The organism is Rhodococcus sp. 15-649-2-2 (assembly GCF_002258645.1).
Classification (GTDB): domain Bacteria; phylum Actinomycetota; class Actinomycetes; order Mycobacteriales; family Mycobacteriaceae; genus Rhodococcoides.
The window spans coordinates 1-115,343 of record NZ_NPFM01000008.1 but is presented as its reverse complement, the minus strand read 5'-3'; the positions used below and the strand labels follow the sequence as shown (position 1 = coordinate 115,343).

Here is a 115,343-nt window from a genome sequence, read left to right as displayed (position 1 = left end):
TGATGCACCAGCAGGTACGGCAGCGGGTCCCAGCCGGTCAGGATTGCGTCCTTGCCGCGAAAAATGGTGCGGAGCCGAGATGCTCGATTGCCCTCGGTGAGCAGACGCCACAGCTCGTGGTAGATCCAGTACGTCGGCCGGGCCGTCGGACGCGGCACGATCATCGGATGATCGTCGTCGAGGTACGCCGCGGCCAGATCGGGATGGTCGTAGAACATCGTGATGGCCGAATGGGTGCGCGGGTTGCATTCGATGGCGTAGACCCGGCCGTCGGCAGCGGACTCGATGAAGTCGAACGACAGCTGCCCGGTGGTATCGAGCGAGGAGACGAATGTGTGTACCCAGCTGAGGATTTCGGGCTTGTCGATCATGTCGTAGTTGACCTGGAAGGCAGACGACACGCAGCAGCCGTACACCTGGAGGCGACCTTCGCGCACCGTGCCGTGTGTGCAGTACTCCTGTCCGGCGATGAATTCCTGCAGGATCCACGGGTCGTCCTCGGTGATGTGCAGGCTCCGGGCGAACGAGGAGTTGCGCTCGGGCGTGTGCGCCGACAACCGCGTCAGATCCATTCGGCCGACCGGGTTGTACGAGATTCGCTTGAGGATGTACTCACGACCCGGCGCAAACTCGAACTCGTCGATCTGGGCGGGGTCGGTGATGCGTCGGAAGTCGGGAACACGCAGTCCCAATGACGCTGCGTGCTCGGAGAATCGGGACTTGTCGTCCACCATTCGCACGACGTCCGCGTCGCCGTGGATCACCTCGCAGTGCGCATCGAGGAGCGTACGTGCGTCCGAGTCGTGAATGCTCGCGGCCGGGCTTGCGACGGGCACGAAGACGTCGACCCCTTCGCGGCGAACGATGTCCAGCAGGGCCTCCGCGTATCCCGGATCACCTGGATCGGGAATGCAATGGAAGCGATCGACAGCGCGAGAAAAACGATGTCCGGTCCAGCGGTACTTCGTCGACTCCACCAGGATCACCCGATGCCCGGCGAGATGGAAGGATCGGGCGAGTTGCAGGGCCTTGGTCATCTTTCCGCCACTGATCAGAATTGTTCTGGGTGAACGGGTTCGATGGGTGGCGGGCCGGGTACCGCGCAGCGCCGCCACCCCCACCACCGCAAGATCGAGGGGAAGGGTGGCCGTGAGGCCGATCAGTGCTGCAACGGTGCGGATCATGTGCGCCGGATCAGCGTCACGCCGTCGCGCAGAGGAATCAGAACCTGTTCCACGCGAGGGTCGTCGGCGACGTAGTCGTTGAATTCAGCGATAGCCCGGCCGTTCTCGCTCGGCTGTGCAGTGTAGGGCTGCCCCTGCAGCAAAGTGTTGTCGACGGCGATCACGGCACCGTCGGAGAGCAGATCGCTCTCGAGCAGATACTCCACGTAGGCGCGATATCCGGTCTTGTCGGCGTCGATGAACACCAGGTCGAACGTCCCGTCCAGTCCGCGCAAGGTGTCGAGCGCAGGACCCACCTGCACCGTGATGGCAGATCCTGCAGTCGATTCCGCGAAGCAGGACTGCGCGAACTCGGCCACGTACGGATCCACCTCGCAGGCGACGACCTCGCCGCCTGCGGGCAGCGCCTCGGCCATCGCCAGCGCCGAGTAACCGGTGAACATGCCGATCTCGAGCACCCGCGTCGCCCGGGTCATGTGTACGAGGAACGCCAGGAAGCGTCCCTCCACATGGCCGGAGAGCATTTCCATCTCCAGGGGCCCGGAACCGGAGACCACGTCACGTGATCTCCAGTCCGCAGAGCGGGTCCGCGACGCCAACGTGGCCAGAGCCGCAGATTCGGAGGTGGTGCAGGTGTCGAGATACGGGTCGAGTCCCGCCGCGAGATCGCGGGCCCGATGCACACGGGTGGTCAGCTCGTCGGTCACCCCGGCGTCGAGTAGCGCGGCAATCTCGCCGAGCTCGCGGGCCAGGATTGTCGTCGGGGTGACCGGTCGCGGCTGCGCAGTCACGGCGTCGGTGCGGTGAACATGTCGAGGCCTTCGCCGGCGCGTGGAAAGTCGAGGCAGATCTTCTTGTGCAAGGTCAGCACATCGGCCAGCTCGTTCGCGTCCAGGTCGTTGAGGAAACGGCAGGTGCCGATCGGGTCGGGTACTGCGGCGCGCAGAATTCCGTCACGGGTCTTGAGGATCGATGCCGTTGCCTCCGAGAGCAACTCGGGTGTCAGGTAGGGGCTGTCGAGCGCCAGTCCGATGCTGCTCATGACGCCCAGCACTCGATCACGGTCGGCACTGGACAGATGGCCTCGCTGTTCGGCGACAGTCGTCGACAGTGCCATGTCGATATTGATGGCATGACCGTGGAAGAACGGAGCGGGCGGCGTCAGCTCGAGCGTCGGGCTCCACGTGTGGCCGAAGGCGATGACGCGATCGAGGTCGATCTCGTGCAGGTTGGGAGCCTCGAGCTCGAGCATCGTCGCAATGGCCGAGTACGTCAAACGATCTGCCACCGAACGTAATTCGGGTGTCCCGTCGAGGTGGCCGAAGCGAGTACGTAGCAGTTCCGGGCCGTACTGCTCCAGCATCTCGAAGATTTCCAGGTTGCCGACGACGGAGATCTTGATCAGCTCCGCCATCCCGTTGCGCACCTGGTCCTCGGGCAGCGTGCCGAGGAACGAGAAGTCGAGAAGCACCTTCTGTGATGCGTGGTACGCACCGAGCCGGTTCTTGTGCTTGCCGTAGTTCACGGCAACCTTGATCGACACGCTCGCGTCGATCAGGCCGATCAACGTGGTCGGAATGCGGATGTACGGGGTGTTGCGTCGGTAGCTGGCGCATGCGAAACCTGCTACGTCCGTAGTCAATCCACCACCGACCACCAGGACCGGCTCGGTGCGGACCAGGCCGAAGGCGTCGAATTCACCGACGATGCGCTCGAAGGTCTCCAGCGACTTCGCGGTTTCCCTGATCTGTACCGGGACCACCGTCAGCGCGATGTCGTGATGATCGAAGTACGCGCGGATTCGGTCCCCGTAGATCTCGTGGACCGACTCGTCGACGACCATCAGCGCGCGTCCGTACGGACGGTAGCTGTCGGCCAATTCGGTGTTCTCGAGGGCGAAGACACCGTCGACGTAAATCAGGTCGTACTCGATGCGCTCGTATCCCTCGACGCGAAACGACCTGTCCCCGGCAACTACCTGGGCCTGAAGATTGCTCACAATTACTCCTGGGGTGGATGAAGGGTCAGGCTGAGATCAGAGCGCGCACGCGCTCGGGATCGAGTGCATCGACGGTGTCGGTGGCCGAGCCGAACTCGGTGCCTGCAGTGTTCTCGTTCGGGAATGCGACGCACGTGATGCCTGCGGCTGCTGCCGCCGCCGCGCCGCCGGCGTTGTCCTCGATGGCCACACTGTCGGATGCGTTCTCGCCCAACGTCTTCAAAGCGAACTCGTAGGACGCGGGATCGGGCTTGCCTGCGTCCACCGAGGATGCGTCGACGATGACGTCGAAGGAGTCGGCGGTGAGCTCCGGGCTCAGGGCCGCCAGCAATGCATCGATGTTGTCGCGGGACGTGGTGGTCACGAAGCCCACCTTGATGCCGTTCGCCTTGGCGGAGTCGATCGTATCGGCAACGCCGGGACGCGTTTTCACGTCGGATTCGCCGATCAACCGTTGGAAGATCTCCGATTTGGTGGCGTGCACTGCGGCCGCGTCGACCTCGGTGCCCGTATCGGACGCATATTCGCTGATCCGGTCGGCACCACCGTTCGACCCGAGCATGGAACGGTAGTCCTCACGAGACCAGTTCCAGTTCAGATCATGGGCTGCGAAGGCCTCGTTGAACGAGCGACGTTGCAGTTCGGATGTGTCGACGAGCGTGCTGATCGAGCCGAACAGAATTGCGGACATGGGTGCCTTTCGGAGCGAGAGACGTTGTACCAGTCAATGTCTCGGCATGCGCGATGGGTGAGTTGGTTCGGGGGGTATGCCCCATCGGCACCGAACGGGAAACCTTCGAATTTCTACGGTGTGGCGGGCGGTCCGTGCCGAGGGACGGGTGCGGCCAGTACCGTCGGTGTGGAGCGTCCACGCAGCGTCACGGAGCCACCTGTTTTCCAGTGCTTCCTCTCACCCGCGGTTGCGTGATCGAGCACGACCGACGACGTGAGCACATCGGTGTTCGGGTCGTCTTTCGCGAGATCGGTGAGCCGGGCCGCTTGATTGACGGTGTCGCCGATGACGGTGTACTCGAAGCGGGATTCGGCTCCGATGTTGCCTGCGATGACCGGCCCGTACGTCACGCCGATGCCGATTTCGAAGCCGCCGTCGGAGGCGAGGGCGACGGCCAGGGTGCGTGCGGTGCGCAGTGCCGCCGTGGCGGGATCGGGGTGATCGACCGGAGCGCCGAAGATCAGCAATGCGGCATCGCCCTCGAACTTGTTGACGAAGCCGCCGTTACGTTCGCCGTGCTCGACTACCACTGCGAAGAACCGATTGAGAGTATCGACCACTGCCTCCGCGGACTCCCGCTCGGCCATCGCCGTCGAACCCACCAGGTCGATGAACAGCACGGCGACCGTCCTGTTCTCGCCGCCGAGGCGTGGAGCACTCGCCAATGCCCGCTGCGCCACGTCGTGGCCCACGTGCCTGCCGAACAGAGAACGCAGTCGCTCGCGCTCGTCGAGACCGACCACCATCTTGTTGAACCCGTTCTGCAAACGGCCGATCTCGGAAGCGTCGTAGACGTCGACGCGGGTGTCCGTCGCCCCTGCTTCGACGCGTTGCATGGCGGAGCTGACCTGCTGTAGCGGGTCCGATACGGAGCGTCCGACCAGAAACATGCCGCCGAATCCGACGACCAGGGCGATAGCGGACAGCGACACCATCGCGGGAGACAGGTCGACCTCGGGTGGGATGACGGTGTCGATCAATCTGCCGAGCCCGATGAGACCGAGACCCAGAATGGGGATGGCCGTGCTCAATACCCAGATGAGGACGACACGCAGCTTGACGCCGAGCGCGACCGTGTCGGTGACCTCACTGACGTCCATCACCGCGGCGGTGACCGGCCTGAGCGTTCGTTCGGCAACCAGATAGCCCAACGAGCAGGTCGCCAACCCGCCGAAGCTGACCGCGATGGCGACGATGATCGACAACGCGGCGCCTGCCGACGCATTGACCGCCACGAACACGGCGACGCCAAGGGCCCACAGCAGAACGTGGACACCGAGCTGACGCAGCGGCAGTCGCACGATGGCGATCGCGGTGTCCTCCGACGGCGTACCGCCGGTATGCAGCCACAGCACGAGCGGCTTGGCGACGCGGAGTCCGAGCACGATCCCGATGCCGATCGCGACCGGCAGATACACGAAGAACGCCAGGTAGTTGCGATCGGACAGGATCTCCTCGGAGCCGACCGGCAGCGGCAGGATGAAGCGGGCCAGCACGAACACGATGACTGCGCCGATGGCGTTGGCCGAGACCATGCCCGCCGCATAGAGCCGCATCGGGGTGCGGTCGAGGGCGGCGCGTAGAGCTGCGGTCACCGGTGAATCTCCGTTCTGTGGTCGCTCGAACTCTAGGGGCCAGAAAAAGAATCGGAGAGATTTCGCCCGAGCGACTATCTGTGTCGGCAAGTACCTGGTAATCTCCGTAACAGCTAATCACTCCTGTTCGACGATGAAAGGAACGACGGCGATGACCAGCACACTCTCCAGGAACGACGTTCTCCAGCCCGAGGATGTTTCGGCGCGTTTGCTCGATTCAGCCGCCCAGCTCTCGTACGACCCGGCCGAGGAGGTCGACTGGGAGGCCGATCTCGATCCCTCCCTCTACGGCCTCAACCCGGAGTGGAGCACCCTCTACGGCACGAAGTTGTGGGACGAGATGAGCGAGGAGCAGCGCATCACGCTCACTCGCCACGAGGTCTGCTCGATCATGAGCACCGGCATCTGGTTCGAGATGATCCTGCAGCAGATGGTTCTGCGCGATCAGTACTGCAAGGACTCCTCGAACTCGGACTTCCAGTTCGCGCTCACCGAGATCGCGGACGAGTGCCGTCACTCGATCATGTTCGCTCGCGCCTGCCAGAAGATGGGCATCAAGGCCTACCTGCCTCGTCGATCGAGCATCGAACTCGGCCGTGGCTTCAAGGCTCTTGCATCGGCCGAGGTGGCCTACGGCGGCATTCTCGTCGCCGAAGAAGTTCTCGACGTCATGCAGCGCGACTGGATGCGCGGCGAGAACGTGTTGCCGCTCGTGCGCACCACCAGCAAGATCCACGTCGTCGAGGAATCGCGACACATGACCTTCGCGCGCGCACAGATGCGTGAAGACATCGAGGGGAAGAGCCCGGCTCGCCGTAAGGCCAGCGCGTTGGTCGTCGCGATCGCTGCCCGCCTGATCGTGTCGAACATGGTCAACAAGGAGGTCTACGCAGCTGCGGGCCTCGATGTCGACCGCGCCGTGAAAGAAGCGAAGAACAACGCTCATCACCACACGATGATGCGCACCTCGAGCGAGCATCTGATGGCATTTCTCCTCGACTGCGGTTTGGTCACCAAGCCGGCCGAGATGATCTACCGTCGTCTGCACATGCTCTGACCACTCTTTTCGAGGCCGTGAAGGACATCTGAGAAACCCATGCCGTTCGCGATCACGCAGAACTGTTGCAACGACGCATCCTGCCTGTCGGTGTGCCCGGTCAACTGCATTCATCCCACGCCCGACGAGCCGGATTTCGGCAAGACCGAGCTGCTCTACATCGATCCGCGCTCGTGCATCGACTGCGGGGCCTGCGCGGACGCGTGCCCGGTGGACGCGATCACGCGCGTGTCCCGCTTGACGCCGGATCAGCAGATCTACGCCGACATCAATGCCGACTACTACCGCGACAAGCCTGCAGTAGCGGAGTGGGGTGAGCCCAAATTTCCGGTGTCGACGGTCAACGAACTGCCGCCGGTCAGCATCGCCATCGTCGGGACCGGACCGGCCGCCTGCTACACGGCGCAAGCCCTGTTGCGGGTGCCGGGCACCAGGATCACGTTCTACGACCGATTGCACACCGCGGGTGGTCTCGCGCGCTACGGCGTCGCTCCCGATCACCTCGGCACCCGCCGCATCAGTGAGCACTTCCGGGGGATCTTCGCGCATCCTCGGGTCACGATGAAGCTCGGCGTCGAGGTCGGTAAGGACGTCGATCACGTGGAGTTGGCTCGAAAGTTCGACTCCGTCGTTTACGCCGTCGGTGCCGACAAGGACCGAGCGCTCGACATCCCCGGTATCGATCTCGACAATTCCGTCAGCGCACGCACCCTGGTCGGCTGGTACACCGGGCATCCCGACGTCCCGGCCGACGCGATCGACCTCACCGGCGTCGAGCGGGTGACCGTCATCGGAAACGGGAACGTCGCACTCGATGCAGCGCGCATCCTCACCGCAGACCCGGACCGGCTCGACGGTACCGAGATCGCTCCGCATGCACTGGCCGAATTGCGTCGACACCGCGTCACCGAGGTCGTTGTTCTCGCGCGCCGTGGCCCCGAGTTCGCGGCCTTCACGCGTTCCGAGTGCAAGGCGTTGGTCGATCGACCGGACGTCGACGTGGTGGTGGCAGGACCGGACGGAATTGTCGACGCTATCGATCGATTGCCGCTGTCTGCCTCGGCGTCGGCGCTGGCCGGGGCCGAGCGCGTCGATCTCGGCTCGCGTGCTCGAGGGCGTCGCATCGTCTTCGCGTTCGGGCGGGCACCATCCGCCCTGCACGGAAACGGCTCGGTGGAGTCCATCGAGGTGGGGGTGGGTGAACACGCGGTCACTCTGTCGACGGAGCTGGTTCTGCTCGCGATCGGTTATCGCGGAACTCCGTCACCGGGCGTCCCGTTCGACGACATCACCGGCACCATTCGCAACGACGGCGGACGGATCACCGCTGCCGACGGCACTCCGGTTCCGGGCAGCTATGTGGTCGGATGGGCCAAACGGGGTGCCACGGGCGGCATCGGCGACAACAAGATCGACGCAGAGGAAACGGCCGAGGCCTTGCTCGCGGACATCCCCACACGAGGCCCGGCTCGTCCGCTCGGTTGGTACGGCAAAGTGAGCGCCGCTCTCGGCGATCGAGTCTCGCGAGCGCGCTGACCAGCGGTAACTCCCCGCTCTGTTCGCATTCTGTAGCAGTCTGATTCGAGTCTGCGCGATTCGTACGCACGGCGAGCTTCTCGGAGTTACCGTTGAGTATGGCTGAACGGGGGGCCAAGCCCCAGGTTTCTTTTGTAAGACGGACGATGCTGCGCGCAGTCCGATCGTTGTTCAATCCGCTCCGGCCTGACGACTACCTGTCGATGATCAATCCGCTGTGGACCACTCGCGAACTTCGGGGGAAGGTCGAGCGGGTGGTTCCCGAGGGGTCGGAGGCCGTCTCGGTGTACATCCGTCCGGGTTTCGAGTGGCAGGGCCACACGCCCGGGCAGTACGTCCGACTCGGAGTACTCATCGACGGTCGGTACCACTGGCGGGCGTACTCGCTGACATCCGATCCCGACCCTGTCGACGGTCTCGTCAGCGTCAGCCCCAAGCTGGTGCCGTCGGGAACGGTCTCGCCGTATCTGGTGGGCACCATCAGGACCGGCGATATCGTTCGCCTCAGCGAGGTGGAGGGTGAATTCACTCTGCCGAGTCCGGTTCCGGACAAGATGGTGTTCATCAGCGCCGGCAGCGGCATCACGCCGATCATCAGCATGTTGCGCGCCCTCGACCATCACGACCAGGTCCGTGACGTGGTTGTGGTGCATTCGGTGCACAACCGTGAACAGTTGATGTTCGCGGACACGCTGGAGGAATTGGAAGCCAAGCACGACGGGCTGACGGTGAAGCTACGCATCACCAGCGACGAAGGTCGGATGAAGGCGTCGGAACTGGACGAACTGGTCCCGGATTGGCGTGAGCGGGAGTCGTTCTGCTCCGGTCCGGGCGAACATCTGGACGATCTGCGCTCGTACTGGAAGGACCAGGGAGAGTCGGATCGATTCCATTACGAAAGTTTTCAGCCGGTCATCGGCGGCGGAAACGACGCTGGTGAGGGCGGCACCGTCAAGTTCCTCAACAGCAAGAAGGACGTCGAATGCGACGGTGCCACAACGATTCTCGCCGCGGGTGAGGAAGCCGGACTGGATCTGACGTTCGGCTGCCGAATCGGCATCTGCCACACATGCGTAGGTACCCTGAAGAAGGGGCGTTTACGTGACCTACGTAACGGGGATATCTCCGAACCTACGGGGCAAGCGGTTCGGATCTGTGTCAACACCGCTGAGGGCGACATCGAAATCGAACTCTGATCTTCCATTCGAACAGGGGAATGTATGTCTATCGACGAAACCACCAGGCGCGTCACCGACACCGATGAGCCGGTGAACCCGCTGGCGCACCTGAGCGACGAGACGATCGCCGAACTCGCCAAGGAGTTCGACGCCATTCACGACGAGGTGTACGCCAGCCTCGGTGACAAGGACCGGAAGTACATCACCTCGGTGATCGCAGCCCAACGTCAGCTGCTGGTCGCCGGCCGCGTGCTGTTGCTCGGTTCCACCAGCAAGCCCGCGTGGCTGGCCGGTACCGCATGCCTCGGGATCGCAAAGATCCTCGAGAACATGGAGATCGGCCACAACGTCATGCACGGCCAGTGGGACTGGATGAACGATCCGGAAATCCACTCGTCGGTGTGGGACTGGGATACCGCGTCCACCGCCAACTCGTGGAAGCACTCGCACAACTACGTGCACCACACGTACACGAACATTCGCGGCAAGGACAAGGATCTCGGTTACGAGATCATGCGTATCGACCCACGTCAGAAGTGGAGTCCCGTCTACCTGGCCCAGCCGTTCTACAACGTTCTGCTGATGGCCTTCTTCGAGTGGGGCGTCGCTCTGCACGACCTCGACATCGAGGCGATTCGCCGCGGTGAGAAGCCGGTCAAGGAACTCGTCGAGGACCTCAAGGGCATCGGCGTCAAGGCTCGTAAGCAGTTCGTCAAGGACTACGTGGGCTGGCCGCTGATCAGTGCCGGAGCATTCGCGTTGGCTCAGCTCGCCTCGGGCGGTCGTGTGCCGGAGAGCAAGAGGTCTCGGCTGGCGTCCAAGCTGCGTGGGTCAGCTCGGTTCGGCAAGAATCGTAGGACCGCGGCGCTGCTGGACAGTCGGCTCAGCGGTGTCGAGAGCACGTTCCTCTCGACGGTGACCGCCAACTTCACCGCCAACATCATCCGCAACGTCTGGTCGAACGCAATCATCTTCTGCGGTCACTTCCCGGATCAGGCCTACACCTTCAGCCAGGAAGAGGTCGAGAACGAGACCCGCGGTGGCTGGTACGTCCGTCAGTTGGTCGGAGCCGCGAACATCGACGGCGGACCACTGTTCCACCTGATGAGCGGCAACCTGAGCTACCAGGTGGAACACCACCTGTACCCGGATATGCCCAGCACCCGGTACTCGGACGTCGCGCCCAAGATCAAGGACATCTGCGAGCGTTACGAGCTGCCGTACAACACCGGACCGTTCTTCCAGCAGTGGGGCATGGTCCAGCGGACCATCGCGCGATTGGCCTTCCCCGGTGGCAAGGTTCGGCCGAAGCCGGGCCCCTACCGGCCCGAGGAGAGCTGGCGTCGCAAGTTCGCCGAGGGTGCCACCAAGGACAGCGAGGCCGCCAAGACTCGCGGTCGCGTGCCGGCAGAGCATCCTGCGGCGGGACCGGAACACAACTCCGGCGGGGTCGATGTTCAGCCGCCGCCCCGTGGCGACGACTGAGTTTCGTCCGTAGAGAGCCGATAAGAACCGCGGCCACCCGATCACCGGGTGGCCGCGGTTCTTCGATGTTGGCGGTCGGGTTGTGGGCCCTCACGCCATGTCGACATCCTTGGTCTCGATCAATCGCTTGGTGCAGACCAGACTCAGCACCGACAGCAGGGCCAGCATCACGCCGATCGAGATGCTGCCGAACGCGGCCGTGAGCGGTGCGGCAAGCATCGGCGGAATCGCGCCACCGAGAACTCCGGCGAGATTGTAACCCAAACCTGCTCCGGTATAACGGAATCGAGTCTCAAACAGTTCCGGGAGGAGTGCGCCGGTCGGTCCGTATGCAACGCCGAAGATCGCGAGCGTCACGCACATACCGATCACGAACGCTTCCGGTGAGCCCGTGTCGAGCAACGGGAACAGCGCTATCGACCACGGCACCGCGACGATGCACGCCGCCATGATCACTCGCCGCCGCCCGACGCGATCGGAGTAGGTCGCCGAGAGCGCGATCGCGACTCCGAAGATCACCGCAGCGCCTATCCCGGTGACCAACACGAACGGACGGTCGAACCCGAGGGTCTTGGTGCCGTAGCTCGTCAGGTAGGCGGTCCCCATGTAGAAGAATGCGAAGAGTGACGCCAATGCACCTGCAGCGGTGATGATTTCGCGCTTCTGGATACGCCACGCGTCGAATATCGGCAGCTTGGTCGGTGCCGATGTCGCCGGAGCTTGCTCCTCGGCGAGCTTGTTGGCCCGAAAGACCGGGGTTTCCTCGATGGCCAACCGCATGTAGAGGCCGATGAGTACCAGGACGGCGCTGAGCAGGAACGGGATTCGCCAACCGTAGTTCAGAAACGTCTCGTTGGTATCGCCCAGTAGCAGTCCCGTCGCCAGGAACGTCGCGCTCGAGAAGATGAAGGCGGCCGATGGTCCCAGTTGGGGGAACATCGCATAGAAGCCGCGCTTGCCCGGCGGTGCGTACTCGGCCGTCAGCAATGTCGCGCCGGCCCATTCACCGCCGACGGCAAACCCTTGCCCGAACCGGAGCAGCACCAAGATGATCGGAGCAGCCACGCCGATCGTTTCGGCACCGGGCAGCAGGCCGATGGCGAACGTGGATACCCCCATCAGCAGCAGCGTCGAGATCAACGTCTTCTTGCGACCGATGCGGTCGCCGAAGTGTCCGAACAGCACGGCACCGACGGGCCTGGCGATGAACGCGACTGCGAACGTCGCGAACGAGGCCACGGTGCCGGCCGTATTGCCGAGCGCTGGGAAGAAGATGGTCGGGAAAACCAATGCGGCAGCGGTTCCATAGATGAAGAAGTCATAGAACTCGATCGTCGTACCGATTCCACTGGCGACAGCGACCCGTCCGACACTGGTCTTGGACTGCACCGCCGGTCTGGTCGGCGTCGAGACGCCCGGATCTCCGGGCGAGACAGCGGTCATGGTTCCTCCGTTTTGTCGGGTATCGGGCGAATGTGCGATACCGAATGCGACGAACGGTAGTGATCCGGGTCACCCGCGGAATACCCCCGGATGGGGGGACGGCGACCACCTCTCTCCGATCTACTGCCAGTGGGCAGTCTCGACGGCGGCGCGGTAGGTGTTCTCGAGGAAGGCGAGCAGCAGCGCATCGGGGTCCTCGGCGGTGCGCACGGCCTCGTAGGGGAGGACGTACTCGCCGAGATCGCGATCGAAGTACGCGGGAGCAGTGACGGCCGGATGGCTGTCGTAGCCGTCCGGATTCGGGTAGGCGTAGGCGTAGAACGCGCCCTCCGCTGCCCCGCCCGGCCAGAAGCCGGCGCTCGAGACCTCGTCGCTGTAGGCCTCGTGCATCACCCAGTCCGGACAGTTGGGAACACCACCGGGATGCTGTGGGGCAGACCTACCCGAGAAGCGCGTGACGGCGAGATCGAAAGCGCCCCAGAAGAAATGGACGGGGCTGGACTTGCCGCGAAAGTCGGCGCGAAACTCGGAGAACACGCGATGTGCGCTGACGAGGGCACGCCAGAACCTCTCCATCGCCTCCGAGTCGTAGGAGGCGTGTTCGACGTCCTCCGCGAACGGGGTGGCGTGCGGCAGTTCGACAGGCTTTCCCACGATCGTCGCGTCGACCCCGAGTTGCGTGAGCAGGTCGGTGTATTCGGCGAAGAAGTCTGCGACGGTGCGGGGTTCGAGCTTCATGGTCCGGCTCTGACCATCGGTGGTGGCCAGTACCAGTCGGTGGGCGAGGAAGTCGAAACGAATTTCGAGCCCGCGGTCGCCTAGTGGGATCAGCGATGTCGTCAGTCCGGATGCATCGACGTACAGCGCGACTCCCCACCAATGGTTGAGTGCCGGCGACAGTGCCATTCGGGTCTTGCCGACGATCTGGGTCCATAGATGCACCGTGTCGCGAGTGTCGGACCAGCTCTCGATCGGAAGTTCCGGCCACGCGTCGTACGAAGTTGTCATGCGTCGATGATGCACACACAGCCGGGGAGAAGGCCATAGATGTGCTACCTCAGGCGAGCCTCAGGATTCGCCGGTACCGTCTGATCCCAGGGGCGAGGCGCGTGTGGCAGCGGTCAGGGAAGAAGAGGTGATCGGCATGTCCACAGACCACAACCGGGATGTGTTCGACAATGCTCGGGTGGCCGCGGCCTATGAGGAGTACGCCGGCCCCACCGATGGATTTCTCGACCGTGGGGAAGCGGCGGCGCTGGTTGCTGCGGCCTCGGTTGCGCGCGGAACACCGGTGCTGGACGTCGGCGTCGGCAGCGGGCGAACCACGGCTCTGCTCCGACTCGTGAGCGATCGCTATGTAGCGATCGATTACGCGCCCAACATGATCGATGCGTTCCGTCGAAATTTCCCGGACCTGCAGGCGCATGTGGCCGATGCGCGCAGTCTGACGGCTTTCGTCGACGGCCAGTTCGGCCTGATCGTGTTCAGCAACAACGGAATAGACACCGTCACCCACCAGGAGCGGGGCCGCGTACTCGCAGAATTTTGTCGCCTACTGGCCGATCCCGGAGTGTTGGTGTTCTCCACCCTCAACCGCAACGGACCGTCGTTCGGAGAGAAGCCGTTTCAACTGAGCAGGCCTACGCAGCGATTCAGTTTCTCGCCGAAACGGGCAGTGACGGCAATCGGGCGGAGGCTGCTCGATCCTGCCGGTGTCGTTCGCAGCGTCCGTAATTGGTGGTCGGCCAGATCCCGCGTCGACGATCGTGGATCCTGGGCCGTCGCTCCGCTCGCTGCACACGATTTCGCGCCGTTCATGCACTTCACCACTTTGTCGGACGTGCGGGCGCTGGTGTCGGGTGCCGGTTTCACGATCGTGGAGATCTTCGCCGACGACGGTTCGATCGTGGCGGCCGATACCGAGACGAGCTCGGCCGACAACTTCACGATCGTCGCGCGCAAGTAAACGGTCAGCTCAGCCGCTCGAGCGCCTCGGTCATCTTCTCCACGGTGTCCGGCGCGACCTTCGCCTCGAAACCCGCCTTCAGGAACGGACCGGCAACCTTTGCGGCACCGTTGAACTCGACCTGCGCGTGGTAGTCGATCCGAGTCGATCCGTCACCTTCTGCCGTCAGCGTGATGTCGTCGACGCTGGTGGCCGTCTTGTTCTCGCCTTCGAGCACGATGTGATCAGGCTCGTCCGTGACCAGGGTGTAGGTCAACTCCGTGGTGATACCGAACAGCTTCGAGACGTTGTGCCACTGCGTTCCGACGGCGACCGGCCCGTCCGAAATCTGTGTGCAGCTCTGGGTTCCGGGATCCCACGACGGCGCATTGGAAAAGTCGCGAAGAAATGCGGCCGCCTTCTCGATCGGAACAGCGGCGGTGAAGGTGCGGGTGACATCGACCATGAGAGTTCTTTCCTGTCGTTGGAGATCAGTCTTCGAGCGGGACGCCGAGGTGGTCGGCAAGCCGGCGCATGGTGCCGACGATCTGGTCCTCGGTCACCCGCGGAAACCCGGCCATCTTGCGGAACTCCGGGTCGGTGACGCGCGACCAGTCGTACACCTGCGTCAGCGCTGTCCGGTCGTCGGCGACCTCCTCGAGCTCCCAGGACCACCGCGTGCCACGAGGTTCCATGCCCTGGCGATTGGGAATCCAACCGATGCGTCGGTCCTGCTCGAACACGAACAAGGTGTTCTCCATGACGTACTCGCCCAGTTCCGGCTGGTACATATCCATCGCGAAGGTGTCGCCCACCGCGCGCAGAGGCGTCGGGTCGATCGCGCCGCGCAGCATCTCCGAGCCGTCGACCGCGGCCTGGACCTCGGGATTGGCGAGCGCAGTGAACACGGAGGCGGGGGGAGCGTCGATCACGCGCCGGACAGTCAACTCGTCGGTCATGGACACGCCTTTCAGTTGTTTATGCCGGCTACGGAGTTACCCCCGTCTGCGGGGAAAGAAACTCCGATCGCCGTTTTTGCCTCCCCGTCGGTTTTGCATCGCAGTGGACACAACGACGAAACACGACCGCCACGTCGCATTCGTACAGTCGCCGGGTCGGACTCCGCAAAATCCAGCTGTGGAGCAGCACCTTGTCAAGGGGTAGCCATGAGTGGAAATACCGTACGCCTGCAGGCGATCAAAGACGTCGAGGCGTATGTGCCGCCTGCGGTCAGCTTCGTCGGAGACGAGAAGCCGGGCGAGATCTTCGGTGAGAACGTCTTCAGCAAGGTCGTGATGCAGAAGCGTCTGCCCAAATCGGTCTTCAAGTCCGTGATGGCGACGATCGACAAGGGCAAGAAGCTCGATCCCATGGTCGCCGACGCGGTGGCGTCGGCGATGAAGGACTGGGCCCTCGAGAAGGGTGCGACGCACTACGCGCACGTCTTCTACCCGCTCACCGGGCTGACGGCCGAGAAGCACGACAGCTTCTTCGACCCCGTCGGTGACGGCAGCGCACTCGCCGAATTCGCAGGAAAGACGCTGATCCAGGGCGAGCCCGACGCGTCGAGCTTCCCCAACGGCGGTCTGCGCAACACGTTCGAGGCTCGTGGGTACACCGGCTGGGACGTCACCAGCCCGGCGTACGTCCTCGAGAACCCGAACGGCAATACCCTGTGCATCCCGACGGTGTTCGTCTCGATGACCGGTGAGGCTCTGGACCACAAGACGCCGTTGTTGCGTTCGCAGCAGGCGATGGGCGGACATGCCGAGCGCATCCTGAAGCTGTTCGGGCACGAGAACATCGAGAACATCGTCTCGTTCTGTGGTCCTGAGCAGGAGTACTTCCTCGTCGACCGGCACTTCTTCCTGGCCCGTCCCGACCTGCTCAATGCGGGTCGCACGCTGTTCGGATCGAAGCCGCCCAAAGGCCAGGAATTCGACGACCACTACTTCGGAGCCATCCCCGAGCGCGTCCTCGGCTTCATGATGGACACCGAGCGTGAGCTGTTCAAGCTCGGTATCCCGGCCAAGACTCGGCACAACGAGGTCGCTCCAGGACAGTTCGAGATCGCGCCGATGTTCGAGCGCGGCAACATCGCAGCCGATCACCAGCAGCTGTTGATGACGACGTTCAAGACGATCGCCAAGAAGCACGGTATGGAGTGTCTGTTCCACGAGAAGCCGTTCGAGGGCGTCAACGGCTCGGGTAAGCACGTCAACTTCTCGCTCGGCAACTCCGAGCTCGGATCGCTGCTCGTTCCCGGCGACAACCCGCATGACAACGCGCAGTTCCTGGTCTTCTGCGCCGCCGTCATCCGCGCGGTACACAAGTACGGTGGTCTGCTGCGCGCCTCGGTGGCGTCGGCGACCAACGATCACCGTCTCGGGGCCAACGAGGCTCCGCCCGCGATCATCTCGATCTTTCTCGGTGATCAGCTGGCAGACGTGTTCGATCAGATCGCCAAGGGTGCAGCCACGTCCTCGAAGGGCAAGGGCACCATGATGATCGGTGCCGACACCCTGCCCGTGCTGCCCACCGATCCCGGCGACCGCAACCGCACGAGCCCGTTCGCGTTCACCGGCAACAGGTTCGAGTTCCGCGCTCCCGGCTCGATGCAGACCGTCAACGGTCCGATGGTCACGATCAACACGATCATGGCCGAGGCGCTGGACTACATGGCGACCAACCTCGAAACTGCCGTCGCCGACGGCACCGACTTCGACACCGCCGTGCAGAACCTGCTCACGGAGATCATCACCGAACACGGGGCAGTGGTGTTCAACGGTGATGGTTACTCGGACAACTGGCAGGTCGAGGCGGAAGCACGCGGACTACCGAATCTGCGTACCACCCTCGACGCATTGCCGGAGTTGATCTCCGAGTCGGCAATGGAACTGTTCGAGAAGTACAAGGTGTTCAACCACCGAGAGATGCACTCGCGTTACGAGATCGGGCTCGAGCAGTACGCGTTGACGGTGTTCGTCGAAGCGCGGTTGACGCTGGAAATGGGCCAGACGTCCATCCTGCCCGCGGCGGTGCGCTACCAGACCGAACTGGCGCAGAACGTCAGCGCGCTCAAGGGTGCAGGCGTCGATGACGTGGACATGACTGCGCTGCAAGCAGTCTCGGCTCCACTGTCGGAGCTGCGCGCAGCATTGGCGACACTGAAGGGCGCCCTGGAAGCCGACCCGGGTGGCGAAGCTCTGGCCGAGGCCGTGCATGCCAAGGACGAACTGCTGCCCGCCATGGCTGCGGTCCGTTCTGCGTCGGACACACTCGAAGCAATGGTGGCCGACGATCTCTGGCCGCTGCCGACGTATCAGGAGATGCTGTACATCCTCTGAGTGCGCAACGCAGGAGTGGAGCCTGCGGAACGACCGGATGGGGCAGGAGTGGAGCCTGCGGAACGACCGGATAAGCAGTGGTGTGGCTGAGTGCCGTGTGTGGCACTCAGCCACACCACTGTTGTTTTCGGGGTGAGCAATATCTCGAGGCGGAATAGCTCGGTGGATCTTTCGGGTTCGGAGTGAGCAGTGGCAAAGACTGTGCACGCACTCGTGAGGAGAGAGATCCATGAAGTTGTTTTCCCCGTTGGCGCTCGGTGACCTGAAGCTCGACAACCGGTTGGTGATGGCTCCGCTGACGCGGGTGCGCTCCGGGAAGGACGGCGTGCCGGGCCCGCTGGTGGTCGAGCATTACAAGCAACGCGCATCCCTGGGTCTCATCGTCAGTGAAGGCACCTACCCGAGCCACGCGGGCCAGGGCTTCCCAGGTCAGCCCGGTCTGGTGACGGACGAGCAGATCGAGGGTTGGCGCAACGTTGCCGACGCAGTGCACGCCGACGGCGGACTGATCGTCGCTCAGGTGATGCATGCCGGTCGGGTGACCCACGAGGCGACGACGGGTGGCCGCGAGGTCGTCGGGCCCAGCGCTGTGGCGATCGAGGGAGAGACTCACACGTACGAGGGCAAGAAGGCGTACCCCACCCCGCGTGCGCTACGCGAGGACGAGCTGCCCTCGGTGATTGCCGATTTCGTCCAGGCGTCGAAGAACGCGATTGCCGCCGGGATGGACGGTGTCGAGATTCACGGCGCCAACGGTTACCTGCTCCACGAATTCCTCTCGCCCGCCTCGAACCAGCGGGACGACGCATACGGCGGCTCACCGGAGAACCGGGCGCGGTTCGTGGCCGAGGTGGTCGAGGCAGTGGTCGCCGCTCTGGGAGCCGGCAAGGTTGGAATTCGTATCTCACCCGAGCACAACATTCAGGATGCCCTCGAGACGGACGCCGACGACGTGCGTGCCACCTACCGCGCGTTGGTCGACCGAATCGCACCGTTGGGTCTGGCGTATCTCAGTGTGCTGCACAAAGATCCGGCCGGTGAGCTGGTTCAGGATCTGCGCCAGGCATTCGGCGGTTCGGTCCTCGTCAACAGCGGCTTCGGTGAGATCACCAACCGCGACGAGGCTCTTTCGCTGCTCGACAACGGCATCGGTGACGCCGTCGTCGTCGGCCGTCCGGCGATCGCCAACCCCGATCTCGCCTACCGCTGGCGCGAGGATCTGCCGCTCAACGAGCCCGATCCGAGCACCTTCTACACCGACGGTGCCAAGGGCTACACGGACTACCCGGCTTTCACTGCCTAGCGGCAGGAGTGGGGCCTGCGGAACGACCCGATGCGCAGTGGTGCGGTTGAGTACCTTCTGGGGCGCTCGACCACACCACTGCGCGGAGCGCACTAGAAGTCCGCGGTCTTGCGGGCCCTGATCTTGCTGACGATCGAGAACACCACGGCAATGACCATCAGTGCGTAGAGCACGATGGTGATGCCGCTGCTGACGAGGATCGACGGGTCGCCCTCGCTGACCGCCAGTGCGCGTCGAAGCGATTCCTCGGCAAGCGGGCCGAGGATCACGGCGATCAGCACCGGTGCGAGCGGAATCTCGTAGCGCCGCATCATGAATCCGATGATGCCGAGCCCGAGCATGAACATCAGGTCCACGATCGACGCACTCGACGCGTAGACGCCGAGGGCAGCGAACACCGAGATTCCGGCGTAGAGGTAGTTCTTCGGGATCTTCAGCAGCTGGGCCCACAACGGTGCGAACGGCAGGTTGAGGATCAGCAACACGATCATCGCCAGGAAGAGGCTGGCCAGCAGGGCCCAGACGATGTCGCCGCTGCGCTCGAACAGGAGCGGTCCGGGTTGCATTCCGTACTGCTGGAACGCTGCGAGCATGATCGCCGCTGTGGCGGACGTCGGTAGACCCAACGCCAGCAATGCGCCCATGGCCGTTCCGGCCGTGGAGTTTCCGGCCGCCTCGGGTCCTGCCACGCCACGAATGGCGCCTTTGCCGAACATCGGCTTCTCGCGTTTGCGATCGAGACGACGCTCGGTGCCGTAGGCCAGGAAGCTCGGCACCTCGGCACCGCCCGCTGGTATGACGCCGAACGGCACACCGAATGCCGTCCCGCGTAGCCAGGCTGGGAGTGCTTCGCGGAACTCCGCCTTGCTCAGCCACGGTCGTCCCTGCGACTTGATCAACGACCGATCCTCGGGCCGCCCGATCTTCGACGCGATGTGGATGACCTCGCCGAGGGCGAGCATCGCCACGGTGATGACGACGATGTGGATGCCGTCGAACAGGGCCGGCACCTCGAAGGTGAATCGTGAAGCGCCCGAGGGTCCGTCGATACCGATCACCGCGAGGGTGAGGCCGATGAGCAGGGCGGTCAGACCTTTGAGGGCGGAATCCGAGACCACCGCCGAGGTGGCGATGAACGCGAACACCGCGAGTGCGAGATATTCGGCGGGTCCGAAGTTGGTCGCCAGCGCCGCAAGCGTCGGGGCGAAGAACACGACCAGGGTGGTGGCGATCATTCCACCGATGAACGACGCGATGGCCGAAGTCGCCAAAGCCTGTGGGGCGCGGCCGTTCTTGGCCATTCGATGTCCCTCGAACGTACCGGCGATGGCGGTGCTGTTGCCGGGGGTGTTCATCAGGATGCCCGAGATGGAATCGCCGAACAGGCCGCCGAAATACACTCCGGCGAACATGATCAGGGCAGCGGTGGGGTCGAGAGTAAAGGTGACCGGCAGCAGCAGGGCCACCGCCATGGCAGAGCCGAGACCGGGCAGCACGCCCACAGCGGTGCCGAGCAACGCGCCGACGAACACCCACACCAGGTTCATCGGAGTCAGCGCGGTGCCGAACCCGTCGAGAAGATTACTCAATGAATCCATCGGAAATTCAGCTCCGTCAGAAGATCTGGGCGAGAACGCCGCCGGGCAAGGTCAGGCCGAGGCCCGCGGAGAATACGATCTGGACGGTGCTCGAAACCAGCAGTGCGACTGCCGCGTCGAACACGTAACGGCGACCACCCAACCCGATCGAGACGCCCCAGAACAGCAACGCTCCGGCGAGAACCCAGCCGAGCGGGTCGAGCAGGGCGATGAACAAGGCCACCGATCCGACGGTGATCGACAGGGTGCGCCAATTGCTCACGGTGCCGGTGTGCGGCTTACCGTCGGCGTCGACTCCGCGGTCGATCACGTCGGGCTTGACCATCAGTTGGATGGTGATCAACAGTGCGACCACGAAGCAACCGCCGGCGACGATGGCCGGAAAGACCTGCGGACCAGGTGAAGTGGCGGTCGGCGGAACCTCCATCGTGACGGTTCCGTAGACCAGGAACAGTCCCAGTGCGACGAGGAGCGCCGGAACGATCAATCCGCTACGGCCGGTCCAGAAAGACCGGGACGTGCCGGTGTCGGTGGTCGTTGTTGTTGTCATACCAGCCCCAACTCTTCGAGAATTCCGGTGATGCGTGCCTGTTCGACGTCGAGGAACTCTCCGAACTCGTCTCCCGTCACGACCGATTCCTTCCACCGGTTGCGTTCGACGGCCGTTGCCCACTGCTCGGTCTCGACCATCTCGGTGACGATGTCGACGAGCGTCTGTCGGTCCTCGTCCGAGATTCCCGGGGGTGCAACGATTCCGCGCCAGTTGACGAGGTCGACGTTGTAGCCCTGTTCGATGAACGTGTCCACGTCGAATCCCTCGAGCGGCTCGGGTGCAGCCACTGCGAGTGCACGCACGTTGCCTGCCTCGATCTGGTCGCGGAAGTCGTTGAACCCGCTGACCGCGACGCCGACGGTGTTCGACAGCAGCGACGTCAGGACCTCGCCGCCGCCGGAGTAGGCGATGTAATTGATTGCGGCCGGATCGATGTCGGCTTCCTGGGCCAATTGGCCCGCCACGATGTGGTCGATACCGCCGAGCGACCCGCCGCCGATCGGCAGGCCACCGGGGTTCGCTCGCCAGGCCTCGATCATGTCCTCGAGATTCTGGATCGGCGAGTCCTTCGGGACGACGAACACCTCGAAGTCCTCGGCGAGTTTGGCGATCGGAACGGTGTCGGCCAGAGTCGTCTCGGAGTTGTTGATCGCAATGCCGCCCAGCATCACGGTGCCGGTGATCATCACGGTGGTGGGCTGACCGCTGAGGTTCTCGAGCTGGCTCAGACCGATGGTGCCGCCGGCACCGGGGACGTTGACGACCTGGGCGTTGTTGACGATGCCATCGCTGCGCAGCGCTTGCTGCGACTCGCGGGCGACCAGGTCCCAGCCGCCGCCCGCGGCAGCCGGAGCGATCAGTGTCAGTTTGGCTCGGGCATCGGAGCCGCTGGCACTGCGAGCGGCATCGATACCCGCCACGGTCACCGCTCCCACCACCGCCAGGGCACCGACTGTTCGAAGCAATGTGGGCGGTATCGCCATCAGAGACCTTTCGTGTGGTGTGTCACAGCGTCAGGTTAGATACAGTTTGTCCGATTAGTCCAGTTCACAACATTGAGGGCAATCCTCGGTGGATTCGAGCAACGGGAGAGACCGTGTCTTCAGCGAGCACAGCGGTAGCAAGCGCAGTGGCAGTAGCGATGAGCAACACACCGGAGGGGCACGAAGCGCTGCGACGCGGTGCTGCCGAGGCCGAGCTGCGTGGGGCGCAACTGATCGTGTTGTCCGTGGTGGACCGCGATTCCGTGTCGGCGGAGGACCGAAGTGCGGCGCAGGCCGAGGTGGAGCGGACGCTGCCGGGAGCATCGACGACCGTGCGCGTCGAGCCGGACGGCGGCGACCCGGCCGGCGCACTGGTCGATCTCGTTGCCGATGTCGGCGCGGGGATGGTCGTCATCGGGTCCAAGCGTCGATCCGCCGTGGGTAAATTCTTGATGGGAAGCACCGTGCAGCGCGTGTTGCTGGACTGCCCGGTTCCCGTCCTCGTCGTGAAGGCGCCGTGACCCGGTAGTATCGGACAAACTTCACACACACGACCCCGAGGAATCATGGACAGCGATAAACCCGGGCCGGACACGGCTCGCCGCACCACAGCTACTACGTGCGAGGCGGTGTCCGGCGAATGAGCGTTCTGCTCACTCTTCTGCTCGGCCTGCTCGTCGTTTTTCTCATCACCGTCGCAACCGGCTACTTCGTAGCTCAGGAATTCGCGTACATGACCGTCGACCGGTCCCGGCTCAAGGCGCGTGCCGAGGCCGGTGACGCCGTCGCAGCTCGTACGTTGACCGTCACCAAGCGCACGTCGTTCATGCTCTCGGGCGCGCAGCTGGGCATCACGGTCACCGGCCTGCTGGTCGGCTACGTCGCCGAACCGCTGATCGGTCAGTCGTTCGGCGCGATACTGGGCGGCGTCGGTGTTCCGACGGCAGTCGGTGTCGGACTGGGTGCCGTTCTGGCGATCACCTTCGCGACGTTCGTGCAGATGCTCTTCGGCGAACTGTTCCCGAAGAACTTCGCCATCGCCCGCCCGGAGCCGGTGGCCCGCTGGCTCTCGCTCTCGACGACCATCTACCTCAAGCTCTTCGGCTGGTTGATCACCATCTTCGATCAGTCGTCGAATTTGCTGCTCAAGGCGCTGAAGATCGAACCCGTGCACGACGTGGAGCATTCGGCGAATCCGCGCGACCTCGAACACATCGTCTCGGATTCCCGTGAAACGGGCGACCTGCCCGATGAGTTGTCGACTCTTCTCGATCGCATACTCGACTTCCCGACGCGCACCGTCGAACATGCCATGATTCCGCGTTCACGAGCTGCAACCGTGCGCGACACCGACACCCTCGGTGAGGTGAAAGCGCTGATGGGACAGGAGCATTCCCGGTATCCGGTGCTCGACGAGGACGACGGAATCGTCGGCGTCGTGCACTTGCACGACGTGCTGGGCTCCGTCGAGCCCGATTCGACGCCGATCTCCGGACTCACCCGCGACGCACTGATTCTGCCCGAACTGCAGAGCCTGCCCGACGCGATGCGCGAGCTGCGGGCAACTCGGAACCAATTGGCTTGTGTCATCGACGAATACGGCGGCCTCACCGGCGTCATCACCATCGAGGACCTGGCCGAGGAACTCGTCGGTGAAATCACCGACGAGCACGACGACGGCGTACTCGACCCGAGCCCGGTCAGCGCCGACGACGGCAGCTGGACGATGGCGGGGGAGGTGCACGTCGACGAGGTAGAACGCGCGATCGGGGTGGATCTGCCCGACGGTGACTACGAAACAATCGCCGGATTCGCCATCGCGCACCATGGTTCGCTGCCCGACGTCGGTACCCGCATAGAGGTGGATCTCCCGCCGGACAACGCGGATCTGGCCAACGACGACGAGACGCCGATTCGTTTCGTCACGATCGAGGTGCAGGAGATCGACAGTCACGTGCCGTCACTACTGACCCTCACCATCGACGAGCGGGCAACCGAGCACGACGAGAATTCGGCCGAGTCCGACATTGCAGGAGCACACCGATGAGCAACCCCTGGGTCTTTCTGGCCGTCACCATCGGTCTCATCGCTGCGAGCGCCTTCTTCGTCGCGGTCGAGTTCGCTCTACTCGCGGCCAAGCGGCATCGCCTCGAAGATGCTGCACCGAACTCGCGATCCGCTCGGGCCGCGCTGCGCAGTTCCTCGGAGCTGACGGTGCTGCTCGCCGGCTCGCAGCTCGGTATCACTGTGTGCACCCTCGCCCTCGGTGCGACGACCAAACCGGCGGTGCACTACTGGCTCACACCGCTGTTCGAGGGCATCGGCCTGCCGTATTGGTTCGCCGACGTGCTGGGATTCGTCCTGGCGCTGATCGTCGTCACGTTCCTGCACTTGGTTGTCGGCGAGATGGCCCCCAAGTCGTGGGCGATCGCGCATCCGGAGAAGTCGGCCACGATGCTTGCGCTTCCCATGCGTGGATTCATGTTCGTCACTCGGCCCGTGCTCACGATTTTGAACAACATGGCCAACTGGTGCCTGCGCAAGGTCGGCGTGGAGCCGGCCGACCAGGTGGGGTCCGGGCAGAACGCAGACGATCTCCGCCAGCTCGTCGAGCACTCGGTGAACGTCGGTGCACTCGACGCCAGCTACCAGGCTCAAATTTCGGGAGCGTTGGAACTGCAGGATCTCACCGTCGGCGATCTGGTTGCCGGGAGCGGCACGCCGACCTCGGTGTCGTCGTCGGCCTCGATCGACGACGTGCGGGAGGCGTCCCGGATCAGTGGACATCTGCGCATCCTCGTCAGCGACGAGGACGTGGTGAAAGGTGTTGTACACGTGCGGGACACGTTGACCGAACCTGCGAATCTTTCCGAGATCACGCGACCTGCGTACACCCTGGAGTCCACCACTCCGGTGTACGTGGCGCTCGCGTCGATGCGCGAGACCCGGCACCATCTGGCGCTGGTGGTGGATGCTTCGGTCGGGGTGGGTGACACCGCGCGGACGATCGGCGTGGTGACGCTGTCCGATGTGCTGACGCGGCTTCTGCCCGAACCCGTCTGATTCGATTCCGGCATTCGAACGAGTCATCCCCGACCGGCCTGCACGGCCGATCGGGGATGACTTGTCTATACGTCGTGTCTGAAGCGAATCAGACCGGGGCGACGACCAGCAGGTGTGCCCAGTACGACGCGACGTCGTGGCCGAGTTGGGGGAGCAGCACGTCGTAGAGCAGGTAGGACATCATTGCCGTCGAACTCCTTGTTCAGCGGGTCGTTGCCGACTCGCATACCGAGACTTGTAGGTCATTGAGACTGTAGATGACCCGGCCTTCGGTGGCATCCATATCGCCTACTCGCGTGCGTTGCTCGGAACGTGTCAGCCGATGCAGCCCTGAAGCGTGGTGAAGCTGCCCGCGATTCCGGCACCGTTGCACACTGCGCCCTCGGGGGTGAGCGTGATGGTCGAGCCCGGTGCGGCCACTGCGATGGAGAGTCCGAGACCGGCGGCGGTGTTCTGCGCGACCGCCCCGGGGCCGAAGGCGATCGCCGCAGGCGCGCCGCCGAAACTGCCGTTGCTGACGGCAGTTCCGCCGTTCAGACCGAGCGCCAGAGCCGCCGCATTGTTCATTGCCTCCGCCGAGCCCCAGCCCTCGAGGCCGAATCCTGCGGCCGCACTGGCACCGTCTGCGGAGCTGTCGCACTGTGATCCTCCGACGAGCGCAGCGATGTCGGCACCTCCTGGCGCCGTGGTGCAGGCGACCGGTGCTGCCGATGCCGTGCCGGGCACCAGGGCTGCGAAGGTACAGGCGAATCCGAATGCTGCCGCTCCGCCGAGAATTCTCTTGGTGTGGAACATGGTGAATGCCTCCCGAGATCGATGCGTCGGCACCGGTGCGCCGAGCGTGACGGTCGCTGGGCCGGTGTTGCTGGGACCCCACTCCCTGACGTCGAGTCTCGACCCACCCGAGCGCGGTGCGGGTTCGTCGACATCTCGAAAACGTCTCGGTAGGGTAACGCCGAGATAACGCGACGTGCAGCGCGGTCTCTACCTACGATTGCCTCATGATCGGACGCATCGACGAGGTCGTTTTCGACTGCACGGAGCCGGCGTTGCTGGCACAGTTCTGGGCCGACATACTCGGTGGTCGGCCTGCCATGCGCGACGACTCGTGGCATTTCGTCGATGTCCCAGGGTTCACTCGGCTGGCGTTTCACCGAGTTCCCGAGGGCAAGTCCGGCAAGAACCGGCTTCATCTCGACGTCGACGTACCCAGCATCGACAGGGCCGTCGAGCAGGCGGTAGCGCTGGGCGCGACAGTGCTCGGCGACCGGCACTCCGACGCGGCCGGATCCTTTCAGGTGCTCCTCGACCCCGAGGGCAACGAGTGGTGCCTGGTGACTCCGCCCAGCTGATCAGCGAGCGTCGTGCTGGGTACGTGATTCGAGGACGAGCGGCATGTTGCCCTCGATGAGTTCGATGAGGTCGCTCAAGCGGGTGCCGACGTCGCGCCCCAGCGGGGTGAGGCTGTACTCCACCTTGGGTGGGATGGTCCCCTGCACCGTGCGCACCACGAGTCCGTCACGCTCCAGCGTCTGCAGGGTCTGCGACAGCATGCGTTCACTGACGCCGTCGACGCGTCGGCGCAACGCGTTGAAGCGATAGTCGCCTTCGGTGAGTGCCGCCAGGGCCAGGACTCCCCACCTGCTCGTGGCGTTCTGCAGGGTCTGTCGCGACGCGCAGTCCCGCGCGAAGACGGACGCTTCGAGGGATTCGGCGGCATCGGGCATATGGCAATGCTAGCGCATGCTGAAACATCAGTGATTACCATCGCAGTTGCACTGCACGAAAAGTAAGTGCATGATGAGGTGGAACTTGAAACCTCAACCCCGAGACACGCAGGAGTCGGCATGACCACAGCAGTAACCGGAGCAACGGGCAACCTCGGCGGACTCGTCGTCGATGCACTCATCACACGCGGCGTCGCAGCCGGCGATATCGTTGCCGTCGTCCGTAATGCAGACAAGGCCGCGCAGCTGGCCGAACGCGGCGTCGTGATTCGGGTTGCCGACTACAGCGACACTGCCGCTCTGACATCTGCATTCGCAGGCGTGGACAAGGTGCTGCTGATTTCGGGATCCGAGGTCGGACAGCGAATTGCGCAGCACAACAACGTGATCGACGCTGCAGAGGCGGCCGGGGTGAGCCTGATCGCGTACACCAGCTTGCTCGCCGCCGGCACGTCAGGAGTGAGCCTGGCCCCCGAACACAAGGCGACCGAGGAGCGACTCACCGCGTCGGCGATCCCCGCGGTCTTCCTGCGCAACGGTTGGTACTGGGAGAACTACCTCGGCTCGCTCGCCCAGACCGTCGAGGGTGGGGTTCTGCTCGGCGCAGCGGGGAACGGCAAGATCGCGGCAGCATCGCGCGCGGACTATGCCGACGCGGCTGCCGCGGTGCTGACCATGGACGATCAGGGCGGCAAGATCTACGAGCTCGGCGGCGACGAGCATCTGACCTACGCCGATCTGGCCGCTGTCATCGGTGATGTTTCCGGCAAGCCGGTGGTCTACAAGGATGTGCCGGAGTCCGAGTACGCCGCAATTCTCGAGGGTGCCGGTCTGCCCGATTTTGTGGCGACCATGCTCGCCAGTGCCGACGCCGGCATCTCGCGAGGCGAACTCGATACCGACTCCGGTGACATGCAGGCCCTGATCGGTCGAGCATCCACTCCGGTGGCCGAGGTGCTCCGCGCCGCGATGTGACGGGTGTGCCGGGGACTGCGCCGCTACTTGTAGCGTGGGCGCGGTGAATCAGACGAAGACCCGCACCTTGTTCCTGGCCGCCTCCGCATCGCTCGTTCTCCTGACGGGTGCGTGCAGTTCGGATACGGACAGCTCGTCCCCGGCGTCGACGACGTCCGCCTCTGCGTCCGCCTCGGCCGAGGCAGCATCGGCCGGCACATGCCCCACGGCAGCCCCCGACTCGGCCGCAACCCCCGAGTGGACGCTGGCCGGGGATACCGGCAGCATCGCCGTCGTCGGATCCACGGACACCGCGGCACCCGCGGTCACGGTCGAGGCCCCGTTCAGCGTCGCCGAGACACAGGTGAAGACACTGACGGTCGGTGACGGTCCCGTCGTCGCGGACGACGCCGAGGTATCCGTGTGCTACCTGGGCGTCAACGGACGCGACGGATCGACGTTCGACAGCAGCTACGAGCGCGGCGCACCGGTCGATTTCCCGCTGAACGGTGTGGTGGCGGGCTTCCAGAAGGCAATCGCCGGGCAGACCGTCGGCTCGACGGTCGCCGTGGCGGTCACGTCGGCCGACGGTTACCCGAGCGGCCAGCCGGCGGCCGGAATCGAGCCGGGAGACAGCTTGATCTTCGCGATCGCGATCCTGTCCGCGAGCTGAGTGCCTCCGGCAGTGGCGTGGTTGTGCGCCCTCCGCGGCACATAACCACGCCACTGCGGCTCCGCCGCACTACACGGTCGAGAGCTGCTGAATCGTGGTTGCGCCGCCCGGGGTGGGCGTGGTGGTGATGAAGTTCGAGTCGTACCCCAGCGATTCGACGACGCTGCGGATCTCGCGGAACTGATCGACGCTGACGTCGGGCGTGCGCTTGAGCACGAATCCGGACGTGCGGGTGGGGCTTCCGACGAACGCCCACGAATAGTCGTCGGCGATGTAGGCCACGATGTAGTTGGTCGGCCCCTCCTGGCTTTCCTGCGTGGGCACTCCCGGGAAGCTCACGTGCAGTTGGGCTTTGGTGACCGTGTCGTTGACCCGAGCGTTGCCGACGATGCGGTTTTCCTGGCCAGTCCAGGTGGTGCAGGTGTTCTCGACGCGAATGTTGGATTCGTCGATCATCTGGTAGTTCGCCTGGGTGTCGCGGGCGCAGATCAGGTTGAACGGCTGCGGCACCGCGGCAACCTGGTTCCAGGTGCCCAGGTAGCGCTCGACATCGAGTGACGGGATCGGGGCCAGTGGCTCGAGGCCGACCGATCCAAGAGGGCCGACCGGTTGCGCCTGCACCGGGGCCGCGGCGAGCAGGGCACCTGCGGCCAATACTCCGGCAATTGCGGTGCGGCCCAGTGCGGTACGGATATTCATCAATTCGCTCCTTGTGTTGCGGTTGTGTTTGCGGTCTCGCTGGAATCGATTCTGTTCGGCCACCAGATCTTCGGGCCGATGAGGGTGAACAGGGCGGGGATGACGACGGTGCGCACCACGAAGGTATCGAGCAGAATGCCGAGACCGACGATGATGCCCAGTTGGGTGAGTGTGATGAGCGGCAGGACGCCGAGTACGCAGAACACCGCTGCCAGAACGATTCCCGCGCTGGTGATGACACCACCGGTGGCCGATACCGCCCGTACGATGGCAGCCCTTGTACCGTGCCGCGGCGTTTCCTCGCGGGTACGCGTGACGAGGAAGATCGTGTAGTCCACCCCCAGGGCAACGAGGAACAGGAACGCGAACAGCGGGGTGTTGTCGTCGAGCGCGGGGAATCCGAAGATGTGCAGGCTCACCCAGCTACCGATACCGATGGCGGCCACTGCACTCAATACCGTTGTCGCGACCAGGATCAGCGGTGCGACAACCGCTCGTAGAAGTATCAGAAGTACGGCGAGCACCACCGCGAGGATCGCGGGGATGACCACGAGACGGTCACGAGCTGCGGCGTCGGTGGTGTCGAGTGCCTTGGCGTCGCTGCCACCGACCTGCGCTCCGTCGACTCCGGAGAGTGCGGAGCGGAGGTTTTCGATCACGGTGAAGGAATTTTCGGACGCGGGAGCCGCATCGGTGACCACCGACAGGCGGGTCAGTCCGGTACCGGAATCTGCGACGCGATCGACCGAGACGATCCCGTCTGTACCCTCCACGATGCCGATGACCTCATCGATGCTCGAGGTGGGCGCCAGAATCGTCGTCGGATCGGCCGAGCCGGCCGGAAAGTGTTGCGAGAGAGTGTCGAATCCTTCGACGGATTCGGCGGTGACACGGAATTGCTCGGTCTGCGAGAGGCCGATCTGAGTGCCGAACAGTGCCGCACAGCACGCCAGTAGCGCGACGATGGTGACCGAGGCCGTTGCCACCGGCCGTCGCGAGACACCTGCTGCGATCGAATGCCACACGCCCTCGGTGGTGGTGTCTCGATCCGATTGCTTGGGGACGAACGGCCAGAACAGCTTCGGGCCGCACAGTGCAAGCAGTGGCGGCAGCACGAACAGGACGAACACCGCTGCGACGATGAGTCCGGCTGCGGCCAGCGCTCCCAGGCTGCGGGTACTGGGCAGGATTGCGAGGAGCAAGGTCAGCAGTGCCAGCACGACGGTGGCATTGCTGGCGATGATGGCGGGCCCGGCCTGCCGGACGGCCTCACGAAGGGCGAGGCGGTGGTCGGACTCGCGACGCAGTTCCTCGCGGTAGCGAGAGATCAGCAGCAGCGCATAGTTCGTTCCGGCACCGAACACCAGCACGCTGGTGATTCCCGAGGTCGAACCGTCGAACGAGAGACCGGTGACCTCGGCCAGGGCAGTGCCGACGGTAGTGGCGAACCGGTCTGCGAAACCGATGACCAGCAGCGGCACCAACCACAGGATGGGTGACCGGTACGTGACGATCAAAAGGACTGCCACCACGAGCGCGGTGACGGCGAGCAAGGTGAAGTTGGCTCCGGAGAACGAGTTCGCAATGTCGGCACCGAAAGCGGGGCCGCCGGTGACCTGAGCGCGCAGGTCCGGTGCGAGGCCGTCGGTCGCGGCGGACCGCAGCTCGGTGATCAGTTCGTTCAGTGTGAAGCCCGACAGCTCGGAATCGACCTGGACGAGAGCGATCGCGGCCTTGCCGTCGGGTGCCACGATCGGAGGAGGTCCCGGCGCGTCGGGCACCGAACGGTCGACGGCCAGCAACCTGTTCTGTGCAGCGGCGGCGGCCTCGATATCGGCCGGGGTCAGGTCTGTGCCGTCGGTCCGGCTCAGAACCAGGATCACCGGGGCGGTGTCGGAGTCCGGAAACTCGGCCAGAAGCTGGTCCACCTGGTAGGACTCGGCAGAGGTCGGCAGCGAATTGGGTGACTGACCGGCCGAATCGTTGCTTCCGACGAGCCCCATCACGGCGGCCGAAAGAATGAGGATCGCGAGCGCAATTGCCCATGATCGACGGTGCGTCACCGCCGCGGCGATGCGATCCCACGCGGCGTTGTTCTCGGTTCGTGTGCTGTCCACGCTCAAAACAATCTCATTTACTTAGATATTAAGCAACTGAATCTGTTGCGGGCAGTACTCTGACGGTGACCGTAGCGAAGGAGTTACCACCGACATGACCGACCGAAACCACCTCGAATCCGCAATATCTGCGGATCTCCGAGCGCTTTCCTCGGTCTCGGAGCAGATCGGTCAGGTTTTCGGAGCCCTACACAGCCTGCGGCCCAACGACTTTCGTGCCCTGCTGCATGTGATGGTCGCGGACGTGGAGGGCGCACCGCTCACTGCAGGTGAACTCGGCACGATGTTGGGGCTCTCTTCTGCGGCCATGACCTATCTCGTCGAGCGCATGATCGCTTCGGGTCACATACGACGCGAATCGGATGCATCCGACAGACGCAAAGTGATTCTGCGGTACGACGAGCACGGGATGGAGGTCGCTCGCGGCTTCTTCGGACCCCTTGGCATGCGAACCAGCGCCGCACTGGCAGACCTTCCCGATGCCGATCTGGCCGCCGCGCATCGGGTGTTCGAATCGCTCATCGGTGCCATGCGTGAACACCACGCCGACCTGGGTAACAGCAGTCGAGCGTAGGGCGCATGCCCGGGTGCGATGTTCGAACCGCTGGTGGGCGGCCTGCTCGAGCCGATGCTGGACTCCGAGCCTGCGAGTGCCGTAAGGTTGGCCGAGGTTGAGCTAACAGCCGGTCACGGGGAAACGCAGCGAAGTCGGCGTCCGGGTCAGGCATTATTCTGCTCCCGCTGCGTCAATCGGTTTCCCCCTCAGTTCGACCGATCGATGGGATCTGCCATGAGTGTTGAATCTTCAGGCAACAAAGTTCGAACCACCCCGGTGACTGTCGCGGAGAAGTCCGTGTCCGTCGCAGCAACCGGAGCAATCTTCACCGCGCACGACGGCCCCGACGGCTCACTCGTCGTCGCCGTCCACGGCGACATCGACATGCGCAGCGCGCCGATGTTCTCCGATTTCGTCTGCAGCCGCGTGTCCAGCAAACGGCACGTCACCCTCGACCTGTCCGATGTCGATTTCTTCGGCATCGCAGGTCTCACAGTTTTCGATGCGGTCCGCGAGTACACGGCCGGCATCGGTGCATCATGGTCGGTCGTCGCAGGACGTTCGGTCTCGCGTTTGCTCCAGGTCGCAGACCTCGAGGCCACTGTCCCGACGTCTCGTCCTTCGAGCGACTAGAAGTACTCCGGCGATAATCGCCGCGACAAGAGGTGGGCAGCTCCTGTACAGGGGCTGCCCACTGTTGGTTCTGCCCTCGATTACACAAAGTCGGTTCACAGAACGGACGACCCTGACCGACGGCGTGGCCGAGGCGCAGGATCGTCCGAATGTGTTTCAGCCCAAACGAACTAGTCTTTGGTTCCTTCGGAGTCGCTGAAGAACGCCCACTCGCCGTCGTGCTCCACTTCCAGTCGCCAGCCCAACTCTTCGTTGTCTGCGCGGCTGTCCTTGAACCAGGCATGCGCATCCTCGGAACTGGAGATGTCCTTGGTGTCGACGACGGTTCCGTGCGGATCGATAACTCTGTAGTTTGCCATGACGTCGGGATGCCCCGATGTCGCGCAACCTAATCCACGTCGGCACGCCGAGGGGAAGCGGCGGTCGGCTGCTGGAATCCGCAAACGCGCGCGCGTTCGTCGAAGGCGCGCGAAATCGCCTCGAAAACGATGAGATTCTGCGCGCGTCTGGCAACCGCGCGCGCGTTTGCGAGAATCGAGTACTTCGGCGAACCCGCTACTTGCGCGAGATCAACGATCGCGCGAAGAACATCAGGTTGGCGGGGCGCTCGGCCAGTCTGCGCATGAAGTAGCCGTACCACTGCTCTCCGTACGGCACGTACACCCGAACGTGTCGATCGGCGTCGACGAGCCGCCGCTGTTCCTGATCGCGGATGCCGTAGAGCATCTGGAACTCGAAGTCCTCGGACGACCTGCCCGCGGCCGCCGCGAATGTCTCGGCCGCCTCGATCATTTCCGGGTCGTGCGAGGCGACCATCGGATAGCCGCGACCGTCCATCAGGATCTTCAGGCACCGGAGGTAGGAGTCGGACACCTCCCGTGCACCCTGAAACGCGACCGACGACGGTTCGTTGTACGCCCCCTTGCAGAGTCGTATCCGTGATCTCGGTCCGGACAATTCCGCGCAGTCCGCTTCGGTTCGCCTCAGATACGCCTGGAGCACCGTGCCCAGATCGGGAAAGTCGACGCGGAGTTCACGCACGATCGACAGTGTCGAATCGGTGGTCGTGTGGTCCTCGGCATCGACCGTCACCCATACCCCGGCCGCAGCGGCAGCCGTGCAGATCGTCCTGGCGTTCTCCAGCGCCAGGGTCCGATCGATTCCTTGACCGAGAGCCGAGAGTTTGAGTGAGACCTCCAGCGCGTTGGTGTTGCTCCGCCGAGACGAAAAGCGCTCTATCAGAGACAGATACGACTCGACCGTGGCGCGCGCCCGATCTCGGTCGGTGGTGTCCTCACCGAGATAGTCCACGGACACGAACCGACCCGAGTCCAGCAGGGTGTCGACAGCGGTGACGGCCGCGGGCTCCGATTCCCCGGCCACGAAGCGATCGACGAGAGCGCGAGTGGCACGCATTCGCGTCACCGTCGACTGCAGTTTGGGCGATCGAGCGGCCGCCAGCAGAGCCGGGCGGAGGGGATTGTTCAGCAGGGTGGTCATCGCGTGCCCTCGCCTTCCTGATGAGGGTAGCCGTGGGTGGTCGGCGGGACGAACGTTTCCTTGACGGTGCGGGCCGAGGTCCAGCGGAGCAGGTTCTGCGGTGAGCCGGCTTTGTCGTTCGTTCCCGACGCTCGGGCTCCGCCGAACGGTTGCTGGCCCACCACTGCGCCGGTCGGCTTGTCGTTGACGTAGAAGTTTCCGGCTGCGAATCGTAGTGCGGCATGGGCCTGTTCGACGGCAGTGCGGTCGGTGGCGATGACCGCACCGGTCAGCGCGTACTTGGATCCGGTGTCGACGGCGCGCAGTGTGTCGGCGTAGGCGTCGGGCTTGCTGTCGTCGTAGACGTGCACGGCCAGGATCGGTCCGAAGTACTCGGTGGTGAAGGCCTCGTCGGTCGGATCGTCGCCGAGGAGGACGGTGGGGGAGACGAAGTAGCCCTCGGAGTCGTCGCAGGTACCGCCGGCGGCGATGGTCAGGCTGGGTACGGATTTCGCTCTGTCGAGCGCAGCTGCGTTGCGGTCGAATGCCTTTCGGTCGATGACGGCTCCGCCGTAGTTCGACAGGTCGGTCACGTCGCCGTACTTCAGCGCCGACACCTGCTCGATGAACGTCTCGCCCATCGAGGCCCACAACGATTTCGGAACGAAGGCCCGAGACGCTGCCGAGCACTTCTGTCCCTGGAAATCGAAGGCACCACGAATCATGGCCGTGGTCAACACTTCCGGATCGGCGGAGCTGTGCGCGACGATGAAGTCCTTGCCGCCGGTCTCGCCGACCAGCCGCGGGTACGAGTGATAGTTCGAGATGTTGTTTCCCACCTCGCGCCACAGCGTCTGGAACGTCGCGGTGGATCCGGTGAAGTGGATGCCCGCCAGTCGTGGATCGGCGAGAGCCACCTCGGACACCATCGGTCCGTCGCCGAGGACCAGGTTGATCACACCCGGTGGCAAACCGGCGGCTTCGAGGAGCTGCAGCGTCAGATACGCGGCCACGGCCTGGGTGGGGGAGGGCTTCCACAGCACGGTATTGCCCATCAGCGCAGGCGCGGTGGGCAGGTTGCCCGCAATGGCGGTGAAATTGAACGGGGTGATGGCATAGACGAAGCCCTCGAGCGGACGGTATTCGACGCGATTCCACACACCCGGTGCCGATACCGGCTGCTCGGCGAGTATCTGCCGGGCGAAGGTCACGTTGAATCGCCAGAAGTCGATCAGCTCGCACGGTGCATCGATCTCGGCCTGATAGGCCGACTTGGATTGACCGAGCATCGTTGCAGCAGCAATTCTTTCGCGCCACGGCCCGGACAGCAGATCGGCCGCACGCAGGAACACGGCGGCACGCTCGTCGAACGGGAGATCGCGCCACATCGGGGCCGCCGCACTCGCGGCATCGATGGCGTCGCGAACATCCTGATGGCCGGCACCGGCGAAGCTGCCGATGACCGAGGAGTGTCGGTGGGGCTCGACGACATTTTCGACAGCGCCGTCGGCGACGCGGTGGACACCGCCGATGACCTGGTGAATCTCGACGGGCGATGTCCTGAGCTCGGTCAGGCGGGTCCGTATGCGGGCACGTTCGGCGCTCCCCGGCGCGTAGGTGTTGACCGGCTCGTTGGTGGGGGTGGGAACTGATGTGACGGCGTCCATGGCTGCTCCTCGTCTTCGCTGTGTGGTGGCAATTGAAGTCCGATTCGGAGGCCGTTCAATCAGCTCATCGGCCAAAGAATCCGTGGTCTACTTGTCCGTATGGCCAACGCCGTTTCTCTACGATCGCTATTGACATCTCTGCACAGCGCGGTTGTGGAACTCGTGGTCGCGCCCGCAGGGATCGACATGGCCGTCGAGTCCGTTGCGTTGCTCGACGCCGACGACCTGCGTCTGCCGCCGGGGGCGTCCGCCGATGTGACGCTGCTGGTGGGGGTGACCGAGGCCGACGTGGTGCGGTGGTTCGATGATCTCGCTCTGCGTGCCGCGGCCGACAGACCTCGTGCGGTGCTGACCAAGGTGGCCGACTCGGCTGCACTCACCCATGGTGCGCGCGAGACCGGTATCGCCTTGGTTGCCGTACATCGACAGACGCGCTGGGAGCTGCTGTTGTCGATGACGCGAGGAGTTCTCGACCAGGTGCGGACGCACAGTCCGGACGACGGGACCTTCGGAGCCGATACCGATCTGTACGAACTTGCGCAGACGGTGGCGTCGCTGACGAAGGGAATGGTGAGTATCGAGGACGAGCGCTCACACGTGTTGGCGTACTCGGCATCGGACGACGCGGCCGACGAATTGAGAACGCTGTCGATCCTCGGGCGTGAAGGCCCGGCCGACTACCTGCGGGGGCTGCACGAGCGTGGTGTGTTCGATCGTCTTCGGCGCACCGACGACGTCATCGACGTACCCGCCGATCTCGAACTCGGAATTCGACGACGCCTCGCGGTGGGGATACGCCGAATATCCGGTAGCCCGACAACTCTCGGAACCATCTGGGTGCAGGAGGGTGCCATTCCGCTCGCCGACGAGGCCGACGGTGTGCTCCGGGGAGCTTCGGCCGTCGCGGCACGGTTGATCACTCGCATCGCGAACGCCCCGACCAACGAGACCCTGCAGATCCAACGACTGCTCGGGGCCAGAGGGGGCGGAGTGGACGTCCCGTCGCTGGCATCCGCGCTGTCGATCCCCGCCACCGGATCGTCGGCAGTCGTGGGATTCGCGTCGTGCGGAGAATTCGACATCGGCGCACTGGCACCGGCGATCAGGTTGCACGCCAGCGCATTTCGACGTGATTCTCTGGTCACCACCATCGGGGAGAGAATCTACGCACTGTTTCCCGGGGTGGTGTCGGGCACGGGGATTTCGGGGTGGGCCGCCGATGCCGTGGGCCGAATCGAGAGGCGAACCTCGCTGGCATTGCGCGCGGCGGTGGCGTCCCCGATAGCCGACCTCGAAGCCGTGGCCGTCGCCCGATTCGAGGTGGATCGGGTGCTCGACGGCACCACCGGCGAGGTTCGCGTCACCACGCTGGAGGAATCGAGAACTTCGGTGCTGCTGGGAGAAATTCTCGAATTGATCGGCAATCACGAACAACTCCGTGACCCGCGTATTGCCGAGCTCGACCGATACGACGCATCCAACGACTCCCGGATGCGCGAGAGCCTGGAGGCGTACCTGACGTGCTTCGGTGACGTTCGGTCCGCGGCCGATCGCTTGCATGTCCACCCGAATACCCTGCGCTACCGCATTCGCCGCGTCGAGCAGATCCTGGAACTCGATCTGGCCGATTCCGATGCGCGACTGTTGGTGGAAATACAGCTCCGTATGTGAGCGAGAGGATAGGGAGTGAGCCTGTAGGAACGCATTGGGGGACAACGAGTTCGACTCAGGGGCGGATGGAAGTCGGGAACCCGGTCCACTGTAATTGTGGCGGCAGGTGGCTCATATCGTTGAACATGACGACGCTCGGCGGTAGTCCTGTCCGGTATTCGATGACGGTCAGTGCGGTGTTTGCGCTGTCGATGCCGAGCCACCGAACGCGTGGCGCGTCGAGGGCGTGCCGGATGAACCATGCAATCGGGTACGCGTGGGTGACGAGCAGCTCGTGGGTGTCGTTCCTCGGCTCGGCTGAATCGGGCGTCGTGGCGAAGCGCCTGATCATGTGATCGGCTGTGTCGGCACCGCTCAGTGCGTCGTCGGCGTCCCAGCCGTCGAAGAACGGAATCCACGACGGGGGTGTCTCGTTCGGTGCCGGCACGTAGGGGACGTTGTCGATCAGTTCGTCGGATTCGATGACGGGGGTGTGAGACCGTCGACGGCGCACGATCTCGTGTGCTGTATCCACCGCACGTGGCAGTGGGGAATGCCAGACGACGTCGAGCGGGATGTGTCCCAGGCGCTCACCGAGGAGGCCGGCTTGTTCGCGACCGGCATCGGTGAGTCTTCCGAAGGCGTCGGCGTCTCCGTGACGAGTCAAGTACACGTATCGAGTTGTCATGTGGTGGTGATCGTTCCTTCCTGTCCGTCGATACGGACGATGTTGTTGTCGCGCAATCGATCCGTTGCGTTCGCAACTCCGAGGACCGCTGGGATTCGTAGCTCGCGGGCGACGATCGCGGCATGGGACAGTACGCCCCCGGTTTCGGTCACAACACCCTTCGCTGCTCGCAGCAGAGGTGTCCAGGCGGGATCGGTGTACGGGCACACCAGGATGTCGCCGCGACGTACTCGGCCGAAATCGTGTGGGCCACGGACAATTCGTGCGGTTCCCGTCGCATGCCCATCGCTACCCGGTGTACCGGTGAGCATCGTGGAGGAATCGAATCGTCCATCGGCAGTGGCGGTATGGGACATTGTGTGGTGACTCGGTAGCGCAGCTGTGATCGGCCTGGCTTGCAGAATCCAGACACGACCTTCTTTGATGGACCATTCGATGTCCTGTGGTCCGCCGAGACTGGCAGCGATCTCTCCTCCGAGCTCGGCGAGCCGTACCGCAGCCCGGTCGTCGAGTGTCGACCTGGTGCGGTCCGAAGGCATGACGTCGCTGGTGAACACTGTGTTCTGGCGGCGATCCGTTCGGGTCCGCTTGTCCGCGATGATCGAGGCGGTGCTCCCGTCATCACCGATGCGGTACCGGTCGGGGGTGACAGTTCCGCCGACGACCGAAAGACCGAGTCCCCACGCTGCTTCGATCTCGGTGTCTCCGCCCGGTGTCGACGGGGTGAACATGACCCCCGAGATGTCGGCGTCGACGAGCTGCTGAACGATGACCGCCATTGCGCCATGCTGGGGCGAGGCGGACTGAGTTCGGGATAAATTCTCGCGGTAGCCGACGGCACGCTCGGAATGCAAAGACGTCCAGCAGGACTGCACCGCGTTCATGATCGAGTCGATGCCCTGAACCCCCAGGACGCTGTCGTGCTGGCCCGCAGCCGATGCTGCCGAACCGTCCTCGCTGTCGGCCGATGAGCGCACCGCCAGCGGAGCATCGCCGAATCCTTCGAGCCAGTCAGCGATGTCGTTGCGTAACGATGTCGCGACTCCAGGGCGATCGCCTGCCGCTGCCCGGTACGTATGGAACGGAACCACAACGCCATCCGGTACAGGATAATTCGCCCGAAGAAGGATTCCCAGCGCATGGGCTTTCCCTCCGCAGCTGGAGAACGTTGCGTCTCCGAGTTTCACGAGCATCCCGACTACCCTTCAACCGACTGGTCATCAACAAAATGTTGACAGCTTTGTCCCGATATTGCAGGCTTCGACCATGGAACGCAAGCGTGAAGTCGCGACATCGTCGAATCGAACGCACCTGGATGCCGAACGCGAACAGCAGGCAACCCAGCATCTTCTGGGCCTCGGTGCGGGCGATCTGGACGCCCGGCCTTGGCGTCCTGTGCCTGCGCCGCCGACTGCGGTCGACCTGGCGAACTTCGCTCTCTGGCGTTCCGCCGAGCTCGCTCCGGACGCCCTCGTCAGCGCCCTGACCCTTCTGCCCGCCGCCCGAGCGGAAGTCGAGGGTCTCGAATCAGGTCTTCTGTTCGCTGCCCGCAGCAGCGGTCTGACGTGGGCGCAGATCGCAGAAGCAATGGGATTCAACTCGAAGCAAGCGTGTCAGCAGTACTACAGTCGACTCACTGCACGCGATGCTGCCGATTCATGACTGCCACTTCGTCTCCCGATCTTCTGGTATTGCATTCTGTTCGCATACTCGGGTTCGCCGACACCGCTGTGATTGCACATCGTTTCGGTGTCGACACCGCGCAGGCGGAAGAACTCCTTCTCGACGCGCAGGCGTGCGGATGGATCCAACGCGGCGAGTTCGCGGACATGCGTGGTTGGTCTCTCACGGAATTGGGGAGGACCGTGAACGAGCACCAACTTCGCGAGGAGCGCGAGGCGACGGGCCGGACCGACGTGGTGCGGAGTGTCTATCGGAGCTTTCTGCCGCTGAACGAACGGCTGTTGCGAGCATGTACCGATTGGCAACTGCGGCCCACGGACACGAACAGACTCACCGTCAACGACCACAGTGACCGGGTGTGGGATCAGAGAATCCTCGACGAGTTGACGTCCATCGGCGATGCCCTGAGTCCGCTTGTCGACCAACTGAGTTCGGCTCTCGCACGATTCGCCGGCTACGACAGTCGATTCGGTGCTGCATCGAGACTCGCGCGCGCCGGGGAACACGGTTGGGTCGACCGCACCGATGTCGACTCCTGCCACAAGGTCTGGTTCGAGCTACACGAAGACCTCATCGCGACACTCGGGATAGATCGCCGATCGGAATCAGGTATCGACGACAGTCAGTGATTCGCACGGGCATGTGGGGGACCGGTGCTGGACCTGATCACCAGGCTCGGCTCGATGCTCGAGCGTCGGGTGCTTCGGTTCCCGGTATCGATCTGGTTCAGCAGGATTTCGACGCTTCGGACGCCCACCTCGCTGAATTCCTGGCGGATCGTCGTCAACGGCGGGGAGAAGAATTCCGCGTCGGGAACGTCGTCGAATCCGATGATGCTGACGTCCTGCGGTACTCGTTTGCCCTGTACCTCGAGCGCCCGAAGGATCCCGAGGGCCATGGCGTCGTTGCCGGCGAACACTGCGGTCACACCTGCAGTTCGGGCCAGATCGCTTCCGGCGGAGAACCCCGATCTCGCAGTCCAATCGCCGCTGAGGGTGGGGGGCGGTTCGATGCCCGCATCCTCGTGGGCCAGCCGCCATCCGGTCACGCGGTCGGTGGCCTCGTACCACCCGAGCGGTCCTGCAACGTGCCATACCGCACTGTGCCCGAGGCCGAGCAGATGTGCGGTGGCAGCCCGCGCTCCGGCGATCTGATCGACCGAGACGACGGCCAGATCGCCTGCGGGAGAACCTTCGACGGCCACCAGCGGCAGTTCGCGGGCCAGCTCGGCGATGTCGCCGCCATCGGTTCTCAGTGGTGCGATGACGACGACGCCGTCCACGCCTTGCTTCTGCAACCTGCGGACGCAGGTGATGATCGCCGACTCGTCGAACGACGTGGGAACGCCGACCACGACGGAGTAGCCTGCCTGTCTCGCTGCGGATTCGATGCTGTAGAGAGTCGACACCGGACCGTAGAGAGCGTTACCGGTTCCGACGATTCCGATGGTGCTGCTACGGCCGGTGACCAGAGCGCGGGCGGCAGGGTTGGGGCGATAGCCGAGCTCCGAGATCGCTTGATGCACCCTGGTTCTCGTTGCCTCGGTCACATTGGGGTGACCGTTGATGACGCGAGAGACGGTCTGATGGGACACCCCGGCGAGCCGGGCGACATCGGTCATGGCCGGTCCGCGGGTGGGTGTCATCTTTCTGCAGCTCCTCTTGCGTCGTCGAGGACAATCACAGCATGTCCGGTCTCGCACCGCTCGAGACCGTACCGCTCACGTCGTCTTCGTCATCGACGCTGACGTCGGCGGTGCGGTCTCTCCCGGTTGGCCGGGGGAGAACATCTCGGCCGGCACGGGCACGCCCAGATAACTGGTGGGTGACTTGGCCAAGTCGCCCTTACTGCCCTTACCGCTCGCTGCGCGACGCTTGGTCCAGATGTCGAACGCCACAGCGGCCAGCAGAACCAGGCCCTTGACCAATTGCACTCGCTCGCTGGGCGAACCGATGAGCGACATTCCACTGTTGATCACGGCGATGATCAGCCCGCCGGTGAGCGCGCCGACGATGCGGCCCACGCCGCCCTGCACTGCTGCGCCGCCGATGAATGCCGCCGCGATGGCGTCGAGCTCGAAGCCGTTGCCTGCGGTGGGGCCCGCCTGATTGAGGCGACCGGCGAAGATGATTCCGGCCAGGGCCGACAGCACGCCCATGTTGACGAAGATCCAGAAGGTCACCGGCTTGACCTTGATGCCGGACAGCGACGCGGCATGGATGTTTCCGCCGATGGCGTAGACGTGCCGACCGAACACCGTCTTGCCGGCGAGGGTGGAGTACCCCATCACCAGGACCGCAAGGAGGATGAGTACGTACGGGAGGTTCTTGAAGCGAGCCAACTGCACCGCGATGGCGAGTACGAGAGCGGCGGCGAACGTCATCTTGATCAGGAACAGCGGCATCGCGTCCACGGTCTGGCCGTACTTCTGCCGACCCGTTCGAGAACGCCACTGGCTGAACACGATTCCGGCAACGGCCAGAATTGCGACGAGCAACGTGAAGATGTCTGCCCCGCCCAGTGGTCCGAGTCCCACATTGCCCATGAAACCGGGCAGAAAGCCGTTGGACAGGGTGCGCACCGGTCCGGGGAACGGCCCGATGCCCTGGTTGCCGAGAACGATGAGAGTGACCGCGCGGAAGACGAGCATGCCTGCGAGGGTGACGATGAACGCTGGAATGCCGAAGTATGCGACCCAATAGCCTTGCCAGGCACCGATCAGGCCGCCGACGATCAACGTGATCAGCACCGCCAGTGGCCACGGCACGTTCTGTTGAACCATGAGCACACCGGCAATGGCACCGGTGGCCGCAACGACCGATCCGACGGACAGGTCGATATGGCCGGCGATGATGATCACCACCATGCCGATGGCCAGAATGAGAATGTACGAGTTCTGCACCACCATGTTGCTGATGTTCTGCGGCACCAGAAGCTGACCACCCGTCAGCACGGTGAAGAGCACGATGATCAGCGCGAATGCGATGAAGATTCCGCTCTGGCGAAGGTTGCGCGTGAGCAACCCCCGCACGGTCGACAACTGATTCATCGAAGTACTCCTGTTCCACGGGTCATGAGATGCATGAGCGATTCCTGGGTCGCGTCCTCGCGAGTGACCTCACCGGTGATGCGGCCTGCGGACAGCGCGTAGATCCGATCGCACAGCCCGAGCAGCTCCGGGAGCTCGGACGAGATCACCAGCACTGCCTTTCCGGCGTCGGCGAGATCGTTGATGATCGAATAGATCTCGAACTTCGCGCCGACGTCGATTCCTCGCGTCGGTTCGTCGAGAATGAGCACATCCGGATCACTGAAGATCCATTTGCTCAGCACGACCTTCTGCTGATTGCCACCGGAGAGTTTGCCGACCACGGCGGAGACGTTCGGTGCCTTGATGTTCATGCTCTTACGGAAGCCCTCGGCGACCTTGAACTCCTGGTTGTCGTCGACGAAGCCTCCCGTCACCAGTTTGTCCAGCGCCGCGGTGGAGATGTTGCGTTTGATGTCGTCGATCAGATTGAGGCCGTACCGTTTTCGGTCCTCGGTGGCGTATGCGATGCCGTGACGGATGGCATCGTTGACCGACTTGACGTGTATTTCCTTGCCGTACTTGTACAGACGACCCGAGATGTCGATACCGTAGCTCCGGCCGAAGACGCTCATGGCCAACTCGGTGCGGCCGGCACCCATCAACCCGGCAAGACCGACGATCTCACCTCGCCGCAGCGTGAGGTTCGCCTTGTCGACGACGGTTCGGCCCTGCTGGGTCGGACTGTGCACGGTCCAGTCCTCGATGCGCAGAACTTCCTCTCCCACAGTCGATTCGTGAGGGGGAAACCGGTGCTCGAGATCGCGGCCGACCATGAGCGAGATGATGCGATCCTCGGTGACATCCGCGTCTCGCATATCCAGCGTCTTGATGGTCCGGCCGTCACGGATGATCGTGGTTCGGTCGGCAACGGCCGCGATCTCGTTGAGCTTGTGCGAGATGATCACGCACGTGATGCCCTCGTCTCGGAGACCACGGAGAAGGTCGAGGAGATGAGCGGAATCGGAATCGTTCAGTGCCGCAGTGGGTTCGTCGAGAATCAGCAGTGTCACGTCCTTGGACAATGCCTTGGCGATCTCGACGAGCTGCTGCTTGCCGACACCGAGGTCACTCACGACGCTGACGGGGTTTTCCCGCAGCCCTACCCTCTTCAGTAGGGCTGCGGCCTCGGAATTGGTTCGGTTCCAGTCGATGAACCCGCGCTTCGACCGCTCGTTGCCGAGAAAGATGTTCTCGGCTATGGAGAGATGCGGACTCAGTGCGAGTTCCTGATGGATGATGACGATGCCCTCGGCTTCGCTGCTTCGGATGTCGGAGAACTCGCACGCCCGACCGTCGAACACGATGTCGCCGTCGAACGTGTCGTGTGGGTACACACCCGACAACACCTTCATGAGCGTCGACTTGCCTGCTCCGTTCTCACCGCAGATCGCGTGGATTTCGCCGCGATTCACCGAGAGAGTGACATCCTGTAGCGCCTTGACACCGGGAAAGGTCTTGGTGATGCCGCGCATCTCCAAAATCGGGCTCGTCATCGCCGAACTCACTTCAACTGATCCTCGGTGTAGTAGCCACCCTCGACGAGCAGCTTCTCGTAGTTGTCCTTGTAGACGATCTCGGGCTGCAGCAGGTACGCGGGAACTACCTTGTCGCCGTTGTCGTAATCGGTGGTGTTGTTGGTCTCGGGAGTCTGACCGTTGAGCATCGCCTGAGCCATCTGGATCGTGACCTCGGCCAGTTGACGGGTGTCCTTGTAGATCGTGGAGTACTGCTCGTCTGCGATGATGGACTTCACGGACGGCACCTCGGCGTCCTGCCCGGTGACGATCGGGTAGGGCTGACCTGCCGTGCCGTATCCGTTGCTCTTGAGTGCGGAGAGGATGCCGATGGACAGGCCGTCGTACGGCGAGAGCACGCCCTGAACCTTCTGGCCCGAGGAGTACGTCTTGGTGAGCAGATCCTCCATGCGCTTCTGGGCGGTGGCCGGATCCCAGCGCAGTGTCGCAGCCGTCTCGAAATCGGACTCGCCGCTGCCGATCTTCAGAGTTCCCTTGTCCAGGTACGGCTTCAGGGTTTCCATGGCGCCGTCGAAGAAGAAGGTGGCGTTGTTGTCGTCCGGCGAACCGGCGAAGACCTCGATGTTCAACGGGCCTGCGGGCGCGTCGGCCTTGTCGGTGCCGTCCTCGTTCTTCAGACCGAGACCGACGAGAAGCGACGTGGCCTGATCGACGCCGACCTTGTAGTTGTCGAATGTCGCGTAGTAGTCGACATTGGGCGAGTTACGAATGAGGCGGTCGTAGGCGATGACGCCGATGCCGTTGTCCTTGGCTTCTTGCAGCTGGGTGGTGATGGCAGTGCCGTCCACGGAGGCCACGATGAGAAGCTTTGCGCCCTGGGTGATCTGGTTCTCGATCTGATTCACCTGGGTGGGAATGTCGTTCTCGGCGTACTGCAGATCGACTTTGTAGCCCTGACCCTCGAGTGCACTCTTGAGGTTGTCGCCGTCGGCGATCCATCGAGCCGAGGACTTCGTCGGCATCGTGACGCCGATCAGCGCTCCGGCGGTGCTGCCGCCTTCGGCCGGAGCCTCGTCTGCGGTCTTGGTGCTCGACCCGCACGCACCGAGCGTGAGGGTGAGTGCCACCGCAGCCGCGGCCATGGATAGGTGTCGAAACTTCATCGTTTCTCCCTGCGTTGTGGAGTAGACCGTGAAGCGGGGCCGTTGGGGTGTCCCGTGTGGTTCGCATCACATCAAAACGAAAGTGTGAGCGATAACATCGGCATTGTCAAAGATTTCTTTTTTGCACCTGCGTGAGCGGTGTGAGCGCTAACATCCGGAGCCCCGAAAACTGGCGGGAGCACCCGTCGGACAGGTCAGTGCAGTTCGTGCACCGACTGCTTGCCGCTCTTGAGCCAGCGCCCCGGCAATCGGCCGACGAGCTCGCCGAGCGGGTGCACCGCCGCCGACAGGATCTCGACGGAATCCTGCAGGATGTCGATCGAGATGCTCATGCGCTCGATGTTGGGAGCCACGGACGTCAATGTTTCGGAGAGCTTGACCAGTTGGTCCAGTGGGCCGCCCTTGGCCGTCAATCTCTCGATTGGACCGTCCTCGGCGAGCAGCGTCTCGAGGATTCCGTCTTCGGCAATGGCGCGTTCGATCAGGCCGTCCTGACGTGTGAGCACCTCGAGGGGGCCGTCCGTTGCCGTCAGTCGTTCGAGCGGACCGTTGGTGGCGGTGATGCGGTCGAGCAGACCGCCTTCGGCCAGCAGTCGTTCGAGGGGACCGTCCTCAGCCAGCAGGCGATCCAGGGGTCCGCCGGGAGCGAGAATGCGTTCGACGGGTCCGCCCGGAGACAACAGGCGCTCGAGGGTGCCGTCCTCGGACGTGAGGCGATCGACGACGCCACCCTGGGCGAGCAGGCGATCCAGTGGCCCGCCTTCCTTGAGGGCATTGCCCAGGGCGCGGTCGTCGGAGGTGAGCTGACCGAGTTGGGCGAGCAGTTGCATCGTGCCGCCGCGCGGATTGGCGAGCGAGGCCACTCCTGCGGTGCCGGACGCGCCGGTGGCCAGCGCCATTCGGGTGGTTGCCAGCGCGACCTCGGCGACGCCGATCGCCTGTTCGGCAATGGCAATTCCGGCGCGCGCGGGCAGTGTGATCGCTGACACCCAGTTCATCGTTTTACTGTAACTGCTCGTAGCTCGGAAAATCAGTGAAGAACCTTCAGTCCCACGACGCATCCGACGATGCCGACCAGAAGCGCGACCTTGAGCAGTGATGCGGCTTCTTCGCCGGTGATCATGGCGTAGGTGACGGTGAGGGTGGCACCGATTCCCACCCAGACGGCGTAGGCGGTTCCGGTGGGCAACGACCGCATCGCGATTGCGAGACCGATCATGCTGAGCACCACCGCGACCCCGAAGACGGCGGACGGTCCGAGTTTGGTGAAGCCCTCGGACTTACCGAGCGCGGTTGCCCAGATCGCTTCGAGAACACCGGAGACGACGAGAATGAGCCAAGCCATGAGAAATCACTCCTTGCACCGTCTTGTCGCTGTTCGGGTACGGTGCGCTCGTCCGATTGTCGGAAGTGACTTGTACGATCGTACCAATTTTGACGGGTGATGGCCAGGAAATGTCGGTCGGTGCCGGCGTGCGCATGTCCGCTCACAGGAACCTCACAGCGAGAGTCCAGCGAACGAGCAGCATCTCGCGCAAAGATGGACACCGTGAGCGAGACACCCGAGGCCCGAGTACTGATCGTCGACGACGAACCGACCATCGTCGAACTGCTGTCGGTCAGTCTGAGGTTTCAGGGATTCGAGGTGGCGACGGCGTCGTCCGGCCCCGAGGCTCTCGACAAAGCGCGTAACTTTCGGCCCGAGGCTCTCGTTCTCGACGTGATGATGCCCGGCATGGACGGGTTCGGTCTGTTGCGCCGACTGCGCGCCGACGGAATCGATGCGCCCGCGCTGTTCTTGACGGCACGCGATTCGGTGGACGACAAGGTGACCGGGCTGACCCTCGGTGCGGACGACTACGTCACCAAGCCGTTCTCGCTCGAGGAGGTCGTGGCACGACTCCGGGTGATCCTGCGCAGGTCGGGCAAGAGCGAGGATGCGCAGCCGTCGCGAGTTGCGTTCGCAGACATCGAACTCGACGACGACACCCACGAGGTGTGGAAGGCGGGGGAACCGGTATCCCTCTCGCCCACCGAGTTCACGCTGTTGCGGTACTTCATGGTGAACGCGGGAACCGTGCTCAGCAAGCCGCGGATTCTCGACCACGTCTGGCACTACGACTTCGGTGGTGAAGTGGGAGTGGTGGAGTCGTACGTGTCGTATCTGCGTCGCAAGGTCGACACCGGAGACACTCGCTTGATCCACACACTGCGGGGAGTCGGCTACGTCATGCGCCAGCCGCGGTGACCGGCATTCGAGCTCGCATTCGGAATCTGCCGCTGCGCTTCACTCTGGTCGCAGCGTTGCTGCTCCTGGTCGGACTGGGTCTGCTGGCGTCGGGTGTGGCGGTGACCTCGTCGCTCGAGACGTCGCTGATGCGTCGCCTGGATCAGCAACTGGTCGAAGCGTCCCAGGGGTGGGCGAAACCGGGCGGAGAACGCCCGCCGTTTCCGATCGACGAACCCAGCCCGAATCGACCGCCGACGAACTTCTTCGTGCGTTCCGTGGCGACCGACGGTACCGTCCGCGGCCCGATCAACGATGTGGCCGAAAGTGTTCCGGACCTCTCGGGTGCGCCGTCGGCAACCCCGGAGACCGTCGGTTCCGAGGGCGACCCGTCGAAGGAGTGGCGGGTGATCACGGTGACCAACAGCGAGGGTTCCACCACCGTGGGAATGTCGCTCAGCGCCAACCAGCAGACCGTCAGCAGGCTTGTGGTGCTCCAGTTCTACATCGGCGCGGCCGTGTTGCTGGCTCTCGCCGTGATCGCCTATTTCGTGGTGCGGCGCAGCCTTCGTCCACTGCGTGAGGTGGAGACGACTGCCGCCGCCATCGCTGCCGGAGACCTGCATCGCCGGGTCCCCGAGTGGAGTGAGAAGACCGAGGTGGGCCGATTGTCGGCCGCCCTGAACGGAATGCTCTCGCAGATTCAGCGTGCCTTCGCGGCGACCGCGGCCTCGGAGGAGGCAGCGCGCGCGTCCGAGGACCGGATGCGCCGATTCGTCGCCGATGCCAGCCACGAACTACGAACACCGCTGACGACGATCCGCGGTTTCGCCGAGTTGTACCGGCAGGGCGCGATGAGCGACATCTCGTTGTTGATGACGCGTATCGAAGGTGAGTCGGCGCGCATGGGCTTGCTCGTCGAAGACCTGTTGATGCTCGCCCGCCTCGACGCCCAGCGGCCCCTCGACATGCGCCGTGTCGACGTATTGACCATCGCAGCCGATGCCGTGCACGACGCCAAGGCGGTATCTCCCGCGCGGGACATCTCGCTGAAGGTGTTGGCGGGGCCGGGAATACCCGAAGTCGACGGCGACGACGCGCGGCTGCGTCAGGTGCTCGCGAACCTCGTCGGAAACGCGGTACGCCACACCCCCGAATCGGCGTCGATCACCGTGTGCGTGGGGACGACTCGGTCGTCGGTACTACTCGAAGTCGAGGACACCGGGCCCGGTCTGGCCGAGGACGAGGCCGCGCACGTCTTCGAACGCTTCTATCGAGCCGACTCGTCGCGGACACGCGAGAGCGGCGGCAGCGGGCTGGGACTGTCGATCGTCGCGGCATTGGTGGCGGCGCACAACGGTACCGTCTCGGTGCGGAGCACTCCCGGAACGGGCGCGAGCTTTCGCGTCGAATTACCGAGGCCGACAGGCTGATTCGTCTGCTTCGCGAGATGGCTCCTCGTTCGATCGTGCCTTCCTGCGCTCGGCGAGTTTGGTGTACGCCGCGGCGGCGAGTGGTGCAGCAACGAGCATCGACACCAGGCGGATCACCTGTACGCACGCGACGAAGGTGACATCCGACCCCGTGGTCGCGGACACGGCGAGCACCGCCGCCAGACCGCCGGGTGTGGTCGCGAGATAACCGGTCAGCATGCTGACTCCGGTGATCGCGGACAGCGCCCAGCCGAACAGTGCGCAGACAACCCCGATCGACACGACCAGCAGTGCAGCCCACGGAAAGATCCGTCCGATGGCGCGCAGGCTCGCGACGGTGAAGGCAAGGCCCGCTTGCCATCCGATGACGATGAATGCGACCGGCAGCAGCACGGCGGGCACCGAGATGTCGACGGGCCACCCGAGCAGCTCGCAGGCACCCGCGACGATCAGTGGCCCCAGGGTGGCGGGCGCGGGCAGGCGGATCAACCGCGCGAGCACGATGCCGACGACGACGGCACCGATCAGAAAGGCCGTGCCGACGAACCACGGGGTCGTCGACTGTTCCTGGGTTCCTGCCCCGCCGTCGGTATCGGTATGGAAGGCGAAGGTGACGATCAGGGGCATCGTGACGACCACGAGTGCGACGCGGAGGTACTGGACCACGGCGACGATTCGCTCGTCACCGCCGAGTTCGCGGGCAATGGAAACCAGACCCGTTGCACCACCGGCAATCAGGGACAGCGCCCCGGTGACGGGGTCGACGTCGCGGTGCAGTGCCAGCAGTGCACCGCAACCGGCGCTGACGACGAGCGTCCCCGCGCCGACGAGAACGGCGGGAATCCAGTTCTCGCCCAACGCCCCGAGCGTGTCGGTGTCGAGCATCAGGCCGATGGTCACCGCCAGCGTGCCCTGCGCTGCCATGGATGCGGGCCGGGGCACTGCAGCAGGGCCCAGGCCGGTCAGAGCGAAAACCACGGCGACGACGAGAGCGGCGAACAGCGACGGTGCCGTCAGGCCCAGGGCTTCGAAAAGGGCCCAGCCCCCGACGGATACGGCTGCGAGGCCGATCCATCGGAGGCTGTGCCCGAGTATTCGCCTCATCCGTTTCGGAGCACTCACGCTCCGGACTTGACCAGCAGGACAGGAACCGGGATCTCGAGCAGCAGACGCTGAATCGTCTGTCCCATCAGGAACTTTCCGACCGCCGAGCGGTGGCGAGAACCGACTACCAGGATCTCGGACTTCTGCTCTTCCACCAGTGTCAGCAGGGTGTTGACGGCGTCAGGATCGGGCCTGCCCACTGCCACGGTCCAGGAGACGGAGTCGGCGTCATCGATGTCGGTGAGGGCCGTGTCCACTGCGGTGGAGACCGCAGCAGTTTCGGCTGCCTCGGCGGACGGCTCGGCCGATCCCGACAGTGCATGCAGGACGACGAGGTCCGTCTCCCGGATGCGTGCTTCTCGAACTGCGGCCGCCAGTGCTGCGCGGCCCTCGGGTGAATTGTTGTGCAGTACGCCAACAGTCATGACGGTTTCTCCTTCAGGAAGGTGGGGTGGGGGATCAGCCGAAGGGGATCTGGCCGAGAACGATGCCGACGGCCAGCATGGCTAGGGAGACGACCACCGCTCGCCACAGCACCTTCTTGTGGTGATCGGCCAACGACACTCCGGCGAGGGTGACCAGCAGCAGGATGGCCGGAACCAGCGGACTCTGCAGGTGGACGGGCTGGCCGGTGATCGAGGCTCGTGCCATCTCGACCGGGTCGATGCCGTACTTGCTCGCGGTCTCGGTCAGGACCGGCAGGATGCCGAAGTAGAAGGCGTCGTTGGTCATGAAGAACGTCAGCGGGATGCTGAGGATTCCGGTGATGACGGCCAGGTACGGGCCCATGCCGGACGGGATGACGTTGAGCAGCCATTCGGCCATGGCCTCGACCATGCCGGTGCCCTGGAAGACGCCGGTGAGGATTGCTGCGGCGAGCACCATGGCGACCACGGAGACGATGGAGGACGAGTGCCGTGCGATCGCGTCGCCCTGCTCCTTGACCTTGGGGAAATTGACCGTCAGGGCGATGGAGGCAGCGATCATGAACAGAACCGGAATCGGCAGGATGTCCATGACGAGGATGACGAGCAGAATGACCGTCAGAGCAGCGTTGAACCACAGCAGCTTCGGGCGCAGGGTGTCGCGATTGGGATCGAGGCCGTCGAAGAACTGACCCGATTCGCCCTCGTCCGATCCACCGGTTCCTGCTCCGCCGCCGCCCTTGCCGCCCTTGCGAAGACTTCCGCCGCCGGAGGCGACCAGCTCGGGCTCGTAGATCAGCTTGCCGATGCGGCGACGCTCCATGATGCCCAGGTGGACAGCGAACAGCAGCACGATGATCAGGCCGACGATCATGGACGGAACCATCGGAACGAAGACATCCGAGGGTGAGATTCCGAGCGCGGATGCGGCGCGAACCGTCGGGCCACCCCACGGGATGATGTTCATCGTGCCGTTGGCGAGACCGGCGACTACGGTCAGAATCACCGGGCTGACACCGAGTTTGAGGTACAGCGGTAGGAGCGCGGAGGTGACGATGATGAATGTCGTCGAGCCGTCACCGTCGAGCGAGACGACCATGGCCAGGATGGCCGTTCCCACAACCAGTTTCATCGGGTCGTTGCGCACGACGCGCAGGATGCCGCGCACCAGTGGGTCGAACAGTCCGACGTCGATCATGATTCCGAAGAAGATGATGGCGAAGAACAGCAGGGCCGCGGTGGGGGCCAGGGACTTGATGCCGTCCGTGATCATGTCACCGATGCCGAGTCCGGCACCGGCCAGCAGGCCGAAGATGACGGGAACGAGGGTGAGCGCGACGACGGGCGTGGCTCTCTTGGTCAAGATCAAGAACATGAAGGCGGCTACCATGAGGAAGCCGAGTATCACCAACATCGTGCACTCCTTCTCGAAATGTGTGAGGTGGGTCCGGTTGGACTACGTGTTGTGACTGAAGTTACGTAACCGGCATCACATGTTCGCCGTTGTGCGCACTACCCGCGCAAGCAACGTAAAGAGCCTTTTGCGCATTGTGCTCGAGCAGCTCGCGCTCTAGCCTTGGCACGTGCGATTGAGGACTCAAGTGCTGTTGCTGCAGGCTGCGTTGGTTGCGGTGGCGCTGGCAGTGGCCTTCGGGGTGTTCGCGATCAGCAGCGGTGAGCAGGCAAGTGAGGAGTACGGCGAGCGGGCACTCGCGGTCGCGCGCACGGTGGCGTCGGATCCGCAGGTGCGTTCGCTCGTCGAGCAGTTCTCGGCCGCGGACACCGCAGGTACCGATGCTGCGCCGGCCGGGGTGTTGGCCGGCGGCGCACTGCAGCGGGCGGGCGAAAGTGCGCGGGAACGCACCGATGCCCTGTTCGTCGTGATCACCGACGATCGGGGCCTGCGTTTGGCGCACCCCGATCCGACCGTCCTGGGGCAACGGGTGAGCACCGATCCGTCGGGTGCGTTGGCCGGCAACGAGGTGGTCGAGCAGGAGCGCGGCACGCTGGGTGACTCCGTTCGCGCCAAAGTTCCTGTGCTGGCGCTCGGTTCGACCGACGTGGTGATCGGCGAAGTGAGTGTCGGCATCTCCACGACGGCCGTGCGCACCGAACTGGTGAAAGATCTGATCAACGGCGCGCTGGTGACCGGAGCAGTGCTGCTGTTGGGTGTGCTCGGCTCGATCCTGTTGGCGCGCAGATGGAAGCGGCTGACCCTCGGGCTCGAACCGGAAGAATTGGCCGAGCTCGTGCGTGAGCAGGAGGCGGTGCTGCACGGGATCGGCGAAGGCGTGGTGGCCATCGACCCCGACGGCGTGGTCACGGTGGTCAACGACGAGGCGCGCACGCTGCTGTCGATCGACGGCAAGCCCGGGATGCGTGTCGAGGACATCGGCCTGACGCCCAGATTGCTCGAGGTCATCGAATCGCCGACGGCGGAACCGGTATTGGCGGCTGTGAACGAGGTCGTGGTGATCGCGGCTGCTCGAAAGGTGCTGCGCGACAATCGAGATCTCGGTACGGTGCTGACCGTGCGCGACCGAACCGATGTGGAGGCGCTGACCCGTCAGCTCGACGCGGTGCAGTCGATGTCTGCCGTGCTGCGCGCGCAACGGCACGAGTTCGCGAACCGAATGCATCTGGTCAGTGGACTGCTGCACGAGGGCCATCCGGACCGCGCGTCTGAGTACATCGACGAGATTCTGGGTGTGGGACCGAGATCGGAAGCAGTCGAGGGAATCGACGCCGTGTCCGATGCGTATCTGCGTTCCTTCCTCACCGCCAAGGCCGCGCACGCCCGTGAGAGTGGTGTGCGCCTGGTGCTGGGGGAGAACACCTGGGTCGGCGGCGAATTGGTCGGACCTGTGGATGTCACCACCGTGCTCGGCAATCTGATCGACAATGCGATCGATGCGGCCCGGCTCGGGGCGCGTCGACCTGCCGAGGTGGAAGTGGAACTGGTGCAAGAAGATTCGACCCTGCACATCGTCGTCGTCGATTCGGGTGACGGCGTCTCGTTGACACCCGAGCAGGTGTTCGTCGAGGGCGTCTCGACCAAATCGACAGCGGATACCCCCGGTGGTCGAGGTGTGGGACTGGCATTGAGCAGACAGATCGCGCGTACCCGTGGCGGCGATGTGACATTGGCCGATGTCGGTGGGCAGATCACGGCAGACAACGACCGTGGCGGCGCGGTGTTCATCGCCACGATTGCCGACGCACTACTGATTCAGGAAGTGACACAATGAGAGTTCTCGTCGTCGACGACGACTTCAGGGTCGCAGATCTGCATGCGGCACTGGTGAATTCGCTCGACAACTACGAGGTGGCCGCGGTGGCGACCAGTATCGCCCAGGCGCGTGAGCTGCTGACGGCACAGTCGTTCGACCTCGCTCTGGTCGACGTGTACCTGCCCGACGGGTCCGGTATCGACCTGGTCCGCGAACTCCCGTGCGACGCGGTGGTGCTCTCGGCCGCGGCGGATCAGCAGACGGTCCGCTCGGCGATGACCGCGGGCGCGTGGACGTATCTGATCAAACCGTTCCCGCGTTCGGCGCTGGTCGACCGGCTCGCCGGATACCTGAATTACCGCGGCGCTCTGGATCGTTCGGAAGAACTGACCCAGGCGGACATCGACGGAGGACTCGACGCCCTGCGCCCTCGTGCTGCGGCACCGGTGCCGATCTCGCAGTCGGTCACCCGTGATCTGGTGCTCGACGCGGTGCGCGGTACGGCCGAGCCGATGTCTGCCGGCGAAGTCGCTGCTGCAATCGGAATTTCGCGAGCGACCGCGCAACGCTATCTGGCCACCCTGGTCTCCAAAGGACGGTTGCGGATGCAGCTGCGCTACGGGTCGACCGGGAGGCCGGAGCAGGAGTACTCGTCAGCGCCGGGTGCGTGAGAACGCCACCACCACGGCCCCGAGAACCGATATCGCGGCAGTCACCAGGGCTGCTGTGTTCCAACCCGTCGTCAATGCCGCTGCGCTGTGATTGCTTGCCGGAACAGCCACCACCGCAACCACTGTGACGCCGACCGCGGACCCGACGTAGCGCGCGGTGTTGTTGGCTCCGCTGCCCATTCCGCCGCGGCCGACGGGGACGCTTGCCACCGCCTCGCGACCGAGAGCGGCATTGAGTACCCCGCTGGCAATACCTGCTACGAGCAGTCCGGGCAGTAGTCGGGGCCAGGATGCGTTGTCGGACAACCCCGACACCATCACCATTCCTATCGCTACGCCCACCAAACCGACCGCGAGTTGCGTCCGACCGCTCACCGATGCAGGGAGCCTGCGGGCCAACAGAGCGGTGACGACCGACGTCCCGGACCATCCGAACAGCAGCAGGGCTGCCCCGAGAGCATCGATTCCCAATGCGGTGCCGACGAATCCGGGCATGTACGACATCAACGCGATGATCCCGCCGCCGGTGGCGAGTGCCGCGACAGTCGCTGCGAGAAACGGCGGGTGCCGGAAGAGGGTGAGATCCAGCATCGCCGTTGCACTGCGTAATTCGAGGAACGTGAAGGCGGCCAGCAGTAGTGCGGCGAGGACGAAGAGAACGATGGGAGTGACGGCGGTCCAGCCCTGCCTGCCCTCGACCAACGCGGCCAGCAACGAGGCTATGCCGGTTGCCAACAGCAGCGCGCCGACCGGATCGAGCCCGCGCGGGGCGTCGGACCTGGATTCTTCGACGAGTAGGTGCGCGGCGACGGCGAGTGCGACCGTGGCGACGGCGAGAACCACATAGGCCTCGCGCCAGCTCGCCCAGCGATCGAGTAGGGCGGCCAGCAACGGGCCGAGAGCAATTCCGGCACCGACGCTCGCGCCCCAGACTCCGCTCGCTTTTGCGCGCACGGGACCGGCGGGGTGAGTGTGGGCGATGATGCCCAGGCTCGATGCGATGACCGCGGCACCGCCGAGGCCTTGAAGGATACGGGCCAGTACGAAGATCAACGTGTTCGGAGACACGGCACTGATCAGCGTGCCGACGGCCAATACGGCGGCCCCGAGTGCGAAGGTGCGGCGACGGCCGAAGTCGTCGGCGACAGTCCCGGTGGTGAGCAGTGCGGCGGCGAGACCGATGCTCATCGAGCTGAGAATCCAGGTACGCCCCGCTGCGTCGGACATCAGATCTGCCGCGGTGCTGTTGATCGTCGCGAGCGGGGCGGTGAAGGCCATCAGGGTCAGCAGGGTGCCGAGGGCTGCGATGGAGAGTGCTCGGGTGCTGTTCGTCGTGCTGGTGGGCGAGAGTGCACTGTCGGTCATTGTCGTCCTTTTGGTCTGGTGATCGAACTGTAAACGCCCATTTTGGTTCGGTCAACAGACTGTACGATTACCTCATGGCACTCGGAATCGACTACGCCCGCCAGGACTGTTCCCTGGCCCGTGCTCTGGAACTGGTCGGCGAGCGCTGGACCATGCTCATCGTGCGCGACTGTTTCTTCGGCGTTCGACGCTTCGGCGATTTCCAGGTCCACCTCGACATTTCCAAGGCGGTTCTCGCCCAACGCCTCGGCGCGCTGGTCGATGCGGGGCTGCTCGAACGGCAAGCCCGAGCCCTCGACGGCGGACACGACGACTACGTCCCGACGCCCGCCCTCGAGCGACTGTGGCCTGCCGTCTTCGCCCTGAGCTACTGGGGTGAGGAACAGACCGCGAAACCCGCAGGGAGGCGTCGACGATTCCTGCACGCGGACTGCGGAACCGACCTCGGGCAACTGGGTATGTGCCCCGAATGCGGGGTGGCGCCCGAGCCCCGCGACATCGACACCGACATCGGGCCCGGGTACGACCCCGACACGCGATCCGACGAGGTGTCGATGCAGCTGCGGACGCGTCGACGCTTGCTCACGCCTCTGCGGTGAGCGAGGTGCGTCAGTTCGGGACGTGAGCCTCGTGGCCGAGGTTGCGCAACGCCGCTCGTAGCTTGTGTGCGGCCTCGTCCTGAGATTCGGCCGACGGATTCGGGTCGGCACCGGAGATGTCGAAGTTGCCCATGTCGTAGGCCGGGAACACATGCAGGTGCAGGTGCGGTACTTCGAGCCCGGCGATGAGTAGGCCCGCTCGGGGAGCGTCGAACGCACTCCTGACGGCCTGACCGATGATCTGTGCGACGGCAGTGATCTTGGCGAACGCGGCACCGTCGACGTCCTGCCACTGGTCGATCTCCGCACGTGGAACCACCAGTGTGTGGCCCTGCGTGACCGGCGCAATCGTCAGAAACGCGACCACGTCGTCGTCCTGCCAGACGAAACGTCCCGGAATCTCGCCGGCGATGATCTTGCTGAAAATGGAAGCCATGGGAACAGGATGCACTACCGGGTTCGGGTGGGTAGAGCTCCGCTCCTGCATCTCCCAGCCAATTGCCAGGTCCATCGCAGGGCGATGCAAGGTCCGGGCTCGATTCTGGTCCACATGACAACGAATTCCCTCGCACGAGCAGCAGGCCAGCGGCCCGGCTCGAACGCCACTGCCACTCTCGAGGTGGTCATTCCGGTCTACAACGAAGAAGCCGATCTCGAACAGTGCATTCGTCGTCTGCACGAGCACCTCGAGGACCGAATCCCGTTCCGGTCCTCGATCACGATCGCCGACAATGCCAGCACCGACGGAACGCTCGCCGTCGCGCATCGACTCGCCGACGAGATCGACGGAGTCCAGGTTCATCATCTGGACGAGAAGGGACGCGGCCGGGCACTCAAAGCCGTGTGGCTGGCCTCGGACGCCGATGTCGTGGCCTACATGGACGTCGATCTCTCGACCGACCTCAACGCCCTGATGCCGCTCATCGCACCCCTGATGTCCGGTCACTCGGACCTCGCCATCGGGTCGCGGCTGAACCGATCGTCTCGGGTGGTCCGCGGAGCCAAGCGTGAATTCATCTCGCGCAGTTACAATCTCATTCTGCGCACCTCGCTGCGCGCGCGCTTCTCGGACGCGCAGTGCGGCTTCAAGGCCATGCGTACCGATGTCGCGCAGAAGTTGCTCCCGCTGGTCGAAGACACCGGCTGGTTCTTCGACACCGAATTGCTGGTCATCGCAGAAAAAGTGGGCCTGCGTATTCACGAGGTGCCCGTCGACTGGGTCGACGACCCGAACAGCAGCGTCAACATCGTCGACACCGCCGTCAAGGACCTGCAGGGGTGCTGGCGCGTCGGCCGCGCCCTTGCCACCGGAGTACTGCCTGTCGCCGAACTACGTCGAAGCCTGGGACGGGAGCCGCTCGTGCCCGGTGTACCGCACGGAATGATCAGCCAGATGGTGCGATTCGGCATCATCGGCGTTGCCAGTACCGTCGCCTATGCACTGCTGTACCTCATGCTGCACTCGTTGATCGGCGCACAGGCAGCGAACTTCTTCGGGCTGCTGATCACCGCGGTGCTCAACACCGCGGCGAACCGGGCGTTCACCTTCGGGGTCCGCGGATCGGATGGTGCGGGCAAGCATCAACTGCAAGGACTGGCGATCTTCGGATTCGCTCTCCTCGTCACCAGCGGATCGCTTGCGGTGCTGCACGCCTGGGTTCCCGATGTGTCACGGCACGTCGAACTCGCCGTCCTGATCGTCGCCAATCTCGTTGCCACGGTCTGCCGATTCGTCGCACTGCGGTGGGTCTTCCGTAGCTCGTTGGACGCAGGCTCGGAGTCCGCCCGTTCGGAGAAGAGCCTGTGACGACGACGATCGAGCGGCCGTCCGCGGCCGAATCGTCCGCGCCCGCGGCCACCCCGCGGTGGGAACTGATCGGGCTGGTGGCACTACTTTTCGGCACCGGCGTTGCCTATATTTGGGGACTCGGCGCCTCGGGTTGGGCCAACTCCTTCTATTCGGCCGCGATTCAGGCGGGTTCGGTGTCGTGGAAGGCCTTCTTCTTCGGGTCCTCCGACGCCGCGAACTCGATCACCGTCGACAAGCCGCCGATGTCGCTGTGGTTGATGTCGTTGTCGGTGCGCATCTTCGGGCTCAACACGTGGGCGATGCTGGTGCCGCAGGCTCTCCTCGGGGTCGCCTCGGTGGCACTGCTCCGCGCCACCGTCAAGAGACGCTTCGGCGGAGCGGCCGGTCTGCTCGCAGGCTTGGTGCTGGCCGTGACTCCGGTTGCCGCACTGATGTTCCGATTCAACAATCCCGACGCGCTGCTCGTGCTGCTGATGATCGCATCGGTCTGGGCGCTGCTGCGAGGCGTCGAGACCGGAAAGACCAAGTGGCTGTTGATCACCGGCATGTTCGTCGGATTCGGCTTCCTCACCAAGCAGCTCCAGGTGATGCTTGTCGTGCCGCCGCTGGCATTGACCTACCTGATCGCCGGGCCGCCGAAGTTCCTCACCCGATTGCTGCAACTGTTCGGTGCACTGGGCGCGATGATCGTCTCGGCCGGATGGTGGATTCTGATCGTGGAATTCTGGCCGGCGTCGTCCCGGCCGTGGGTCGGCGGTTCGCAGAACAATTCGATCCTCGAACTCACGCTCGGCTACAACGGATTCGGCCGTCTCAGTGGTGACGAGACCGGAAGTGTCACCCCCGGCCGCGGCGGTATGGGCGGCGACATGGCCGGTGGAATGGCCGGGGGCATGCCCGGCGGAATCTGGGGAGAAACCGGCATCTTCCGCATGTTCGACGCCTCCCAGGGCGGCCAGATCGCCTGGCTCATCCCGGCTGCGCTGATTCTGCTGGTTGTCGGACTCGTGTTGCGCGGCAGAGCACCTCGAACCGACGGGCAACGCGCGTCGCTGATCGTCTGGGGTTCCTGGCTGCTCGTCACCGGGCTGACGTTCAGCTTCATGGCCGGAATCTTCCACGCGTACTACACCGTTGCGCTCGCACCCGCCGTTGCCGCGCTGATCGGCATCGGCAGCGTCCTGCTGTGGCGGCAACGCGATACGTATTGGGTACGCGTTGCGATGGCCGTCGCGGTGGCGTCGACCGTGGCGATGGCGTGGGTGTTGCTGCGTCGCAGTGAGAGTTTTGTGCCGTGGTTGAAGTGGGCGATTCTCGTCGTCGGAATTCTGGCGGCGGTGGCTCTGCTGATTCCGGCGCTGACGCGAGGGAGAGTGGCAGCTGCGTCGATCATGGCGGTGATGTTCGCCGGACTCGCCGGTCCGACGGCCTACGCAGTCGATACCGTCGATACTCCACATACCGGAGCCATCGTCTCGGCCGGTCCGAACACCAGTATGCGTGGATTCGGCGGAATGGGTGACGGCCCGGGCGGGAGGGGCGGCATGCAGCTGCCGCCCGGTGTTCAGTTGCCTGCGGGCATGCAGCTGCCTGCGGGATTCCCGGGTCAGGCCGCCGCTCCTGGCCAGGCACCCGGCGACGGCGGGTCCGAGATGGGCGGTATGGCTCGGGGTATGGGCGGCGGCATGGGTGGTCTGCTCGAAGGCAGCGCACCGACCGCGGCGATCACCGAGATGCTCGAGCAGGACGCCGACTCGTACACCTGGGTGGCAGCGGCGATCGGAGCCAACACCGCGGCCGGCTATCAACTGGCCACCGAGGATCCGGTCATGCCCGTCGGCGGATTCAACGGCACCGACCCCTCGCCGACTCTCGCGCAGTTCCAGCAGTACGTCGCCGATGGACAGATCCACTACTTCATCGGAGGCGGCGGTATGCCGGGAATGGCCTCGGGTACCTCGGCCGAGATCTCGGCGTGGGTCACCGAGAACTTCACCGCGACCACGGTCGACAACGTGACGTTCTACGACCTGACGCAGTAACACCGAACCATCACGAAAGAGCCCCGCACCCTGACAGGTGCGGGGCTCTTTCGCGTCGAGCAGATAGTCTGATGCACTGTGCGCGTACTAGTCATAGGTTCCGGTGCTCGTGAGCACGCCCTCCTACTTGCGTTGAAGGCCGATCCGTCGGTCGAGAAGCTCTTCGTGGCTCCCGGCAACGCAGGCACCGCGAAGCTCGCCGAGCAGCACGCGGTCGACGTGGCCTCCGGGGAGGCGGTGACCGCGCTGGCGAAGAAACTCGACGCAGATCTTGTGGTCATCGGACCCGAGGTGCCCTTGGTTCTCGGGGTCGCCGACGCGCTCCGCGAGGCAGGCATCGCCGCGTTCGGCCCCTCCGCCGACGCCGCGCGCATCGAGGGGTCCAAGGCCTTCGCCAAGGACGTGATGGCAGCAGCCGGTGTCCGCACCGCGCACAGCGAAATAGTCGACTCGCCCGCTTTGCTGGACGGCGCTCTCGACCGCTTCGGTCCGCACTGGGTGGTCAAGGACGACGGTCTGGCCGCGGGCAAAGGCGTCGTCGTCACCACCGATCGCCTCATCGCCCGCGATCACGCTGCCGAGCTCCTCGAGAACGGTCACCCGGTGCTGCTGGAATCGTTCCTCGACGGACCCGAGGTCTCCCTCTTCTGCCTCGTCGACGGCGAGAGCGTGGTGCCGTTGCTGCCCGCGCAGGACCACAAACGCGTCGGCGACGGAGATACCGGGCCCAACACCGGCGGCATGGGTGCGTACACCCCGTTGCCGTGGTTGCCCGAGGGCGCGGTGGAGCAGATCGTGCGCGATGTGGTGAAACCCGTTGCCGCCGAGATGGTGAAGCGCGGCGTGCCGTTCTCCGGACTGCTGTACGCCGGCCTGGCGATGGGAGCCGACGGCCCGGCCGTCGTCGAATTCAACTGCCGCTTCGGTGATCCCGAGACCCAGGCGGTGCTGGCGTTGCTCGATTCACCTCTCGGTGAGGTGCTGAACGCGACGGCAACCGGCACTCTCGCGTCGCTGCCGCCGCTGCGCTGGAAGGACGGCGCAGCCGTCACCGTCGTCATCGCCGCCGAGAACTACCCCAGTCGCCCCCGGATCGGTGACGAGATCCTCGGCTCCGACGGCGCTGGCGTCCTGCACGCAGGCACTGCGATCAAGGACGGAGTTGTGGTCTCTGCGGGCGGACGCGTGTTGAGCGTGGTCGGCACCGGATTCGACCTCACCGCCGCCCGCGACGACGCCTACTCCCGAATTGCGGGAATCCGCTTGCCGGGCAGTCACTTCCGCACCGACATCGGACTGGCTGCAGTGGAGGGTCGAATCTCGCTGTAGGTGACCTGGGTGACTCGCAGGTGCGCTGAGTGTCCACAATTTCGCCTACCACACGGGATCCCGTGTGCCGGCCGAAAAAGTGGACACTCACGTCAGTTGTCCACAGGTAGCAGTGTTATCCAGATTTCTCGAATCGCCCGCCCACGAGTGGATTTCCGACGCCAGGCTGTAGTCCATGGGGGTATACACGAGGCAGCAGCTGTTGGACACCGGCGTCAGCGAGGGCGCAATTGCGTATCGGACGAGAGCCGGCACACTGACCAGGCTGCTTCCGAGCATCTACTGCACCGGCGAACCGACGTACCGGGACCGGTGCGTCGCCGCTACGCTCTGGCAACCGCACGCAGTGCTGAGCCATCTCGCTGCGGCGTGGTGGTGGAATTTGCTCGAGCACGAACCCGATCACGTGGACATCACAGTTCCTCGCACGTCGAGAACTCGCGGTCCGAAGTGGCTGCGGGCGTACCGACGCAGTCTCACCGAGTCGAGCTTCGTGGACGGTCTGCCGATCGTGACCATCGAGCAGTCCATCGTCGACGTCGCTGTGTCGCTGACCCGGCCTGAATTGGAGCAGTTCTTCGACTCTGCGCTGAGCCGCGCGGTGAGCTGGCGCGGGGTCGCGAGGCAATGCGAGAAGTCGGCCGGGATGGCCGGTATCACCGAGGTGAGAAGGCAGCTGCGACTGTGTTGCCCGCGCACTCTGTCCGAACCCGAACGCTTGGTGGCTCGGGCACTCACGGCGGCGGGCTACTTCCTCGAGATCAACGCGGAGGTGGGGCCCTACTACGCGGATCTGATGGACCGTCGCGCTCGGGTGATCGTCGAAATCGATGGACGTGAATTCCACAGCGCACCGGGTGTGTTCACCAACGACCGCGTGCGCCAGAATTCTCTGCAACTCGACGGCTGGCTGGTGTTGCGCTATTCGGCGGCGATGGTGCTGACCGACCTGGATTATGTGGTGCGGCAGATCGTCGACACCGTACGACGTCGCCGGAAGGCACTGACGTGAGTGTCCACAATTTGTGCTGTCAGACGGGATCCCGTGGCTGCCGCGAAATAATGGACACTCAGTGCACCTGCGACGGGCGAATCGACGTCAGTAGTGTCGATCGAATGCATAGTGAATCGCAGCGATCGAAGGTCGAGCCGTTTCATGTGATGGATGTGTTCGCGGCAGCGGCCGAGCGGGCACGCACTCACGGCGATGTACTCTCGCTTGCCGCAGGTCAGCCGTCCACCCGGGCACCCGGGCCCGTGTTGCGCGCCACCCGGGAGGCGCTGGATGCGCATCTGCTCGGATATACCGAGACGCTCGGGATTCTGCCACTGCGCCGGGCAATCGCCGAGTACCACAGCGCGCGGTACGGCATCACCGTCGACGCCGACGACGTGGTGATCACCACCGGGTCGTCGGGCGCGTTCACTCTGCTGTTCCTCGCTGCGTTCGACGCAGGGGATACCGTCGTCATGGCCAGGCCTGGGTATCCGGCCTATCGAAACACGTTGGCGGCGTTGGGCTGCCGGGTTGTCGAACTGGACTGCGTGGAAGAGACGCGGTTCCAACCGACCGTCGCGATGCTCGAGGAACTGCCCGAGCCGCCCGCCGGGTTGATCATCGCCAGCCCGGCCAATCCCACCGGCACGATCATCGACGCGGATGAGCTGGCCGCGATTGCGCGCTGGTGCGACGAGCACGGAACGCTGCTGATCTCGGACGAGATCTACCACGGCATCTCCTACGGCAATGCGCGTACGTCCAGCGCGTGGGAGACCTCGAAAGAATCCGTCGCCATCGGATCGGTGTCGAAGTACTTCTCGATGACAGGTTGGCGCTTGGGTTGGATGTTGCTGCCGACTCGATTGCGCAGGGCCGTCGAGCGATTGGCCTCGAACATGACGGTCTGCCCGCCGGCGATCTCTCAGGTTGCCGCCATCGGGGCGTTCACCGAGGAAGCTCGTATCGAGTTGGATTCGCACGTCGAGCGCTACGCCGTGAACAGAAGAATCCTGCTCGACGGTCTACCGGCCCTGGGCATCACCGATCTCGCACCGGCCGACGGTGCGTTCTACGTGTACGCCGATATCGCACACCTCACCGACGACTCGCGGAGTTGGTGTGCGCGTGTCCTTTCCGAGACCGGGGTCGCGCTGGCACCGGGCGTGGATTTCGACACCGTCCGCGGCAATTACACGGTGCGGTTCTCGTTCGCAGGCACCACCGCGGACGTCGAAGAAGCGTTGGAGCGACTCCGTCGCATGTGAGCGAAACTTCGTTGCGGAACACGAGTTTCCATTCACATGCGGCGCAGCCGCTCCAGCACCTCGTCGATGTCTGCGGAGTCGACGTCTCGGTGGGTCACGAAGCGCACCTTGCCCGCGACGGTTACTGCGGCGATACCCAATTCGGCCAGCTCCGCCACCGTCTGCACGGGGTCTGTGACCGATGCGAGCACGATGTTCGTCTCCGGCTCCGGCACGTCCCAGCCCTGCTCCCGCAGTCCACGGGCGAGGGTCGCTGCGTTGGCGTGGTCCGTGGCCAGATCACCGATTCGATCCAGCGCAACGAGCCCTGCCGCAGCCAGAACGCCACCCTGACGAACCCCGCCGCCCAACATCTTCCGGGCGCGCCGGGCCTCGTGGATTCGCGCGGCGTCGGATACCAACATCGAGCCGACGGGCGCTCCGAGGCCCTTGCTCAGGCACACCTGTACCGTGTCCGCGCCTGCAGTCAACGACGCGATCGGAACATCAAGGGCGACTGCGGCATTCCACAGTCGCGCACCGTCCAGGTGAATCCTCAGTCCCGAGTCGCGTGCGGCACCGACGAGTTCGGACCATTCGTCCGGTCCGAACACGGCACCGCCGGCGAAGTTGTGGGTGTTCTCGAGTGAGAGCAGCGTGGTCCGCAGCGCGAAGTACGGCCCTGCGCCGCCTGCCTTGGCGCGCACGGTCGACGCGAGGGGACGGCCGGGGCCTGCGTCGTGGGGGAGGGCGTCGGGCATCCCGCCTGCCAACCACGCCGCGGTGCCGAGCTCGGATCCCAGCACATGCGCATGCTCGGGTGCCAGGAATCGATCGCCGCGCTGCAGATGCAGCATCAGCGCAATGATGTTGCCCATCGACCCCGAAGGCACCCACAGTGCCGACTCGAATCCGAGCATGCCTGCGACTGCCTCTTCCAGTGCCGCCATCGTGGGGTCGTGATCGAGGACGTCGTCGCCCACTTCGGCGTCTGCCATGGCTTTTCGCATGACCGAATCGGGCCGGGTGATGGTGTCGGAGCGGAGGTCGATCGTTGGATGTGCCACGACCACTGACAATTCCATAGCGCCAAAGCAGTCCGACGAACGGCCTCGAGCTGGCACGATGACTTGAATGTCCGCAGGTCCGACCGAGTCGCAACACAAGGTGTCGGGTGCGACTCCGAAGGGGGTGCGCCGCCGCCAGGCATTGGCGTCGGCCGCAGCGGACCTCCTCGTCGAGGGTGGCTTCGACGCGGTTCGGCACCGATCCGTGGCCTCGCGAGCCGGGCTTCCGCTCGCGTCGACCACCTACTATTTCGAGTCCCTTGGAGACCTCGTTGCTGCGGCAGTCGACGTCGTCGGAACCCGCGAGATCGACGTCATGCGCGGTCGCATCGAAGACGAGGGCAAGTGCTCGAACGAAATGGAATCGACGGTCGACCTCATCGTCGACCTGCTCATCGGGCCACAGGACGGCCACGAGCAACTGATCGCACGATACGAGCGCTTCATCGCGTCGGCCCGGCATCCCGAACTGCGGGAAGTGCAACTGCGGCTGCGTGCTCAGATCGACGACCTGCTCACCGATGTGCTGCGTCGGTCGGGCCGAACCGTGCAGGAAGAGCAGCTACGACGACTCGTGGCCGTGGTCGACGGAGCAGTGGTGGGCGCGCTCAGCGAAGTGGACCCCGATCCTCGTGAAATGGCGCGAAGCATGCTGTTGGCCGTCATCGACATCGTGGCACCGGCGGAACAGGTGCCGGCCGATTAACAGCGCCACGTAAGCTGGACGCTCGTGAGCATCCCGAATGTCCTGGCCACCCGTTACGCGAGTCCCGAACTGGTGGAGCTGTGGTCGCCGGAACACAAGATCGCCCTCGAACGGCAGCTGTGGATCGCCGTGCTCCGCGCGCAGTCCTCCCTCGGAGTCGACGTCCCCAACGCCGCGATCGACGACTACGAAGCCGTCGTCGACCAGGTGGACCTCGCGTCGATCGCCGAGCGTGAGCGGGTCACCCGACACGACGTCAAGGCTCGGATCGAGGAGTTCAACGCCCTCGCCGGCCACGAGCACATTCACAAGGGCCTCACCAGTCGCGACCTCACCGAAAACGTCGAGCAGCTGCAGATACTCCGTTCGCTGGAACACGTGCACGCGCACGGCGTCGCGGTCGCCAAGCGGTTGGCCGAGCGCGCTGCCGAGTACTCCTCGCTCGTCATGGCCGGCCGCAGCCACAATGTTGCGGCTCAGGCCACGACTCTGGGCAAGCGTTTCGCCTCCGCAGCCGACGAGCTGTTGCTGGCCCTGGCCCGGGTTCAGGAACTGATCGCTCGCTACCCACTGCGCGGGATCAAGGGCCCGATGGGCACCTCGCAGGACATGCTCGATCTCTTCGGCGGCGATTCCGCCAAGCTCGTCGCACTCGAGCGCATCGTCGCCGATCACCTCGGTTTCCGGCACACGCTCACCAGCGTCGGCCAGGTGTATCCCCGCTCGCTCGATCACGAGGTCGTCTCCGCGTTGGTCCAGATCGGTGCCGGACCGTCCTCGTTCGCGCATACCGTCCGACTGATGGCGGGCCACGAACTCGTCACCGAAGGCTTCCAGCCGGGGCAGGTCGGCTCGTCGGCGATGCCGCACAAGATGAACACCCGCTCGTGCGAGCGCGTCAACGGCTTGCAGGTGGTACTGCGCGGCTACGGATCGATGGCCGCCGAGCTCGCCGGTGCGCAGTGGAACGAGGGTGACGTCTTCTGTTCGGTCGTGCGCCGCGTCGCCCTGCCCGACGCCTTCTTCGCCATCGACGGTCTCATCGAGACCTTCCTGACCGTGCTCGACGAATTCGGTGCCTACCCGGCCGTCATCGCCAAGGAACTGCACCGCTACCTGCCGTTCCTCGCGACGACCAAGGTCCTGATGGCCGCCGTGCGCGCGGGCGTCGGACGCGAGACGGCGCACGAGGCCATCAAGGAGCACGCGGTTGCCGTCGCGCTCGCGATGCGCGAGCGGGGACAAGAACCCGACCTGCTCGACCGGCTGGCCGCCGACGATCGACTCCCGCTCGATCGGGCTGCCCTCGATGCTGCACTGGCAGACAAGACCGCCTTCATCGGTGCGGCCGACGCTCAGGTCAGCGCTGTCGTCTCGGCCGTGGAGCGGTTGATCGCGAAGTTCCCGGGCGGAGCGTCCTACAGCCCGTCGCCGATTCTCTAGTCAAGAAAGGACGTCGGGGAGGTCGGCGACGGAGTCGATCACGTGGTCGGGCTCCATCGCGAATTCATCCGTGATGCGACGATCCAGAACATCCTGACGGAACTTCCCGGTGCGCACCAGAACTCCCGTCATGCCGACGACCTGGGCGGCGAGAACGTCGTTGTCCAGGTCGTCGCCGACCATCACGACATCGTCCGGGTCGACGCCCATCCGCTCGGATGCCGTCCGGAAGCCCAGCGGTGCCGGCTTTCCGATGGCCTTCGCGGTATGGCCCGAGGCCTGTTCCATTCCGGCCAGATACATGCCGGTGTCGATGCGCAGACCGGCTCCCGTGCTCCACATCAACGACCTGTGCATCGCGACGACGGGTATGCCGCGGCACAACCAGTCGTAGACGCGACTGAGGCGTTCGTGGGTGAACTCCGGCCCGGCACCGCCGACCACGACGACGTCGGGATCCTCGGACGTCTCGTCGACGAATTCGATTCCCGGCATGTCGCCGGCGATCTCACCGTTGTTGATCAGCACCACCCGCGCGTCCGGATAGTTCTCGCGTAGATGATCCGCGGTGAGCGACGCGGCCGTGACGATCTCGTCGGAATGCACGTCCAGCCCGACATCGCGCAGCGCACCGGCGATCTGCTCGCGTGTCTTCGACGTGGTGTTGGTCAAGAACGCACGGGCAATGTCCTTGCTGTCCAGAAACTTCAACGTCTCCGCGGCCCCGGGCACCGCTTGCCACGACGTCACCAGAACGCCGTCGATGTCGAAAAGAATCCCGCCGATACCCATCGGCAAACAGTAGTCGGGTTACCGAACGCCTGCAGCCTCAGTCATGTCGTCCACGTAGGGTCGAGCGCGTCCGATGCAGGCAGTGAGGAGCCGGCCGATGGATGCACAACATGTCGAGCGTCGCGCCCGCCATACGGCTGCGAGCGCACTCCTGTCGTCGATGAGTGACCGAGAACTTGCGCGGGCGGTGGCGACGGCTACTCCGCTCGGAACAGGAATCGGCGGTCGCTCGATGGAGATGGACGTCGACGGCCACCGAGTCTTCGTCAAACGTATCCCGTTGACCGACTTCGAGATGATGCCGCAGAACAGGTTCTCGACTGCGAACCTTTTCGGGCTCCCGACGTTCTATCAATACGGGGTGGGGTCATCCGGTTTCGGTGCCTGGCGCGAACTCGCCGCTCACACGATGACCACCGAGTGGGTGCTCGACGGGAAATTTCCTGGATTCCCGTCGATGTATCACTGGCGCATTCTCCCGGACTCGGCCCCCGAAGGATTCGTCGACGAGTTCGGGGGCTTGGAACGCGCGGTGACCTACTGGGAGGGGTCGCCCGCAATACGGAGTCGGTTGGAGGCCATCGGTACCTGCAAGCACAGTGTGGTGGTGTTCCTCGAACACATACCGCACACTTTGGGTGAATGGATTGCCCAGCAGCGCAACGGTTCCGACGGCGATGCGCTCTTCCTGTGGGCCGAGAACGCACTCGCGCGGACCACCGACTTCACGAGTGCGCACGGTTTCGTGCATTTCGATGCGCACTTCGCCAACATCTTGACCGACGGGCGACAACTCTATTTTGCAGATTTCGGACTCGCCTCGAGCTCGACCTTCGACCTGTCCACGCACGAGTCCACGTTTCTCTACCGACACCTGTCGTACGACCGTGTCTACACCGCCAGTCAGCTGCTCCGGACCCTGATCGCCGACAAATTCAGTGAAAGCGAACGCGACGCTTTACCGCAGAGCTGGATCGGGGGAGTGCGGCCCGAGGGCATATCGCCGGCAATCGAAGCATTCGTCGATCGTCACATCCGCCCGACAACCGTGCTGAATTCCTTTCACCGCAGCCTTGTCGACAACACCAAACTGACGCCGTTCCCCAGGGCAGAGATCGACGGGGACTGAGCACCCTAGAGTCGGTAACTGTGAATCCATACACAATTTTCGCCGAGATCATCGCCGGGACGGCCGAGTCCTCTCGCGTCCACGAGGACGAGACAGTGGTCGCGTTCATGGACATTCGGCCGCTCACCAGCGGGCACGTACTCGTGGTGCCCCGGGAGCAGTTCCGGACCCTGGCGGAGCTGCCGCCGGAAGTCGGTGCCCATCTGTTCGTCGTGGGCCAGAAAGTGGCCGCCGCTGTGCGCGCGAGCAATCCACGCGTCGCCGGCGTCAACCTGTTCCTCGCCGACGGCACGGTGGCAGGCCAGGAAATCTTCCATGTGCATCTGCACGTCATCCCGCGCATGATCGGCGACGGCTTCGGTCTCCGTGCTCGCCCGTCGTCCCCGCAGCGATCCGAACTCGACCGACTGGCGACCGAGATCGCAGCTGCCCTGTAGTGATCACCACCGAACGGAACGGGACCACCGGCAGATGTGCCGATGGTCCCGTGCCCGATACGACTACTCGGCAGTGACCTTCTGTGCCTTGGACAGTGCGTCCGCGTAGACGTTGATCGTGTTGGTGTAGCGGCTGTAGCTCTTGTTGGCGCCGTAGTCCCACAGCACCATCTGTTGCTTGTCGACGGCGGCGATGGTGTCGAAACCGGGGTAGCGGCTCGGAATGTCGGCAAGCTTCACATCAGCTGCGTTGGCAACGTCGTGGTAGACGAATGCGACATCGAGGGGCCAGACTCCGACTCCGGTGAGGTCCTGGCGTTCGGAGGCAACCTTCTTGAAGTTGTCGACGGCAGCGTCGTAGTCGGCCTTGATGTCTGCCAGTTGCGGGGTGTCGAGGTCGACGCCGAGCGAGGACGCGAGTTCGGCATAGTTCTCGATGGTCTTCGCGGTCGATGTCGTGTCCAAGGTGACCCCGAGGGTCGGAGCGAGCTGATCGATCGTGTCGGCCTTGGACGAGTCGGCCGTGGTGGTCAGCTTGCCGAATTGGCCGAATCGTGGGTTGAACTCACCGATGACCAGATCCGGTTCGAGACTGGCGGCTTTCTCGAAATCGAATGTGCCCCAGCTCTCGCCGACCGATTCGATGCCGGTGAGATCGGAGCAGCTCAGAATGGGGCTGGTGCTCATCGGAGTGGTCGACCAGATGGCGATGGGCTTGATTCCGTACGACATCAGCGCTGCGGCGGATTCCTCGTCGGCGATGATCTTGGTCGGTTGTGAATCGAGCGAAATGGTCCGTCCGCGGCCGTCGGTGTACGTGAACGGTCCTGACGCTCGGTCGACTGCGTCGACGCGGTCGTTCTCGCTGCATGCGGCTGGGTTAGCGTTCAGGTCGACGGCCTGGGTGCCGGAACTTCCCTGGTCCGCGGTCTCGCTGCCACACGCCGCGGCAGCGACGAGTACCAGGACGGAGACGCCCCCGACGAGGACGCGTGGTGGGGATCCGAGCAAGCGTGTGCTGCGGCGTCGATGAGCAAACATGAGTCACTTCCGTTGTCGTCTGTTGGTTCGAGGTTTCGGGCGGTGCTGGAGGTGCCGTCCACTTCTCCGTGCCGCCAGATGTTAGCCTCCTCAGGGTCGGCTAAGCGAGGGTAGCCTTTCCTTATGGACTTGAGGTGGCGAAACTCCTGGTCACACCCAGTACGACGCAGAGCGCAGCCGATCGAAGGGACACACCGGATGGATCCGCACGGAATCGGGACCGACGAACTGCGGGCGCAGGTCGCAGAACTGATCGGCTCCGAGCCCGAGGCTGTGCCTGTCGATGCGAACCTGTTCGAGTTGGGGCTGGAATCGATCGTGCTGATGCGGTTGGTCGGCAGATTCCGCAAACAGGGTAGGGCGGTGACATTTGCCGATCTTGCTGCGCGGCCCACGGTCTCGGCCTGGTCCGAACTGGTCGGTGCGGCAATCGAACCGGTACCCGCGCCCATTGCTCGCACACCGGAGTCGAACCGGCCCGACACCGGCAGCTTCGACCTCGCCGTGCTTCAGCATGCCTACTGGATCGGACGCAGCGCAGAGCAGCGGTTCGGCGGCGTCGCGCCGCATCTGTACACCGAGTTCGACGGCGAAGGGGTCGATCCCGATCGACTGCGCAACGCGCTCGACGCCGTGGCCCGCAGGCACGACATGCTGCGAGCTCGGATCACCGACAACGGGCAGCAAGTGATCGAGTCCACCCCGGGGTGGCGAGGGTTGACGGTCCACGATCTGCGGAGCGCAGACGACGCAGCAGCCGAACTGGAACGAACTCGACAACGATTGACCCACCACATGCTCGATATCGAAGCGGGAGAGGTGTTCTCGGCAGACCTGTCGCTGTTGCCGGACGGTCGAACTCGTCTGCATCTCGACATGGACATGATCGCAGGCGACGCCGTCAGCTTTCGCATTCTGGTCGCAGATCTGGCGCAGGCATACGACGGTCGGGCACTCCCCACCATCGACTACAGCTACGAGCGCTACCTCACCGACCGGCCGGACGATCGCCGCAACGCTCGGGAGCAGGCTGAAAAATACTGGTCGAACCGACTCGATTCTCTACCCGGAGCACCCACTCTGCCGCTGCTCGAACGTGATTCAGGCTCACCCGTGGCAACACGACGGGCGTTCCATCTCGACTCGCATGCGTATTCGCAGTTGCAGTCGCAGGCTCGTGCGCACGGCGTCACCCCGGCGGTCGCGGTGGCATCGGCCTTCGCCGAGGTGGTCGGGGCGTGGTCACGTGAACAGCGATTCCTGCTCAACGTTCCGATGTTCGACCGTGCCCCGACGCACCCGGCCGTCGGCGCACTGATCGGCGACTTCTCGTCCTCGGTCATGTTGGATGTCGATCTGAGCGAGGACCTTTCGTTCGCGGAGCGGTCCCGGCAGCTGCGGGCACGCCTGCACGAGGACGCCTCGCACGTCGACTACTCCGGAGTGGAGGTACTTCGCGACCTCGGTCGTCGCAGAGGGGAACCGGTACTCGCGCCCGTCGTCTTCACCAGTGCGCTCGGATTGGGCGAGCTGTTCGACGGCCGTGCGCGGGAGGTGTTCGGGGACCCGGTGTGGATCATGTCGCAGGGACCGCAGGTGGTTCTGGACGCACAGATCACCGAGCTCGACGGCGGCGTGCTGGTCAATTGGGACATTCGCGAGAACGAATTCCTGCCAGGGGTTCCCGAGGCGATGTTCGACGCCTTCGAATCGCTCGTTCGCGGCCTCGTCGACGAGGATGCCGTCTGGACGAAGCCGGTGGGCCAGCTGGCTCCGTCGCGTCAACTTCTCTTGCGGACCCCGGCCGCCGATGTACCGCGCACGGATGCGGTGCCGGCAGCCGGGACCGAGACCCTGCACCGCGCCTTCTTCGACCGGGCGGCCAGAAGACCGGACGCGATCGCTCTCGAGTGGGGCGAGAACGAGTCGATGACCTACGGCGAATTGTGCGACCGTGCGCTGAGAGTGGCTGCGACACTGACAGATCGCGGGGTTACAGTGGGGGACACCGTAGGGGTGACGCTGCCGAAGGGGCCCGACCAGGTCACCGCAGTCCTCGGTGTGCTTGCCGCAGGTGGGGTGTACGTGCCGATCGGCGTCGACCAACCGGCGAGTCGGGCTGCGCTGATCGCTGGAAAAGCCGACTTTGCGGTGACGATCGGGGGATCGGGTGACGACGGCCTCACTGTGGCCGGGGGTGGAGCCTGCGGAATGACCATTCTCGACGCCGTCCTCGGGGAGCCTCTGCCCGCACCGCATCTCGGACCCGACACCGCTCCCGCGTACATGATCTTCACGTCCGGTTCGACGGGCGAACCGAAGGGTGTCGTGGTCTCGCATCGCGCCGCGATGAACACGATCAGCGACCTGATCGGACGATTCGAGCTGGACGAAAGCTACCGTCCGTTGTGCCTGTCCGAGTTGGACTTCGACCTGTGCACCTTCGACCTGTTCTCGGTCTTCGCAGCCGGCGGTACGGCCGTGCTCATCGAGGAGCACGAGCGCAAGGATCCGCAGCGCTGGGTCACTCTGATCCGTGCGCATCGAGTCACGGTGATCAGCTGCGTACCGCCGCTGCTGGACATGATCCTGTCCACCGGTGAGGATCTGGGCCGTTCGCTCGAGGTCGTCATGCTCGGCGGGGACAAGGTGGGTATCGATCTCTATCGCCGGTTGACGGCCGCGGTACCTGGATGTCGGTTCGCCGGACTCGGTGGCGCTACGGAAACCGCGATCCACAACAGCATCTGTGAGGTCGTGGACGTCGATCCGAACTGGCGCACAGTCCCGTTCGGTGTGCCGCTCGGATCCACGGCGCTTCGGGTTGTCGATGCGCGTGGGCACCAGGTACCGGACTGGGTGCCCGGCGAGCTGTGGGTGGCAGGAACAGGATTGGCCGATGGTTACCTGGGCGATCCCGAGCGCACGAACGAGCGTTTCGTCGAGGCCGATGGTTACCGCTGGTACCGCACCGGCGATCTGGTTCGCTACGGCACGGACTCGATGGTCGAATTCATCGGCCGCGTCGACAACCAGATCAAGATCAACGGGTTCCGCATCGAGCTCGGCGAGATCGAAGCCGTCCTCAGCAGCGATCCTGTGGTCGTTGCGGCCGCAGCAGTTGTCGATCGCTCGGGCACCGCCGCGGTGATGGCAGCGGTGGTTCTCGGCGATTCCGACGCGGACCCCGACGAAACCGTGGCGGGCATCACCGCCCGGGTTGCCGACCGTCTGCCTGCCCACATGGTGCCGGACCGGATGGTGGCACTGCGCACCCTGCCGCTCACCGTCAACGGCAAGATCGATTCGGCGGCAATCGTCCAACTCTGCCGAGCGGCAGGTGATACCGAGCGAGCCAGTGCTCGTGTTGCGCCTCGATCCCGACTCGAGGGCGCACTCGCCCTGATCTGGCAGAGCGTGCTCGGTGCCGAGGAGGTGGGAGTCACCGACACCCTGTTCGCGCTGGGCGGCGACTCCGTACTGGCGACCACCATCGTCGCCCGAACTCGCACGGCCTTCGACATCACTTCCGTCACGGTGAGGATGCTGTTCACCGCCCCGACCGTGTCGGGTCTGGCGAAATCGATGATCGCAGCAGAAGGTGACGCCGAACTGCTCGAGGCGACGGCAGAGCTTTACGTGTCGATCGAATCCATGTCGGAGGACCAACTGCTGGCCGCACTCGACCACCAGCACAGTCCCTGACTCGACATGCCCACTCACTCCTTCCACGATCGGGAATCCACAGTGCACCCAGCCATCGAGCGCGATGCTGACTTCGTACCGTTCGACGAGAGCCGAGCCCGGACGTACCTCGACGCCGGACTCTGGCGCGATACAACACTTCCCGACGTGTTCACGTCGTGGGTACACCGGTTCGGCCCTCGCTGCGCGGTCGTCGACGAAGCCGAGGAGCTGACGTACGACGAGCTGTATTCGCGTGTACGAGCGACCGCAGCAGGCTTTGCCGACCGCGGTATCGAGCCGGGTGATCGAGTGGTGGTGCAACTACCCAATTCGGTGTCGTTCGCGGTTGTGCTGTTCGCGTTGCTCGAGTGCGGTGCGGTTCCCGTGCTCACTCTCCCTGCGCATCGTCGACGCGAAATCGCCCATCTGGCAGCCACATCGGAAGCCGTGGCGTACGTGATCGCGGAGCGGGACGGACATTTCGACTATCGCGCGCTGGCCGACGAGACAGTGGCAGCGGTGCCGAGCATTCGGGACGTCTTTGTCGACGGTTCTTGCGGCTCGCACAGTCCTTTGTCTGCCGTCGTCGGTGCGCCACGGGATTTTCCGCGTGCGTCCCCCGCGGATGTTGCAGTGCTGTTGGTATCCGGCGGAACGACGGGTCTGCCGAAGTTGATTCCGCGTACCCACAACGACTACGAGTACAACGCACGGTCCAGCGCGCAGGTCTGTGAGCTGACGACCGACGATGTCTATCTGGCGGTTCTGCCTGCTGCGCACAACTTTCCGCTGGCGTGTCCGGGTCTGCTCGGTGCGCTCGGGGTCGGAGCGACGGTGGTCTTCTCCCGTACCCCCAGTCCCGATCAGGTGTTCGCGGTGATCGAGAAGCATCGGGTCACGGTCACTGCACTGGTTCCGACACTGACGCATCTGTGGTGCGAGGCGACGGACTGGGAAGAGGCGGACCTGTCCAGTCTGCGGTTGCTGCAGGTCGGAGGATCAAAGCTGACACCCGAGATCGCCAAGCTCGTCGAACCGTCGCTCGGGTGCCGGTTGCAGCAGGTGTTCGGGATGGCCGAGGGGCTCTTGAACTACACGCGGACCGATGATGCACCGGATCTGGTGATCGGCACCCAGGGGCGTCCCCTGTCCGAGCACGACGAGATTCGGATCGTCGATGCCGACGGCCACGCCGTCCCGGTAGGGGAGACGGGCGAGCTGCTCACCCGCGGCCCGTACACCATCAACGGCTACTACGCTGCAGCAGAACACAATACGGCGGCCATCACCCCCGACGGTTTCTATCGCAGCGGAGACCAGGTTCGACAGTTGTCCTCCGGTCACCTGGTCGTCACCGGCCGGATCAAGGACGTCATCACCCGCAACGGTGAGAACGTTGCGGCCGACGAGCTGGAGGATCTCCTGCTCACCCATCCCGGAGTTGCCCGAGCAGCGGTGATCGGAGTACCCGATCCCGCTGTGGGCGAAAGCATCTGCGCCGTCATCGTTCCGAACGACGCCGCTCGGAACGGCAGCGCTCCGACCGTCGCCGAGGTGCGCGCATTCCTCACGGCCGCAGGCTGCGCGGGGTTCAAGCTGCCCGATCGGGTGGTCGCACGACCCTCGCTTCCCGTCACGGCAATCGGCAAAGTGGACAAGTCCATGCTCGTCGCGCAGTTCACCGAACGGCAGGCAACTCGATGAAGCCCACGGATCTCGACGACATCAAGCGGCGGTTGCTGGCCGATCGTCTGCGTCGCACCCGGGGTGGCGAGACCCCCGAGGTCGAGCGCGGTCCTCTCGCCGCCCTCGAGTCGTCCGAATTCGACTCGCTCGAGGCACGATTCGGCTCCGTCGACGATGTGTGGCCACTGTCGCCGCTGCAGCTCGGGTTGGTCTATCAGGTCGGTGTGGATGCGGACGCCACCGAGCTCTACACCGTTCGTACCGTGGTCGAGGTGGACCGGGTTCAGGACGGCGACAGGGTTCGCCGCGCTCTGCAGTCGGTGGTCGACTCCACTGCGTCGTTGCGGACGGCGTTCGTCACTCCCGACGGCGGCATGCCGGTGCAAGTGGTGCTGTCGACGGTGCAGGCACCGTTGACGGTGGTGGACCTCGTTGACAGTTCGGCGAGCGAGTTCGAAGAGCAGTGGAACCGGGTACTCGCCGACGACCGGCAGCAGTCGTTCGACATCGCTGCGCCTCCATTGTTCAGGGTCACGCTCGTGCACTTGCCCAACGGTGTCGACCGCCTGCTGACGACCTACTGGTTCGGGTGTTTCGACGGTGGTTCTTCGGCGTTGTTGGTCTCTCGCGTCCTGGAGCAGTACGACGGCGCGAGCCCGAACCTCGATCACGGCTACCGGGAGTATCTGCGCTGGTTGACCTCTCGCGACCGGGCCGAGTCCGAGCGTGCATGGCAGCGCTGGTTCGGCGATGTCGACACCCCCACACTGGTGGCCGATTCGGGTCAGGGCGGCGACGAGGCTCCTCGGCGCGTCGAACACAGACTGTCGCGGGCAGTGTCCGCTCGACTGGATTCGGTTGCGCGCGACGCCGGCTCGACGCTCTTCACCGTGATGGCCGCCGCGTGGGCGAGCGTGCTGATGCGAGTGTCCGGTCGGTCCGACGTGGTATTCGGTACCGCCGTTGCCGGGCGCCCGATGGAGGTGCCGGGCTCGGAGCGCGCCATCGGTGCGTTCATCAGTACCGTTCCGCTCAGGGTCGCGGCAGGCGGATTCGATACAGCTGCGGACATCGCCACGCGGGTGCAGGATCAGCGCCTGGATCTGATGGCACACGACACTCTAGGTCTCGGCGGGATTCAGAATGCGATCGGTGCCGGTGCGCTGTTCGACACCCTGCTGGTTCTGCGCAACGCAGCCGGTCCTGCAGCCGACACCGGTGCGACGCCGGAGCAGCAGGTGCGACACATCTCGACCGTCGACGGCTCGGAGTTCCCGGTGTCGATTGCCGTCGACCCGGGGAGCGAGCTGAATCTGTCGGTGACGTACCTGCCCGACTCGGTGGACGACGATCGCGCGCGGTACCTGCTCGATTCTTTCGAGAATGCTCTGAAAACCGTTGCCGAGCAATCCGATCTGCCCTTATCACAGTGGCCTGCACCGGCAGCCGAATCGATGAGCATCGCAGACAACGGTTTCGACGACAGGCTGGAGCGGCTGCGCGATTCCACGATCGCCGAGTTGCTCGCCGACCGCGCCGCGGCGGTCCCCGAGACGACCGCGCTGGTGTTCGGGGCCGAACGAGTGACGTTCGGTGACCTGGACGCGCGGGTCGGTGCGTGCGCACGGGCCCTCCTGCGCCGAGGTGCAGGTCCGGAACGCATCGTTGCGCTCGCGCTGCCTCGGTCGGTGGAGATGGTGGTGGCGCTGTTCGCGGTACTGCGCACCGGCTCGGCCTATCTGCCCCTCGAACTCGACTATCCGAGCGATCGCCTCGACCTGATGTTGGCCGACGCACGGCCCACGATCCTCGTGACGACCACCGAGACGCAGTCCCGTGGACTGACGACCGACGCCACCGTGATGATCGTCGACGATCCCATTGTGGCTGCCGAATTGTCCGAACGCGTCGAGCCGTCGGAGTTCGACTCGGGCCCGTTCGCGCCCGGGACGCCCGGGCGCCTCGAGCACCCGGCCTACGTCATCTACACCTCGGGCTCGACCGGCACACCCAAAGGCGTCGTCACCCCGTACCGGGGCCTGACGAACATGCAGATCAACCACCGTGACCAGATCTTCGGCCCCACCATCGCCGCGGCCGAGGATCGGACGTTGCGGATCGCGCACACCGTTTCGTTCTCCTTCGACATGTCGTGGGAAGAGTTGTTGTGGCTCGTCGAAGGCCACGAGGTGCATGTCTGCGACGAGGAATTGCGTCGTGACGGTGAAGCATTGGCGCGATACTGCGAGCAGAACCTGATCGACGTGGTGAACGTGACGCCCACGTACGCCGGGCACCTGCTGGATCTGGGACTGCTGAACGAGCATGACGGGCATCGGATTCCACTGGTGCTCCTGGGCGGGGAGGCGGTTCCCGATTCGTTGTGGCAGCAGCTCGGCGGTGTCGGCTACAACCTCTACGGACCCACCGAGTACACGATCAATGCGCTCGGTGCCGGTACCCGAGACAGCGACACCCCGTCGATCGGCGCACCGATCCTCGGAACCCGCGCGTACGTTCTGGATCAGTGGCTGCGACCCGTTCCCATGGGATCTGTCGGCGAGCTGCACCTGTCGGGTGTCGGTCTGGCCCGCGGCTACCTACACCGATACGCGCAAACGGCAACCAGTTTCGTCGCCGATCCCTGGTCGCCGGGCGAGCGGATGTACCGTACCGGCGATCTGGTGCGGATCAGGCCCGATGGCCTGTTCGACTATCTGGGCCGTGCCGACGACCAGGTCAAGATCCGCGGCTATCGCGTGGAGACCGCGGAAGTCGAGCGGGCAGTGGCGAACTGCGACGCGGTGGCGGGCGCGGTGGTGCGGGCCGTGGACATCGGAGCGGGTACCAGGGCGCTCGCTGCGTACGTGGTCCCCCGGGATGCCACTGCGTCCGAGAACCATTCCGCGCTTTTCGGATCCATTCGGGACGAGCTCGCGGCCGTCCTGCCGGAGTACATGGTGCCCACGCTGTTCGCTGCGCTGGAACGCGTTCCGATGACGATCAACGGCAAACTCGATGTACGGGCTCTGCCGGCCGTCGATGCCGCGGTCGGCGGCACGTTCGTGCCGCCGCGAACACCGGTGGAGACGATGTTGTGCGAGATCGTCGAGGCAGTTCTCGGGGTCACCCGGGTGGGTATCGACGACGATTTCTTCGCCCTCGGCGGTGACAGCATCACCTCGCTCGCCGTGGCGTCGCGGGCGCGCAAGGCCACGATACCGCTGGCACCACGTGAGGTGATGCGCAAGCGAACAGTGCGGATGTTCGGTGCGGAACTCGTCTCCGACGAGACTGCCCGGCCTGCGGTCTCGGCCGCAGCGGTCACCGTGGATCTGTCCCAGGACGAGCTCGACGAATTCGAAAGCAGTATGTGAGTGACCGACACGACGACCGATACCGCGGCGACCCCGCAATCCAAGATCGCGGCTGTCCTCCCACTGACGGCGCTCCAGGTGGGAATGTATCTGCAGTCGAGTCTTGCTGCAGCGACACAGGATCCGTATCTCTCTCAGACGGTGCTCGATCTGTCCGCTCCGGTACGAATCGACCGCCTCACTCGAGCTGTCGAGCACCTGCTCGAGCGTCATCCGAACATCAAGGCGCTACTGCGTCAGCGTCGCAACGGTGATCTGGTCTGGGTGGTTCCGCGCGCATCGTCACCGGAACCGACACCAGTCGGCGGAGATTGGGGCGATCACCTGGGCCGCGACAGGTCCGCCGGATTCGCGTTCTTCGAAGGGCCGTTGATCCGCTTCGCGTACTCAACCGATCCTCGGTCACCGCGGGTGCTGATCACCTACCATCACGCCCTGATGGACGGATGGTCCGAGGCGATCTTCGTTCGTGAGTTGATCGCCCTCTACACATCGGGGGACTCGGCTGCGCTGGCCCCTGCTCCTGACTATCGCGACTACCTGGCCTGGGCGGCCGGTCAGGATCGTGACGCGGCGCTGGCGCGCTGGTCGAACTATCTCGACGGCTTCGATTCTCCGACCCTGATTGCCGATAGCAGACCAGCGCAGACGAATTCGTGCTCCCGTCTCGACCTCGACATCGCCGACGGGCTGGCCCGGCGTGTCGCCGACTACGCGCGCAGCCGCGGCGTGACCACGAACGTGATGGTGCAGGTGGCCTGGGGGTCGATGCTGGCGGCTCGGACCGGGGCAGGCGACGTGGCGTTCGGAATGGCGAGCTCCATCAGGCCGTTCGACCTCGACGGGGCCGAGGCGATGGTTGGTCTGCTACTCAACACCGTGCCCGTGCGGCTTCGGTTCGATTCGAAGTCGTCCGTGGCCGACGTGGTCGACGGCCTACAGGCAGACCATCTCGACCTGGAGGAGCACCGGTTCCTCGGTCTGTCCGAGATCGCCGGAACCGTCGGCGGCGGTGAACTGTTCGACACGATCGTCGTGTACCAGAACTACCCGACACTGCCCTCCGAAGCGGGTGCCGCCGTCGATGGGGTCACGGTACTGGGCGCACATATGAGTTTTCCGATGGCTCTGATCGTCGGCCCCGACCCTGCTCTGTGGGCGTTCGTGCTGCACGACGCCGCCGCCGTCGATCATCGTTCGGCCGCGTTGTGCGCCGAGACGTTCGTCGAGATGCTCGACCGGATGACGAGCCGTCCGGACGTCGATGTGTCGCAGTTCCTCTCGGCCCCCACCGGCCAGGGATACAGCGTCGGAGCGTCTCGGCAGGTGTCGACGCTGGAGACGGCCCTCGCCGACAGGTTCGCGCAGTCGAGCGAGGACATCGCGTTGACGGTCGGCGGTGACGCGATCACCTACACCGAACTTCGATCCCGGGTGGCCGAGGTGTCGGCGCTCTTGCGTACACACGGAGTCGGGACCGAGAGCCGCGTCGCGATCGCCCTCGGCAGGGGCGTCGACATGGTGGCTGCGCTGCTGGCGACTATCGACGTGGGTGCGGTGTTCGTACCCATCGACATTCGCTACCCGCGTGAGCGCATCGACTACGTTCTCGCAGACTCTCGCCACGACATTCTGTTGGTCGACGATGCCACCCCCGCAGCGCTGACCGCTCTCGAGACCGCGACGACAATGGACTCGAGTTCGGCGATCGAGGTGGTGGACGAACCTTTCGCCCGGAGCATCCCGAGCGAGTGCGGGGCCTATCTGGTGTACACCTCGGGATCGACCGGTACGCCCAAGGGAGTGCTGGGAACCAGAAGCGCGCTGGCCAATCGTCTGCACTGGGCGACGCCGAAGTGGGGCGTTCCCACGAGTCGGGTTGCCAAGAGCTCGCTGTCGTTCATCGACGGAGCAACCGAACTGCTGACCGGAATTCTCGCAGGCCAGCGCTTGGTGCTGGCGCAGGATCACGAGTATGCCGATGCGAGTGCATTGGTCGAGCTCGTCGCTCGATCCGGGGCCGAGCAGATCACCGCCGTCGGGTCACTCGCCGCGGCATTGGTGACGGCCTCGCCGCAGGAATGCTGTTCGCTGACCAGTTGGATACTCAGCGGAGAGCCGTTGACCGGCAACACGATCGATGCGATCGGACGCGCCACGCCCGATGCGACGGTACACAACTCCTACGGTTCCTCCGAGGTGGCGGGCGACGTTGCCGTGCACCGGGTCACAACCGACCCGGCCGTCATCGGAACGGCGGTGGACAACACGGTCCTCGGCCTGCTCGACGACCGACTGCGTCCGCGGAGAACAGGGATCGGCGGCGAACTCTATGTCTCGGGGGCGCAGCTCGCCCGCGGATATTTCGGTAGACCGGCCGAGACCGCCGCACGGTTCGTCGCAGACCCGGACGGGGACGGCAGCCGGATGTACCGCACCGGTGACCGAGCCCTCATCCTCGACGACGGTGCTCTCGAATTCCTCGGACGGGCCGACCGGCAGGTCAAGGTCCGAGGCCATCGCGTCGAGCTGGGGGAGATCGAAAACCTCACTGCCGATATCGAATCCGTGGATGCGTGCGCGGTGGTCGCGGTGACCGACGACGGGGGCGCAACCGTGCTGATCGCTTACGTGACCCCCGGCAATGTCGATGCCGCCGCAGTACGCGACGTCCTGCGCGGCCGGGTGCCCGACTATCTGGTGCCGGCGTTCTGGGTAGCGATCGACCGTTTACCGAGTACTCCCAACGGCAAGACGGACCTGATGACTCTGACGCAGCGCGGGATTCCCGAGAACGGACCGAGCCGGTCACGAGCGGCTGTCACCGACGACGAGCGTTGCCTTGTCGACCTGTTCGCCGATGCGACTCGTGCCGGTGCCGAGTCGATCGGGGTCGACGACGACTTCTTCGCGTTGGGCGGCGACAGCATCACCGCCATCACCATGGTTCATCACGCACGGGGTGCCGGATTGGTGATCACGACCGCCGATGTCTTCGAGTGCCGCACAGTCGCTGGGCTGGTCGAACGAGCCAGACGCACCGAAACCGACAGTGCTGTAGCAGAACCCGACAACACCGCGCCGCTACTGGACGTACAGGACCTGACCGAGTTACGCACACTCGGTATCGATCCCGAGCTTGCACGCCCGGCAACTCCGCTGCAGCAAGGGCTGGCATTCCAGTCGGTCGCTGCGGGAGACGGACTGGAGGAAATCTACGTCATCGCCACCGAGTTCGAGGTACGAGGCGAGCTGCACGTCGGAAGACTCGAGGCCGCGCTCGACGCATTGTCCGAGCGCCACCCGGCTCTGCGCTCACGCTTTCTCACCCTGAGTACCGGGAGCACCGTCGCGGTCCGCGACACGGAACGAGTGCCCGTGCGCAGGCACACGGTCGACGATCCGGATTCGCCCTCGGCGCGCGCTCTGGTCGACGAGGACCGACGTACCTTCGACATCGAGCACGGTCCCCTGGTGCGAGTTCTCTTGCTGGACTGCGGAGAACAGGTACATCGTGTGGTGCTCACCGTGCATCACCTTCTCGTCGACGGTTGGTCGATGGGGACCGTCGGCACCGAGTTGTTCATGCTCTACCGTGGCCGGGATCTACCGGCTTCCGCGTCGTTCGACGACTATCTTCGATGGCTGTCGCGGCGGGACGGCTCGTCGATCGATGTGTGGCGTCGAGCGCTCGGTGCCGACGTGGTGCCGACGATCCTGGCCCCGACCGCGTCGCCGTCCGAGGTGCGAAGCGAGGCTCGAGAGATCGAGATGCGGTGGGATGTGCAGGACTCTGCCCGCCTGGCAGCCTCCGCTCGTCGTCGATCGGTGACAGCGAGCGAATTGATCAATGCGGCATGGGCAGTGGTGCTCTCGGCGTTCACCGATTCCGGATCGGTGGTGTTCGGATCCACGGTGTCGGGACGCCCGACCGACCTGAACCGCGCCGGCGACATGGTCGGGCTGTTCATCAACACCATCCCGGTGCGCGTCGACATCGGGCCCGACGCCACCGTGTCGTCGGTTCTCGCGGGCCTCCGGGATTTCTCCGTCACCGTGGCCGCACATCATCACGTCGGTCTCGCAGACGTCCAGAAGGCCCTCGGAGGGGGAACGCTGTTCGACACCCTCGTGGTGTTCGAGAACTTCGCCGCCGCCGATACCTCCGGTGTCGATACCGAGGACTTCTCGGTCTCGGTCGCCGGATTCCACACGGTGACGCACTACCCGCTGACGTTGACGGTGTTTCCGGGCGAGGAACTGCGGTTGGTGGTGGAATATCGAAGCGACGCAGTATCGGTCGAGCGTGCACGGGCGGTGGCGTCGGCCATGGCGGCGGTGCTTCGGACGTTTGCCGAGGCGGGGGATCCACTCATTGCGTCGGTGCCCCTCGTGGACGAGGCAACGGCGTACCGGCTCACCGGTGAGCAGGCCGGCATCCCGCGCACCTATCCGTCCGAGACGTTGGTCGAACTCTTTGCCGAACAGGTGGCGCTGCAGCCCGATGCGATCGCCGTTCAGGACGCCACCACGGCATTGACGTTCGCCGAGTTGGACTGCGTGTCCAACAGAACCGCACGGTGGCTCACCGGTGCGGGCGTGGGCGCCGAGGACCTCGTGGCCGTCGTGGCCCCGCGCACGGTGATCACGATGGCGGCGATCCTCGGCGTGATGAAGTCCGGGGCCGCATATCTGCCCATCGATCCGAACTGGCCGGCCGACCGCACCAGCCAGATTCTCGACGACGCACAGCCGGTGGTCACGGTGACCACGGATTCCGTTGCATCGCTTGCTGCTTCACCCGCTGATTCGGTAGGCATCACCGATGCCGAACGGCGGGCACCGTTGCATCCCGACCACCCCGTGTATTCGATCTACACCTCGGGCACGACAGGTGTGCCCAAGGGCGTTCTGGTCCCACACCGTGGCCTGACGAACCTGTACCACTCGCATCGCGAGAACGTGCACGAGCCGGCTGCCCGACGCGCGGGTAAGTCGACTCTGAACGTGGCGCACGCGTGGTCGATGGCCTTCGACGCGTCCTGGCAGCCGCAGCTGTGGCTGTTCGGCGGCCACACAGTGCATTTGATCGATCCCGAGACAGTTCTCGACCCAGTGGAACTGACTGCTCGATTGACTGCGCTGTCGGCAGACTTCATCGAGGTCGTGCCGTCGTTGCTCGAGCAGATGATGAGATCGGGTTCGATCGACACTCTTTCGACGGTCGGGGTCGGGGGAGAAGCGGTGTCCGCCGAGCTGTGGAATCGGTTGCGCAGCATGCAGAACCTGGTGGCGTACAACTTCTACGGGCCGACCGAAGCGACGGTCGATGCGGTGTACACCTCCACCGAACTGTCGAATGATCCGGTGATAGGCCGGCCGGTGACCAACATGCAGGCCTATGTGCTGGACAGAAGTCTTCGACTGGTGCCGCCCGGCGTGCTCGGCGAGCTCTACCTCGCCGGGCCGGGCGTCGTGCGGGGATACCGGAATGCGCCGGGGCGCACAGCACACCGATTCGTTGCCGATCCCTTCGCGGCGGACGGCACGCGGCTGTACCGGACCGGGGACCTCGTCGCGTGGACCGAGAACGGCACCCTGCGGTACGGGGGCCGCTCGGACGATCAGGTGAAAATTCGCGGTCACCGCGTCGAAGTGGGCGAGGTCGAGGTCCGGCTGCGCGAGTTCGACGCCGTGGCCGACGCGCGGGTGGTGGTGCGAGATTCCCAGAGTGGGAGTGCCGCACTCGCCGGCTATGTGGTGGCAGACCAGGGACATTCGCTGGATCCGAATGCCGTCCGTGCCCGCCTGCGCGGTCTGCTGCCGTCGTTCATGGTGCCGGCGTCGCTGACAGTGCTCGATGCGTTTCCGGTCCAGCCGAACGGCAAGCTCGATGCTTCTGCATTGCCCGAGCCCGAGCTCGCGACGCGCTCCGGTCGTCCCCCGGATACCGATGCGGAGCGGCAGATCTGCACGGCCGCGGCCGCGGTGTTGCACGTGACCGAGGTCGGTGCCGACGACGACTTCTTCGACCTGGGCGGAGACAGCATCATGGCGATGGAGCTGGCCGCGAGGCTCCGGTCGGCAGGCCTCACGGTGTCGCCGCGGCACATCGTGTCATTCCGAACGCCGGAAAGTATTGCAGAAGTGGTTGTTTCGACAGGGTCGCAGCCAGAGGGCGTTACGATCGATCCGCACGGAACCGTACCGTTGACACCCATAGTGCGGTGGATGGACGCACTCGACGGGCCCATCGACGAGATCTCGCAGGCGGTGTTGCTCGAGGCACCGGCGTCGCTCACCGAAGACTCGCTGACGGAGCTGGTCTCGCTGCTGACCGCCCGTCATCCGATTCTGAACTCGTGCTTCGAACGCAATCCCGGCTCCGAGTCGATCTTCACGGTGTTGCCGGACGGTGCCGACGTGCGCCCGTGGATACGCGTCGAAGACGTCGACGCTCTGACCGAGTCCGAGTTGGCCGACCGTGTCGGTGTCGAATCACGAGCTGCGCGTGCCCGATTGAGCCCGGCCGACGCGAGGATGGTCGACATCGTGTGGCTGCGACACCGAACCGACCCCCAATCGTCCGGTGAGCTGCTGATCACGATGCATCACCTCGTGGTCGACGGCGTGAGCTGGCGGATCCTGTTGCCGGATCTGGTCGCATTGTGGAAGCAGACAGCCACCGAGCGAACCCCGATCGGACCGTCGATGCGGCAGTGGGCGCACGAGGTGCTCGCTCTGGCAACCGCACCTCGGGTTCACGCCGATCTCGACTACTGGGCGAGCGTCGGCGACGGAGCGACAACGATCCCTCTGACGCGTCCGCTCGACCCGGTGGTCGATACGGGGGCCCGCGTGCGCACCGTCGACTTCGCGCTGCGGGAGGACGAGAGCGCGCACCTGTTGTCGGCCGCCACAGTTCGCCTCGGCGTCTCCGTCGAACACCTGTTGTTGGCCACATTCGCTGCTGCGGCGGCGGAGTGGATCGACAGTGAGATCACGACGACGCAGTCGTTACTGGTGGACGTCGAAGGCCACGGACGGACGGGGGTCGCGTCGGATCGGGTGGATGGTTCGTCGGTGGTCGGCTGGCTCACGGCAGTGTTCCCGCTGCGCATCACCGCGCAGAGTGGGGATCACCGCACATTGATCGCGCACGAGGCGAATCCCGCTGCCGCGGAGGCTGTTCTGCGTGAGTTGGCGGAATCGGCCAGAGCGTCGAGGGAGTCCGTGCCGGGGGATGGATCCACGTACGGAATGCTGCGGTGGATGGGCGGCGATGCCGAGGAAGTGCTGCGCGGAACTCCCGATGCAGCAATCGAATTCAACTACCTCGGTCGTTTCGACGCGGCAACCGGCGGGCCGTTCGGTGCCAGCCGGTTGCGTGGCAGTCTCGACTCGACCCCCGGTGTGGCGACACCCTGCAGCTATGCGCTGATCGTGGACAGCTACGTCCACGACGAGCACGGCTCGTCGGTACTGGGGGTGACGATGACCTGGCCCGAGGAGGTGCTCGAGGGCGTCGAGACGCTCGCGACGCTGTGGCACGACACGGTGTCCGCAGCGTGTCGAATTCTCGCTGCCGATGCGACTAGTGAGGCAAGGGTTACCTCATAAGTGCTACCTTGTCAGTCGCCTCACCCGGTCGGGTGTGGGACGCAGCAGTGCGTGGTCGAGTCGAGAGGTGCCGAGCAACGATGAAGGTTCGAACGAAGTGGATGAGGAGCGCCGCGTCGATTGCGCTCGCCGGGGGGCTCACCATCGCTCTCGCTGCCGGTTGCAGCAGTACCGAGGAAGCGCCTGCAACCGAGTCCACCACCGCCGCGTCGGAATCTGCATTTCCGGTCACCATCGATTCCGCACTCGGATCCGCGACGATCCCCGAGGCTCCGACGCGCATCGCCACCTGGGGTTGGTCCAACCAGGACGCCGTTCTCGCCCTCGGAGTCGTGCCCGTCGCCATGCCGACCTTCGACGGCGCACAGTACGGAGCGGACGACCGCGGCATCTTGCCGTGGGACGCGAAAGCGCTCGCCGACCTGGGTGGCGAGACCCCGACGCTACTGACCGGTGACGGAACCGGAGCCGTCCCGGTCGAGCAGTTCGCCGCCGCCGCCCCCGATCTGATCTTCGCCCCGTACTCGGGATTGACCCAGGAAGAGTTCGACAAGCTCTCCGACATCGCACCGGTCGTCGCGTACCCGGACGAGCAGTGGACGACCTCGTGGGAAGACCAGCTCACCATCGCGGGCAAGGCCCTCGGTAAGGAGAAGGAGGCGGCAGATCTGGTATCCGGAGTCGACGGTTCCATCTCCGACGCGGCCGCGAAGTATCCGGCGCTGCAGGGCAAGACGGTCACCATCGCACTCCCCAATGCTCCCGGCACGTTCGCCGTCAGCAAGGACGACGACGTCCGTGTCGAGTTCCTCGAACAGCTCGGTCTGGTGAACGAGCCCACCATCCAAGAAGCCGACCCGGTCAAGGATCCCGATGCCGTGTACTTCGAGCTCAGTCTCGAGCAGGCCTCTCTGCTGAAGTCGGATGTGCTGTTCGTCGTCGCCTACGACAAGGAATCGCTCGGTGCATTCTTGGCCGAACCGGCTGTGGCCTCCCAGCCCGTGCTGGCTCAGGGTCGTACCGCATCCACCGAAAGCCTCAGCGTCGACAAGAACTTCGCGTTCGGTGGCCTGACGGTGCTCACCATTCCGTACATTCTCGACGACGTGGCATCGGCGCTGAACACCGCCGCCGAGAACGTCCAGGGCTGATCCGAGCGCAGGCCCACCCGACGCACCACACATCTGCATTTTCGCGAAGGAGCGTGTTTCACAGTGGCAAGGTCTCATCGACTTCAGGTCGTCTTTCCCGAAGTCATCCGAACGGCCACCGTGATCGACACGCAGCAACTCAGTTCGGGAATGCGCAGGATCGTGTTGGGTGGGCCGCAGCTGCGGGCATTCTCGCGAGACGGCTTCGACTTTCCGGCGCTGCGTAGCGAGGGATTCGACGACTTCGTCCGCCTGTTCTTCCCCCTCGACGACAACGGCACGATGGCTCTACCGGTGCAACACGAGCGCACGGTGGAGTGGCCGCGGGAGCCGCGGCCACTGACCCGCAACTACACCGTGCGCAGCGTCGATGCCGAGACTGCCGAAGTGACTCTCGATTTCGTCACTCACGACACCGGAATCGCGTCGACGTGGGGGCGTCGCTGCGCCGTGGGTGATTCCATCCCACTGCTGGGCCCGGTGCGCTCGGGTCACGCACCCGCCGAGGTGGATTGGGTGTTGCTCGTCGGCGACGAGACCGCGTTGCCTGCTGTTGCTCGCTACCTCGACGAAGCCGGAGCAGGTGAGCGAATTCGGGTGTTCGTCGAGGTGGCCGACGCCGAGCGAGAACTACCGCTGCCGACGGCCGCCCACGCCGAGATCACCTGGGTGCACCGCAACGGGGCGGTTGCGGGCACCGGAGACCTGCTGGAAACAGCCGTGCGCAATGCGCCCTGGTGGGAGGGAACCGTGTTCGCCTGGGTAGCAGGCGAATCCACAACACTCAAAGGAATCAGGCGATACCTGCGCGAGGATCGCGCGCTGCCGCCGGAGATGGTCGAGGTCACCGGCTACTGGCGGCGCGCAGAGGTTCTCACCCGCGCGGACGATCCGGAAGTTCCCGATCTGAACGCTCGCGAATCCGAGCCGTTCGACAGGCTCGCCGAACGAGCGGAGATGTTCTCCCCCTTCGCGATCAGGGCCGCCAACACGTTGCGCATCCCGTTGCACGTCTCCCGCGGCATACGCACCGTCGACGAACTGGCCACGGCCACCGGCACCGATACGCGAGCCCTGGCAAAATTCGTCCGCTACCTGCGGTCCGTCGACGTGCTCACCGAGGATTCAGACGGTGGTGTGATCCTGGCTGATATCGGTGAAGCCATGCTCGGTGACGACTGGATTTCGCACTGGCTGGATTTCGACGGCATCGAGGCGCGAGTGGAATTGTCGATCACCGGACTCGTCGAGAGCCTGCGCACCGGCGGTGCCAGCGCGAGTCTGCTGACCGGCAAGACGTTGAGCGAGGACCTCGCCGGCTCGCCTCGGCTGACGGAATTGCACCACAACCACATTGCGGACGAGGCAGCGTTCCTGGGTCCTGCTCTGGTCCAGGATTATTCGTTCGGCGGCGTGTCCACGTTGGCGGTGACCGGTGCCGCATCCGGGGTGGTGCTCGGCTCGATCCTGACGGGCCACGACGCGATGTCGGCAACCGTTCTCGGATTACCGAGCGAACTCGACCTCGTCCGACGAGATCTGCAGAAGTGGCCGGAACTGCACGGGCGCGTGACCGAATGCGCTCAGAGTGTCGTGTCCGAACCGCGCAACAACCCCACGGGCGGGTTCGACGCTTACCTGTTGCTCGAGGTCACCGGGCATTATCGCGACGACGATCTGGCGTTGCTGCTGGCGAGCGCGGCAGCAGGCCTGTCCGCGAGCGGGAAACTGATTGTGGTTGAACGACTGTCGGACGATGGTGCGATCAACGAGGATCAGGCCGAGTTCGACCTGTTGATGCTCTGTATGCACGGCAGTGGAGTGCGAACCAGAGCCGAGTTCGATTCGGTGGCAACCGCAGCAGGCCTGGCGGTGACCGCGTCTCGTCTCGTCGGCTGGGGTATCGCGGTCCTCGATCTGCAGCGTGCACCCGAAGCCGTTGTGCGCCAGGGCTAGTTAGGTTAGCGTTGCCTATCGAAGGCGCGCGGCAATGCCTCGAGCATGTCGGTTGCGCGATGCGCGGTCCAGGACCGAATCACCGTCAGGAGTGCACACACAATGACCGTTGTCGAAGAAACGGCGTCGGGCACGGCCGAGACCACCATCCTGCAGGACGGATTGCAGACGGTGGTCACACTGGCCGAGTCGGGCTTGTTCGACGAGTACGTCGTGTACGAGGACAGAGGACGCTGGGTGTTCGCGGGCGGCGTGGTCGCTCGCATCGTCCTGCAACCGGATGTCGTCACGACCACGTGGGGGAGCGGCGAGCCGACGGTGCGTCGGTGGTCCGGCAATCCGTCGACGGCGCTGCGGGAGGCCTGCGACGGTCTGACCCGAGAATCCTGGAATGCTTACGGATTCGTCGGATTCGGGTTCGCGGCCCACCTGCACGGTGTGACGGCCTCCAGCGACTTCGACGAGGTGCTCGGCCATCTGGTCGTGCCCCGCGTCGAGGTCCGATTCGGTGCCGACCATGACGACGTCGAGGTGACCGGGAGCGAGGAGGACCGCGCTGCGGTGCTGGCCGTACTCGCGGACGCCTCCGCCGAGGAGCCGCCGACAGTGCATTCGCTCGATGTCGGCGGAGATCTCGACGACTATCGCGCTCGGGTACAGCAGGCCGTCACGGAAATTCACCGCGGCGACTACGCCAAGGTGATTCTTTCTCGCACGGTGCGCATTCCGTTCGATCTGGACATGCCGAGTACCTACCGAGCCGGGCGCGCGGCGAACACCCCGGCTCGCTCGTTCCTGCTGCACCTGGGCGACCTGCGCGCAGCCGGTTTCAGCCCGGAGTTGGTCGCCTCCGTCGACGCGCACGGCGTGGTCACCACCGAACCGCTGGCGGGCACGCGGGCCTTCGGTCTCGGCTCCGAGGCCGACTCCGCTGCGAAGACCGATCTCGAGCAGGATCCCAAGGAGATCACCGAACACGCTGTCTCCGTTCGTACCTCGTTCGAGGAGCTCGAATCCATCGCGCGCCCTGGGTCGACCGCGGTCTCGGACTTCATGAGCGTGCGCGAGCGCGGAAGCGTCCAGCACCTCGCCTCGACAGTGCGGGCACGCCTGCGTGAGGACCTGTCTTGCTGGGACGCCTTCGGGGCGCTGTTCCCGGCCGTCACGGCGTCGGGAATTCCCAAACGGGAGGCCATCGAGGCGATCGTGAGGCTCGACGACCCGCCCCGTGGCCTGTACTCGGGTGCCGTCGTGAAGGCATCGTCCTCGGGGGAACTCGAAGCGGCGCTGGTGCTTCGAGCTGTCTACGAGCAACGCGGATCGGCATGGCTGCGTGCCGGCGCCGGCATCGTCGGCCAGTCGACACCCGATCGCGAATTCGACGAAACCTGCGAGAAGCTCGCCAGCGTTGCCCCATATCTCGTCCGCAAGAAGGAGGAAGACGCCTGATGCATCGCACCATGCTGGGTGGAAAGATCCACCGCGCCACAGTCACTCATGCCGATCTGCACTACGTCGGCTCGATCACCATCGACTCCACTCTGATGCGCGCCGCCGATCTGATCGAGGGTGAGCAGGTCCACGTCGTCGACATCACCAACGGAGCACGCCTGGTGACATACGTGATCGAAGGACATGCCGGTTCTGGCGTCATCGGAATAAACGGTGCCGCAGCGCATCTGGTCTCACCGGGCGACCTGGTGATCATCATGTCGTTCCGGCAGGTGGAAGATTCGGAGCTGTCGGCGCACAGTCCCTCGGTGGTGCATGTCGACTCTGCCAACGAGATCGTGGCCCTCGGAGTCGACCCGTCCGAGCCGGTTCCGGGCGCACTCGATCAGATGTCGGGGGCGAGCGTTCGATGACGTCGCACGAGAACTACGACATCGTCGGAGTCGGATTCGGGCCGTCCAATCTCGGTCTGGCCATCGCAATCGAAGAACACAACCGAACGTGCGCGTCGACCGAGCGGCTGACCTCGTGCTTCATCGAGTCCAAGGACGAGTTCGCCTGGCATCCCGGAATGCTGTTGCCGGGGACGACGATGCAGATCTCGTTCCTCAAGGACCTGGCCACCCAGCGCAACGCCAGCAGCGAGTACACATTTCTGGCCTATCTGTCCGAACAGGGCCGACTCAACCACTTCATCAATCTGCAGACGTTCTTCCCGAGCCGGCTCGAGTTCCACGACTACCTGTCGTGGGCCGCAGGAAAGGTCGACGCGACGGTGCACTACGGCACCCGAGCGGTCGACATCGTCGACACCGGTGACGGATACGGCGTCCGCACCGAGGGCCGACGAAGCGGCACCGTGCGAGGTCGAAACATCGTGCTTGCCGGCGGTTTGACGGCCACCATGCCCGACGGTGTGACCGCGTCGAGCAGGCAATTCCACAATCACGACCTGCTCGGGCACCTGGACCGGCTGCCGTCGCGGACGCATCGCACGTTCGTCGTCGTCGGCGCCGGGCAGAGCGCTGCCGAGGTGGTGGACTACCTGCACTCGACCTACTGAGATTCCTCGGTGCACGCGGTACTCCGCAAGTACGGGTACAGCCCGGCCGACGACAGCCCCTACGCCAATCGCATCTTCGATCCGACGGCCGTGGACGACTTCTATTCGTCGTCGCACACGCTGCGTGATCAGTTGCTGCACTACCACCGCGGCACGAACTATTCCGCGGTCGATCTGCCGCTGATCGAAGAGCTGTACGCGCGTGAGTACGCCGAACGGGTCAGCGGGGAGCGCCGGCTTTTCGTGCACGGAGCATCTCGAATGGTCGACGCCGTCGAGGAGCCGTCCGGTGTCCGGGCCGCCGTCGAGCACGGCCCTACCGGGTTGACTGAGGACGTACTGTGCGACGCTGTCGTCTATGCCACCGGCTTCACGTCCCTCGATCTCCCCGAGATCCTCGGTCCGCTGTTCGACGCCGTCGAGTTCGACACGTGCGGTCCGCGCGTGACGCGGGACTATCGGCTCGTCATGCGTGAACCGAGCGCGGGGTCGATCTATCTGCAGGGCGGGACCGAGCACACGCACGGTCTGACCTCGTCGTTGCTGTCCAACATCGCTGTTCGCAGCGGTGAGATCGTGAAGTCCGCCGTGAGCACGAGGGTGCGAACGGTGGTGTGAATCGGGTGCGGACGAGCGTGGGCGACGAGCCGGAACAGCGAGACGTTCCGGCCGAAGTCGTCGGTCTCGCTCGCACGAATGCGCGGCGGGCCGCGGGGTTGTTCGTCGTCATCGGTATTCTCGCCGCGCTGTGCCTGGTGAGTATCGCGGTGGGTACCGAGTACATCCCCCTCGGTTCGGTGTGGCACGGCCTGTTCTTCCCCGACGGGTCGACCGACTCCGTGATCGTCCGCGAACTACGCCTTCCGAGAACGGTTCTCGGGCTTCTCGTCGGAGCCGCGCTCGGGGTTGCCGGTGCACTGATTCAGGCGACGACGCGAAATCCTCTGGCCGACCCGGGCATCCTGGGTGTCAACGCCGGAGCGGCGTTCTTCGTCGCGATCGCAGTCGGCGTGTTGGGCTTCACCGGTATCGACTCCTACATCTGGTTCGCGTTCGCCGGTGCCGCGCTCGCTGCGGTCGCGGTGTACGCACTGGGCTCGATGGGGCGAGCGGGCGCGACGCCGATTCGCCTGACGCTGTCCGGAATTGCGCTCGGCGCGGTGCTCGGCGGGATCACCTCGGGCATGCTGCTCCTCGACCCGGATGCCTTCGACCGCATGCGGTTCTGGAGCGCGGGATCCTTGGCCGGACGCGGCGTGGACATCATTACGACGACCGGTCCGTTCATCGCATTCGGGCTGTTCCTGGCCGCCCTCGTCGCACGCCCGCTCAACGCGATCGCCCTCGGTGACGATCTGGCACAGTCGTTGGGGGCACGAGTGATTCGTACGCGCATCATCGGTGTCGTAGCGGTGACTCTGCTCGCTGGTGCCGCGACCGCAGCGGCCGGGCCCATCGGGTTCGTCGGACTGATAATCCCGCACATGGTGCGGTGGTTCGTCGGGCCGGATCAGCGCTGGATTCTGATCTACACGCTATTCGCGGCACCGGGACTCCTGCTGCTCTCCGACGCGGTGGGGCGCATCGTGATTCGGCCGGGTGAGCTCCAGGTGGGGATAGTCACCGCATTCGTCGGCGCTCCGGTACTGATCGTGCTGGTCCGCCGGAAGAAGGCGAGCGGACTGTGACGCAGGGTCAGCACGGCAACGTGGACTTCGGGCGGCGGCTGTGGATCGTTCGACTGCATGATCGGGTGGACGGTCGAATCGACATCCGAACGGTGGCGGTGTGTGCTGCACTGCTGCTGGTGACTGCAGCGGTTGCCGTCGTTGCGATCGGTACCGGCGATTACTACATTCCGCCGAACGAGGTGCTCGCCGCGGTGTTCGGCGACGCCTCGCGCATCACCGAGATCATCGTCATGGAGTGGCGGTTTCCTCGGGTGGTCCTGGCGTTCCTGTTCGGAGCCGCCCTCGGTGTATCCGGTGCGGTCTTTCAATCGTTGACGCGCAATCCGTTGGGTAGCCCGGACATCATCGGATTCGCCACCGGTGCGTACACCGGCGCGCTCGTCGTCATCCTCACGCTCGGCGGTGGTTACTGCCAGACCGGAGCCGGCGCGCTCGTGGGCGGACTGGCCACGGCCGCGGCGGTGTATCTACTCGCATACAAGCGCGGGGTGCAGGGCTTTCGACTGATCATCGTCGGGATCGGCGTCAGCGCGATACTGGCCTCGATCAACACCTGGTTGGTCGTCGAGGCCGATCTGGCCGAGGCGATCGCGGCCGCCGTCTGGGGCGCGGGCAGTCTCAACGGGTTGGGGTGGGCGCAGGTGTGGCCCGCGCTGGCAGTGTCGGCCGTCATCGCCCCGTGTCTGGCGGTGTTGTCGCGTCGGCTGCCGATGTTAGAGATGGGGGACGACGCGGCACGAGCGCTCGGGGTGCGCGCCGAACCGACGCGTCTGATGCTGGTTTTTCTGGGCGTCGCGTTGATCGCACTGGTCACTGCGGCCGCGGGACCCATCTCGTTCGTCGCGCTCGCTGCGCCTCAACTTGCGCGCAGGCTCACCGGAACATCGGGTGTGGCGATGGTACCCGCGGCCTGTATGGGGGCGCTGCTGCTGGTGGTCAGTGACGTTGTCGCACAGCGCGTCTTCGCCCCGACTCAGCTGCCGGTCGGTGTCGTGACCGTGTCGGTCGGAGGCGCATATTTCGTGTGGTTGCTCGCTCGTGAAGGGAGAAAGCAATGACAGGCAGAAAGCGATGACCGAGTCTCGGTTGCACGCAGACGCGATCACGGTCGGGTACGACAAGAGCGTGATCATCGAGAACTTGACCGTTGCGATTCCCGACGGCAAGTTCACCGTCATCGTCGGGCCCAACGCGTGCGGTAAATCGACGCTGCTGCGGGCGCTCTCGCGGCTGCTGAAGCCCTCCCTCGGAGCCGTTCTGCTGGACGGCAAGCTCATTTCGTCGTACCCGGCGAAGGAAGTGGCTCGACGCCTGGGCCTGTTGCCCCAGACCTCCATCGCACCCGACGGTATCTCGGTGGCCGATCTCGTTGCGCGAGGACGATATCCGCATCAGAAGCTGATCCGGCAGTGGTCGACGGCTGACGAGGCTGCGGTGGCCTTGGCCATGGACGCCACCGGCGTGACGTCGCTGTCGGCCCGGCCGGTCGACGAACTGTCCGGTGGACAGCAGCAACGAGTGTGGGTGGCAATGGTTCTCGCGCAACAGACACCGCTGTTGCTCTTGGACGAGCCCACGACCTTCCTCGACATCGCCCACCAGATCGAGCTTCTCGACCTGTTGGCCACACTGCCCCGCGAGAACGGCAATACTCTGGTCGCGGTGCTGCACGACCTCAACCATGCGTGCAGGTATGCCGATCACATCATCGCGATGAAAGACGGCGCGGTGGTCACCCAAGGTCCGCCGGCCGAGATCGTCACCGCAGAGTTGGTCGAGTCGGTGTTCGGACTGCCGTGCCGCATCATCGACGATCCGGAATCACACACTCCGTTGGTGATTCCTCGGGTGAGAACGACGACGATGGGCGATACCGCTGACGCATAGTAGGTAAGCCTTGGTTTACACTCGGCAAAACGGACCTTCGGGTTCGAGTGAAGATCTCGAAAGGATCCATCAGTGCCGAGTTGGAAGCAGCCCGAAGCAGGCCGTCGCCGTACACATACCGAGCGACGGGCCCTTCGCGTCGTTGCCCTCGCCTCGGCGGCACTCGTCGCCCTCGGCTCGGCCGCCTGCAGCTCCGAGCCCGCATCGAACGAGGGAGCGGGAACATCTACGAGTGACACCCGGGTGATCTCGACCGACCAGGGCGAGGTGACCGTTCCGGCGGACCCCCAGCGCATTGCGGTGCTGTCCGCGGGCCTGGCGGGCTACCTGTTCACTCTCGATGCTCCCGTCACCATCGCCGACACTCGGCTGCTCGGAGTGACCAATCTCGACGGCGGTTTTCCGCCGCAGTGGGCCGAGAAGGCGCAGGCACAAGGCACTCTGGAGTTGCCGGCCGGAGATCAGCTCGACCTCGAAGCCATCGCACAGGCCGCGCCCGATCTCATCATCGGTGGAGGGCAAGGCTTCGCAGCTGTTCTGGCGCAGCAATCATATGAGCAGTTGACCCAGATCGCACCGACCGTGCTGGTCCCGTCGAGCGTCACTACCTGGCAGGGCGAGCTCGAGGAGGTCGCCGAGGCTGCCGGTGAATCCGACAAGGTCGAGGCACTGATGACGGCGTACGAAGACAGGGTTTCCGAGGTGAAGGATTCGATCGCCGTTCCCGGCGCGCCGGTGTCGTACCTGCTCTCGTTGAGCACGAACGAGCCCTCGTTCATTCCGCAGACCGCGGCATTGCCGACGTTGCTCGAGTCGGTCGGATTCGAGCCCGACGACGTCATGACCAAAGCGAACAACCCGGAGCTGTACGGCTCGGGTGATTCATTTGTGGTCAGCCCCGAACTGCTCGCGCCGATCGCGAGTGCGCCGGTGATGTTCGTGGTTCCGGTTGCCGGGCGCAGTCTGGCCGAGCTGCAAGGAGATCCGGCCTACGCCGCTCTACCTGCTTTCACGTCCGGCACGGTGTACGAGCTTCCGGCCACGAGCTACCGCCCGGACTACGACGGCGTGATGGGCACGCTCGATCTCGTCCAGCAGATGTTCGCCGGATAGCCGACATCGGTACGAGACAACCGTATTCGTTCGACCGAAGGAGAGCCCTCGATGGCGGGGACCGTCCGCGAGCTTCGAGTTTTTCCGATCTGTATGCGGGAACTCGACGTACTGGCCGTGGAAGACGTGACGCCCGGGATGCGGCGCGTGGTCGTGGGCGGTCCGTCGATGGATGCGCATGTGCGTGACGGCGTCGAGCTGCCACCGGTGTGTAGCACCGGATTCGATGACGACGTCAAAGTCCTTCCGGTGGATCCGATCACCGGTAAGCTGCCGTTTCCGGTGCCCGAGAACGCGGGTGACGGAACGGTCGACTGGCCACCGGGATCGTTCCCGTACGGCAGGACCTACACGGTGCGCCGTTTCGATGACGAGCGCCGCGAGATGGCTCTCGACTTCGCCGCCCACGAGGGTGGACTGGCAGCCGACTGGGCCGACACGGTCCGGCCCGGCGAGAAGATTCTCGTTGCCGGACCCAAGCATTCGGCCGGACTGCCCGTCGGCGTCGACTGGATGTTGATCGCCGGCGACGAGACTGCGTTGCCCGCAATCGCGCACTGTCTGGAGAAGTTGCCCGCCGATCTACCTGCCACGGTGGTCATCGAGGTTTCCGAGCACGCACACCGGCAAGAGCTGACAAGCGCTGCGCCGGTGGATATCACCTGGCTCTGTCGGACCGACAGTGGCGGCGAGTCACGCTTGGTGGAGACGGTGCAGCGTGCGCAGTGGCGTCCCGGACAGCCATACCTGTGGGTGGCGGGGGAGGCGTCGACGATCAAACCCCTGCGTCGCTGGGCCAAGGTGGACAAAGAAATTGCGAAGCAATTCGTCGAGATCGCCGGGTACTGGAAGCGACGCGAGATCGCAGCCGTTGGATCATCGGCGGAGTCGGCTCCCGATGCCCAGTTACATGAGTTGTCGGAGTTGTTGCCGCCGTTCGCTATTCGCACCGCCGTCACCGTCGGCATCTTCGCCGCGATCGACGGCGGGGCAGGCACGCCGTCGGACATCGCAGCCCAGTGTTCGACGCATCCCGGTGCCACCGCCAAGCTACTGCGGCATCTGGTTCTGATGGGACTGTTGACCACCGACGGCACCCGTTTCGGACTCTCCGAGATGGGTGCGCTTCTCAGCGACCCGGACGCCTTCGTCACTCGGTCGTTGAATTTCGACAGGATTCATTCACGACTGGACATGGCGTTCCTCGGCCTTCTCGACACTGTACGTAGCGGGGCACCGGCGCGGCAGCACGGCTTCGTCGACAAGATGAGCGAGTACGGGTTCGCCGCTGACTTTCACGAAGAAGCAGCATTCGGTGCCGTGTATCTAGCGCCCGCGCTGCCCGATGCAGTCGACCTGGAGGGAATGCGGACCGTCGCAATCTACGGCGAGGGCGGTGGTGTGTACGCGGATACTCTGGCGCGCATGCACCCCGACCTGACGCTACGTCTCGTCGGACTCCCCGCTCAGGGCGATCGCACGGCAGCCGATGTGGCTCCGTCGCGTCGGGACCTGGTCGAACGCATCGACGCCAGTGAATTCGTTCCGTTGGCCGAGCCTGTCGATCTGGTGATCGCGGCCGACGTGCTCGATTCTCACCCCGACGCCGATGCCCGAGTGCTGCTGAAGGCACTGGGGAATTCGGGGCGGCGGGTGGTGCTGATCACCGACCTGCTCGATCCCGACACCACCGATGACCACGACACAGAGGACGACCTGTTGCGGCTGTGTCTGTACGGCTCGGGTCGTCGCACTGCAGCGGAAGTACGGGAGTTGGTCGTCGGGTCGGGGTTCGAGCCGCCCCGTTTCGGATCGTTGGGTTGGGGCTCGACCATCGCCGAGTTCGGCGGACATGCTTACCGGGGTTAGCCTGAGGGTTCTCGGAAGAAACGACGAGATATGTATCGAGGACGAAGATGAGTGAAGGATCGGTTGGCTTCTACTACGCCGACGTCGTTGCGGTGGAACGGCTGACCGTGCACATGGTGCGCGTGACGTTCGGCGGCGAGCATGTCGCTGCCTACCGCACCCTCGGTGTACCCGACGAGTGTGTCGGCGTCTACTTTCCCCGAGAAGGGGAGGTGACGCCGCCGCCGATGACCGAGGTCGACGGCTTGTGGTGGTTCCACGGTCTGGAAAACCCACCGGAGGGCCGCAACTACACCATCCGCCGCCTCGACGAGGCGCGCGGTGAATTGACCGTCGACTTCTTCGCACACGAGGGCGGCGTCGCGGCAACCTGGGCGCAGCAGGCCACCCCGGGGCAGACGGTGCTGTTCACGCGTCCGCGATCCTGGTATTCACCTCCCGCCGACGTCGAATGGCTGCTGCTGGTCGCCGACATGACCGGGTTGCCCGCACTCGGCCGGCTCGTCGAACAGTTGCCGGCCGGGGCGAAGGCTCACGCCATCGTCGAGGTGCTCGAGCGCGGCGACATCCAATCCTTCGAAACTCCTGCCGATGTCACGTTCGATTGGCGCATCGGTTCCGGAAACGGAGACAGCGCAAGCGTTCTCGATGACGCCGCGTTGGCGTACCCACTGCCCGAAGGATGTGGCTACGTGTGGTTCGCCGGGGAGGCGTCGTCCTCGCGTCGGGTGCGCAAGTACTTCCGCAAGGAATTGGGCTACGACATAGCGCATTTCGACATCATCGGATACTGGCGGGCCGATTCCGAGAAGTGGCTCGAGAAGTACAAGCAGTACCAAGAGGAAGCGCTGGCGGTGTACAACGGCGTCATCGAATCCGGCCGCACCGAGCAAGAGGCCAGTGAGGCATTCGATGCGCTGCTCGAGCGGGTCGGGCTCTAACTCCGGAATTCGTAGTTCGGCAACTCCAGCGTCGCCGCGTCGGGACCGAGGAATCTGCTCGTGACCGCTTGCACGGGTTTCGATCCGGCGAGACGAAGTACCCCGCGGAACGCGGCTACTCCCGCAGCTGTCTTCGGATGCGCGACGCGAGGCACGCCGGGCGGCAGCTTCTGGGCCTGCTCGACGAACGGCCGCATCCGCGTCTCGAAGGCCTCGAAGCCGGCGCGATGGTCCTCGGCCCGGGCGAGTTCGCCGGCAAGGACGTAGGCACCGGTGACCGACAACGTGGTGCCCATGCCGCTCAGCGGTGTTGCGCACCAGGCGGCGTCGCCGAGCATCCCTATCCTGCCGTTCGACCAACGCGGGGCCCTCACCTGCGCGAGGTAGTCGACGTAGAGCTCCGAATCCGGTCCGAGCGAATTCAGAATTCTGGGTACTTCCCAGCCGACGTCGGCGAACTTCGCCCGCAAGGCGGCAATCACCTGCTCGGTGGACGCGCCTTCGTACCCGCCGTCGTCGGACACCCAGGACAAGCTGAAACGCGTCGTGCCGAGGTTGTCCGGACGCAGATTGGCGACTCTGGATCCGGGGGCGTTGTACCAACGCCACCAGCCGTCGTCGCTCGGTCCCTTCGGCAACACCCCATAGGCGGTGTACAGGCCGACCGGCGTGGTCTCCGCTTCGGCAGGAAACATCAGTTCTCTACTGCTGGAACGGACTCCGTCGGCGAACAGGACGAGATCGAACCTTTCCGCTGCCGTCGACGCGAACGTGACGTCCACGCCGTCGGCATCCTGAACCACGCCGACGACACGATCGCCATACCGGTATTCGGTTCGCGGACCGGCTGATTCGACAAGAATTCGAGCGAACTCGCCGCGCAGAATCTCCAACTCCGCTGTCGGTCCGTCGTGAGATCCGTCGCCGGCCGGGAAAGCGGCAATGGTGGCGTCGTTGTCGTCGACGAATCGGGTGCCCTTCTCGGTGGTGCCGTTGGCGAGCAACGTCGCGTCCATGCCCATCCGCCGCAGCACCTCGCGGCCCGATCCACGAACATCGATGTTCTGGCCGCCGAGCCTCAGTTGCGGAGCGCGTTCGACGACGGTGACGTCGTAACCGGCCTTGTCGAGCCAGAAGGCCACGGTGGGTCCGGCGATGCTGGCACCGGTGACGAGCACACGAGAAGTCATGGGACGGGCATGCCCGGGCGGCTGGTCGTTCAATCCCGAAAGGGAAAGTAGCTGAGCCTCACCTTGGTGGTGTACCTTCTCGGATTGTCCGGTTCATCCTTTTCGTCAGGAGTCCAGTGTTCACAGTCCGTCGTTTGGCCCTGCTCTCGTGCAGCGCAACCCTCGTCCTCGGTCTCACTGCGTGCAGCTCGGGCTCCACCGACGAGGCCGCGTCCACATCCGAGACCGCCACCGCAGACACCGCGCTGGTGGTGTACTCCGGACGCGGTGAAGAACTCGTCGACCCGCTGATCGAGCGTATCGGCGGCGGTATCGAGGTCGACTACTCGGGCAACACCAACGCCCAGGCCGCGAAGATCCTCGAAGAGGGCGACGCGACGCCGGCCGACGTCTTCTACGGACAGGACGCAGGCGCCCTCGGCGCTCTCGACGAGGCAGGCGCACTCGCGCCGTTGCCCGAGGACATCCTCTCGCTCGTCCCCGAGCAGTACCGCGGCACCGACGGCACCTGGGTCGCCACCTCCGCACGGGCTCGCGTGCTGGCCTACAACTCCGATTCGGTGCAGGCAGCAGACCTGCCGACCGGCATCGACGGACTGCTCGATCCCCGCTGGCGCGGACAGATCGGCTACGCACCGACCAACGCGTCGTTCCAGGCTTTCGTCACTGCCCTCCGCGTGCAGCGCGGTGAGGACGGTGCTCGCACCTGGCTCGAAGGATTCGTCGCCAACGAGCCCGTTGCGTTCGAGGGCAACGGCCCGCTGCTGACCGCCGTCAACGACGGACAGGTCGCCACCGGCCTCCTCAACCACTATTACTGGTACCCGTTCAAGGACGAGAACGGTGCCGACGCTCCCGTCGAGCTGCACTACTTCGAGCCCGGTGATCCCGGCGCACTGATCAACGTCGCCGGAGCCGGTGTGCTGGCTGCGTCGGACAACCAGGAGGCCGCATTCGACTTCGTCCGTGAGCTGCTCTCGACCGAATCGCAGACCTACTTCGCGAACGAGACCGCCGAGTACCCCGTCATCGACGGCGTCACCTCGGACTACGACCTGCCGCCGCTGTCCGACTTGGGCTCGACCGATCTCGATCTGGGCCGGCTCTCGTCCCTCGAGGAGACCCAGACCCTGCTCACCGACGTCGGAATCATCTAGTCGGTGCTCGATTCTGCACTCCAGCCGCTTCGGCGGCGCCACTTCGGCGGTCGTCCCGTTCTCGGGACGGCCGCGTTGTGCGTGGGAGCGCTGACGCTGACGCCCTTGGTGTACCTGTTCGTTCGAGCGTTCGACGGTGGTACCGAGAAAGTACTGCGGCTGCTCCTGCGGCAACGCACCCTCGATCTCGTTGTCCGGACGGCCACACTCGCGCTCACCGTGGTGGTCGCTTCCGTTGTGGTGGGGACGCTGCTGGCATGGTTGACCGTACGGACCGATCTACCGGGGCGGCGCATCTTCTCGATGATCCTCGCAGCGCCGCTGGCCATCCCGTCGTACGTGTCCGGCTATCTGTGGATTGCCGAATTTCCCTCACTTGCAGGATTTTCCGGCGCTGCTCTCGTACTGACGCTGTCCTGCTTCCCGCTGGTGATGTTGCCGGTGTCCGCGGCGTTCGCCACCGCGGACCCGTCGTTGGCCGAAGTGTCTCGCACCCTGGGCCGCGGGGCGGTGCGCACCGCATTGACCGTCGAGTGCCGTCGCGTCGTTCCGGCGGCGGCAGCAGGTGCACTTCTGGTGGCGCTGTACACCATCAGTGACTTCGGGGCAGTTGCGCTGATGCGGTACGACGCCTTCACTCTGGGCATCTACAGCGCCTACCGCGGCGGGCTCGATCGCACCGCGGCCGCTGTTCTCGGGTTGGTCCTCGTGGTGGGCGCGTTGGTGTTGACCCTCCTCGAACGGCGCGCTCGACGCGGGGCCACTGCGCGCGTGGGATCGGGTACCGACCGAACCGCGGAGCCGATCGCCCTCGGCCGATGGCGTATTCCAGCTGTAGCTGTCGTCGTTGCAGCACTGAGTGTTTCGGTGCTCGTGCCGATACTGGCCCTGGCGCGATGGCTCACTCGATCGCTGCGCTTCACCGTCGACTGGTCGGACGTGCTGGCTGTCAGCGCCAAGACGGTTCAGTACTCGGCGAGTGCTGCTCTGGTGGTAGCCGTGCTCGCGTTGCCGGTCGCGCTGTTCGCGGCCAGATCCACCTCCCGAAGTGCCCGCACCGCCGAGTTGTCCACGTACATTGCGCACGGTCTCCCGGGTATCACCGTCGGACTCGCCACGGTGTTTCTCGGAATCAGGTTCCTGCCGTCGTTCTACCAGACCGCGGTACTGCTGGTGCTGGCGTACGTGGTGCTGTTCCTGCCGTTGGCCGTCGGTAGTACCAGGGCCGTCGTCGACGCCACTCCTGTTGTTCTCGAGGATGTTTCGCGAACGCTCGGCGCCGGACGTGTGCGCACCGACCTTCGGGTGACTATTCCGATCGCCGTACCCGGCATCGCCGCCGGGGCCGCGCTGGTCTTCCTGACCGTCGCCAAGGAATTGCCGGCGACCCTGATGCTGCGCCCGCGCGGAGTCGATACCCTCGCGACCACGCTGTGGTCCACCACCGAGGCGTTCCGATACGGCGAGGCGGCTCCCTATGCCGTGGCGCTGATCGTGATCTCCGTGGTTCCGACGATCGTCCTGACGCGGGCGCTGGGGCGCACGACACGGAAGCGAGTGGTACTGCGATGAGTACGATGATCTCCGATCTTGTTGCCTCCTACGGCAGTACCACGGTGTTGCACGGCATCGATCTGGATCTGGGCGACGGTGAGATGCTCGCCGTGCTCGGTCCCTCCGGCTGCGGCAAGACGACTCTGCTGAGATCGATCGCGGGCCTGCACCGTATCGATGCGGGTCGCATCACCTCCGACGGGCGCGACCTCTCCGTTGCCGGACGTGTCCAGGTACCCCCGGAGAATCGGGGGATAGGCCTGATGCCACAGGAAGGTGGACTGTTTCCGCACCTGACGGTCCGCCGAAACATCGAATTCGGTTTGCGCACAGGGTTCGTGCGGCCGTACCTGTCCGGCCGAGCGGAGCGGTCGCGACGCGTCGACGAGATGCTCGAGCTCGTCGGACTGCCCGACGCGGGTGCGGTCCTGCCCAGCGAACTCTCGGGTGGTCAGCAGCAGCGCATCGCGTTGGCGCGTGCGCTGGCTCCGGCTCCGTCGGTGGTGCTGATGGACGAGCCGTTCGCCGCTCTCGATGCAGGGCTGCGCACCTCGATCAGGCAGGACGTTCGAGAATTGTTGAAGGCCAGCAAGACCGCGTCGATCCTCGTCACCCATGACCGGGCCGAAGCGCTCGGCACGGCGGATCGTGTCGCTGTACTACTGGGCGGGCGCTGCGCCCAGGTCGACACGCCGCGCGAGGTGTACGAGCGGCCGGCCACGCCCGCCGTGGCGCGATTCGTCGGCGACGCGTACTTCGTCGATGCTGTGGGCCACGGCGATTACGCCGAGACGATCCTCGGACGAATCGAGACCACCACTCGCGCAACAGGAGACGGGCAGGTGTTGCTTCGCCCCGAACAGTTGGTGGTCTCGGATCCGGAGGACGGCGCATTCGTCGTCGAGCACGAGTTCTTCACCGGCCCCGAGTCCTCGGTGACCCTGCGGCACAGCGATACCGGGCTGCGACTGCGGGTCATCGCCCGCACCTCCGATCGATTCACCCCCGGCGGCGTCGTGGACGTCTCCGTGACATCTCCGGTGTACTGGTTCGAGGGCTCTGCGGACTAGGTTCGCAACTCCACGAGCGGGATCGGATTCTCCTGGCCGGGCCAGGTACCGACCAGGTGCGGCAGCTCGGTGGCAGTAGTGTCGATTACCCGTCGGACATACAGGCGCGGTGACGTCGACGGGTGCCCACCGGTACCCCTGACCCGCGTAGTGGATTCACGTACCGTTCGAGCACCATCGGGGGAGTGCACCACCAGTTCCGCCTGTTCGGCACCGTCGACGATGGCCGCGGTGGTCACTGTCACGTACACCGGATCGCCGATGCCGTCGTAGACCCAACGCGTGCCCAGTACCGAATGTTCCATCGTGGCAACGAGATAGGACTCGGCTCCGTCCACTGGGGCATTGCGATAGGTCAGGGGTACCTGAAACACCGTGCCCGACGCCGTCCGCACGAGATGGGTTTCGACGCCGACCTCCCCGGCCGGATCGTCGAAACGATATGCGCCGACGGCCTCGAGGCCGGTGATATCCCTCTGAGCTGCCCACTCCTGCGTCGGAATCCAGGCTGCAATCGCGTCCAGTTTCGAGGGAACGAGCGTGGCGCGATGAATGACGGACATACAGAGAACGCTACTTTGCCGCACGCTTCGGCATCAGTACGGCTGCAACGGTCATCAGGACGGCCGCGACCAACACTCCGATGAAGACCAGATGGATGGCGTCGGACAGTTGTTCGGGTTCGGGATCCCCCGACACTCGCGCGTTGACGATCGCGCCGAACACCGCGACGCCGACCGCGCTACCGAGGGAGCGGGCGAACATGTTGGTGGAGGTGACGACGCCGCGTTCGGCCCAATCGACGCTCGACTGTGCTGCGATCAACGTGGGGCTTGCGATCAACCCCATGCCGAGGCCGATGACGAAGCACATCGCCGCGACATGCCAGATCTGCGACTCGGCGTCGAGCAGCGTTGTCAGTGCCGCCCCGACGACGCCGATCGAGCCGCCGACGACCGCGGTGGTCCGGAAGCCGAAACGGAGGTACACCCGACCGGACTGGGATGCGGCGATCGGCCAACCGAGAGTCAGTGTGGACAGCGAGAACCCGGCGACGATGGCTCCCGTGCCGAACACCCCCTGAACGAATGTCGGCACGTAGGAGGTCAGCCCCAGAATCAGCGCGCCGACGAGCAACGAGATGAAGCTGCTGACCACCAGAACGCGCCGGGTGAACACCCACAGCGGCAGGATCGGCTCCTCGGCGCGGGACTCCACCCACGCGAACACCGCGAGCAGTAGGAAGCCCACGACGAAGATCGCGATGCTGATCGGCGAATCCCAGGCCCAGGACTGGCCGCCTTCCAGCAAGCCGAGCAACACCATCGTTGCGCCGACGGTGAGCAGAGCGGCCCCGAGGTAGTCGATCTTGGGCTTGGCGCGTTCGACGGCACCCTCCTCGAATTTGCGCAGCAGCATGAACGCCGCCAGCGCGCACAGAGGAATGTTGATGAAGAAGATCCATCGCCAGGACAGGAACTCGGAGAAGACGCCGCCGAGAGCTGGGCCGAGAACCGAGGAGATCGCCCACACGCTGGCCAGGTAGCCCTGGACTTTGGCGCGTTCGGCGAGGGTGTAGATGTCGCCGGCGATGGTGATGGACATCGGCTGTACGGCGCCCGCACCGAGTCCCTGAATCGCGCGGAAAGCGATCAGAGCAGGCATGCTCCACGCCAGGCCACACAGAATGGAGCCGAGACAGAACATCGCGATACCGAACAGCATGATCTTCTTGCGCCCGAACAGGTCGGAGAGCTTGCCGTAGAGCGGCACCGAGACCGCCTGCGCAAGCAGGTAGATCGAGAACAACCACGGGAACTGCGCGAACCCGCCGAGGTCGCCGACGATGGTGAGCACCGCAGTGGCGATGATCGTGGCGTCCAGCGCCACCAGTGACGAGCTGAGCATCAGCGCGATCAGGATGGGACCGCGTTCGGAGCGGAATCCGATGTCCGGGGTCGATTCGGTCGTTGCCATTGCTACTCATTGTGATCCCTGCCTGCCGACGCGGCGGCACCGGCCCAGATAGTGTTGAACACCGTGCGACCATCATTGAGTAGCTACGAGCATCTGGCCGGCGGCAAGGTCCGCGATCTCTACACCATCGACGACGCGCATCTGCTGCTCGTCGCGAGCGACCGCATCTCGGCGTACGACCACATCCTCGACACCCCGATCCCGGACAAGGGACGGGTGCTGACGGCGATGAGCGTGTTCTTCTTCGAAGAACTCGGCGGCGTGAACCATCTGGCAGGCGACCCGCGAGACGAGCGCATTCCCGCCGAACTGCTCGGCCGCGCCCTGGTGGTGAAGAAGCTGAACATGGTGCCGATCGAATGCGTCGCTCGCGGCTACCTCACCGGCTCCGGTCTGGCCGATTACAACGCCACCGGAGCGGTCTGCGGAGTCGAGCTGCCGCCCGGTCTGATCGAATCGAGCAAACTCGACGAGGTGATCTTCACTCCCGCCGCAAAGGCAGCACTCGGCGATCACGACGAGAACATCACCTTCGACCAGGCCGTCGAGCAGGTCGGTGCCGAACTTGCCTTCAAATTGCGCGAGGACACCATCGAGATCTACTCGCGCGCAGCAAACTTCGCTCTCGAACGCGGAATCATTCTCGCGGACACCAAGTTCGAGTTCGGTACCGACGCCGACGGCAATCTCGTGCTCGCCGACGAGGTGCTCACTCCCGACTCTTCGCGGTACTGGCCCGCCGATTCGTACCAGGAAGGTCGCGTCCAGCCGAGCTTCGACAAGCAGTTCGTCCGCGACTGGTTGACCGGTGAATCCGGGTGGGACCGCAAGTCCGACACCCCGCCACCACCGTTGCCGGACGACATCGTCGCCGCGACACGCAGCCGCTACATCGAGGCCTACGAGCGCATCTCGGGCCTGAACTTCGACGATTGGGTCACGCCATGACGATCACCCCTCCCGTTGCCAAGAAGGTGCCCCTCGAGCGCACCCATCACGGCGATACGTTCATCGACAACTACGAATGGTTGCGCGCCAAGGAAGACCCCGAGGTCATCGCGTACCTCGAGGCCGAGAATGCCTATACCGAGCAGCAGACGGCCGGACTGGAATCACTCCGCGGCAAGATCTTCGACGAGATCAAGTCCCGAACCCAGGAGACCGACCTGTCCGTGCCGACGCGCATGGGCCAGTGGTGGTACTACTCCCGCACCGTCGAGGGAAAGTCGTACGGTCTCCAATGCCGTTGCCCCGTCGACTCTCCCGACGACTGGACACCGCCGACGCTGTCTTCCGACGTGGACGTTCCCGGTGAGCAGGTCCTGCTCGACGCCAACGTCGAGGCGGAGGGTCACGACTTCTTCTCCCTCGGTGCGTTCTCGATCAGCCTCGACGGCACGCTGTTGGCGTACTCGACCGACACCGAGGGCGACGAGCGGTACACGCTGCGTTTCAAGAACCTCGAAACCGGAGAACTGCTGGCCGACACCATCGAGAACGTCGCGCCGGGAGCCACCTGGACCGCCGACGCCACGCACGTCTTCTACCTGACGGTCGACGAATCTTGGCGTCCCGACACCGTGTGGCGACACACCCTCGGTAAGACCGAGGACGTCAAGGTCTTCCACGAGCCCGACGAAAGCTACTGGGTCGGTTTCGGTTCCACCCGTAGCGAGAAGTACCTGATGATCTGGGTCGGTTCCAAGATCACCTCCGAGTGCCTCGTCCTGGAATCCACCGATCCCGAGGGCGAGTTCCGCGTCGTACTCCCGCGCACGGACGGCATCGAGTACAGCATCGAACACGCCGTCGTGGCGGGTGAGGATCGCTTCCTCATCACCCACAACGGTTCGGTCAACGGCTGGGGCACCGAGGGGGAGAAGGCCGAGAACTTCCTGCTCGCCGAGGCCCCGGTCTCCGACCCGCTCGATCAGCGCATTCTGGTTCCGCATCAGGGCGACGTCCGAGTCGAGGACATCGACGCCTTCGCCGGCCACCTGATCTTCACCTACCGGCGAGAAGCGTTGACCCGCATGGCGATCTGGCCGCTGACCGACGAGGGATACGGCGAATACCGCGAGCTCGAGTTCGACGAGGAGCTCTATTCGGTCGGAGCCGGCTCGAACCCCGAGTGGGATCAGCCGCTGCTGCGCATGGTCTACACCTCGTTCATCACCCCCGGTCAGGTCTACGACCTCGACATCGCCAGTGGTGAACTGCTGCTCCGCAAATCGCAGCCGGTTCTGGGCAAGTTCGATGCCGGTGACTATGTGCAGCACAGAGATTGGGCCACCGCGCCGGACGGAACGCAGATTCCGCTGTCGGTCATCGCTCGCAAGGACGTCCCCGAGGGCCCGGCTCCCACGTTGCTGTACGGGTACGGATCGTACGAGGCGTCGATGGACCCGTCGTTCTCGGTCGCGCGGTTGTCTCTGCTCGACCGCGGCATCGTGTTCGTCGTCGCACACGTGCGCGGCGGCGGCGAGATGGGTCGGCACTGGTACGACAACGGCAAGACGCTGAAGAAGAAGAACACGTTCACCGACTTCGTCGCTGCCGCGCAGCATCTCATCGATACCGGCCGCACCTCACCGAAGCATCTGGTCGCCGATGGCGGTAGCGCAGGCGGACTGCTGATGGGTGCGGTGGCCAACCTCGCACCCGAGCTGTTCAATGGCATCCTCGCCAACGTTCCGTTCGTCGATCCGCTCACCTCCATCCTCGACCCGTCACTGCCGCTGACGGTCATCGAATGGGACGAGTGGGGAAACCCGTTGGCGGACAAGGAGGTGTACGAATACATGAAGTCGTACAGTCCCTACGAGAACGTCGAGGCCAAGGACTACCCGTCGATCCTGGCGATCACGTCCATCAACGACACCCGCGTCCTGTACGTCGAGCCCGCCAAATGGGTTGCGGCCCTTCGTGCAACCAAGACCGGTGACTCGGACCTGTTGCTCAAGACCGAAATGAGCGCTGGCCACGGGGGAGTGAGCGGACGCTACGAGAAGTGGAAGGAAGCGGCTTTCGAGTACGCGTGGATCGTGAGCGCCTCCGGCGCACGTGCATAGAAACTCGTAGCCTGCTACGAGTTTCCGTTCACATGCAGCGCAGCCGCTCTAACGCCACACGTAGCGGACCTGCGGTCGCCCGGCTTTACCGTATTCGGTGTGCCGGGTGACCAGGCCGTCGTCGGCCAGACGCTCGAGGTATCGCCATGCCGTCACTCGGGACACTCCGACGACCTTCGCGGCCTCGGATGCGTTGAGTCCGTCGGCCGATTCCTTGACGGAGGCGGTGATGCCGTCCATCGTCTGCGGGGCAATGCCTTTGGGGGTTGAGACGCGTTCGTCGGCCGTCCGCAGATGCGCCATCGCACGGTCGATGTCTCGCTGACTGGACGCGTTCTCGCCGGCCGGTAACGCATCGTGGAATTCACGGTAGCGCTCGAGCTTGTCGCGAAACGCAGCGAACGTGAACGGCTTGAGCAGATACAGCACGATGCCGTGCGCCACGGCCGAACGCACCACCGACAGATCCCGCTCGGAGGTGATGGCGATGACGTCGGGGCTCGGGCGCAGGCCGCCGAGGGCTGCGGCCACGTCGATGCCACTCGCGTCGGGCAGCCCGATGTCGAGCAACACCAGATCGACGGACTCGGTGCTGGCGAATCTCATGGCCGCAGCACCGGTGTGTGCGACGCCCGCAACCTCGAAGCCCGGGGTGCGCTCGACGTACGTCTTGTGAGCCTCGGCGATCAGCGGTTCGTCGTCGACGATCAGTACCTTGATCACGACGGAGATCCGGGGATGGTGGCGATCATGACAGAGCCGTACGTCACCTCGGATGTCAGGGTGCCGCGATGGCGACCGATCACCTGAGTCACCAGGGCCAGGCCCAGCCCGCGTGACCCGGACTTGGTCGAGTAGCCGCGCCGCAGAGCCGCTTTCAACGTCTCCGGTGGCATTCCGGGACCGCTGTCGGCCACGCGGACGACGAGTTCGCCGTCGGCATCACGGACGGTCACTTCGACCCACGGCTGATCGGATTCTTTCGAGGCATCGATGGCATTGTCTATCAGATTGCCTACCAGCGTGACCAATTCGCGAGCCGTCAATACCCCTTCGTCCTCCATCGCGGTGTCGTCGGTGATGGTGAGTTCCACACCCTGCTCGGCAGCTTGACTGACCTTGCCCAGTAGCAGAGCCGCGAGTGCAGGCTCGCCGACGGCGTTCATCAGCCGGTCGATGAGGGATTGCGAGAGCTCCAGATCGGCCGTCGCGAACTCCACGGCTTCCTCGGGTCGACCGAGTTCGACCATCGTGATGACCGTGTGCAGCCTGTTGGCCGATTCGTGAGCCTGCGAACGCAGCGACTCGGCGAAACTACGCACCGAGTCGAGTTCACCCATCAGCGAACGTAATTCGGTCTGATCGCGGATTGTCAGCACATTGCCCAGTCGCCTGCCCTCCCACATCACCGGATCCTGATTGACGACGAGAACACGATCCTTCGTCAGATGCAGTTCACCGCGCACGATGCCGGTGTCCATCTGCTGCATCGACTCCGGCAATGACGCGAGCGAGACCGGGCCCTCCGGTAGGTCGAGGAGGCGTCGAGCCTCGTCGTTGACCAACTCGGCCTCGTCGCCGCGGCCGAATACCAACAGACCTTCACCGATGGAGTGCAGGACGGCGTCGTGATGTTCGTACATCGTGCGCAGCTCAGCCGGGGCCATGCCCAGTGTCTGACGCCGGAGCCGCCGGCTGAGCAAGGTCGATCCAACCGCGGCGACGACGAAGGCGGCGAGCACGACCCCGATGATGAGCGGTAGCCCCTGAAAGAACTGGTCGCTGATCTTCTGGCGAGTGACTCCGGCGGAGACGAGGCCGACGATCTCGCCGGACGAATCGGTGACCGGGGTGACCGACCGAATCGAGGGGCCGAGGGACCCGACATAGGTTTCGGTGAAGGTTTCGCCCTGCAGTGCACGGTCGATGTTGCCGCTGAAGGGCTTACCGATCAGGTCGACGGTGGTGTGGGTGAATCGAGTGCGATCCGGGGCCATGACGACGATGAAGTCGACGCCCGTCACCTGCCTGATCTTCTCGGTTTCCGGTTGCAGACGCGACGTCGGATCGTCGGACTCGATAGCCAGCGGCGTCGACGGTTCGTTGGCGATGCTCACAGCGATCGCCGTGACTTCGCGTCGGGTCGCGTCGTCGCTGTTGGAACGTTCGTTGAGCACCGTCAGGATGCCGCCGGCGAACACGACGACCGCCATGACGACGAGCTGCAGCACCAGCACCTGGCCGGCGACGCTCAGCGGACGTTTGGTGGACAACGGATTCCTTTCGCGCAAGAACGATCGGTGTGAACGAAATGAACGTATAGGTGACTCCTGTCACTGCGTGCAGCAACATCATCTCTCAGCAGGGGTGATGCACCTCACTCCACTCCCAGTAGTTACGAAGTCCGCAGTTCGACTCGCGCTTCACTTGAACCAGAAGGAACACTCATGAGTATCAGCACCGATGCTGAGCGGTTCGACAACCCGCCCACCGAGCCCAAGAAGAAGCGCGACAAGACTCATTGGCTCTACATCGCGGTGATCATCGCCGTGATCGCCGGAGTCGTCGTCGGATTGCTGTGGAAGGATTTCGGTGTCGAGCTGGCAGTGCTCGGCACGCTGTTCGTCAGCCTGATCAAGATGATGATCAGCCCGGTCATCTTCTGCACCATCGTGCTCGGCATCGGTTCGGTCCGTGCCGCAGCCAGCGTCGGCAAGGTCGGCGGCCTTGCGCTGGCGTACTTCCTCAGCATGTCGACCATCGCGCTCGGTATCGGCATGGTCGTCGGCAACCTGATCCAGCCCGGTGACGGTCTGGACATCCCGGCCAGCGGCGGAGCCGATGACCTCGTCAAGACCGCCGAGGCGGCCGGCGGCACGATGGACTTCATCGCCGGAATCATTCCGACATCGCTGCTGTCCTCGCTCACCGCAGGCTCGGTGCTGCAGACGCTGTTCGTCGCCATCCTTGTCGGCTTCGCGTTGCAGGCCATGGGCAAGAGCGGTGAAGGCATCCTCAAGGGCATCGGCGCAGTGCAGAAGCTCGTCTTCCGCATCCTGACCATGATCCTGTGGCTCGCCCCGATCGGTGCTTTCGGCGCCATCGCCGGTGTTGTCGGCAAGACCGGGTTCGACGCAGTCCTGCAGCTCGGCACCCTGATGCTCGCCTTCTACATCACCTGCTTCATCTTCGTCTTCTTCTTCCTCGGACTGATCCTGCGCTTCGTCACCGGCTTCTCGATCTTCAAGCTGGTCAAGTACCTGGCCCGTGAGTACCTGCTCATCGTCGCCACCAGCTCCTCCGAGTCGGCCCTGCCGCGTCTGATCGCCAAGATGGAACACGTCGGCGTCGAGCGCACCACCGTCGGCATCGTCGTCCCCACCGGCTACTCCTTCAACCTCGACGGCACCGCGATCTACCTGACGATGGCCTCGATCTTCATCGCCGACGCCATGAACCTGCCGCTGTCGATCCCCGAGCAGTTCTCGCTGCTGCTGTTCATGATCATCGCTTCCAAGGGTGCAGCCGGAGTGTCCGGAGCCGGCCTGGCCACACTGGCCGGCGGTCTCGAAAGTCATGCTCCGCAGCTGCTCGACGGAGTGCCGATCATCGTCGGAATCGACCGCTTCATGTCCGAGGCTCGTGCAGTCACGAACTTCTCCGGAAACGCTGTCGCCACCCTGCTCATCGGCACCTGGACCAAGACGCTCGACAAGGATCGGGTCAACACGGTCCTCGACGGCAACCTGCCGTTCGACGAGGAGACCATGGTCGACGATCACCTCCCCGAGGACGAGCGACCTGCCGACAAGCAGGTCATCATCGAAAAGCACGCCGCCAAGGCGTAAGGCCTGCCGGGCGCCGCGCATCCCCCCGTCGCCCGGTTCGGAAAAACGCAAGTACGACCCCGCCACCAGCGGGGTCGTACTTGCTTTTGTACGTCGGTTCCATTCTGTCGGTACTCACAGGTAAGTTCGGGTGATGACTGAAGTTCAGAACATCGGCATCAACACGCTGGGTGGTGCGCCCACCTCGCTCGACGAGTACGCCGGAAGGGCCGTTCTCGTGGTCAATGTCGCCTCCAAGTGTGGACTGACCCCGCAGTACGAAAAGCTCGAGAAGCTCGCCAACGAATACTCGGCCCGTGGCCTCTCGGTCGTCGGAGTGCCCTGCAACCAGTTCGGTGGCCAGGAGCCCGGCACCGCCGAAGAAATCGAGACGTTCTGCTCCACCACGTACGGCGTCACGTTCGCAATGACCGAGAAGGTCGACGTCAACGGTGACAACCAGCACCCGTTGTACGCCGAACTGACCAAGACCGAGGACGCCGAAGGCAAGGCCGGAGACGTTCAGTGGAACTTCGAGAAGTTCCTGATCTCGCCCGAGGGCGTCGTCACCGATCGCTTCCGTCCGCGCACCGAGCCGGACGCTCCCGAGGTGCTCGCCGCGATCGACAAGATCTTGCCGAAGGAAACGATCGCCGTTTAGCTTCTGTCTGCATCGACTTCGAGCCTCGTTCACGCTGGTGTGCGAGGCTCGAGTCATGTCTGGACGCCTGATCGTGTCGGTGAGCGGAATCAAGAACGACACCTACGAGCATGCCGCCGAGTTCGCACGGATCCTCGACGGACGGGGCGTCCCGTTGTCGCTGCTCGTCGCGCCGCGATTGAAAGACAAATACCGTCTTGCTGCGGACGTGCCCACCCAGGAGTGGTTGCGGGCCCGACGCGACGGCGGCGACGCGATCGTTCTGCACGGCTACGACCAGGCCGCGACGAAGCGTCGACGCTCCGAGTTCGCCGCACTGCCTCGTCATGAAGCTCGACTGCGCCTGATGGCAGCAGACAGGGTGATGGAACAGACCGGACTGCGCACCCGAGTGTTCGCCGCTCCGCGCTGGATCGCCTCACCCGGAGCCGTGGAAGCTCTACCCGATGCAGGCTTCCGAATGTTGGCTGCGCTGAACGGCATTCACGACCTGGACCGTGACGGCGTCATCCGTGCCCGAGTCTGGGGAATCGGTGAAGGATTCAAAGCCGAGCCCTGGTGGTTCAAAGCTCTGGTACTCGGGGCCGGCCGCACCGCGCGCCGCGAGGGAGTGGTGCGCCTGGCGATCAGTGCCAAACAACTTGGTCGACCGGGGCCGCGACAGGCAATCCTCGATGCCATCGACCTCTCCCTGCACCACGGAGCCGAGGCCGGCGTGTACGAATGGATCCCGCGAACCAAAGCCCGCGTGGCGTAGCTCCTCGCTGACTGATCCCCGCCCCGCCCCGCGTCAATGGACCCTTGCACGCCCCAGACGTATGCACAGTGCCATTCACTCGCACGGGGTTGCGGCGTGAATGTGCCATTGCAACGCTCAGACGTATGTGCACCGATCCCCGGAAGTTGGACTGAGTAATTCAGTTCCGACTACTGGGGAGCGTGTGCATGCGTGTACGAAGTTCACTTACAGAGGATCAGCGGGTCGCGGCGGT

General features: G+C 64.6%; 94 protein-coding genes, 1 pseudogene and 1 riboswitch (1 of these 96 running past the window's edge). Of the genes and pseudogenes, 55 read left to right on the top strand and 40 right to left on the bottom strand.

Annotated elements, in window-relative coordinates; translation table 11 throughout:
• The 5 genes from CH305_RS03870 to CH305_RS03850 all read right to left on the bottom strand — a co-directional run.
• Window positions 1–1,184, bottom strand: the 5' portion of a protein-coding gene (locus tag CH305_RS03870; protein WP_094702768.1) for an ATP-grasp enzyme. 103 nt of this gene lie to the left of the window's left edge; only the first 1,184 of its 1,287 coding nucleotides appear in the window; the start codon lies at window positions 1,182–1,184; the stop codon falls past the left edge of the window.
• Window positions 1,181–1,975 (bottom strand): O-methyltransferase, encoded by a 795-nt coding sequence (locus CH305_RS03865; RefSeq protein ID WP_094702766.1) that lies wholly within the window; start codon window positions 1,973–1,975, stop codon window positions 1,181–1,183. The genes CH305_RS03870 and CH305_RS03865 overlap by 4 nt, the downstream gene beginning before the upstream one ends.
• Window positions 1,972–3,183 (bottom strand): sedoheptulose 7-phosphate cyclase, encoded by a 1,212-nt coding sequence (locus tag CH305_RS03860; protein ID WP_032405697.1) that lies wholly within the window; start codon window positions 3,181–3,183, stop codon window positions 1,972–1,974. Before CH305_RS03860 ends, CH305_RS03865 begins: the two co-directional genes overlap by 4 nt.
• A gap of 25 nt (window positions 3,184–3,208) precedes the next feature.
• Window positions 3,209–3,874, bottom strand: coding sequence for an HAD-IA family hydrolase (locus tag CH305_RS03855; RefSeq protein WP_032405698.1), 666 nt, complete (start codon window positions 3,872–3,874; stop codon window positions 3,209–3,211).
• 113 nt (window positions 3,875–3,987) lie between these two features.
• Entirely contained in the window at window positions 3,988–5,511 is a 1,524-nt protein-coding gene (locus CH305_RS03850; protein ID WP_094702764.1) for an adenylate/guanylate cyclase domain-containing protein, read from the bottom strand.
• A gap of 151 nt (window positions 5,512–5,662) precedes the next feature.
• Between CH305_RS03850 and CH305_RS03845 the strand changes: the two genes are divergently transcribed.
• The 4 genes from CH305_RS03845 to CH305_RS03830 all read left to right on the top strand — a co-directional run bounded on the left by CH305_RS03845 (window position 5,663) and on the right by CH305_RS03830 (window position 10,767).
• Complete coding sequence (locus tag CH305_RS03845) at window positions 5,663–6,568, top strand: diiron oxygenase (RefSeq protein ID WP_179278174.1); 906 nt, start codon at window positions 5,663–5,665, stop codon at window positions 6,566–6,568.
• Between the two features lie 39 nt (window positions 6,569–6,607).
• Window positions 6,608–8,104, top strand: coding sequence for an FAD-dependent oxidoreductase (locus CH305_RS03840; RefSeq protein ID WP_094702760.1), 1,497 nt, complete (start codon window positions 6,608–6,610; stop codon window positions 8,102–8,104).
• A gap of 98 nt (window positions 8,105–8,202) precedes the next feature.
• Entirely contained in the window at window positions 8,203–9,300 is a 1,098-nt protein-coding gene (locus tag CH305_RS03835) for a ferredoxin reductase (RefSeq protein ID WP_179278173.1), read from the top strand.
• Between the two features lie 24 nt (window positions 9,301–9,324).
• On the top strand, window positions 9,325–10,767 hold the full coding sequence (locus CH305_RS03830) for an acyl-CoA desaturase (RefSeq protein WP_094702756.1): 1,443 nt from the start codon (window positions 9,325–9,327) through the stop codon (window positions 10,765–10,767).
• A gap of 90 nt (window positions 10,768–10,857) precedes the next feature.
• Here the strand turns inward: CH305_RS03830 and CH305_RS03825 are convergent, their stop codons facing one another.
• Both CH305_RS03825 and CH305_RS03820 read right to left on the bottom strand, forming a co-directional pair.
• Complete coding sequence (locus CH305_RS03825) at window positions 10,858–12,210, bottom strand: MFS transporter (RefSeq protein ID WP_094702754.1); 1,353 nt, start codon at window positions 12,208–12,210, stop codon at window positions 10,858–10,860.
• A gap of 120 nt (window positions 12,211–12,330) precedes the next feature.
• Window positions 12,331–13,218: a DUF5996 family protein gene (locus CH305_RS03820; protein ID WP_032376299.1), complete on the bottom strand. Its 888-nt coding sequence runs from the start codon at window positions 13,216–13,218 to the stop codon at window positions 12,331–12,333.
• A 136-nt stretch (window positions 13,219–13,354) separates the two neighbouring features.
• On the opposite strand from CH305_RS03820, the gene CH305_RS03815 reads away from it, so the two are divergent.
• Complete coding sequence (locus CH305_RS03815) at window positions 13,355–14,176, top strand: class I SAM-dependent methyltransferase (RefSeq protein ID WP_094702792.1); 822 nt, start codon at window positions 13,355–13,357, stop codon at window positions 14,174–14,176.
• 4 nt (window positions 14,177–14,180) lie between these two features.
• Here the strand turns inward: CH305_RS03815 and CH305_RS03810 are convergent, their stop codons facing one another.
• Both CH305_RS03810 and CH305_RS03805 read right to left on the bottom strand, forming a co-directional pair.
• A complete protein-coding gene (locus tag CH305_RS03810; RefSeq protein ID WP_032405703.1) occupies window positions 14,181–14,621 on the bottom strand; it encodes an SRPBCC family protein in 441 nt (146 codons plus the stop codon).
• A 25-nt stretch (window positions 14,622–14,646) separates the two neighbouring features.
• Complete coding sequence (locus CH305_RS03805) at window positions 14,647–15,114, bottom strand: SRPBCC domain-containing protein (RefSeq protein WP_032376301.1); 468 nt, start codon at window positions 15,112–15,114, stop codon at window positions 14,647–14,649.
• A 207-nt stretch (window positions 15,115–15,321) separates the two neighbouring features.
• On the opposite strand from CH305_RS03805, the gene CH305_RS03800 reads away from it, so the two are divergent.
• Both CH305_RS03800 and CH305_RS03795 read left to right on the top strand, forming a co-directional pair.
• Complete coding sequence (locus CH305_RS03800) at window positions 15,322–17,502, top strand: glutamine synthetase III (protein WP_032376302.1); 2,181 nt, start codon at window positions 15,322–15,324, stop codon at window positions 17,500–17,502.
• A gap of 229 nt (window positions 17,503–17,731) precedes the next feature.
• Window positions 17,732–18,805: an alkene reductase gene (locus tag CH305_RS03795; protein WP_094702751.1), complete on the top strand. Its 1,074-nt coding sequence runs from the start codon at window positions 17,732–17,734 to the stop codon at window positions 18,803–18,805.
• Between the two features lie 92 nt (window positions 18,806–18,897).
• On the opposite strand, the gene CH305_RS03790 is transcribed toward CH305_RS03795, so the two are convergent.
• The 3 genes from CH305_RS03790 to CH305_RS03780 are packed head-to-tail and all read right to left on the bottom strand — an operon-like array spanning window position 18,898 to window position 21,939.
• On the bottom strand, window positions 18,898–20,403 hold the full coding sequence (locus CH305_RS03790; RefSeq protein ID WP_032405706.1) for a tripartite tricarboxylate transporter permease: 1,506 nt from the start codon (window positions 20,401–20,403) through the stop codon (window positions 18,898–18,900).
• Window positions 20,404–20,419: 16 nt separating this feature from the next.
• A complete protein-coding gene (locus CH305_RS03785) occupies window positions 20,420–20,953 on the bottom strand; it encodes a tripartite tricarboxylate transporter TctB family protein (protein WP_094702749.1) in 534 nt (177 codons plus the stop codon).
• Window positions 20,950–21,939, bottom strand: coding sequence for a tripartite tricarboxylate transporter substrate binding protein (locus tag CH305_RS03780; protein ID WP_032376306.1), 990 nt, complete (start codon window positions 21,937–21,939; stop codon window positions 20,950–20,952). The genes CH305_RS03785 and CH305_RS03780 overlap by 4 nt, the downstream gene beginning before the upstream one ends.
• A 113-nt stretch (window positions 21,940–22,052) precedes the next feature.
• Between CH305_RS03780 and CH305_RS03775 the strand changes: the two genes are divergently transcribed.
• The 3 genes from CH305_RS03775 to CH305_RS03765 all read left to right on the top strand — a co-directional run bounded on the left by CH305_RS03775 (window position 22,053) and on the right by CH305_RS03765 (window position 25,002).
• Window positions 22,053–22,460: a universal stress protein gene (locus CH305_RS03775; RefSeq protein WP_230592726.1), complete on the top strand. Its 408-nt coding sequence runs from the start codon at window positions 22,053–22,055 to the stop codon at window positions 22,458–22,460.
• 119 nt (window positions 22,461–22,579) lie between these two features.
• Window positions 22,580–23,986 (top strand): hemolysin family protein, encoded by a 1,407-nt coding sequence (locus CH305_RS03770; protein ID WP_094702747.1) that lies wholly within the window; start codon window positions 22,580–22,582, stop codon window positions 23,984–23,986.
• Complete coding sequence (locus CH305_RS03765) at window positions 23,983–25,002, top strand: hemolysin family protein (protein WP_094702745.1); 1,020 nt, start codon at window positions 23,983–23,985, stop codon at window positions 25,000–25,002. Before CH305_RS03770 ends, CH305_RS03765 begins: the two co-directional genes overlap by 4 nt.
• 315 nt (window positions 25,003–25,317) lie before the next feature.
• Here the strand turns inward: CH305_RS03765 and CH305_RS03760 are convergent, their stop codons facing one another.
• On the bottom strand, window positions 25,318–25,797 hold the full coding sequence (locus CH305_RS03760; RefSeq protein ID WP_032405711.1) for a DUF6764 family protein: 480 nt from the start codon (window positions 25,795–25,797) through the stop codon (window positions 25,318–25,320).
• Between the two features lie 206 nt (window positions 25,798–26,003).
• Here CH305_RS03760 and CH305_RS03755 point away from each other — a divergent pair, with 206 nt between their 5' ends.
• Window positions 26,004–26,354, top strand: coding sequence for a VOC family protein (locus CH305_RS03755; RefSeq protein WP_094702743.1), 351 nt, complete (start codon window positions 26,004–26,006; stop codon window positions 26,352–26,354).
• On the opposite strand, the gene CH305_RS03750 is transcribed toward CH305_RS03755, so the two are convergent.
• Window positions 26,355–26,729, bottom strand: a complete 375-nt coding sequence (locus CH305_RS03750) for a helix-turn-helix domain-containing protein (protein WP_032405713.1) — start codon at window positions 26,727–26,729, stop codon at window positions 26,355–26,357.
• A gap of 120 nt (window positions 26,730–26,849) precedes the next feature.
• On the opposite strand from CH305_RS03750, the gene CH305_RS03745 reads away from it, so the two are divergent.
• On the top strand, window positions 26,850–27,704 hold the full coding sequence (locus CH305_RS03745) for an SDR family oxidoreductase (protein WP_094702741.1): 855 nt from the start codon (window positions 26,850–26,852) through the stop codon (window positions 27,702–27,704).
• A gap of 34 nt (window positions 27,705–27,738) precedes the next feature.
• A complete protein-coding gene (locus CH305_RS03740) occupies window positions 27,739–28,356 on the top strand; it encodes an FKBP-type peptidyl-prolyl cis-trans isomerase (protein WP_094702739.1) in 618 nt (205 codons plus the stop codon).
• A 69-nt stretch (window positions 28,357–28,425) separates the two neighbouring features.
• Here the strand turns inward: CH305_RS03740 and CH305_RS03735 are convergent, their stop codons facing one another.
• Both CH305_RS03735 and CH305_RS03730 read right to left on the bottom strand, forming a co-directional pair.
• A complete protein-coding gene (locus CH305_RS03735) occupies window positions 28,426–29,055 on the bottom strand; it encodes a lipocalin family protein (protein WP_094608497.1) in 630 nt (209 codons plus the stop codon).
• Window positions 29,055–31,058 (bottom strand): MMPL family transporter, encoded by a 2,004-nt coding sequence (locus CH305_RS03730; RefSeq protein WP_179278176.1) that lies wholly within the window; start codon window positions 31,056–31,058, stop codon window positions 29,055–29,057. Before CH305_RS03730 ends, CH305_RS03735 begins: the two co-directional genes overlap by 1 nt.
• A 208-nt stretch (window positions 31,059–31,266) precedes the next feature.
• Here CH305_RS03730 and CH305_RS03725 point away from each other — a divergent pair, with 208 nt between their 5' ends.
• Together CH305_RS03725 and CH305_RS03720 are read left to right on the top strand one after the other, a co-directional pair.
• On the top strand, window positions 31,267–31,746 hold the full coding sequence (locus CH305_RS03725) for a MarR family winged helix-turn-helix transcriptional regulator (RefSeq protein ID WP_037154039.1): 480 nt from the start codon (window positions 31,267–31,269) through the stop codon (window positions 31,744–31,746).
• A 279-nt stretch (window positions 31,747–32,025) separates the two neighbouring features.
• The gene (locus CH305_RS03720; RefSeq protein WP_249305033.1) at window positions 32,026–32,361 is read left to right on the top strand and encodes an STAS domain-containing protein; all 336 of its coding nucleotides are present in this window, start codon (window positions 32,026–32,028) and stop codon (window positions 32,359–32,361) included.
• A 170-nt stretch (window positions 32,362–32,531) separates the two neighbouring features.
• Here CH305_RS03720 and CH305_RS03715 read toward each other — a convergent pair whose 3' ends face one another.
• The 3 genes from CH305_RS03715 to pruA all read right to left on the bottom strand — a co-directional run bounded on the left by CH305_RS03715 (window position 32,532) and on the right by pruA (window position 35,507).
• On the bottom strand, window positions 32,532–32,720 hold the full coding sequence (locus tag CH305_RS03715; protein ID WP_032405716.1) for a hypothetical protein: 189 nt from the start codon (window positions 32,718–32,720) through the stop codon (window positions 32,532–32,534).
• 196 nt (window positions 32,721–32,916) lie between these two features.
• Window positions 32,917–33,861: a proline dehydrogenase family protein gene (locus CH305_RS03710; RefSeq protein ID WP_094702737.1), complete on the bottom strand. Its 945-nt coding sequence runs from the start codon at window positions 33,859–33,861 to the stop codon at window positions 32,917–32,919.
• On the bottom strand, window positions 33,858–35,507 hold the full coding sequence (gene pruA / locus CH305_RS03705; RefSeq protein ID WP_094702735.1) for an L-glutamate gamma-semialdehyde dehydrogenase: 1,650 nt from the start codon (window positions 35,505–35,507) through the stop codon (window positions 33,858–33,860). The genes CH305_RS03710 and pruA overlap by 4 nt, the downstream gene beginning before the upstream one ends.
• Before the next feature lie 99 nt (window positions 35,508–35,606).
• Here pruA and CH305_RS03700 point away from each other — a divergent pair, with 99 nt between their 5' ends.
• Window positions 35,607–37,178, top strand: a complete 1,572-nt coding sequence (locus CH305_RS03700; protein WP_094702733.1) for a CdaR family transcriptional regulator — start codon at window positions 35,607–35,609, stop codon at window positions 37,176–37,178.
• A gap of 55 nt (window positions 37,179–37,233) precedes the next feature.
• On the opposite strand, the gene CH305_RS03695 is transcribed toward CH305_RS03700, so the two are convergent.
• Both CH305_RS03695 and CH305_RS03690 read right to left on the bottom strand, forming a co-directional pair.
• Entirely contained in the window at window positions 37,234–37,845 is a 612-nt protein-coding gene (locus tag CH305_RS03695) for a histidine phosphatase family protein (RefSeq protein ID WP_094702731.1), read from the bottom strand.
• A complete protein-coding gene (locus CH305_RS03690) occupies window positions 37,842–39,038 on the bottom strand; it encodes a PEP/pyruvate-binding domain-containing protein (protein WP_094702729.1) in 1,197 nt (398 codons plus the stop codon). The genes CH305_RS03695 and CH305_RS03690 overlap by 4 nt, the downstream gene beginning before the upstream one ends.
• Before the next feature lie 73 nt (window positions 39,039–39,111).
• Here CH305_RS03690 and CH305_RS03685 point away from each other — a divergent pair, with 73 nt between their 5' ends.
• Both CH305_RS03685 and CH305_RS03680 read left to right on the top strand, forming a co-directional pair.
• On the top strand, window positions 39,112–39,507 hold the full coding sequence (locus CH305_RS03685; protein WP_094702727.1) for a DNA-binding protein: 396 nt from the start codon (window positions 39,112–39,114) through the stop codon (window positions 39,505–39,507).
• Window positions 39,504–40,157 (top strand): transcriptional regulator, encoded by a 654-nt coding sequence (locus CH305_RS03680; protein WP_094702725.1) that lies wholly within the window; start codon window positions 39,504–39,506, stop codon window positions 40,155–40,157. The genes CH305_RS03685 and CH305_RS03680 overlap by 4 nt, the downstream gene beginning before the upstream one ends.
• Here CH305_RS03680 and CH305_RS03675 read toward each other — a convergent pair.
• The 6 genes from CH305_RS03675 to CH305_RS03650 all read right to left on the bottom strand — a co-directional run bounded on the left by CH305_RS03675 (window position 40,151) and on the right by CH305_RS03650 (window position 46,602).
• Window positions 40,151–41,173 carry a LacI family DNA-binding transcriptional regulator gene (locus tag CH305_RS03675; RefSeq protein ID WP_094608488.1) on the bottom strand — a complete coding sequence of 341 codons (1,023 nt, stop codon included), beginning with the start codon at window positions 41,171–41,173 and terminating at the stop codon, window positions 40,151–40,153. The two genes, CH305_RS03680 and CH305_RS03675, sit on opposite strands and share 7 nt — an antisense overlap.
• A 75-nt stretch (window positions 41,174–41,248) precedes the next feature.
• The gene (mmsB, locus tag CH305_RS03670) at window positions 41,249–42,577 is read right to left on the bottom strand and encodes a multiple monosaccharide ABC transporter permease (protein ID WP_032405721.1); all 1,329 of its coding nucleotides are present in this window, start codon (window positions 42,575–42,577) and stop codon (window positions 41,249–41,251) included.
• Window positions 42,574–44,112, bottom strand: a complete 1,539-nt coding sequence (gene mmsA / locus CH305_RS03665) for a multiple monosaccharide ABC transporter ATP-binding protein (RefSeq protein WP_037154396.1) — start codon at window positions 44,110–44,112, stop codon at window positions 42,574–42,576. Before mmsA ends, mmsB begins: the two co-directional genes overlap by 4 nt.
• An 8-nt stretch (window positions 44,113–44,120) precedes the next feature.
• Complete coding sequence (chvE, locus tag CH305_RS03660; protein WP_032405722.1) at window positions 44,121–45,257, bottom strand: multiple monosaccharide ABC transporter substrate-binding protein; 1,137 nt, start codon at window positions 45,255–45,257, stop codon at window positions 44,121–44,123.
• A gap of 194 nt (window positions 45,258–45,451) precedes the next feature.
• Window positions 45,452–46,255, bottom strand: a complete 804-nt coding sequence (locus tag CH305_RS03655) for a hypothetical protein (protein ID WP_032376325.1) — start codon at window positions 46,253–46,255, stop codon at window positions 45,452–45,454.
• Between the two features lie 32 nt (window positions 46,256–46,287).
• Window positions 46,288–46,602: a multidrug efflux SMR transporter gene (locus CH305_RS03650; RefSeq protein WP_032376326.1), complete on the bottom strand. Its 315-nt coding sequence runs from the start codon at window positions 46,600–46,602 to the stop codon at window positions 46,288–46,290.
• A 12-nt stretch (window positions 46,603–46,614) separates the two neighbouring features.
• A riboswitch (guanidine-III (ykkC-III) riboswitch) is annotated at window positions 46,615–46,677 on the bottom strand.
• Between the two features lie 120 nt (window positions 46,678–46,797).
• Here CH305_RS03650 and CH305_RS03645 point away from each other — a divergent pair.
• On the top strand, window positions 46,798–47,505 hold the full coding sequence (locus tag CH305_RS03645) for a response regulator transcription factor (RefSeq protein ID WP_032376327.1): 708 nt from the start codon (window positions 46,798–46,800) through the stop codon (window positions 47,503–47,505).
• A complete protein-coding gene (locus CH305_RS03640; RefSeq protein WP_277950833.1) occupies window positions 47,502–48,917 on the top strand; it encodes a cell wall metabolism sensor histidine kinase WalK in 1,416 nt (471 codons plus the stop codon). Before CH305_RS03645 ends, CH305_RS03640 begins: the two co-directional genes overlap by 4 nt.
• Here the strand turns inward: CH305_RS03640 and CH305_RS03635 are convergent.
• From CH305_RS03635 to CH305_RS03625, 3 genes are read right to left on the bottom strand one after another with little or no spacing between them, the layout of a single operon-like run.
• Entirely contained in the window at window positions 48,897–50,021 is a 1,125-nt protein-coding gene (locus tag CH305_RS03635; protein WP_179278175.1) for an AbrB family transcriptional regulator, read from the bottom strand. The two genes, CH305_RS03640 and CH305_RS03635, sit on opposite strands and share 21 nt — an antisense overlap.
• A gap of 14 nt (window positions 50,022–50,035) precedes the next feature.
• Window positions 50,036–50,446, bottom strand: a complete 411-nt coding sequence (locus CH305_RS03630; protein WP_032405725.1) for a universal stress protein — start codon at window positions 50,444–50,446, stop codon at window positions 50,036–50,038.
• Between the two features lie 34 nt (window positions 50,447–50,480).
• Entirely contained in the window at window positions 50,481–51,860 is a 1,380-nt protein-coding gene (locus CH305_RS03625; protein ID WP_032405726.1) for a CitMHS family transporter, read from the bottom strand.
• Between the two features lie 169 nt (window positions 51,861–52,029).
• Between CH305_RS03625 and CH305_RS03620 the strand changes: the two genes are divergently transcribed.
• Both CH305_RS03620 and CH305_RS03615 read left to right on the top strand, forming a co-directional pair.
• On the top strand, window positions 52,030–53,694 hold the full coding sequence (locus CH305_RS03620) for a sensor histidine kinase (RefSeq protein ID WP_094702721.1): 1,665 nt from the start codon (window positions 52,030–52,032) through the stop codon (window positions 53,692–53,694).
• On the top strand, window positions 53,691–54,347 hold the full coding sequence (locus CH305_RS03615) for a response regulator (protein ID WP_094702719.1): 657 nt from the start codon (window positions 53,691–53,693) through the stop codon (window positions 54,345–54,347). The genes CH305_RS03620 and CH305_RS03615 overlap by 4 nt, the downstream gene beginning before the upstream one ends.
• Here CH305_RS03615 and CH305_RS03610 read toward each other — a convergent pair.
• Entirely contained in the window at window positions 54,330–55,712 is a 1,383-nt protein-coding gene (locus CH305_RS03610; protein ID WP_094702717.1) for an MFS transporter, read from the bottom strand. The genes CH305_RS03615 and CH305_RS03610 overlap by 18 nt on opposite strands.
• A gap of 74 nt (window positions 55,713–55,786) precedes the next feature.
• On the opposite strand from CH305_RS03610, the gene CH305_RS03605 reads away from it, so the two are divergent.
• Window positions 55,787–56,311 (top strand): helix-turn-helix domain-containing protein, encoded by a 525-nt coding sequence (locus tag CH305_RS03605; RefSeq protein WP_037153993.1) that lies wholly within the window; start codon window positions 55,787–55,789, stop codon window positions 56,309–56,311.
• A 10-nt stretch (window positions 56,312–56,321) separates the two neighbouring features.
• Here CH305_RS03605 and CH305_RS03600 read toward each other — a convergent pair whose 3' ends face one another.
• On the bottom strand, window positions 56,322–56,747 hold the full coding sequence (locus CH305_RS03600; protein ID WP_032405731.1) for an HIT family protein: 426 nt from the start codon (window positions 56,745–56,747) through the stop codon (window positions 56,322–56,324).
• Window positions 56,748–56,861: 114 nt separating this feature from the next.
• Between CH305_RS03600 and CH305_RS03595 the strand changes: the two genes are divergently transcribed.
• The 5 genes from CH305_RS03595 (at window position 56,862) to CH305_RS03575 (ending at window position 63,757) form a co-directional block, all read left to right on the top strand.
• Window positions 56,862–58,118, top strand: a complete 1,257-nt coding sequence (locus tag CH305_RS03595) for a bifunctional glycosyltransferase family 2/GtrA family protein (RefSeq protein ID WP_032405732.1) — start codon at window positions 56,862–56,864, stop codon at window positions 58,116–58,118.
• Entirely contained in the window at window positions 58,115–60,163 is a 2,049-nt protein-coding gene (locus tag CH305_RS03590; protein ID WP_094702715.1) for a glycosyltransferase family 39 protein, read from the top strand. Before CH305_RS03595 ends, CH305_RS03590 begins: the two co-directional genes overlap by 4 nt.
• Window positions 60,164–60,241: 78 nt before the next feature.
• Complete coding sequence (gene purD, locus CH305_RS03585) at window positions 60,242–61,492, top strand: phosphoribosylamine--glycine ligase (protein WP_094702713.1); 1,251 nt, start codon at window positions 60,242–60,244, stop codon at window positions 61,490–61,492.
• A gap of 175 nt (window positions 61,493–61,667) precedes the next feature.
• Window positions 61,668–62,504 carry a DUF559 domain-containing protein gene (locus tag CH305_RS03580; protein ID WP_094702711.1) on the top strand — a complete coding sequence of 279 codons (837 nt, stop codon included), beginning with the start codon at window positions 61,668–61,670 and terminating at the stop codon, window positions 62,502–62,504.
• A 104-nt stretch (window positions 62,505–62,608) separates the two neighbouring features.
• Window positions 62,609–63,757, top strand: coding sequence for a pyridoxal phosphate-dependent aminotransferase (locus CH305_RS03575; RefSeq protein WP_094702709.1), 1,149 nt, complete (start codon window positions 62,609–62,611; stop codon window positions 63,755–63,757).
• 32 nt (window positions 63,758–63,789) lie between these two features.
• On the opposite strand, the gene CH305_RS03570 is transcribed toward CH305_RS03575, so the two are convergent.
• On the bottom strand, window positions 63,790–64,821 hold the full coding sequence (locus tag CH305_RS03570; RefSeq protein WP_094702707.1) for a low specificity L-threonine aldolase: 1,032 nt from the start codon (window positions 64,819–64,821) through the stop codon (window positions 63,790–63,792).
• Window positions 64,822–64,870: 49 nt separating this feature from the next.
• Between CH305_RS03570 and CH305_RS03565 the strand changes: the two genes are divergently transcribed.
• Complete coding sequence (locus tag CH305_RS03565) at window positions 64,871–65,509, top strand: TetR/AcrR family transcriptional regulator (RefSeq protein ID WP_052078009.1); 639 nt, start codon at window positions 64,871–64,873, stop codon at window positions 65,507–65,509.
• Between the two features lie 24 nt (window positions 65,510–65,533).
• Window positions 65,534–66,952 (top strand): adenylosuccinate lyase, encoded by a 1,419-nt coding sequence (gene purB, locus CH305_RS03560; RefSeq protein WP_094702705.1) that lies wholly within the window; start codon window positions 65,534–65,536, stop codon window positions 66,950–66,952.
• Here the strand turns inward: purB and CH305_RS03555 are convergent, their stop codons facing one another.
• Complete coding sequence (locus CH305_RS03555) at window positions 66,953–67,744, bottom strand: HAD-IIA family hydrolase (protein ID WP_094702703.1); 792 nt, start codon at window positions 67,742–67,744, stop codon at window positions 66,953–66,955. It abuts the gene before it with no gap.
• Between the two features lie 97 nt (window positions 67,745–67,841).
• Here CH305_RS03555 and CH305_RS03550 point away from each other — a divergent pair, with 97 nt between their 5' ends.
• Together CH305_RS03550 and CH305_RS03545 are read left to right on the top strand one after the other, a co-directional pair.
• Window positions 67,842–68,873, top strand: a complete 1,032-nt coding sequence (locus CH305_RS03550) for a serine/threonine-protein kinase (RefSeq protein ID WP_094702701.1) — start codon at window positions 67,842–67,844, stop codon at window positions 68,871–68,873.
• 20 nt (window positions 68,874–68,893) lie between these two features.
• The gene (locus CH305_RS03545) at window positions 68,894–69,310 is read left to right on the top strand and encodes an HIT family protein (protein ID WP_032405741.1); all 417 of its coding nucleotides are present in this window, start codon (window positions 68,894–68,896) and stop codon (window positions 69,308–69,310) included.
• 63 nt (window positions 69,311–69,373) lie between these two features.
• Here CH305_RS03545 and CH305_RS03540 read toward each other — a convergent pair whose 3' ends face one another.
• Complete coding sequence (locus tag CH305_RS03540; RefSeq protein WP_094702699.1) at window positions 69,374–70,351, bottom strand: ABC transporter substrate-binding protein; 978 nt, start codon at window positions 70,349–70,351, stop codon at window positions 69,374–69,376.
• Between the two features lie 198 nt (window positions 70,352–70,549).
• Between CH305_RS03540 and CH305_RS03535 the strand changes: the two genes are divergently transcribed.
• From CH305_RS03535 to CH305_RS03465, 15 genes and pseudogenes are all read left to right on the top strand, one after another.
• Window positions 70,550–74,056 carry a non-ribosomal peptide synthetase gene (locus CH305_RS03535; protein WP_094702697.1) on the top strand — a complete coding sequence of 1,169 codons (3,507 nt, stop codon included), beginning with the start codon at window positions 70,550–70,552 and terminating at the stop codon, window positions 74,054–74,056.
• Between the two features lie 6 nt (window positions 74,057–74,062).
• Complete coding sequence (locus tag CH305_RS03530) at window positions 74,063–75,742, top strand: (2,3-dihydroxybenzoyl)adenylate synthase (protein ID WP_179278172.1); 1,680 nt, start codon at window positions 74,063–74,065, stop codon at window positions 75,740–75,742.
• Window positions 75,739–79,101 (top strand): non-ribosomal peptide synthetase, encoded by a 3,363-nt coding sequence (locus CH305_RS03525; RefSeq protein WP_094702695.1) that lies wholly within the window; start codon window positions 75,739–75,741, stop codon window positions 79,099–79,101. The genes CH305_RS03530 and CH305_RS03525 overlap by 4 nt, the downstream gene beginning before the upstream one ends.
• Window positions 79,102–86,721 (top strand): non-ribosomal peptide synthetase, encoded by a 7,620-nt coding sequence (locus CH305_RS03520; protein WP_094702693.1) that lies wholly within the window; start codon window positions 79,102–79,104, stop codon window positions 86,719–86,721.
• A gap of 80 nt (window positions 86,722–86,801) precedes the next feature.
• The gene (locus CH305_RS03515; RefSeq protein ID WP_032405747.1) at window positions 86,802–87,872 is read left to right on the top strand and encodes an ABC transporter substrate-binding protein; all 1,071 of its coding nucleotides are present in this window, start codon (window positions 86,802–86,804) and stop codon (window positions 87,870–87,872) included.
• A 63-nt stretch (window positions 87,873–87,935) separates the two neighbouring features.
• Window positions 87,936–89,828, top strand: coding sequence for a siderophore-interacting protein (locus tag CH305_RS03510; protein ID WP_141215790.1), 1,893 nt, complete (start codon window positions 87,936–87,938; stop codon window positions 89,826–89,828).
• Window positions 89,829–89,930: 102 nt separating this feature from the next.
• Window positions 89,931–91,277: a salicylate synthase gene (locus CH305_RS03505; protein WP_094702786.1), complete on the top strand. Its 1,347-nt coding sequence runs from the start codon at window positions 89,931–89,933 to the stop codon at window positions 91,275–91,277.
• Window positions 91,277–91,693: an aspartate 1-decarboxylase gene (gene panD / locus CH305_RS03500; protein WP_094702691.1), complete on the top strand. Its 417-nt coding sequence runs from the start codon at window positions 91,277–91,279 to the stop codon at window positions 91,691–91,693. The genes CH305_RS03505 and panD overlap by 1 nt, the downstream gene beginning before the upstream one ends.
• Window positions 91,690–92,961 (top strand): annotated as a pseudogene (locus CH305_RS03495) (lysine N(6)-hydroxylase/L-ornithine N(5)-oxygenase family protein). The gene panD and the pseudogene CH305_RS03495 overlap by 4 nt, the downstream one beginning before the upstream one ends.
• A 5-nt stretch (window positions 92,962–92,966) precedes the next feature.
• Window positions 92,967–94,031, top strand: coding sequence for an iron chelate uptake ABC transporter family permease subunit (locus CH305_RS03490; protein ID WP_094702784.1), 1,065 nt, complete (start codon window positions 92,967–92,969; stop codon window positions 94,029–94,031).
• Window positions 94,028–95,092, top strand: coding sequence for an iron chelate uptake ABC transporter family permease subunit (locus CH305_RS03485; RefSeq protein WP_094702689.1), 1,065 nt, complete (start codon window positions 94,028–94,030; stop codon window positions 95,090–95,092). Before CH305_RS03490 ends, CH305_RS03485 begins: the two co-directional genes overlap by 4 nt.
• A 13-nt stretch (window positions 95,093–95,105) precedes the next feature.
• The gene (locus tag CH305_RS03480; protein ID WP_094702687.1) at window positions 95,106–95,921 is read left to right on the top strand and encodes an ABC transporter ATP-binding protein; all 816 of its coding nucleotides are present in this window, start codon (window positions 95,106–95,108) and stop codon (window positions 95,919–95,921) included.
• Window positions 95,922–95,993: 72 nt separating this feature from the next.
• On the top strand, window positions 95,994–97,034 hold the full coding sequence (locus CH305_RS03475; RefSeq protein ID WP_052078010.1) for an ABC transporter substrate-binding protein: 1,041 nt from the start codon (window positions 95,994–95,996) through the stop codon (window positions 97,032–97,034).
• Between the two features lie 51 nt (window positions 97,035–97,085).
• Window positions 97,086–98,903, top strand: coding sequence for a siderophore-interacting protein (locus CH305_RS03470; RefSeq protein ID WP_094702685.1), 1,818 nt, complete (start codon window positions 97,086–97,088; stop codon window positions 98,901–98,903).
• A gap of 47 nt (window positions 98,904–98,950) precedes the next feature.
• Window positions 98,951–99,844 carry a siderophore-interacting protein gene (locus CH305_RS03465; RefSeq protein WP_094702683.1) on the top strand — a complete coding sequence of 298 codons (894 nt, stop codon included), beginning with the start codon at window positions 98,951–98,953 and terminating at the stop codon, window positions 99,842–99,844.
• Here CH305_RS03465 and CH305_RS03460 read toward each other — a convergent pair.
• Window positions 99,841–101,034 (bottom strand): FAD-dependent monooxygenase, encoded by a 1,194-nt coding sequence (locus CH305_RS03460; RefSeq protein ID WP_094702681.1) that lies wholly within the window; start codon window positions 101,032–101,034, stop codon window positions 99,841–99,843. The two genes, CH305_RS03465 and CH305_RS03460, sit on opposite strands and share 4 nt — an antisense overlap.
• Before the next feature lie 116 nt (window positions 101,035–101,150).
• Between CH305_RS03460 and CH305_RS03455 the strand changes: the two genes are divergently transcribed.
• From CH305_RS03455 to CH305_RS03445, 3 genes are read left to right on the top strand one after another with little or no spacing between them, the layout of a single operon-like run.
• Window positions 101,151–102,191, top strand: coding sequence for an iron ABC transporter substrate-binding protein (locus CH305_RS03455; protein WP_094608461.1), 1,041 nt, complete (start codon window positions 101,151–101,153; stop codon window positions 102,189–102,191).
• Between the two features lie 3 nt (window positions 102,192–102,194).
• A complete protein-coding gene (locus CH305_RS03450) occupies window positions 102,195–103,763 on the top strand; it encodes an iron ABC transporter permease (RefSeq protein ID WP_256983506.1) in 1,569 nt (522 codons plus the stop codon).
• Entirely contained in the window at window positions 103,760–104,815 is a 1,056-nt protein-coding gene (locus tag CH305_RS03445) for an ABC transporter ATP-binding protein (RefSeq protein WP_094702679.1), read from the top strand. The genes CH305_RS03450 and CH305_RS03445 overlap by 4 nt, the downstream gene beginning before the upstream one ends.
• Here CH305_RS03445 and CH305_RS03440 read toward each other — a convergent pair.
• On the bottom strand, window positions 104,812–105,378 hold the full coding sequence (locus CH305_RS03440) for a hypothetical protein (RefSeq protein ID WP_094702677.1): 567 nt from the start codon (window positions 105,376–105,378) through the stop codon (window positions 104,812–104,814). The genes CH305_RS03445 and CH305_RS03440 overlap by 4 nt on opposite strands.
• 10 nt (window positions 105,379–105,388) lie before the next feature.
• Window positions 105,389–106,792 carry an MDR family MFS transporter gene (locus CH305_RS03435; protein ID WP_032405758.1) on the bottom strand — a complete coding sequence of 468 codons (1,404 nt, stop codon included), beginning with the start codon at window positions 106,790–106,792 and terminating at the stop codon, window positions 105,389–105,391.
• A 63-nt stretch (window positions 106,793–106,855) separates the two neighbouring features.
• Here CH305_RS03435 and CH305_RS03430 point away from each other — a divergent pair, with 63 nt between their 5' ends.
• A complete protein-coding gene (locus tag CH305_RS03430) occupies window positions 106,856–107,740 on the top strand; it encodes a phosphoribosylaminoimidazolesuccinocarboxamide synthase (protein ID WP_037173567.1) in 885 nt (294 codons plus the stop codon).
• Window positions 107,737–109,863 carry a S9 family peptidase gene (locus CH305_RS03425; protein WP_094702675.1) on the top strand — a complete coding sequence of 709 codons (2,127 nt, stop codon included), beginning with the start codon at window positions 107,737–107,739 and terminating at the stop codon, window positions 109,861–109,863. The genes CH305_RS03430 and CH305_RS03425 overlap by 4 nt, the downstream gene beginning before the upstream one ends.
• Before the next feature lie 48 nt (window positions 109,864–109,911).
• On the opposite strand, the gene CH305_RS03420 is transcribed toward CH305_RS03425, so the two are convergent.
• Both CH305_RS03420 and CH305_RS03415 read right to left on the bottom strand, forming a co-directional pair.
• Window positions 109,912–110,586: a response regulator gene (locus CH305_RS03420; RefSeq protein WP_032376361.1), complete on the bottom strand. Its 675-nt coding sequence runs from the start codon at window positions 110,584–110,586 to the stop codon at window positions 109,912–109,914.
• Window positions 110,583–112,076, bottom strand: coding sequence for a sensor histidine kinase (locus tag CH305_RS03415; RefSeq protein WP_256983520.1), 1,494 nt, complete (start codon window positions 112,074–112,076; stop codon window positions 110,583–110,585). The genes CH305_RS03420 and CH305_RS03415 overlap by 4 nt, the downstream gene beginning before the upstream one ends.
• Before the next feature lie 234 nt (window positions 112,077–112,310).
• On the opposite strand from CH305_RS03415, the gene CH305_RS03410 reads away from it, so the two are divergent.
• From CH305_RS03410 to CH305_RS03400, 3 genes are all read left to right on the top strand, one after another.
• Entirely contained in the window at window positions 112,311–113,711 is a 1,401-nt protein-coding gene (locus CH305_RS03410) for a cation:dicarboxylate symporter family transporter (RefSeq protein ID WP_094608457.1), read from the top strand.
• A 133-nt stretch (window positions 113,712–113,844) separates the two neighbouring features.
• Window positions 113,845–114,351 carry a glutathione peroxidase gene (locus tag CH305_RS03405; protein WP_032376363.1) on the top strand — a complete coding sequence of 169 codons (507 nt, stop codon included), beginning with the start codon at window positions 113,845–113,847 and terminating at the stop codon, window positions 114,349–114,351.
• 55 nt (window positions 114,352–114,406) lie between these two features.
• On the top strand, window positions 114,407–115,108 hold the full coding sequence (locus tag CH305_RS03400; protein WP_037154368.1) for a DUF2334 domain-containing protein: 702 nt from the start codon (window positions 114,407–114,409) through the stop codon (window positions 115,106–115,108).
• The last annotated feature ends 235 nt before the right edge of the window (window positions 115,109–115,343 follow it).

Excerpts from the sequence above, each read along its gene's own strand:
- CH305_RS03855 (WP_032405698.1), bottom strand. The coding sequence starts at position 3,874 with ATGTCCGCAATTCTGTTCGGCTCGATCAGCACGCTCGTCGACACATCC.
- CH305_RS03845 (WP_179278174.1), top strand. The coding sequence starts at position 5,663 with ATGACCAGCACACTCTCCAGGAACGACGTTCTCCAGCCCGAGGATGTT.
- CH305_RS03840 (WP_094702760.1), top strand. The coding sequence starts at position 6,608 with ATGCCGTTCGCGATCACGCAGAACTGTTGCAACGACGCATCCTGCCTG.
- CH305_RS03835 (WP_179278173.1), top strand. The coding sequence starts at position 8,203 with ATGGCTGAACGGGGGGCCAAGCCCCAGGTTTCTTTTGTAAGACGGACG.
- CH305_RS03830 (WP_094702756.1), top strand. The coding sequence starts at position 9,325 with ATGTCTATCGACGAAACCACCAGGCGCGTCACCGACACCGATGAGCCG.
- CH305_RS03825 (WP_094702754.1), bottom strand. The coding sequence starts at position 12,210 with ATGACCGCTGTCTCGCCCGGAGATCCGGGCGTCTCGACGCCGACCAGA.
- CH305_RS03820 (WP_032376299.1), bottom strand. The coding sequence starts at position 13,218 with ATGACAACTTCGTACGACGCGTGGCCGGAACTTCCGATCGAGAGCTGG.
- CH305_RS03815 (WP_094702792.1), top strand. The coding sequence starts at position 13,355 with ATGTCCACAGACCACAACCGGGATGTGTTCGACAATGCTCGGGTGGCC.
- CH305_RS03810 (WP_032405703.1), bottom strand. The coding sequence starts at position 14,621 with ATGGTCGATGTCACCCGCACCTTCACCGCCGCTGTTCCGATCGAGAAG.
- CH305_RS03805 (WP_032376301.1), bottom strand. The coding sequence starts at position 15,114 with ATGACCGACGAGTTGACTGTCCGGCGCGTGATCGACGCTCCCCCCGCC.
- CH305_RS03800 (WP_032376302.1), top strand. The coding sequence starts at position 15,322 with ATGAGTGGAAATACCGTACGCCTGCAGGCGATCAAAGACGTCGAGGCG.
- CH305_RS03795 (WP_094702751.1), top strand. The coding sequence starts at position 17,732 with ATGAAGTTGTTTTCCCCGTTGGCGCTCGGTGACCTGAAGCTCGACAAC.
- CH305_RS03790 (WP_032405706.1), bottom strand. The coding sequence starts at position 20,403 with ATGGATTCATTGAGTAATCTTCTCGACGGGTTCGGCACCGCGCTGACT.
- CH305_RS03785 (WP_094702749.1), bottom strand. The coding sequence starts at position 20,953 with ATGACAACAACAACGACCACCGACACCGGCACGTCCCGGTCTTTCTGG.
- CH305_RS03780 (WP_032376306.1), bottom strand. The coding sequence starts at position 21,939 with ATGGCGATACCGCCCACATTGCTTCGAACAGTCGGTGCCCTGGCGGTG.
- CH305_RS03770 (WP_094702747.1), top strand. The coding sequence starts at position 22,580 with ATGAGCGTTCTGCTCACTCTTCTGCTCGGCCTGCTCGTCGTTTTTCTC.
- CH305_RS03765 (WP_094702745.1), top strand. The coding sequence starts at position 23,983 with ATGAGCAACCCCTGGGTCTTTCTGGCCGTCACCATCGGTCTCATCGCT.
- CH305_RS03760 (WP_032405711.1), bottom strand. The coding sequence starts at position 25,797 with ATGTTCCACACCAAGAGAATTCTCGGCGGAGCGGCAGCATTCGGATTC.
- CH305_RS03755 (WP_094702743.1), top strand. The coding sequence starts at position 26,004 with ATGATCGGACGCATCGACGAGGTCGTTTTCGACTGCACGGAGCCGGCG.
- CH305_RS03750 (WP_032405713.1), bottom strand. The coding sequence starts at position 26,729 with ATGCCCGATGCCGCCGAATCCCTCGAAGCGTCCGTCTTCGCGCGGGAC.
- CH305_RS03745 (WP_094702741.1), top strand. The coding sequence starts at position 26,850 with ATGACCACAGCAGTAACCGGAGCAACGGGCAACCTCGGCGGACTCGTC.
- CH305_RS03735 (WP_094608497.1), bottom strand. The coding sequence starts at position 29,055 with ATGAATATCCGTACCGCACTGGGCCGCACCGCAATTGCCGGAGTATTG.
- CH305_RS03730 (WP_179278176.1), bottom strand. The coding sequence starts at position 31,058 with ATGGGGCTCGTCGGAAGCAACGATTCGGCCGGTCAGTCACCCAATTCG.
- CH305_RS03725 (WP_037154039.1), top strand. The coding sequence starts at position 31,267 with ATGACCGACCGAAACCACCTCGAATCCGCAATATCTGCGGATCTCCGA.
- CH305_RS03715 (WP_032405716.1), bottom strand. The coding sequence starts at position 32,720 with ATGGCAAACTACAGAGTTATCGATCCGCACGGAACCGTCGTCGACACC.
- CH305_RS03710 (WP_094702737.1), bottom strand. The coding sequence starts at position 33,861 with ATGACCACCCTGCTGAACAATCCCCTCCGCCCGGCTCTGCTGGCGGCC.
- pruA (WP_094702735.1), bottom strand. The coding sequence starts at position 35,507 with ATGGACGCCGTCACATCAGTTCCCACCCCCACCAACGAGCCGGTCAAC.
- CH305_RS03700 (WP_094702733.1), top strand. The coding sequence starts at position 35,607 with ATGGCCAACGCCGTTTCTCTACGATCGCTATTGACATCTCTGCACAGC.
- CH305_RS03695 (WP_094702731.1), bottom strand. The coding sequence starts at position 37,845 with ATGACAACTCGATACGTGTACTTGACTCGTCACGGAGACGCCGACGCC.
- CH305_RS03690 (WP_094702729.1), bottom strand. The coding sequence starts at position 39,038 with ATGCTCGTGAAACTCGGAGACGCAACGTTCTCCAGCTGCGGAGGGAAA.
- CH305_RS03685 (WP_094702727.1), top strand. The coding sequence starts at position 39,112 with ATGGAACGCAAGCGTGAAGTCGCGACATCGTCGAATCGAACGCACCTG.
- CH305_RS03680 (WP_094702725.1), top strand. The coding sequence starts at position 39,504 with ATGACTGCCACTTCGTCTCCCGATCTTCTGGTATTGCATTCTGTTCGC.
- CH305_RS03675 (WP_094608488.1), bottom strand. The coding sequence starts at position 41,173 with ATGACACCCACCCGCGGACCGGCCATGACCGATGTCGCCCGGCTCGCC.
- mmsB (WP_032405721.1), bottom strand. The coding sequence starts at position 42,577 with ATGAATCAGTTGTCGACCGTGCGGGGGTTGCTCACGCGCAACCTTCGC.
- mmsA (WP_037154396.1), bottom strand. The coding sequence starts at position 44,112 with ATGACGAGCCCGATTTTGGAGATGCGCGGCATCACCAAGACCTTTCCC.
- chvE (WP_032405722.1), bottom strand. The coding sequence starts at position 45,257 with ATGAAGTTTCGACACCTATCCATGGCCGCGGCTGCGGTGGCACTCACC.
- CH305_RS03655 (WP_032376325.1), bottom strand. The coding sequence starts at position 46,255 with ATGAACTGGGTGTCAGCGATCACACTGCCCGCGCGCGCCGGAATTGCC.
- CH305_RS03650 (WP_032376326.1), bottom strand. The coding sequence starts at position 46,602 with ATGGCTTGGCTCATTCTCGTCGTCTCCGGTGTTCTCGAAGCGATCTGG.
- CH305_RS03645 (WP_032376327.1), top strand. The coding sequence starts at position 46,798 with ATGGACACCGTGAGCGAGACACCCGAGGCCCGAGTACTGATCGTCGAC.
- CH305_RS03635 (WP_179278175.1), bottom strand. The coding sequence starts at position 50,021 with ATGAGGCGAATACTCGGGCACAGCCTCCGATGGATCGGCCTCGCAGCC.
- CH305_RS03630 (WP_032405725.1), bottom strand. The coding sequence starts at position 50,446 with ATGACTGTTGGCGTACTGCACAACAATTCACCCGAGGGCCGCGCAGCA.
- CH305_RS03625 (WP_032405726.1), bottom strand. The coding sequence starts at position 51,860 with ATGTTGGTGATACTCGGCTTCCTCATGGTAGCCGCCTTCATGTTCTTG.
- CH305_RS03615 (WP_094702719.1), top strand. The coding sequence starts at position 53,691 with ATGAGAGTTCTCGTCGTCGACGACGACTTCAGGGTCGCAGATCTGCAT.
- CH305_RS03610 (WP_094702717.1), bottom strand. The coding sequence starts at position 55,712 with ATGACCGACAGTGCACTCTCGCCCACCAGCACGACGAACAGCACCCGA.
- CH305_RS03605 (WP_037153993.1), top strand. The coding sequence starts at position 55,787 with ATGGCACTCGGAATCGACTACGCCCGCCAGGACTGTTCCCTGGCCCGT.
- CH305_RS03600 (WP_032405731.1), bottom strand. The coding sequence starts at position 56,747 with ATGGCTTCCATTTTCAGCAAGATCATCGCCGGCGAGATTCCGGGACGT.
- CH305_RS03595 (WP_032405732.1), top strand. The coding sequence starts at position 56,862 with ATGACAACGAATTCCCTCGCACGAGCAGCAGGCCAGCGGCCCGGCTCG.
- CH305_RS03580 (WP_094702711.1), top strand. The coding sequence starts at position 61,668 with ATGGGGGTATACACGAGGCAGCAGCTGTTGGACACCGGCGTCAGCGAG.
- CH305_RS03575 (WP_094702709.1), top strand. The coding sequence starts at position 62,609 with ATGCATAGTGAATCGCAGCGATCGAAGGTCGAGCCGTTTCATGTGATG.
- CH305_RS03570 (WP_094702707.1), bottom strand. The coding sequence starts at position 64,821 with ATGGAATTGTCAGTGGTCGTGGCACATCCAACGATCGACCTCCGCTCC.
- CH305_RS03565 (WP_052078009.1), top strand. The coding sequence starts at position 64,871 with ATGTCCGCAGGTCCGACCGAGTCGCAACACAAGGTGTCGGGTGCGACT.
- CH305_RS03555 (WP_094702703.1), bottom strand. The coding sequence starts at position 67,744 with ATGGGTATCGGCGGGATTCTTTTCGACATCGACGGCGTTCTGGTGACG.
- CH305_RS03550 (WP_094702701.1), top strand. The coding sequence starts at position 67,842 with ATGGATGCACAACATGTCGAGCGTCGCGCCCGCCATACGGCTGCGAGC.
- CH305_RS03540 (WP_094702699.1), bottom strand. The coding sequence starts at position 70,351 with ATGTTTGCTCATCGACGCCGCAGCACACGCTTGCTCGGATCCCCACCA.
- CH305_RS03535 (WP_094702697.1), top strand. The coding sequence starts at position 70,550 with ATGGATCCGCACGGAATCGGGACCGACGAACTGCGGGCGCAGGTCGCA.
- CH305_RS03530 (WP_179278172.1), top strand. The coding sequence starts at position 74,063 with ATGCCCACTCACTCCTTCCACGATCGGGAATCCACAGTGCACCCAGCC.
- CH305_RS03525 (WP_094702695.1), top strand. The coding sequence starts at position 75,739 with ATGAAGCCCACGGATCTCGACGACATCAAGCGGCGGTTGCTGGCCGAT.
- CH305_RS03515 (WP_032405747.1), top strand. The coding sequence starts at position 86,802 with ATGAAGGTTCGAACGAAGTGGATGAGGAGCGCCGCGTCGATTGCGCTC.
- CH305_RS03505 (WP_094702786.1), top strand. The coding sequence starts at position 89,931 with ATGACCGTTGTCGAAGAAACGGCGTCGGGCACGGCCGAGACCACCATC.
- panD (WP_094702691.1), top strand. The coding sequence starts at position 91,277 with ATGCATCGCACCATGCTGGGTGGAAAGATCCACCGCGCCACAGTCACT.
- CH305_RS03480 (WP_094702687.1), top strand. The coding sequence starts at position 95,106 with ATGACCGAGTCTCGGTTGCACGCAGACGCGATCACGGTCGGGTACGAC.
- CH305_RS03470 (WP_094702685.1), top strand. The coding sequence starts at position 97,086 with ATGGCGGGGACCGTCCGCGAGCTTCGAGTTTTTCCGATCTGTATGCGG.
- CH305_RS03465 (WP_094702683.1), top strand. The coding sequence starts at position 98,951 with ATGAGTGAAGGATCGGTTGGCTTCTACTACGCCGACGTCGTTGCGGTG.
- CH305_RS03460 (WP_094702681.1), bottom strand. The coding sequence starts at position 101,034 with ATGACTTCTCGTGTGCTCGTCACCGGTGCCAGCATCGCCGGACCCACC.
- CH305_RS03445 (WP_094702679.1), top strand. The coding sequence starts at position 103,760 with ATGAGTACGATGATCTCCGATCTTGTTGCCTCCTACGGCAGTACCACG.
- CH305_RS03440 (WP_094702677.1), bottom strand. The coding sequence starts at position 105,378 with ATGTCCGTCATTCATCGCGCCACGCTCGTTCCCTCGAAACTGGACGCG.
- CH305_RS03435 (WP_032405758.1), bottom strand. The coding sequence starts at position 106,792 with ATGGCAACGACCGAATCGACCCCGGACATCGGATTCCGCTCCGAACGC.
- CH305_RS03425 (WP_094702675.1), top strand. The coding sequence starts at position 107,737 with ATGACGATCACCCCTCCCGTTGCCAAGAAGGTGCCCCTCGAGCGCACC.
- CH305_RS03415 (WP_256983520.1), bottom strand. The coding sequence starts at position 112,076 with ATGGCGGTCGTCGTGTTCGCCGGCGGCATCCTGACGGTGCTCAACGAA.
- CH305_RS03410 (WP_094608457.1), top strand. The coding sequence starts at position 112,311 with ATGAGTATCAGCACCGATGCTGAGCGGTTCGACAACCCGCCCACCGAG.
- CH305_RS03405 (WP_032376363.1), top strand. The coding sequence starts at position 113,845 with ATGACTGAAGTTCAGAACATCGGCATCAACACGCTGGGTGGTGCGCCC.
- CH305_RS03400 (WP_037154368.1), top strand. The coding sequence starts at position 114,407 with ATGTCTGGACGCCTGATCGTGTCGGTGAGCGGAATCAAGAACGACACC.